Here is a 114,142-nt window from a genome sequence, read left to right as displayed (position 1 = left end):
CGCTGGCGCACGTTCGCCAGCGTCACCCTGCCGCTCGCCATGCCGGGCGTGCTGGCAGGCCTCGTGCTCGGCCTTGCGCGCTCCATCGGCGAATTCGGCGCGACCATCACGTTCGCCTCAAACATTCCCGGCGAAACCCAGACCCTGCCGCTCGCCATCTACAGCGCCCTGCAGATGCCCGGCTCCGAATGGCAGGTGACGCGGCTGGCGATCCTGTCGATCCTGGTCTCGGTGGCGGCGCTCGTCGCCTCCGAATGGCTGGCCCGGCGCAGCGGACAGGGAGCGGCACGCCATGCCCTTTGACGTCGAGATCGCGCTGCAGCGGGGCAAGCTGAAGCTGGACTATGCGTTTCGGACCGAAAAGGGCGGACTGACGGCGCTGTTCGGTCCCTCCGGCGCGGGCAAGACCTCGCTGCTCGACGCCATCGCCGGTCTCGCGCGGCCCTGCGAGGGACGGATCCTCGTGGAAGACACCGTGCTGTTCGACAAGGCCGGCCGGATCGATCTTCGGCCTGAGCAGCGCCGCTGCGGCTATGTGTTCCAGGACCTGCGCCTGTTCCCGCATCGCTCGGTGCGGGAAAACCTGATTTACGGCTGGCGCCTCGCCCCGGCCGAGCAGCGCTGGATGGACCTCGATACCGCGCTCGGCTTCCTGGGCATCGGCCACTTGCTGGACCGCAGGCCCGCGACGCTCTCGGGCGGGGAAGCGCAGCGCGTGGCGATCGGCCGCGCCCTGCTGTCCGGCCCGCGCTTCCTGCTGATGGACGAGCCGCTCGCCTCGGTCGACGCGGAAAGGCGCGAGGAGATCCTGACGGTGATCGAGCGCATTCGCGACGAACTGGCCCTGCCGATCCTCTACGTCAGCCACGATCGCGCCGAAGTGGACCGGCTGGCGGACCGGGTGATCGCCATCGAGGCGCCCCGGGCAATCAGTCAGGCAAAATAGCGGGTAAACCCGGCGGCAAGATTGCCGCAGCCGCGCGCCGCCCTATATCTGCGCTGCGCAAATCATTTGCATGAGAAGGATTTACACCATGACCATTGCCATCGGCGACAAGCTGCCCGACGTGAAGCTGATCAAGGCCGGCGAAAGCGGCCCGGAACCGGTGCAGAGCGCGGAATTCTTCGCCGGCCGCAAGGTCGCGCTGTTCTCGGTTCCCGGCGCCTTCACGCCGACCTGCTCGGCCAAGCACCTCCCCGGCTTCGTCGACAAGGCCGCCGACCTCAAGGCCAAGGGCATCGACGAGATCGCCTGCACCGCCGTCAACGACGCTTTCGTGATGGGTGCCTGGGGCAAGGCCAACGGCTCCGCCGACGTGACCATGTTGTCGGACGGCAACGGCGATTTCGTGAAGGCGCTGGACCTCGTGATGGACGGCACCGGCTTCGGCATGGGCCACCGCGGCCAGCGCTTCTCGATGGTCGTGAACGACGGCGTGGTCGAAGCGCTCAATGTCGAGGCGCCGGGCGCCTTCGAAGTCAGCTCGGCCGACCATATGCTCGGCCAGCTCTGATCTTCCTGGCATAAATTGGAAAAGGGGCGGTCTTCCTGCGTGAAGGCCGCCCATTTTTGCGTGCCTCGCATCGACGGGGCGTTGGCTTGCCGCTTGCCTCGCCCTGCGCCTTGCCCCGCCGTGATCACCCGGTTAGCGTGCGATCGAAGCGAGGAGCAGGCATGGCACGTTCGGTTATCGTCACGGGTGGTTTCGGCATTCTGGGCACGGCGGCGGCATCCGCTTTCGCCGCGGCCGGAGACAGGGTCACCCGTATCGACTTCGCCGCGCAGGCAGAGGCCCCGCTGGTCGGCGCGCTGGACATCGGCGGGATCGACCTGACCGACGCCGCCGCGACCGGGGCCGCGCTCGAACGGGTCGTCGCGGCCCATGACGGCATCGACGTGCTGGTCAATGTCGCGGGCGGCTTCACATGGGAGACGCTGGAAGGCGGATCGCTGGCAAGCTGGGCGCGCATGCAGGCCATGAACCTGACCACGGCGGCCACCATCACCCAGCTCGCCCTGCCTTTCCTCAAGCGCTCGGCGGCCGGCCGCGTGATCAATATCGGCGCGGGCGCCGCGATCAAGGCAGGCATGGGCATGGGCGCCTATGCGGCCTCCAAGTCCGGCGTCCATCGCCTGACCGAAGCCCTTGCCGAGGAACTCGCCGGAACCGGCGTCACCGTCAACGCGGTACTCCCCAGCATCATCGACACGCCCACCAACCGCGCCGACATGCCCGACGCCGATTTCGCCACCTGGGTGCAGCCGGAAGCGATCGCCGATGTGATCGGCTTCCTGGCCTCCGACGCCGCCCGCGCAATCACCGGAGCCCTGATCCCGGTAACGCGCGGCGGCTGAGGCCCGGCACTTTTTCCGGGAACGCACAGAGCAGATCGCCACCCGCCCGTAGCTCCTCGTCCCGTGCGACTTCCACCCCCCGCTCAGGCTGAGCTTGTCGAAGGATGGGGAGATCTCGCGCCACGCCTTAGGGGGCTTCTACAAGCTCAGCCTGAGCGGGGAGGCAGGTCCGCCTGAGCAACTTGGAACGTCGGCGTCCGGTAACACGCAGGGGTAGATTGCCACCCGCCCTCAGTTCCTCGTCCCTTGCGACTTCCGCCCCCGCTCATCCTGAGCTTGTCGAAGGATGGGAGGCCTCGCGCCACGCCTCAGGGGGTTTCGACAAGCTCAGCCTGAGCGGGGAGGCTAGGTCAGCGCGAGCAGCGCAAAACAGCCACCAGCGCCCCGGCGGCGCCGTCTCAGTCCCTCTCGCCGAACAGGCGGCTGGCCACGGCGTCAAGACGGGCGACCACGGTCGGGTCTCGCGCTTCGGGGGCGGTGATCAGGGCGTGATCGAGCGCGCGGTCGATCGGGCTGGGCGCGCGCTCTTCGGGAAGGCTCGCGGCGAGGGCCTGCAAGGTCTGCCGTGCCACGCGCGCATTGGCGTGCATGACTTCGAGGACATGGCTGACTTCCACGCCCGCCTCTTCCTCGCGCCAGGAATCGTAGTCGGTCACCATGCCCAGCATCGCGTAAGGCAGTTCCGCCTCACGGGCGAGCCGCGCCTCGGGCATGCCGGTCATGCCGATCACGTCGGCGCCCCACCCCCGGTACATGCGGCTTTCGGCGCGCGTCGAGAACTGCGGCCCTTCCATAGCGAGGTAGCATCCGGCCGGATGGACGACCGCCCCGGCCTGCCGGGCCGCCTCGCCCGCCATGGCCGCAAGGCGCGGGCAGACCGGATCGGCCAGGCTGACATGGGCAACGAGGCCGGTGCCGAAGAAGCTGCCTGCGCGGCCCGAGGTGCGATCGATGAACTGATCGACCATGACCATATGACCCGGCGCCATCTCCTCGCGCAGCGAGCCGATGGCCGATAGCGCGAGGACGTCCGTCACGCCGCAGCGCTTGAGCACGTCGATATTGGCGCGGTAGTTCACCGCGGAAGGCGGAATCGCGTGGCCCGCGCCGTGGCGGGCGATGAACGTTAGTCGCACGCCGCCTAGCCAGCCGGTCGTGACCGGGCCGGAAGGCTGCCCGAATGGACTGGAAACGGCGATTTCCTGCGCATTTTCCAGTTCGATACCGGCGGCCAGACCCGAACCGCCGATGATGCCCAAATGCCAGAAGCTGCTTTTCTCAGCGCGCAAGGATACCTGCCATGATGATGTCGATCGTGTGTTCGCGGTAGCGGTCGCGCAGTTCCTCGGTCAACGTGTCCTGGTCGAAGCAATGCTTCAGCACCAGCCTTGCCGAGAAGAAGCGGTCCACCGCACCGGTAACGGTAAAGTAGAAGAGTTGCGGATCGATTTCACGGAAGACCCCTGCCCGCACCCCGTCTCCGATCAACTGCTCGTAGGCGCGGTAGATCGGGGACAGATAGCTGTCGGCGATGCGGCGCGCCTCGGTATCGTCGCTCTCGCGCACCATGCGCATGGTCAGGCGGTTGAGGTAGGGCACCTCGTAGAAGGTATCGACCACTTTCCAGAGATGACGGCGCAGCTTCGCCTCGGGGGACCAGCCGTCCTTGGCCACGAGCGCGTCCACGCTGGTGACGATCGCCTGCCAGTCGCGGTCGAGCAGCGCCTTGAGCAGCCCGGCCTTGTTGCCGAAGTAGTACTTCACCAGCGCCGAATTGAGCCCGGAGCGCAGCGACAGCTCCGACAGCGAAATGTCGATCACGTCGCCGTCGCGCATGATCGCGCTGGCCGTGTCCAACAGCTGCGCCCGTGCGCCCGGAGGCAGCGCGCCCTGCTGGGTCGAGGACGTTTCCTGCACCATGCCCCTGCTCCGCGCGCTTACTTCGGCCCCATGCGGATCGCCCCGTCGAGCCGGACGGATTCGCCGTTCATGTAGTCATGTTCAAGCATGAAGAGCGCCAGTTTCGCATATTCCTCGGGCTTGCCGAGGCGCTTGGGGAAAGGAACCATCGCGGCCAGCGCATCCTGCACCTGCTGCGGCATCGCGGTCATCATCGGGGTTTCGAAAATGCCGGGCAGGATCGTGTTGATGCGGATCCCCTCGCTCATCAGATCGCGCGCGACCGGCAGGGTCATGGCCAGAACGCCGCCCTTCGAAGCGGCATAGGCGGCCTGGCCGATCTGCCCGTCCTGCCCCGCTACCGAGGCGGTATTGACGATGGCGCCGCGCGAACCGGCCTCATCGACAGGATCCAGCGTGATCATCCCCGCCGCCGACTTGCTGATGCAGCGGAACGTGCCGACGAGGTTGATGGCGATGACTTTCTCGAACAGCGCCATGTCGTGCGCGCGCGGTTCACCGGTCTCGCGGTTGCGGCCCACGGTCTTGGAAGCAGGCGCGATACCGGCGCAATTGACGAGAATGCGCTCTTGCCCATGGGCTGCGCGTGCCTTGGCGAAACCGGCATCGACACTGGCGTCGCTGGTTACGTCGACCGCGCAGAACACCCCGCCGATCTCGGCTGCCACGGCTTCGCCCGCCTCGGCATTAAGGTCGAAAACCGCCACTTTCACGCCCTGGGCCGCCAGGGCCCTTGCCGTGGCGGCACCAAGACCCGATGCCGCGCCGGTAACGACGGCGGACAGGCTGCTGTCGAGTTTCATGCTGCTTCCCCTTCCTGTTCGCGCAGAGGCGAGACCGAACGACTATCCGGCCCCGGAGCCCTGCACGCGCGATGATTTAATCGACCGGTTAAGCAGCTCCAACCGGCAGGTCAATCGCGCCGTGCGATCGGGCAGCAAAATCGCGCCCGCGACGTGTCTCGCGAAAGGGAAAATCAGATCCGCAGCGATCAGCCGACCGGATCCATGCCCCGCTGGATCTGCGAACGCTCGATGTTCGAACGGTCGCCGCGGCGCTGTTCCTGCCACTGGCTCTTGGTCATGCAGACCTTCTTGGCGCGCAAGCGCGAGCCGATTTCCGTGACGCGCTCGCACACGACGGGGTCGGCCTTCTCGATGTCGTTCTTGGCGACCGAAGGGGTGCCGGAAGAGGCGGGCGCTGCCGCCGGAGCAGCCTGGCCCCCTGCCTGAACGGCTGCCTGAGCGGCGGGTTCGGCCGCCATCGCGGGAACGGCCGCCAGGGCGCAAGCGGCGGCGGCGAGCTTCATGATCATCTGCATCGTGCAACTCCAAGACGCCGCCGTTTTGTTTTCAATCACTTGGGGCGCGCGCCGAAAGACTGGATGAAACGAAAGTAAATCGGGACGTATCGTACTTCAAGTGCGGGCGATGTCGAAGGCGATCGTCATGCGCTCGCCTGCCGCAAAAGGCCGGGTTCCATGCCACATCCAGGACGGGAACAGCACCAGACGGGCAGGCTTCGGCTCCACTGAAAGGCGCGGTTCCACATGGCCGAGCCCCTTCGGCGCACCGCCCAGATCCAGTTGCCCGTCACCGGGCGCAAGCCCTTCCGGTACGGTGAGGTAGAGTGCCGAACTGATCCAGCCCTGGGGGTGATGATGCGCGGTATGGAACCCCGCCCCGGCCAGCCGCACGGACCAGCTTCCGGCAAAGCGCGGACGCGCGGACCGCTGCTGCGAGAGCATCGGATGGGCCGGGTCGACGGGCGGAAGCTGCGCCTCGAACTGCGCGACTTCGCGGCGCAGTACTTCGCGGATGCGGGCGATCTCCGGCTCGCAGCGCGCCAGCAAAGCGCCGTCGGTCTGCGTCCCCCCGCGCACGGACTGGTCGAGAAAGCGCCCCGAACGCGCATGAAGCCCGCGCAGCACGGGAACCAGCTCCGCCAGCCCGATCTCGCCCGGATCGAGGTCGATCACCCGGACCAGCCCTTCCTGCCCGTCGAGCCAGTCCGCCCGGTCATCGCCCGTGAGACGCCAGATCAGTGCGGCATAAGGCCAGATCGCATCGGCGCCGCTGGCGGCAAGCCATGGCTCCAGTTCGGCGGCAGCGCGCGCCCCATCCCCGGCGCGCAGCAGATGGCGCAGGCGCCAGATGGCGTGGCCCTGATCGCGCGCCGCGCCCAACCCCTCGAAAGCCTCGGCGGCCTCGGCGCCGCGCCCCAGTTCGTCCAGTGCCGCAGCCCGCGCGAGGGGGAAGCTGCCCACCGGGCCATGGGCCGCGATCGCGCGCTCGGCCGCCGCCAGCGCTTCGGCATGGCGCTCTGCCGAGAGCAGAAGCTCGATCGCAAGGGCACGCAGCGCCTCGCCTTGCGGGAAACGCTGCAAGGCGGCCTCGATAGTGGCCATCGCGCGCGCGCCCTGCCCGGTCATCGCGGCAAGCTGCGCAAACTGGCGATGCCCTTCCATCCAGCCCGGATTGGCGGCGAGCATCGCTTCCAGTTCGCCAAGGCCCCGCGCGCCTTCGCCTTCGGCAAGCCGCGCCGATGCCAGGCCCAGGCGGATCTCGCCTTTCGCGGGCGCCAGCCGGGTCGCCTGCTCGAACAGCCGCGCGGCGGGCCTTCCCGCCTCCAGCGAGACATGCGCAAGCGCATGGACGACACCGGCATTGCCCGGAGCGAGCCGCATGGCCGCTTCCAGCGCGGCAATCGCCCCTTCGCGCCGGTCGAGCGCGCGGCGCAGCATCGCCGTCCAGTGCAGCAAGGTCACGTTCGCCGGATCCGGCGCGGGATTGCGCGTCAGCCATTCGGTGAGACGCGCTTCCGCCTGTTCCTCCTCGCCCTGTGCAAGCGCCTGCTCGGCGAGAGCGGCCAGCCTTTCCCGCTCGTCCGATGCGGTGAGCGTGCTCACAGCCCGCCCTCGCGGCCCGTCGCCGCAATGGTTGCCGCGACCGCCGCCCGCTCTCCCGACGCAAGATCGGGATGCCAGACGTCGAAGATCAGCACCACGCGCAGCACGTCCGTAGGGTTCATCGCTTCATGCTCTATCGTATCGTCGAAAGCGAAAGCCTCGCCCTCCCGCCATTCGCGCGTTTCCGCGCCTACCCGGAACCAGCAGCCGGGCGGGACCACCAGCGGAAGGTGGCAGACCAGCCGGGTATTGTCGACGCCGACATGGGGCGGAATGGCGGTATGCGGCGCCAGCAGCGAGAACATCGCATTGGGGGAAGCGCCCGGCACCACCGGTTGCGGAAGTCGGGACAGGATCTCCATCGTGCGCGGCGCCTGCGCGGCGTTCCGCGAAACTTCCGCGCCGTGTCTCAGCAGGTGAATGGCGCTCCAGTCCCGGCTGCGGTTGAGCGGCCGCCACTGGGCCAGGTTCTCGCGGTCCTCGTACTGGATATAGGGTTCCAGCTCGGCGCGTTCGGACTGGATCAGCGCAAGCATTTCCGCGCGGATCGCCTCGAAACCGGCTTCCACTTCGGCCAGCCAGGGCGTGGCATGGCGCGGATGGAACTCCCGCTCGACAAGGCCGGGATAATGGAAATGCGTGGGCTCGCTGTGGTAGACCCGCGTCTTGCGCAGGATATTGTCGCGAAAACGAGCCAGACGCCGCGCATTGTCGGCGGCGACTTCGGCCGAGGGAGCGGGCGCGCCCTCTGCTTCGGCCGCCTCGGCGACCTGCTCCAGCCGCGCCCCGCGTTTTTCCTGCCAATCCGCGTGAAAGGCCCGGCCTGCGGCCACAGCCGCTTCGAGCGGTGCGGGCATAGGCCCATCCGGGACCTGCGCCAGAGCCTCTCCCCAGGCGGTTCCGGCCTGGGCGTCACCGATCCGTTCCAGCAGCCCGGCCCGCATGACCAGCGCCATGAAATCGAGCGGCGCCAGTATCAGCGCGCCATGAACCGCCTCCAGCGCCCGGTGCGGTTGCCGCAAGGCCCGCCGCAACCCTGCCAGCTTGAGCCACTGCGCCACGGCAGCGGGTCCATCCACACCGCCGCCCTCCACCGGCATGCCCGATGTCAGCAACTGCTCCAGCGCCTGCGCGGCGGCAGGCAGGTTTCCGGCCGCTGCCAGCCGGTCCACTTCAACGAATGCCGAAATCCCTGCGTTCATTGCCCCCCCGAGCGCATTCAGGCTGGATCGATTGCGATGCCGGGCGGTCCACCCCAGGCCGGCATCCTGTCGTCATCGAGCGAATAGCCGAAGCGTTCGGCCCAGGGTCGCAGGATTTCCAGCACCGGTTCGAGATGCTTCTCGTATCGGCGCCAGCGCCCTGCGGCACGGGTATAGACCGCCTCGGTCACTTGCGCGTAGCTGGCTGTGCGCACGACGCCGCGCGTGCGGGCCGCCGCACGGTGATCGAACGCGGCACCGTTCCACGGCAAGTCCAGCCATTCGAACAGGGGCGCCAGCTCCCGCGCCTGATCCGCGACCAGCCTTTCGTAGACCACCGTTCGCACCGGCAGGTCGAACAGCGCCCGCGCCTGCTCCCAGTAGGAGAACGTCAGGTCGTAGAACTGTGCCGCCGTTTCCAGATCGAGGAAATTGCTCATCGCATTGTTCGGGCGGAAATTGGTGATGAAGCAGCTCAGGATCACATCGCAGGGATGGCGCAGTGCCAGCACGAACTTCGCATCGGGGAACAGGCGGCGGATCACCGGCACCTTGTTGAGATGCAGAGGATGCTTGTCGATCACCACGGTATCCGCGTCGAGCGTGCCATGGGCCGCGACGCGTTCGAAATAGCTTGCGCGCGCCGCGACAAGAGCCGCTTCGTCCAGCCCGGCCAGGGCATCGATGCCGCCCAGCTCCGCCTCGATCGCGCCGAAGAACGGTTCTTCCTCCAGCACCAGCGTATTGGGCGCGGTCATCAGCATGGTATCGAGCAGGGTCGTGCCCGAGCGGGGAAAGCCCAGCAGGATCACGGGCGCGGGCCGCTCGGCGACAGGCGCTTCCGTCCAGCCGTCTAGCCATTGCGGCGTCACCAGCGCCTTGTCGCGGGCGAGTTCAGCGCGGAAGCGCTCCGCCCGCTCGCCGGGACGCGACGGCTCTTCCAGGTGGCACGCGTTCATCGCCGCGAATTCGGCGAAGGCGTGGTCATAGCGGCCCATGCGGTCGAGCATGATGCCGCGCAGCTGGTGGCGGCGGTTGGCCATGACGACCTCGCCCGCCTGCTCCAGCGCCGCGAAGGCCTGTTCGAAATCTTCCCCGCGCTTGAAACGCAGGGCATCGATATAGGCGAGCGAAGCGGCATCCGTGCCGCTCGCGATCGCCCGCGCGCGCAGAGGCTCCAGTTCGGCCTCGCGGTTGCTGCGCTCATAGACGGCGGCGAGACCGACGAAGGAAGGGCCGAGCGCGGGCTCGATGGCCAGCGCGGCCTCGAACCGGCTTTCGGCAACCGCATAATCGTTCCGGCGGGCCGCCTCCTGGCCGTAGTCGGACTGCAGACCGGCATTTCCGGGTGCGCGTCGCGCAGCCTCGGCAATCGCCTCGTACTGGCGGTCGTCCATGCCGTTGTCACGGTAGAAGGCGGCCAGGGTCAGCATCGGCACATGGTCCTGCGGGAAGTCCCGCGCGGCGTCCTGCAGGACCCGCTCGCCCTCTTCCGCGTTCCCGTCCCTCAGGAATGCCGAGCCCAGGTTGATGCGGATCGGCGGGGAATCGGGCGCGAGCTTCATCGCCCGCTTCAGCAGTGCGATGGCTTCCCCGTGCTTGCCCTGTTCGGACAGGATATTGCCGAGATTGTTGAGCACCGACCAGTCGTCCGGCTGGCGCGCCAGGACGTGACGATAGAGCGTGACCGCCAGCGCGAGATCCTGCGCTTCCTGCGCGAGATGAGCGCCGAGCCGGGCAAGCCGCAGGCTCGGCTCCGCCAGTGCCGAAGCCTCGTCGCAAAGCACCCTCGCCTCTTCGCCGCGGCCGGTGCGGAAATAGGATTCTGCCAGGTTGGTCCGCACGACCAGATCCTGCGGGCGCAAGGATCGGGCGCGTTCCAGATAAGTCGCCGCGCGCTCGAACTGGCCGCGATGAAACTCCACCGCGCCGCCGAGAGCCGCCAGGGCCGGATCGCCTGGATTCGCCGCCGAAGCCGTCGCCACGGCCACTGCCGCTTCGTCGAGCCTGCCCATGCGCGCCAGTCCGGCGATGCGGCGAAGTTCTTCCGAAGGGCCGAATTCGACCGGGGGGGTGGCGGTTGTGGTCATGCTGCGAAAGTCCGAGATTCGTGGCGACATGAAGGCGCCGGATGAGGACGCCGGATACAAAGGCGGCGGCCCTCCCAGGGAAGACCGCCGCCAGAGACTAAACGTTCGTGGGAACGATTAGAAGTTCATGGTGATGCCCGTGAACACGTAGCGACCCAGAACGTCGTACGTACCCGGATAGGCGTTGCCGTTGCAGACCACGCTGGCGCAGGCGTTCGAGGTGACCAGCGGCGGATCCTTGTCCAGCAGGTTGGTCGCGCCCAGGCGCCACGTCAGGTTCTTGCCGAGGTCGGCAGTCAGCGTCAGGTCGAAGTAGTCCATCGCCTTCAGCTTGTCGTCCAGCGAGTTCTGGTTGCGCAGGGCACCCGAAGCGTTGGTGATCAGCGTCGAGGACGGGTTCGAGAACTCAACCGTTGCCGAGGACAGGTGACGCCACTGCAGCGAAAGGCCGACGCCGTTCGACATGGTGTAGGTCACGCGGGCCTTGTGGCGCCACTTGGGCAGCGGGGTGCCGCAAGTCGGGCCGTAGTAACCGGCGCAGTTGTAGGCTTCGGTCAGGCCGTTATCGACGATGTAGTTGTTCAGCCAGGTACCGACGAGGCTGAGCGACACGCGGCCGGCATTGCCGATCTCGGTCGAGTAGTTGCCGTTGAACTCGAAGCCGCGCGTCTTAACACCGCCCACGTTGTGGTAGATGTCTTCGACGTAGCCGCCCGAGGTCAGCCACAGCGAGCCCGAGGGATCGCGGTTCACGAGGTCGCAGGCATCGGTGTTGCCCGAGCCGCAAGCCGCGAGGATCGCGTCCGCGCCGTACTGCTGGATGGCCTGCTTCACCTTGATGTCGAACCAGTCGACGCTGGCGGTCAGGCCAGGGATGAAGCGCGGCTGAAGCACGACGCCAAGGGTCTTGGTGGTCGACTTTTCCGGGTTCAGGTCGGGGTTGCCGCCGATCAGGCCGTTGTACTGGCCGGCCGGGTTGAGCGAGGTACCACCGGTCAGGCCCTGTGCGGCGCAAGCCGGCGAGATGGTGGTCTGGCCCGCGCAGGGGTCGGTCGTGCCGTCAAGCGCGACGATCTGCGGTGCGAACAGCTCCTGGATGTTCGGCACGCGAACCGCGCGGTTGTAGCCGGCGCGCAGACGGATGTCCGAAACCGGGGCAAGATCGACACCCAGCTTGTAGGTGCTGGTGTTGAAGGTACGGCCGTTCGAGATGCTGTAGTGCGAGTAACGATAGCCGCCATTGAAGGACAGGCTCTGGATGAAGCTGTCCTGGATGACCGGGATATCGATTTCGCCGAAGAACTCGGTGACCTTGTAGCTGCCCGAGGTATCGACCGTGGGCGCGCCCTGACCGGTGAGATCGCCGGTGTTGAAGGCGTTGTCGGCCTTCAGTTCCAGCGAGTCGCGGCGGTATTCGACGCCGAGAGCGACGTTGACACCGTCCGAAGCCCAGGGCGACTTGATGCCGTATTCGCCGAGCATGCCGGTGAAGCTGGCGCTGGCGACCTGCTGCGAGGTCTGGCCCTTCATGAAGCCGGTGGCGGTCAGGTAGTCGAGCGAAGCCTGTGAGATGTTGCCGCTGAACACGTCGTAGGGCGAGCAGTTCGGATCCTGACCGGTAACGGTGACGCGGCAAGCCGGGCCGTTGGCGGTCTGGACGACGTCAAGCGCGTTGGCGAGACGGGCAGCCGAGAACTCGTTCGAGTAGACCTGCGTGTAGTTGGTACGGCCATACTGGTAGTAGGCATCGTAGGACCAGGCGTTGCCCAGCTCGCCGCGCGAACCGATGACGGTGCGGAACGCGGTGTGCTGGAGATCGCTCTGGCGAGCACCGCCTTCGACGTTACGACGCAGGAGCTGCATGAACGCCCGGTTGTAGGTCTGGCCGGTGGTTGGGTCGGTGAAGGTCAGCGGCGCCGCACCGGGGTTGGTGTTGTAGTTGGCGCCGGCTGCCAGCGGGAAGTTCCCGAGGTAACCGTTGATCAGGTTGCTCGCCTGGCAGAGTTCGGCGCGCTGGGCAGCCGACATCAGCGGGTTGTCGCAGTTGATCGTCAGCGTGTTGCCGAAGGCACCCGAGGGCGCGATCTGCGCGACGGTGCGGTCATCCATGAACATGAATTCCATGTACGGATGGATGGCCTTGTTGATTTCATAGTCGGCGAAGACGCCGGCCGTGTAACGCTCGTCCGGGCGCTGATAGTAGTTCAGCGGGGCGAAGTTGTAGATGTTCTGGCCGCCCTGCGTGATCGTGCCGGCACCCAGAGCGCCGATCGTCGACGAGCTGGTGTTTTCGGGATCGTAGTACAGGACGTTGCCCGGCGCAGCCGTGGCCGAACCGCCGCAGCTGAAGGTGCCACGTGCGTTCACGCCGATCGAGCACGACGAATAGTCGCGCTTGCGCTGAAGAACCGGGCTGGCACGGCGATAGCCGACATAGGCAGTGGCGTGGCCACGGCCGTCGTCGAAGCTGGTGCCGAAAGCGGCCGTGAGGTCGTACTGGCCGCCATCGGCGCCGCTGCCGCGCGGATAGCGGTAAGCCGGATCGCCTGCACGGGTATCGAGCAGGTCGTCGATGAAGCTGTTGTCGTTCTTATGGGTGTAGAGTCCGTAGTTGGCGTCGATCTTGAAGCCTTCGAACTCGTTGTCCATGACGAAGTTGACGACGCCGGCCACGGCGTCCGCGCCGTAGGTTGCCGAAGCACCACCAGTCAGAACGTCGACGCGCTTCACGAGCGCGGCCGGGATGAAGTTAAGGTCAGCCGCGGACGAGGTGCTGTTCGGGTCGCCCGTCATCAGGCGGCGGCCGTTGATCAGCACGAGGGTGCGCGACGGCCCGAGGCCGCGAAGGTCGACCGTGGCGGTGCCGGTGGCGCCGTTGGCGAGGCCCGAGCTCTGGCCGGCGACGACCTGCGGCAGCGAGTTCAGCAGGTCTTCCGTGCGGGTGGTGCCCTGCAGCTGGATGTCCTGCGACGTTACGGTGGTGATCGGTGCGATCGAAGCCTGGTTCGGCGCGACGATGCGGCTACCGGTAACCACGATGGCTTCGCCGGTCGAGCTGTCGTCAGCGCCCGCGTCCTGTGCGTACGCGCCGCTGCTGAGCATGGCGAAGCCGAGCACCAGAGGTGCCGCACCTGCCTTCAACGCGGTGAGAGTTTGCTTGTTCACTGGTGTGTCCCTTTTTCTAAGACGCCAGTGTGTCCTCTGGCGCCTTGGATACTCCGGCCCGCAACCTTCCCCTGTAAGGATATTTCGCGAGACGGAAGATGCGCTTTCATTACGCAAAGAAGGACTTGCTCAAAGGGCTTTGAAGGTTGCCCCGCAACATTCGCTAACGCTTGTGACAAATCCGCAACAAAGCTGCATTATCCGGGCCGGTCGAGGCGCAAATCCAAGTTGGCCTGTGGAGTAAATTTCTGTTGCATGACGTGATATTGCCGCAACATCATTTCAGGCAAGCCCAGCCTCGGTGACGCAATGCTGCAAGAGCACAGTCCGTGTCCTGTTGCACCAGGACCTCGGCAAGAGCCCTTGCAGCAACCCGGAGCGGCTTGCTACGAAACCGAAACATTCTCGGCCGGGCATGTCGGCCGGCAAAACAGGGGAAAAGGCATTGAGCAAGGCACACCTGTCGGCAGCGACGCTATTACTGCTTTTCTCCCAGACTGCCCTTCCTCCCCTGGCCTTCGCCGCCGACAAGGATGATGCGAAGCAGGAGCCGCCTGCTGCCTTTCGCCAGGTCGTAGCCTGTCGGAACGTGCAGGATTCCGCCGCGCGCCTCGCGTGCTACGACCAGCAGGTCGCCGCTCTGGAACAGGCGGCCACCAAGCGGGAGATCGTGATCGCCGACAAGAAGGCGGTCGAGACAGCCCAGCGCGGACTGTTCGGATTCGCCACACCCGTGGCAAAGCTGATGGGCTTCGGCGGCAATGACGAGGCGGCAACAGAACTCAAGGAAATCACCACCAAGGTCAGCGGCGTGAGCAGGAGCGGTTCCGGCTGGCTGCTCGATTTCGCGGACGGCAGCACCTGGGAACAGAACGACACCCGCGACTTCGTGCTGTCCCCCAAGGTCGGCAACGACGCCACGATCTCGCGTGGGATCCTGGGCACCTTCACCGTTTCCGTCAGAGGTCAACGGCCGATCAAGATGCGCCGGGTGAAATGACCTGAACCCTGCCTGAAACCCCGAAGGCAGGACATTTTTGGCGATGCACCGAAAATGCCATTATTAGCGCCGCATACGACATATTCCAAAAACCATACGCCTATACATTATTGCTTTGTGACAATCTGATCACAACTATCCACATGGACATGTCGGAATACCGTTGAAAATGCGTAGTTCCGCTGTTGCATCTTCGCCACAATGCGCTCCGCAATTCATCCCTTAGGGGTGTTTGCGATTGAAAGCCGGCGCCCTCGGCGCAAGAAATCCCTCCATGGCTTTCGCGTGCCTTCGCGCACAAAGATTGCCGCATCCGGGTGTACGGCAGGTCTGGTCACGCTTCCAGCCGTGCGCACGAAAGCAACAAGGGACACATAAACGTGCAAAACTCTCTGAAGAAGGCTGCGCTGCGTAGCGCTGCCAGCCTGCCCGTATTCGCTCTGGCATTCGCCACGAGCGCTTACGCGCAGGAGCAGGCGCCTGCCGCGACCGAAGAGGCCGACAGCGCCCCCGCGATCGTCGTCACCGGCTCGCGTATCTCCACGCCGAACCTCGAATCGGCCAACCCCGTCGCCATCCTGACCGGCGAACAGGTGTTCAGCAGCGGTAACCTTTCGGTCGGCGACCAGCTGAACGAACTCCCGCAGCTTCGCAGCAGCTTCAGCCAGGCGAACTCCACCGCCTACCTCGGCACCCGCGGCCTCAACCTGCTCGACCTTCGCGGCCTGGGCACCTCGCGCACGCTGGTTCTGGTCAACGGCCGCCGCCACGTCGGCAGCGACGTTCTGGTCAATGCCGTCTCGGTTGACGTCAACACCATTCCGGCCGACCTGATCGAGCGCGTGGACGTGATGACCGGCGGCGCTTCGGCAGTCTACGGTTCCGACGCCATCGCCGGTGTCGTGAACTTCATCCTCAAGGAAGACTACGACGGCATCAGCTTCCGCGCCCAGAACGGCATCTCGAACTACAAGGATGCCGGCAAGCAGTTCGCGTCGGTCGTCGTCGGCAAGAACTTCTCCGAAGGCCGCGGCAACATCACCCTGGCCGCCGAATATTCCCACTCGGATGACTTCTACGCCTCGGGTCGTCCCGGCCTTCGCAACAACCGCGGCTGGGTCCAGACGGATACCGATGCCACCGGCGACGTCGTGAACGGCTCGAACGGCATTCCCGATCGTACCTTCTACAACGACATCCGCTCGGCCACGATCTCGCTCGGCGGCATGGTCGCCGCTTACGGCGCCGGCAACTGCGGCACCGGCGGCAACGGCCGCGCCTTCACCTGCAACTATCTGTTCCAGCCCGACGGCTCGCTCGTCTCGCAGACCGGCGAGCGCATCGGCATCGGCCCGAACGGCAGCTTCCTCGGCGGCAATGGCAACAACAACCGCGAAGGTCGCCTCATGGCCCTTTCGCCGGACCTGAAGCGCTACACCGTCAACCTGACCGGCCACTACGAGATCACGCCAGCTCTCGTGCCGTTCTTCGAAGCGAAGTACAGCCGCACCGACGCGCGCGGCTCGCAGAGCGGTCCGTTCTTCTCTCAGGGTGGTACCACGGGTGACCCGCGCGAGCGCGTTCGCCTCGACAACCCCTACCTGAGCAACGACGCTCGCCAGACGCTGACCAACGCCTTCAACGCTTCGACGGTGAACATCAACAGCGGTGGCGCACTGGACGCCGATGGCCTCGCAGCACAGCGTGCCGCGATCGCCGACGGTTCGTTCCAGTTCAATCTTCGCCGCAACTGGGTCGATTTCGGCGTGCGCGACGAAGAGATCAAGCGCGAGACCTTCCGCATCGTCGGCGGCCTCAAGGGCGATTTCAACGATGACTGGAAGTACGAACTTTCGGTCAACTATGGCCAGCACAAGGAACGCAACCTGATCCGTGGCAACGTCAACGTCCAGCGCTACCTGCTGGCTCTTGACTCCACCACGGATGCGAACGGGAACATCGTCTGCCGCTCGCAGATCGATCCTTCCGCAGCGATTTCCTACGTCAGCGACAACGATCCGCTCCTCGCAGGCGACGTCGCGGCTTGCGTTCCGCTCAATCCGTTCGGCCAGGGTTCGGCTTCGCAGGCTGCGAAGGACTATATCCTCACCAACAGCCTCGCGACCGGCAAGATGACCCAGTGGGACATCCTGGGTTACGTTTCGGGTGACTCGAGCCAGTGGTTCGAACTGCCCGGCGGCCCTGTGGCCTTCTCGGTCGGCGGCGAATATCGCCGTGAAACGGTTCGTTACGACCTCGACGACCTGACCCAGGCAGGCTACGCCTTCTACAATGCGATCCCGTCGTTCACGGCGCCCGCGTTCGAAGTGAAGGAAGTCTACGGCGAAGTCCTGTTCCCGATCCTCAAGGACAAGCCCTTCTTCGAGAACCTGAGCCTGCGTGGCAACGGCCGCATCTCGGACTACAAGGGTTCCGCCGGCACGGTCTATGCATACGGCGGCGAACTGGTGTGGAGCCCCGTTCAGGACGTCACCTTCCGCGGCACGTACTCGCGTTCGGTTCGCGCACCGAACCTGACCGAGCTTTACTCGGCAGCCGGCCAGAACTTCGCTCCGCAGTTCACCGACCCGTGCTCGGCCCGCAACATCAACGACGGAACCACCTATCGCGCGGCCAACTGCGCGGCAGCCGGTATCCCGACCAGCTACGACTACAACTACTCGTCGTCGCTGGAGATCGTCAGCGGTGGCAACCCCGACCTGCGTGAAGAGACTTCGGACTCCTTCACCGTCGGCACCCTGATCCAGCCGCGCTGGGTCCCGGGCCTGTCGATCTCGGTCGACTACTGGAACATCAAGGTCAACAACGTCATCGCCTCGGTCGATGCGCAGACCATTGCCGACCAGTGCTACGACTCGCCCAGCCTCGACAACGTGTTCTGCGGATCGTTCCAGCGTGCTGGTGCGAGCGGTGGACCGCGCGGTGAGCAGCCGTACCAGATCCTTGAAGGTTCGCTGCTGGCGAGCTCGCTCAACTACGCGAAGCTCAAGGTTCGCGGTCTCGACACCCAGATCAACTACGATCATGCGTTCGACTTCGGCCGCCTGTCGCTGACCGCCTACTGGACGCACTACTTCCAGAACGACCAGTTCATGGATCCGACCAACCCGTCCTACAAGGATACTCTGCTCGACGAGCTGAACTATCCTTCGGACGCAATCACCATGAACGCCTCGTTCCAGACCGGCGCCTTCAAGCTGGGCTACCAGATGCGCTGGCTTGGCGGCATGTACCTCAACGAGTATGAGGACTACAATTCGGTCAACGGCGTACCGCCGCAGAACGAAGACTATGCGCCGATCAAGAAGTACCCGGATGTATTCTACCACGACATCCGTGCGTCGTACGACATCGACGACAAGTACACGTTCTATCTTGGCGTCGACAACGTCTTCAACAAGATGCCTCCGTACGGTCTGACCGGTATCGGCGATGGCTCGGGCGTCTACCCGAACATGGGCCGTTACTTCTACACCGGCATCACTGCCAAGTTCTGATCCTTGCGATCATGACTTCTCTGGGGGCGGCGGATTATTCCGCCGCCCCTTTTCTTTGCACTTCGGAGCGGCCAAGAGACACGCCATGACCCAAGCCAGTGAACGCGCCCAGGCTGCGCTCGACAGCGGGCGGCAGCAGGATGCCGTCGCCATTGCCCAGGACGCTGCCGCGGGCGGCGATGGGGAATGCCTTGCCATGCTGGCCCGTTGGCGGCTGATCGGCAGCCCGCTCCCGCGCGACTTGCCGGAAGCACGCCGCCTGCTGCGCGCCGCGACGGTCGCGGGAAGCCAGGACGCCGCGCTGATGGAGGCCGCGCTCACGGCCAATGGCACCGGCGCGCCGCAGGACTGGAGCGGCGCCATGACGATCTTGCGCGAGGCGGCCGAACACCATGGCGGCGCGGCGGCGGACGATCTCGCGCTATTGTCGCGCATGGATATCGATGCCGAGGGCTATCCCGTTTCCCTGCCGGAACCCGAGCGTCTCGGCAGCGGCTATCAGGTCAGGCGCTGGCGCCAGTTCCTGACGCCCGAAGAGTGCGCCCATCTCGCGATGTCGGTGCGCGATCTGCTGGCGCCCTCGATCGTCGCCGATCCGCGCACCGGGCGCGCGATCCCGCACCCGATCCGCACCTCTTCGGCGGCGGTGGTCGGACCGACCCGCGAAACCCTGCCGCTTCAGGCCCTGATGCGCCGCCTTGCCGCCGCGACCGGTACGCGGGTGGAACAGGGCGAGCCGCTCAATGTGCTGCACTACGCCCCGGGGCAGGAGTACCGCGAGCACATGGACACGCTGCCCCATGTATCGAACCAGCGCACCGTGACCGCGCTGATCTACCTCAACACCGGCTATCTCGGCGGCGAGACGCGCTTCCCGCAGCAGAACCTCTCCGTGGCGGGCGGCGGCGGCGACATGGCCGCCTTCGACAATACCCTGCCCGACGGCTCTCCCGACCCCCGCAGCCGCCATGCCGGTGCTCCCGTCCGGCAGGGCGCCAAGTGGGCGGCGACGCGCTGGATCAGGGCGCAGCCCTTCGACGTCTGGAATCCCGCCTGACCACCGCCCGGATATGAAAAGGGCCCCGGCATGACCGAGGCCCTTTCCTGTCTATCGAGGCAGCGAAGTCACGACACCGTGAAAGCCAGCGCGCCGTCGCCGTCGTCGATGTGGACGTGCGAGCCATCCGGCACTTCGCCGGCCAGCAGCTTTTCGGCCAGCGGGTCCTGCAGATAGCGCTGCACCGCGCGCTTCAGAGGCCGCGCGCCGTAGACCGGGTCGTAGCCCACCCGGCCCAGCCAGCGCTTGGCGGCGTCGGTAAGGTCCAGCACGATCTTGCGGTCCTTGAGCAGCTTCTGCACCCGCGCCACCTGGATATCGACGATCGGGCCCATGTGCTCCTGGCCGAGCCGATGGAACAACACGATCTCGTCGAGACGGTTGAGGAACTCGGGCCGGAAATGCCCGCGCACCACTTCCATCACTTGCGGCTCGACCGTGTCGACGTCCTGCCCTTCGTCCAGCTGCGTCAGGTACTGGCTGCCGAGGTTGCTGGTCAGGATGATGAGAGTGTTGGTGAAGTCCACCACCCTGCCCTGCCCGTCGGTAAGGCGCCCGTCGTCGAGCACTTGCAGCAGCACGTTGAACACGTCCGGGTGCGCCTTCTCGACTTCGTCGAAAAGGACGACCTGATAGGGCCTGCGCCGCACGGCTTCGGTCAGCACGCCGCCCTCGTCGTAGCCGACATAGCCCGGAGGCGCGCCGATCAGGCGGGAGACCGCGTGCTTCTCCATGAACTCCGACATGTCGATGCGCACCATCGCGCTGTCGTCGTCGAACAGGAAGCCGGCCAGCGCCTTGGTCAGTTCGGTCTTGCCGACGCCCGTGGGGCCGAGGAACAGGAACGAACCCAAGGGCCGGTTCGGATCCTGAAGGCCCGCACGGGCACGCCGCACCGCCTTGGACACGGCGGAAACCGCGTCCTTCTGTCCGATCACGCGCGCGCCGATCACTTCCTCCATCTTGAGGAGCTTCTCGCGCTCGCCTTCCAGCATCTTGTCCACCGGCACGCCGGTCCAACGGCTGACGACACCGGCGATGTCGTCCTCCGTCACTTCCTCGCGCAGCAAGGCGTTGCCCGCCTGGGCCTGCGCCTCGGCCAGCTTGCGCTCCAGCGAGGGGATCGTGCCGTAGGACAGTTCACCCGCCTTGGCGAGATCGCCGCCGCGCTGTGCCTGCTCCAGCTCCACGCGGGCCGCTTCGAGTTGCTCCTTGATCTTGCCTTCGGCGGCGATCTTGTCGCGCTCGTTCTGCCAGCGGGTGGTCAGCTCGCTTGACTGCTGTTCGAGATTGGCCAGTTCCTCGCGCAGAGCGACCAGCCGATCCCGGGAAGCCTCGTCGGTTTCTTTGGCGAGGGCCATTTCCTCGATCTTAAGCTGGATGATCCGGCGATCGAGCTTCTCGATTTCCTCGGGCTTGCTTTCCACTTCCATGCGGATGCGGCTGGCGGCCTCGTCCATGAGGTCGATCGCCTTGTCCGGCAGGAAGCGGTTGGTGATGTAGCGGTTGGAGAGCGTCGCCGCCGCCACGATGGCGCCGTCGGTGATCCGCACGCCGTGGTGTAGCTCGTATTTCTCCTTGAGCCCGCGCAGGATCGAGATCGTGTCCTCCACGGTCGGCTCGCCCACGAAGACGGGCTGGAAACGGCGCTGGAGCGCGGCGTCCTTCTCGACATACTTCTGGTACTCGTCCAGCGTGGTCGCGCCGATGCAGTGCAGTTCGCCGCGCGCGAGGGCGGGCTTGAGCAGGTTGCCCGCATCCATCGAGCCTTCGGAAGCGCCCGCGCCGATCAGCGTGTGCATCTCGTCGATGAACAGGATGATCTGCCCATCCGCGCCCTTCACTTCGTCGAGCACGGCTTTCAGGCGTTCCTCAAATTCGCCGCGATACTTGGCGCCCGCGATCAGCGCGCCCATGTCGAGCGCCATGAGCTGGCGGTCCTTGAGGCTGTCGGGCACGTCGCCGTTGGCGATGCGCAGCGCCAGGCCTTCGGCGATGGCGGTCTTGCCGACGCCGGGGTCGCCGATGAGCACGGGGTTGTTCTTGGTGCGGCGCGCCAGAATCTGCACGGTGCGGCGAATTTCCTCGTCGCGGCCGATGACCGGATCGAGCTTGCCGTCCTTCGCCGCCTGCGTCAGGTCGCGCGCGTATTTCTTCATCGCGTCATAAGCGTTCTCGGCCGAGGCACTGTCGGCATTACGGCCGCCGCGCAGTTCGCTGATCGCCGCTTCCAGCCCTTGCGGCGTGAGATTGGCAGCCTTGAGCGCCTGTCCGGCCGAGGTGGTAGTCGCCAGCGCCAGTGCCAGCAGCATGCGCTCCACGGTGACGAAGCTGTCGCCCGACTTGGTCGCCAGCTGCTCGGCCTGGTCGAGCACGCGCACGGCATCATTGTCGAGCCCGGGAGCGCCCTGTGCGCCGCTGCCCGAAACGGTGGGCACCTTGGCGAGCGCCTTGTCGACTTCCTGGACCGCGAAGCCCGGATTGCCACCCGCGCGCTGGATGAGTCCCGAGGCCATGCCCTCGCTGTCTTCAAGCAGGGCCTTGAGGATATGGTCGGGGCTGATGCGCTGGTGGTTCATGCGGATCGCAACGGTCTGCGCCGCCTGAAGGAAACCCTTGGCCCGGTCGGTGAACTTTTCGAGATTCATGGTATGAATTGCCTCCTGATCTCGACCATATAGTGTTGCATTTATGCAACACAAGACATGCCGTCGTATTTCTGCGCGATGCGATGAAAAAACGTTGAATCACAAGAGCCGGCAGGCGGCCCGCGACAAAGATGGGTGCGCCGCCGCCAATTGCCACCCCCCTGATTACCCCGAGGCTCGCGGCGTTTTTCATGCAAACGTCGCCGGGGCGTTTATCGCGGCATCCATGGCCCAAGGCGCTTGGCCTCTCGCGGACGAGTTCCTAGCCTTCGTTCCAGAAACCAGGACAACGGGAAGAGGCAGGAAAAGTGGCGAAATTCACTCCCCAGCAGGCCGCGGACGTGCTTGCGATCAAGCAGGTCGTCTACGAATGGGGCGACGAGCTGGACATTCACAACGGCCTGGAGATGCGCAAGGCAGACGTGCTGGCCGAGGACGTCGCCTACAATGTCGGCGGCGCCTGGCGCGAAGGACTGGCTGCCGTGGAAGAGTTCTACGACGGGCGCGCCGAAGCGATGCGGGCGGGCGCCGGTTTGATGACGATGCGCCACATCATTACCTCGCTGCGGGTTTCCTTCGGAGATGCCGATCACGCGAAAGTGGGCTATCTGCTGGTATTCTTCGCCGCGCTGGGCGACGGACCTTTCGACACATACTGCGATCCGCTCGCCGTGGCCGATGTGACGATGGAATGCCGCCGCGATACCGATGGCGAATGGCGCATCTCGCGCTTCGATTCGGGGCAGATCTTCAAGCGGGGCTAGAGAACCCGTCGTCCCGGACGTGATCCGGGACCGCTGGCCTTGCCGAACCCAACTCCCGGCAAGGCGCCGCCTCATGCGCCCTGCCTCATCCGTGGTGCCTAAAGAATTGCCAGCGGTCCCGGATCAAGTCCGGGACGACGTTGCGCCAAAGCCTCCCCGTTTGCCGCTGGTCCTTGCCAAACAACGTGCTAGACCTTGCGTCATGCGACTTGCTTCCCGTTCCAGCGCCATCGCGCTCGCCGCCGCCCTGCTCGTTTCCGCCTGCGCCGCCGCCCCGACGGCGCCGGTCGCCTCGGCGCCCGCCGCGCCTGCCGGAAAGGACGCTCCGGCCCCTGCCTCACCCGCCGAACTCGTCGCCAAGGTGGACATTCCCTACGAAAAGTTCGTGCTGGCCAACGGCCTCACCACGATCGTCCATACCGACCGCAAGGCGCCGATCGTCGGCGTCACCGCCTACTACAAGGTCGGCTCCAAGAACGAGCCGCGCGGCAAGACCGGCTTTGCGCATCTATACGAGCACTTGTTCTTCGGCGGCTCGGCCAATGTGCCGGACTTCGACATTCCGCTGGAAGCCGCGGGCTCCACCCCCACCAACGGCTCCACATGGTACGACCGCACCAACTATGTCGAGACCGTGCCCACCGGTGCGCTCGACGTGGCGCTGTTCATGGAGAGCGACCGCATGGGCCACCTGCTGCCCGCGGTGACGCAGGACAAGCTCGACAAGCAGCGGGGCGTCGTCCAGAACGAAAAGCGCCAGGGCGACAACCAGCCCTACGGCCTTTTCGAATATGCGCAGAGCGACGGCCTGCTGCCGGTGGGCCATCCCTATCGCCACTCCACGATCGGCTCGATGGCCGATCTCGACGCCGCCACCCTCACCGACGTGCGCAAGTGGTTCACCGACCACTACGGCCCGAACAATGTCGTGCTGGTGCTTTCGGGCGACATCGATGCCGCCACGGCGCGTCCCAAGGTGGAAAAGTGGTTCGGTGACATTCCGCGCGGGCCGGACATCAAGCCCGTGGCCGCCGATCCGGTAACGCTTTCCGCGCCCGTGAAGCGCGAGATCGCCGATCAGGTGCCGGTCCTGCGCCTGACCCGCAACTGGACCGGCCCCGGCCTCAACGATGCGGACACCCCCGCGCTCCAGATCGGCATGCACATCCTGGGCGGCCTCGCAAGTTCGCGGCTCGACAACGAGCTGGTGCGCGGCCAGCAGCTGGCCGTCGCAGTGACCGCCTCGGCGCAAGTGTTCCAGCAGCTCGGCCTGCTCAACATGGCGATGGACGTGAAGCCCGGCGTGGACCGCGCCAAGGCCGACGCTGCCTTCGACAAGGTACTGACCGACTATCTGCGCGACGGCCCCACCGAGGACGAAGTGCGCCGCGCCGTGGTCAGCACGCTTTCCGGCGAAATCGGGGGGCTTGAGCGCGTCGGCGGCTTCAGCGGCAAGGGCGCGACCCTTGCCGAGGGCCAGGTCTATTCGGACGATCCGGCCAAGTACAAGCAGGACCTCGCCCGCATGGCCGCGCTGACGCCTGCCGAGATCAAGGCGGCCATGAACAAGTGGCTCTCCCGCCCGGTCTACGCGCTCGACGTCGTGCCGGGAGAGCGCAAGGAAAGCGGCGATGCCATGGGCGGCTGGGGTGACGAGGCCCAGAAACCGGCGCCGCGCCCCGATCCCAAGACCAAAGTTGCCGCCGTCCCCGCCGGTCCCGCGCGCGAGATGCCGCCGCTCGGCCAGATCGGCGCGCTGACTTTCCCGGCCATCGAGCGCGCGACCCTGTCCAACGGCATCGAGGTCGCCCTCGCCCGCCGCAGCGCCGTGCCCAAGGTGGTCCTCTCGCTCGATTTCGATGCGGGCTACGCCGCCGATGCGCTCGATACCCCCGGCACGCAGGGCCTGATGCTGGCCATGCTCGACCAAGGCACTTCGAAGCTGGACGCCACGGGGATCGCAGAGGCACAGGAGCGTCTCGGCGCCAGGATCTCGGTGGACGGCTCGCTCGATACCAGCAGCGTCACGCTTTCGGCGCTTTCGGCTAATCTCGCGCCCTCGCTCGATCTCATGGCGCAGATCGTGCGTGACCCTGCCTTTGCGCCTGCGGAAGTGGCCCGCGTCAAGACTCAGGCGGAAGCTGAACTGGCGCAGGCGCTCTCCACTCCCAGTGCGCTGGCTGCCCGCTCGCTCGGCGCGGAGCTCTTCGGCGCGCATCCTTATGCCCAGCCCAGCGACGGCCTCGGCAATGCCGCCTCGCTTGCCGCGCTGACGCCGGAGCAGCTCAAGGCCGCCCATGCCAAGTGGCTGCGCCCTGACCTCGCGCGGATCACCGTGGTGGGCGACGTCACCATGGCCGAACTGAAGCCGATGCTGGAGCGCGCCTTCGGCCAGTGGCAGGCGCCCGCCTTGCCCAGGCCGGTGAAATCGATTGATTCCGCCCTCCCCGCTGCGGGCGCCAGCCGCATCGTCCTGATCGACCGCCCCAACTCGCCCCAGTCGGTGATCATGGCCGGCCGCGTCCTGCCCATGACCGGCAAGACCCCCGACACCGAAGCCCTGCAACTCGCCAACGACGTGATGGGCGGCGGGTTCCTCTCGCGCCTCAACAAGGACCTGCGCGAGGAAAAGGGCTGGAGCTACGGCGTGCGCAGCGGCGTCGCCCAGCCGGTCGGCCCGCGCTCGCTGCAAGTGGCGGCCCCTGTCCAGTCGGACAAGACGGGTGAGGCGATCAAGGCGATCATCGCCGACATGGGTGCCTTCCCCGCCAGCAAGCCGGTGACCGCCGAGGAACTCCAGCGCGTGACCGAAGGCGCGATTCGCCAGCTTCCCAACCAGTTCGAAACGGGCGCCGCCGTGCAGGCCGCGATCCGCAAGAACGATCGCCTCGGCCGCCCTGAGGACTACTACGTAGGCCTTGCCGCCAAGTATCGCACCATCGACGCCGCCGCGATCGGCAGCGCCGCCGCGCAGTACCTCCAGCCGAAGGGCCTCACGTTCGTGGTCGTGGGCGACCGCAAGGTGGTGGAACCGCAACTCAAGGGCCTGGGCATCCCCGTCGAAGTGCGTCAGGCACCGGCGGCGCCCCAGGGTCAGGAATAAGAAGGAGAGAAGAATGTCGCTGCTCGGCGGAACCTACGAATGTTCGACCAAGACCCCGATGGGCCACCAGAAGGGCACGCTGACCATCGTGCCCGAAGGTGACACGTTCACCGGCCAGATCACCGGCGATCTCGGCACGATGGAACTGCGCGAGGGGCGGATCGACGGCAACCGGCTCAGCTGGAAGATGAAGATGACCTCGCCGATGGCCATCGACCTCGACTGCAAGGCCGAGGTGGACGGCACCGCCCTCACCGGCACGATCAAGGCGGGCTTCTTCGGCTCGATGACGCTGACCGGCACGAAGACGTCGTAAGCGCATAGCGCACGAAAAAGCCCCGGAAAGCAGTGCGCTTTCCGGGGCTTTTTTGTTGTCAGAGGCCGACGAGATCAGCCCAGCTTGGCCTTCAGGATCTCGTTGACCACCTGCGGGTTGCCCTTGCCGGCCATGGCCTTCATTGTCTGGCCGACGAAGAAGCCGAACAGCGCAACCTTGCCTTCTCGGTACTGGGCGACCTTGTCGGCGTTGGCGGCGAGGATCTCGTCCACCTTGGCCTCGATGGCGCCGGTGTCCGATTCCTGCTTCAGGCCTTCGCGCTCGACGATGACGCCGGCATTGTCGCCGGTCTCGAACATCGTTTCCAGCACCTGCTTGGCGATCGAGCCGGAGATCGTGCCCTTGCCCACCAGCGCCAGCAATTCCGCCGCCTGCTCATGGCTGATCGGCGAATCTTCAAGGCTCTTGCCCAGCTTGTTGAGCGCGCCGAAGAATTCGGAAATCAGCCAGTTGGCCGCCTGCTTGGCTACTTCGGCAGGCTGCTTGCCCTGCGCCGAAGCGGTTTCGGCCAGCAGCGCCTCGAACCAGGCGAAGGTATCGACATCGGCGGTCAGAACGGCGGCATTGTAGGCCGAAAGGCCCAGCTCGCCTTCGTAGCGGGCGCGCTTGGCGTCCGGCAGCTCGGGCAGGCTCGCGCGGCATTCCTCAAGGAAGGCATCGTCGAGTTCGAGCGGCAGCAGGTCCGGGTCCGGGAAGTAGCGATAGTCGTGCGCGTCTTCCTTCGAGCGCATCGAGCGCGTGGAGCCGGTGCCCGGATCGAACAGGCGGGTTTCCTGCACGATCTTGCCGCCCGCTTCCAGAACGTCGACCTGACGGCTCGCCTCGTGCTCGATCGCCTGCATGACGAAACGCACGGAATTGACGTTCTTGGTCTCGGTACGGGTGCCGAGTTCCTCGCCGGGGCGGCGGACCGAGACGTTGACGTCGGCACGCATCGAACCCTGGTCCATGTTGCCGTCGCACGAGCCGACATAGCGCAGGATCGTACGCAGCTTCGACAGGTAGGCACCAGCCTCGGCGGGCGAGGTCATGTCCGGGCGGCTGACGATTTCCATTAGCGCCACGCCGGAGCGGTTGAGATCGACATAGGACATCGTCGGATGCTGGTCGTGCATCAGCTTGCCCGCGTCCTGCTCGACGTGGATGCGCTCGATGCCGATCACCTTGTCGGCCGGGATGCCCGCTTTCTCGTCCGCCTCGATGGTCAGCGAGCCTTCGCCGACCAGCGGGTGGTAGAGCTGGCTGATCTGGTAACCCTGCGGAAGATCGGCGTAGAAGTAGTTCTTGCGGTCGAAGCGCGACCACTTGTTGATCTGCGCCTCGATCGCCATGCCGGTACGCACGGCCTGACGGATGCATTCGCGGTTCGGAACCGGCAGCATGCCCGGCATCGCCGCGTCGATCAGCGAGACCTGGCTGTTCGGCTCCGCGCCGAACGCCGTGGCCGAGCCCGAGAACAGCTTGGAGTTCGAGGTGACCTGCGCGTGGACTTCGAGGCCGATCACGACCTCCCAGTCACCGGTGGCGCCCTGGATGCGATACGTGCTCATATTACCACCACTTTTCCGGCTTGGCCGCAAACTGCGCGCGCTGTTCCAGCGCGAGACCGGCGTTCAGCACGCCCTGTTCGTCGAAAGCCTTGCCGATGACCTGAAGACCCAGCGGCAGACCCTCACGGTTTAGCCCGGCCGGGACCGACATCGCCGGAAGACCCGCGAGCGAGGCGGGCACCGCGAAGACGTCGTTCAGGTACATCTTCAGCGGATCGTCGACGTTCTCGCCCAGGCCGAAGGCGGCCGAGGGCGCGGTCGGCGCAAGGATCACGTCGCACTGCTCGAAGGCCTTGGCGAAGTCCTGCGCGATCAGCGCGCGGACCTTCTGGGCCTGCGTGTAGTAGGCGTCGTAAAAACCGGCCGAGAGCACGTAAGTGCCGATCAGGATGCGGCGCTTCACCTCGGGGCCGAAACCGGCGGCGCGGGTGGCGGCGTACATGTCCTGAAGGTTGGCACCGTCCGGCAGGTCGCGCAGGCCGTAGCGCACGCCGTCATAGCGCGCGAGGTTCGACGAGGCTTCGGCAGGCGCGATGATGTAGTAGGTCGGCAGCGCGTACTTGGTGTGCGGTAGCGAGATCTCGACGATCTCCGCGCCCGCATCCTTCAGCCAGGCAATGCCGTCGTCCCACGACTTCGACACGTCTTCGTCCAGGCCATCGACGCGGTATTCCTTCGGAATGCCGACCTTCTTGCCCTTCATGTCGCCCGAAAGCGCGGCTTCCCAGTTCGGCACAGGGAGGTCGAGGCTGGTCGAATCCTTGGCGTCGAAACCGGCCATGGCTTCGAGCATGATCGCACAGTCCTGCACCGAGCGGGCCATCGGGCCGGCCTGATCGAGCGAGCTGGCGAAGGCCACCACACCCCAGCGCGAGCAGCGGCCGTAAGTCGGCTTGATGCCGGTGGTGCCGGTGAAAGCGGCGGGCTGGCGGATCGAGCCGCCAGTGTCGGTGCCCGTCGCCGCCGGGCAGAGGCGCGCGGCGAGAGCCGACGACGAACCGCCCGAGGAACCGCCGGGAGCGAGGGCAGCGTTGCCGCCATCGTTACGCTTCCATGGCGAGATCACGTTGCCGAAGTAGCTGGTCTCGTTCGACGAGCCCATGGCGAACTGGTCGAGGTTCAGCTTGCCCAGCATGCCCGCACCGGCATCCCACAGCTTCTGCGAGACGGTCGATTCGTACTGCGGCTTGAAGCCTTCCAGCATGTGGCTGGCAGCGGTGGTCTGCACGTCGAAAGTGGCGAACAGGTCCTTCATGCCGATCGGCACGCCGCCCATCTTGCCGAGGGCTTCGCCACGCGCGCGCTTGGCATCGGTGGCCTGCGCCGCTTCGATCGCCTTTTCGGGCGTGGCGATGATGAAGGCGTTCAGCGCTTCCTGCGCGGCGGCGACATTGGCGTTGAACGCGGTCGCCACTTCGACGGCGGAGAAATCGCCATTCGCAACGCCGTCACGGATCTGCGCGACGCCGAATTCGGTAAGGTCAGTCATTATTCGATCACCTTGGGCACGCCGAAGAAGCCGTGTTCGGCGGCGGGAGCATTGGCCAGAACGGCATCGCGCTTGTCGCCGCCGGTCAGCGGATCGGCATCGATCACGTCGTCGCGCAGGCGCAGCGTATTGGGGATGACGGCGGTCATCGGCTCGACTTGCGAGGTATCGACCTCGCCAAGCTGCTCTACCCAGGCGAGAATGCCGTTGAGTTCGGGGACCATCGCCTCGATTTCAGCCTCGCTCACCTTGATGCGGGCAAGGCTGGCGATCTTCGCAACGGTTGCGGTATCGACCGACATGGCTTTCCTTCAGATTTGACCGGCGGGCTGCGCGCCGCGCCGGAATGTCAGGATCGGGCAGCTAGCACCCGTCCGAATTTGCTTCAAGCGGGGACGCCTCCGTCAGGGAGCGTCCGCCAGGCGCATTACTGGCCGGTTTGCGCCGGTTGCGCCTGTTCAGCGCCCTGTTGCGCCCCTTGCTGCGCCCCTTGTTGTTGGGCGATCATCGCGTCCAGTTCGGCGCGGGTCTTGAAGTCCAGCAGGGTCACTTCGAAGACGAGATCCGAATTCGGCGGGATCGGCCCGCCGCCTTCGGCGCCGTAAGCCAGCTCCGAGGGGATCTCGATCTTGTAGGTGCCGCCGCGCTGCATCTGCACCAGGCCATCGGCGAAACCGGGTACGACTTCGCCCACGGCCATCGGCATCTGCTCGTTCTGGTCGAACACGGTGCCGTCCTTGAGCATGCCCTTGTAGTTCACGAGGACATAGTCATCGCGGGTAGGCTTCGCGCCCTCCCCCGCCTTGACGGTGGTGACGCTGACCTGACGTGCGGGAGCGGCAGCGGTGGGCGCAGCCGGCTTTTCCTGCGCGGCGGCAGGAACCGCCGGCAGGACAGTCACCGGAAGGGCGAGAGCCAGCGCGAGAAGCGCGCCGGGCGTCTTGCGGATCATCCTGGCCGCGGCGATCAGCGGGCCGGACCTTCGGCGGGAGCAGGCGCGCCGCCCGGAATCCCGCCCGGCATGGCTGCGCCCGGAGCGCCGCCGCCCTGCATCTGCATCTGCTGAAGCTGCTGCATCATGCGCTGCTGCTGTTCGATCTCTGCGCGGCTCTTGAAGTCGAGCAGCTCGATCTCGAAGTTGAGATCCGAATTCGCCGGGATCTGCCCCACGGCCTTGTCGCCGTAGGCGAGCTTGGCGGGAATCTCGACCTCGTACTTGCCGCCGCGCTGCATCTTCACGAGCGCCTTGGTGAAACCGGGGATCACTTCGTTGAGCGCCATCGGCACCTGCTGTGCCTGGTCGAAAACCTTGCCGCCGGGCAGCGTGCCCTTGTAGTTGATCAGCACGACATCGGCCACCGTCGGCGACTCGCCCGACCCTGCGGTCAGCGTCTTGATATGGACCTGCGGCGGCAGCGCCGCATAGGCGACGCCGCCCGCGGCCAGCGCGACCGCGGCAACGCCCAGCCAGATCTTGCCCAGCGAGCCCTTGGCAATCGGCTGCAGCGGAACGCGAGTGATCTCAGTCATGGTCTAGGGCCTCGTTCGGATTCGCCCGGCGTCAGCAGCTGTACGGCGCGTCAGCGGCTGTACGGCAGATGCACAAAGGGCGCGGATGGAATTTCCGCGCCCTCATGGCTCAAGCCGAAGCGGTGTTCAAGCCGCAAGCAGAGCAATTTAAGATGTGCCAATCACAATCGTGCCTGCATGTGTTCCCAGCGGCATTCCTGCAATTGAAACGCGCTGCTTCCCGTGCCTCCGATCGAACGAACCTGCCCGAAAGAAGAGGGAAGCACCGCTGCCCCGCCCGAGGACGGGGCCGACGTCGCCTTACTTGGCGCCGTCACGCTCCATGCGCTTGCGCTCGAGCTTGCGAGCGCGGCGAACGGCGGCAGCCTTTTCGCGAGCGCGCTTTTCCGAGGGCTTCTCGTAGTGGCGACGCAGCTTCATCTCGCGGTAGACGCCTTCACGCTGCAGCTTCTTCTTGAGCGCACGAAGAGCCTGATCGACGTTATTGTCGCGGACGAGAATCTGCATAAACCGACACACCTCACAAATCGAAGGTACGAATTCCGCATTCCGACGCGGAAGGCACCCTGAAAGAAAACACGAAATTGCGCCGAATCCCATGTCGGGGTCGGCTCGAAGTTGGGGGCCGCTAGCACTGCCAGCGCGGGAAGGCAAGCAATCTTGGCCGATTTCTTGGCCGGGAATGCGCTCTCCACCGGGTACGAAGCCCCGATGGAGAGCAGTTATACACCGATCCGCGCCGTCAGGCCAGTTGATCGACGATCAGGCCGGAAGCCGAAATCGCAGCCGATGTCGCAGCGGACGATGTGTAGGTCACGCCCTCGGCCTGCTGCGCCTTGAGGTTCTCGAGAAAGGCCTGGACCGCCGCGAGGGTGGCGTCGGCCTCATCGGTCTCTTCCGTCTCCTCCGCGTCATCGGTCTCGTCGGTCGAATCGGTTTCGTCGGTTTCCTCCGTCTCGTCGGCCTCCTCGACCGACGAAGCGCCCGGCGGCGGCCCGCCCGCACCGCGCGGCCCACCCGGGCCGCCTGCGCCGCCCGGACCACCGGGACCACCGGCCGCTTCACCTGCCTCGCCCGCTTCTCCCGATGCTCCCTGTTGAGCTGGGCCCTGGGCGAACAGCGACTGGAGCGCGCTGGCCTGATCCTCGGTCAGGGTGCCGTTCTCGACCTGATCGGAAATCAGCGAATCGAGGCGGTCCTTCATCTGCGAGGGATCGAGTCGGCTGCCGGAACCGTCCGTGGCCAGCGCGTCGTCGATCGAATCGAGAGCCGATTCGAGCGCCGAAGCATCGCTGTCGCTGATCGCACCCTTGCCGACAGCGGTGGAGATCTTGTCGTCCATGTCCTGGCGCGGATCGAAAAGAGCGCTCAGCGCGCTCGTCGACGATGATATCTGCATCATTATGTCTCCTTGCGGAGTGGGGTCGCACCCAGAGAGCTTTATAGAACGGCAATGCGCCGCCCGGTCGGACGGAACGATTGGAAATCCGCGCGTTCGCGGCTAAGGCGGCGCGATGCCCCAACCAACTTTCCTTGCCGCGTCGGCCTTCGTCGCGCTGGGCGGCGGTTTCGGTGCCTGGCTGCGGTTCCTCACGGGCCTCGCCTGGACCGCGCTGCTCGGCCCTGTCCGCACCGGCGCCTTTCCCTACGGCACGCTGACCGTGAACGTGCTCGGCAGTCTGGCCATGGGCCTGCTCGCGGGCTGGTTGCTGTCGCGCGGTGCAGAGGGCGAGAATGCGCGCCTGCTGCTCGGCGTCGGCGTGCTTGGCGGCTACACTACCTTTTCCTCGTTCAGCCTCGATACCATGGCCCTCGTCTCGCGCGGGCAGGTCGGTCTTGCGGCTTTCTATGTCGCGATCTCGCTGATCGCGGGCTTCGCCGCGCTGTTCGCCGGCCTTTCCATCACGAAGGGAGTCGCCGCATGAGCCGCGACAATTCAGATTCCGTCCGCCAGTTCACCGTCGGCCGCGACGATGACGACATCCGCCTCGACCGCTGGTTCAAGCGCCATCTGCCCGACGTGGGCTTCGCGATGGTCTCGCGCTGGGCGCGTACCGGCCAGATCCGCGTCGACGGCAAGCGCGCCGATGTCGACACCCGCCTTGCCGCAGGCCAGGTCCTGCGCGTGCCGCCGGGCGGAGAGGCCAAGCCTGGCCTCGGCGCACCGCGCCCGCGCCGTGAGCTGACCGAGGAAGAGATCGAGCGCGCCGACGCCATGGTGCTGACGCAGGACCGCGCCGCGATCGTGCTCAACAAGCCTCCCGGTCTCGCCACGCAAGGCGGCTCGGGCATGAAGGAGCATGTCGATGGCCTGCTCGACGCCTATGCCGAGAAGGGCCCGCGTCCGCGTCTGGTCCACCGCCTCGACAAGGACACCTCGGGCGTCCTGCTCGTCGCCCGCACGCCGGGCAGCGCCGCGTTCTTCTCCAAGCGCTTCTCCGGGCGCACGGCCAAAAAGATCTACTGGGCGCTGGTGGTCGGCGTGCCGAGCATCAACGACGGCATGATCGAACTGCCGCTCGCCAAGCAGCCGGGCAGCGGCGGCGAGAAGATGCATGTCGACGAGGAAGGCGGCCAGACCGCCAAGACCCGCTACCGCGTGCTCGATCGGGCCGGCAACCGCGCCGCCTGGGTCGAACTGCATCCGCTGACCGGCCGCACCCACCAGCTGCGCGTCCACATGGCGGCGATCGGCCACCCGATCGTCGGCGACGGCAAGTACGGCGGGCAGGAGGCATTCCTCTCCGGCACGATCAGCCGCAAGATGCACCTTCACGCGCGCCGCCTGATCATCGAGCACCCGGACGGCACCCCGCTGGACGTGACCGCCCCCCTGCCCGAACACTTCGCCAATTCGATGGAATCGCTCGGCTTCGACGAAGCTGACGGCGCCGAATTGCCCGAAAGCGCGCCCGAGTTCACCAAGGACGACGAGAAGCGCGCCGCCAAGGCCCACGCCAAGCAGTACCGCAAGGAACGGCGCGGCGAACGCCGCTCGCGCCGCGACGGCGCCTCGGAGCGCCCCGGCTCGCGCGGAAAGCCTTCCGGCAAGCCTGGCAGCAAGGCCAAGGCCGGCCCCGGCAAGCCCGGCGCTCGGTCGGCCCGCCCCGGTGCCAAGCCCGGCACCAAACCCGGCGGCGCGCGCCCTGCCACGGGCCGCCCCTCCGGTAGCCGTCCCTCGGGTCCGCGAGGCAAGCGGTGAAGCTTGCCGTCTTCGACTGCGACGGCACGCTTGTCGACGGCCAGGCACCGATCTGCGAGGCCATGGAGGCGAGCTTCGCCGCCTTCGACCTCGCAGCGCCCTCGCGCGGGCTGATCCGGCGCGCCGTGGGTCTCTCCCTGCCCCAGGCGATCCGCCAGCTCCTGCCGGAAAGCGACGAAGCGCAGCAGGAGGCCATGGCCGAGGCCTACAAGGTCGCGTTCCGCCAAGCGCGCGAGGAAGGCCGTGTCTCGCAGCCGCTGTTTCCCGGCATAGAGGACTGCCTGCGCACCCTTCACGCGCGCGGCTGGACGCTGGGCGTGGCCACCGGCATGTCCGATCGCGGCCTCGCCCACTGCCTTTCCGCCAACGGCATCGCCGATCTTTTCGTCACGCTCCAGACCGCCGACCGCCATCCTTCGAAGCCCCATCCGGCCATGCTGGAAGAGGCCCTGATCGACGCCGGCGCCATGCCCGAAGAGGCAGTCATGATCGGCGACACCGCCTATGACATGCGCATGGCCAAGGCCGCCGGAACCCGCGCTGTCGGCGTGGACTGGGGCTACCACCACCCGCGCGAACTGGTCGAGGCCGGCGCGGAAAAGGTGGTCGAGGCGCCGAACGAACTCATGGAGTACCTGTTGACGTGAGCGATTCCGACCCCGCCAAGGCCCGTTTCGCCATCATCCAGCTCGTGCGGATCCTCGGCGTGGCCTGCGTCGTCGCGGGCATGGCCATCGGCGCGCGCAAGTGGGACCTGCCGCTCTGGCTGGGCTACCTGTTGATCATCAACGGACTGGTCGACGTCTTCGTCATCCCCAAGGTCCTTGCCCGCAAATGGCGGAGCCCGAAATGAAGCGTTTCTACAAGCACGTCGCGGCAGAAAAGATCGAGGGCGGAGAGACCGAAAGCGGCTGGCGCGTCCTGCTCGACGGCAGGCCGATAAGAACCGCGGGCGGCCGTGCCCAGATCGTCCCGGGCAAGGCGCTGGCCGAAGCCCTGGCGGCGGAATGGGCGGCGCAGGGCGCGGAAATCGACCCGCAATCGTTCCCCTTGCGCGACCTTGCCGACTTCGCGGCCGATGCCGTCGCCCCCGACCGGGCGCTGGCCGTTCGCGACATGCTGCCTTATGCCGAGACCGACACGCTCTGCTATCGCGGCGATCCCGAGGATGCGCTCTACCAGCGCCAGCTCGCCGTCTGGGAGCCGCTCCTTGCCGAGGCCGAAGCCGTCCACGGCGTGAAGTTCGCCCGCATCTCGGGTGTGGTCCACAAGCCGCAGCCCGCGGAGACCATGGCCCGCCTGGAAGCCGCCCTTACCGCCGAGAGCGATTTCGCCCTCGCCGCCCTGAAGATGCTCTCCAGCCTCGCCGCCTCGCTGGTGATCGCCCTCGCCGCGATCCGCCCCGGCGCCGACGCGCAGGCCCTGTGGAACGCCGCCAATCTCGAAGAGGACTGGCAGATCGAACTCTGGGGCGAAGACTGGGAAGCCGCCGAACGCCGCGCCGCCCGGTTCGAGGCGTTCAAGCTCGCGATCCGCTTCGCGGAACTGGCGCGGCAGGGATAGGCATAGCCTACAAGCCGCTCGTACAAGCTTCTCGCGCCCCGTGGCGGCATATGCTATGGCATATGCCAAGGAGAGAACATGGGTATCGAGCGCCAGGTAAAACTGTTCAAGAATGGCCGAAGCCAGGCGGTGCGTATTCCTCGTGAGTTCGAACTGCCCGGGGAAGACGCGATCATGCGCAAGGAGGGCTCCCGCATCATCATCGAACCGGCGCCTGCGCGTTCCCTGCTGGCACGGTTGAATACCCTTCAACCGATCGAGGATGATTTCGGACCGATCGACGATCTGCCCGCCGATCCTGTCGCGCTCTGACATATGTTTCTGCTCGATACGAACATCCTGTCGGACCTCATCCGAAACCCGCAAGGTGTGATCGCCGAACGGATAGCCGAAGTCGGTGAGAGCGAAATCGCGACGAGTATCATCGTGGCAAGCGAATTGCGCTACGGCGCCGAGCGGCGCGGGTCACCTCGCCTGACGGCGCAGTTGGAAGCCGTGCTGGAGCTGCTTCCCACCCTTCCCTTGGAGGATGGTGCGGACATTCACTATGGGCGATTGCGCAAGGACCTTGAGCAGCAAGGCAAACCTATCGGCGCAAACGATATGCTCATCGCCGCCCATGCACTGAGCCTGGGCGCGACTCTGGTGACGGACAATGTGCGCGAGTTCGAACGTGTCGCGGGCCTCGCCATGACGAATTGGCTCAGAGAGGTCTGAATACGGGATCGGGTCGCTTCAGTAGCCGAAGCATCCGTCCCGCTTTCCTTGGATGTACGGCTCCCACTTCCCTGCCCTGAGCCCTGTGTTCGGCGCACCGAACATGCGCTCAGAATGACTCGCGCGGTGTCCGCTGCACTATCCTCCCCGCTCAGCCTGAGCCTGTCGAAGGCCCCGAGGTGTAGCGCGAGGGTTCCATGCTTCGACAAGCTCAGCATGAGCGGGTGAACGCGGGAGATGAGGCAGGATGGCACGGGCAGGCTCAGCCCGCCTCCCAATCCCGTCACGCCAATCCCGCCACGCCAATCCGCGCAGCTCCCTCAGCCGCCGGTTTTCACCCAGGCGGCGATCTGGCCTGCCACGTCGTTGGCGGCCTTGTTGAGCGCCGGGGCGACCGAGGCGGCCTCTGCCTTGACGCCGGGCACCACGGCCTCGAAGCGGTGGGTCACCAGCGGGCCGCCGCGTTCGGTGCGGATGGCGTCGAAGCGCACCACCACCGACGAACTCGGCACGTCATAGCCCATCTGGAGCAGGCGGCCGCCGATCAGCGTCTTGCCGGTGACTTCGAAATCGCCGCCCTCGACCACGAGCTGGCCGGTCTGGGCGCGCAGGGTCTCGGCCAGCAGCGAGCGGAACTGGCGGGTGGGCTTCTCGATCCACCAGCCGTCCTTGAGGTAGGAGATGGTCGAGCCGTCCACTTTCACCGGCACACGCAGCACGTCGAGGCTGCGGTCGGACTCGGGATCGAGCACGACGATCGCATCGGCGATCTTGCCGGTCGCCTGCGCGCCTGCGGGCGCGGTCTGGTCCGGCGTCAGGCGCAGCAGCAGGTCGGGCGTCTTGGGGGCCAGGCTGATGCAGCCCGAAAGCGTGCCCGTAAGCACCAGAGCCGCCATGGCCGCGCGCGCGCCGCCGGAGATCGGGGTCTTGTGCCGAAGCTTCATCGCGGTTCCCATCGTGGTTCTCGTCTTCATCTGGCCGCTCATGGCCGACCCCTTCAAGGCTTGTAGGTGGGCAGTTTCTGCCCCTTGATCAGCGCGCCCGCGCCCTGCTCGTCGATCTTTTCGGTGACGCTGCGCAGCGCCTTGCTAGTGGCGCGAAGGTCGCGGATCGCGGCCTCGGCGGCAGGCAGGGTCTGGTTCGAAACCTGGTCGAAGGCGGGCTGTGCATGCTGGAGCGTCTGGTCGAGCGTCTCCATGGACTTCTGCGCCGCGCCCAGCGTCTTGCGAAGCTGCTCGGCCAGCGAATTACCCTGATCGCCCAGCAGGTTATCGGCCTTTCCTGCCACGCCCTCGAAGGCCACCAGCGTCTTCGTCGCCTGGTTCAGGGTTACCTGAAGCTCGGCCAGCGTGTCCCGCACTTGCGGCGTCGCGGCCGAAAGGTCCTTCGTCATCTTGTCGGTATTCCTGAGAATACCAGTGATGGAGCGGCGGTTCTCGTCGGAGAGCAGCAGGTTGAGGTTCTCGGTCAGCGTCGCCAGGCGTTCCAGCAGCAGCGGTGCGTTGGACAGGATTTCACCCAGGCCGCCGCGCTTGGTGGGAATCACCGGAACGCCTTCCGGGCCGGGCTCGGTCAGCAGGGGTGCATCCTTCACCGCGCCTTCCAGCTGGATATCGGCAACGCCGGTGAAGCTGCCCTGGATCGTGGCGGTGGTGCCCACCGTCACGGGGACTTTCTTGTCCACCTTTACGCGCACGCGGATGAAGCTGGGATCCTGCGGCCAGAGCTCGATCTCCTTGATCTGCCCGACCGGCACGCCGTTGTAGTCCACGCCGGAACCCTTGGCGAGCCCGTCCACCGACTGCTTGAAGAAGATGTCGTACTCGTTGCGCGCGGTATCGTTGATCCGCGCGATCCAGATGATGAACGCCGCCAGCGTCGCCAGAAGCACCAGCGTGACGGCTCCGACCCATACGTGATTGGCCCGTGTTTCCATGCTGTATGCCCTATGCCCCGCTTTCTTGGGTGTTGGTGAACGGTTCCCGGGGTGCGGAACCGTCCTGCGCGACCGGCGCATCGTTCTTCATCGAAAACTCGTCCTTGGCGCAGAGCGCCGCACGGCCGCGCGGGCCGTTGAAATATTCCTGTATCCACGGATGGTCGAGCGCCAGCAGTTCCGGGATCGTGCCCACCGCGATCACCTGCTTGTCCGCCAGCACCGCCACGCGGTCGCAGATGGCATGGAGCGTGTCGAGATCGTGGGTGATCAGGAACACCGTCAGCCCCAGATTGTCCGCCAGGCTGCGCGTCAGCCGGTCGAAGGCAGCGGCGCCGATCGGGTCGAGACCGGCGGTCGGCTCGTCGAGGAACAGCAGTTCCGGGTCCAGCGCCAGCGCGCGGGCGAGACCGGCGCGCTTCTTCATGCCGCCCGAAAGCTCGCTGGGATACTTGTAGGCGGCCTCTTCCGCCAGCCCGGCCAGGCGCACCTTGAAGCGGGCGATCTCCTCGCGCAGGGTGTCTTCGATCTCGGGGTAGAACTGCTTGAGCGGCACTTCCACGTTCTCGCCCACCGTCAGGGTGGAAAACAGCGCGCCGCCCTGGAACAGCACGCCCCAGCGCGAGCGCATGTCCCTGCCCTCGTCGTCGGTGGAGGCGCCGATATGGTGGCCCAGCACCGTGATCTCCCCGGAATCGGGCTGCTGGAGGCCGATGATCGAGCGCATCAGCACCGACTTGCCGGTGCCCGAGCCGCCGACGACGCCCAGGATCTCGCCCTTGCGGACCTTGAGCGAGAGATTGTCGTGGATCACATGATCGCCGAACGCATTGCGCAGGCCTTCCACGACGATCGGATATTCGTCCGATTCCGGGGCGGCCTGGGGCGCATCAAGGGTTTCGACTTCGGTCATTGCCAGCCGATCTTGGTGAAGAAGATCGCGAAGAAGGCGTCGAGCACGATCACGGTGAAGATGGCGGTGACCACGGCTTGCGTGGTGCGCGCGCCCACTTCCTCGGCGTTCGAGGTCACCTGCATGCCCTGATAGCACCCCGCCAATGCCACGATCAGCGCGAAGACCGGGGCCTTGAGCAGGCCCACCCAGACGTCGGTGATCGGCACCACTTCCTGGGTGCGCTGGAGGAAGGTCCAGAACGGAATGTCGAGCGCGAAATTGGCGATGAAGGCGCCGCCGATGATCGCCAGCACCGTGGAGTAGAAGCCCAGCAGCGGCATCATCAGCATCGCCGCCAGCACCCGCGGCACCACCAGCGCCTGCATCGGCGAGACGCCGATGGTGCGCATGGCGTCCACTTCCTCGGTCAGCTTCATCGTGCCGATCTGCGCCGCGAAAGCCGAGCCCGAACGGCCCGCCACCATGATCGCGGTCATCAGGATGCCCAGTTCGCGCATGGCAAGGCGGCCGGTGAGGTTGATCGTGTAGATTTCCGCCCCGAACTGCGCCAGCTGCACCGCGCCCTGCTGGGCGATGACGATGCCGATGAGGAAGCTCATCAGCCCGATGATCCACAGCGAATTGATGCCCACATGCTGCATGTGGTGGACCAAGGCCGTGCCGCGCAGCCGCGAGGGATGCCGCAGGGCGGTGCCGAGCGACGTGATCAGTTCGCCCAGGAACCCGACCATGCGCACCAGCCCGTACCCCCAGCCGACCACCAGGTCGCCCAGTTCGCCTACGGTGCGCACCAGCAGCGGCTTGACCGGTTCGATCTGCGCCTCTTCCTCGGGCACGCCGCCGATGGCGGCGAAGAGGCGCTTGGCCTGCTCGCTCTGGCCTACGACTTCGAGATCGTGCTCGCTGGCATAGCGGCAGACGAGCCAGGCCCCGGTCGTGTCGATATCGGTGACGCCCGCCATGTCGATCCGCGCGAAAGGACCGTTCAGTGCGGCCAGCTTGTCGCCCAGATTACCCAGCGAATGGACGCGCAACGGCCCCTTCAGCGCCACGGTCTGGACGCCGTCCTGGTCGCTTTCCGACAGAGTGAATTCAGCCCATTCCCGCATGTGCGCTCGTATTGGGGGAAAATGCCTGTACCGGCAAGGGGTTCCCCGGGTGCGACAGATTGTTGATTTTGCAAGGAGGGGTCTGGAAACATACCGTGGCAATTTGATGGCAGCATTCCGCGCAAGCCCTACGCGCACTTGCGCGCGAAGCGCCGCGCTGGCAAAGCCCCGCGCCATGACCGACACTCCAGAAACCGCCCCCGAAGCCGCTCTCGACAAGACCTTCGACCCCGCCCAGATCGAGGCGAAGTGGTACCAGCATTGGGAAAGCGAAGGGCTGTTCCGCCCCGAACGTGCCGACGCGCAGCCGTTCACCATCGTGAACCCGCCGCCGAACGTCACCGGCTCGCTCCACATCGGCCACGCGCTGGACAATACGCTGCAGGACATCGTGATCCGTCACGAGCGCCTGAAGGGCAAGGACGCGCTCTGGGTGGTCGGCACCGACCATGCGGGCATCGCCACCCAGATGGTGGTCGAACGCCAGATGGAAGCCAAGCAGGACAAACGCGCCAACTACACGCGCGAGGCTTTCATTGAGAAGGTCTGGGAGTGGAAGGCCGAATCCGGCGGCACCATCACCGGCCAGCTGCGCCGCCTCGGCTGCTCGATGGACTGGAGCCGCGAGCAGTTCACGATGGATCCGCACTTCACCAAGGCCGTGGTCAAGGTCTTCGTGGACCTGCACAAGCAGGGCCTGATCTACCGTGACAAGCGCCTGGTGAACTGGGACCCCAAGTTCCGCACCGCCATTTCCGACCTCGAAGTCGAGACGCGCGAGACCAACGGCCACTTCTGGCACATCAAGTATCCGCTTTCGGACGGTTCGGGCCATATCCACGTCGCCACCACCCGCCCCGAGACGATGCTGGCCGACATGGCCGTCGCGGTTAATCCCGAGGACGCGCGCTACAAGGAACTGCTGGCGCGCGGCGCCACCGTCACCCTGCCGCTCACCGGCCGCGAGATTCCCATCGTCGCCGACGAGCATGCCGATCCCGAACTGGGCTCCGGCGCGGTGAAGATCACGCCCGGTCATGACTTCAACGACTTCGAGGTGGGCAAGCGCGCGGGCTTCAAGGCCGGCGACATGCTCAACATGCTCGATGCCGACGCCAAGGTCTGCCAGACGCAGGATGGCCTCGTCCCCGCGCAGCTCATCGGCATGGACCGGTTCGAGGCGCGCAAGGCTATCGTCGCGTTCCTGGAAGACGACGGGTTGCTCGAAAAGGTCGAGGACCGCGTGATCCAGACCCCGTTCGGCGACCGCAGCGGCGTGGTGATCGAACCCTGGCTGACCGATCAGTGGTACGTCGATGCGCAGACGCTGGCCGGCCCGCCGATGGAAGCCGTCCGCTCCGGCGCGATCGAGATCGTTCCCAAGACCTGGGAAAAGACCTTCTTCAACTGGATGGAAAACATTCAGCCCTGGTGCGTCTCCCGCCAGCTCTGGTGGGGCCACCGCATCCCGGCGTGGTATGGTCCTCGAAAAACAGAGCTAGGACTCGAAGTCGTTCATCGCGAAGAATTTGGCGTCGAAAAGCCCAATTTTGTTGCAGAAACTGAGGAAGAAGCGATTGCCATCGCCGCCGAATATTACGGCGTTGAAGCATCCAGAATTTGCATCGTTGCCGGCGCAAATGAAGCCGCTGGCTTCCCTCCTCATTCGGAAACTCCCGCATATCTTATCAGCGAGGGAATCTCCAACAACGGCCCGATTCCAATTTATCGCGACGAGGACGTGCTGGACACCTGGTTCTCCTCCGCGCTCTGGCCTTTCGCCACGCTCGGCTGGCCCGATGAAGATGCCCCGCTGCTGAACAAGCACTATCCGAACGACCTGTTGGTTTCCGGCTTCGACATCCTGTTCTTCTGGGATGCGCGCATGGCGATGCAGGGCATTCACTTCATGAAGGAAGTGCCGTGGAAGCGGCTCTACCTCCATGGTCTGGTGCGTGCCGCCGACGGCCAGAAGATGTCGAAGTCCAAGGGCAACGTGGTCGATCCGCTGGGCCTGATCGACAAGTACGGCGCCGACGCACTGCGCTTCTTCATGGCCGCCATGGAAAGCCAGGGCCGCGACGTGAAGATGGATGAAAAGCGCGTCGAAGGTTACCGCAACTTCGCCACGAAGCTGTGGAACGCCGCGCGTTTCTGCCAGTCCAACGGCATCGTCGCCAGCACCTCGATCAAGGCGCCCGCCGCTACCTCCGCCGTCAACAAGTGGATCATCGGCGAAGTCGTCGAAACCGTCGCCGCGCTGGACAAGGCCATGGCCGACCTGCGCTTCGACGCGGCTGCCAACGCGATCTACCACTTCGTGTGGAACCAGTTCTGCGACTGGTACATCGAACTGATCAAGGGCAACTTCGACGAAGAGACCAAGGCCGTCGCCGGCTGGGTGCTCGACCAGATCCTCGTCATGCTCCACCCGTTCATGCCCTTCGTCACCGAAGAGCTGTGGAGCAAGATGGGCGCGCGCGATCAGGACCTGATCGTCGCCGCATGGCCCGCGCCGGACGCTGCGGTGGACGCCGAAGCCAAGGCCGAAGTCGAATGGCTGATCGCGCTGATCGGCAACCTTCGCGGCGCCAAGTCGGAACTCGGCATCGCGCCGGGCGCGCGCCTGACCGCCTATGTCGCCGATCCCTCGGACGCGACGCGCGCAGTGATCGGCCGCAACGGCACCGTGATCGACCGTCTGGCGCGTCTGGATGCGATTCTGTTCGAGGCTGCTCCGGCCGGCGCCGCCATGCAGGTGGGCGCGGGCGACGCGACGCTGGCGATCCCGCTGAAAGGCGTGATCGACATCGCCGCCGAGAAGGCCCGTCTGGAAAAGGCCATGGCCGCTTCTGTCAAGGAACGGGACTCGCTCGACAAGCGTCTGGGCAACCCGGCCTTCGTCGAAAAGGCCAAACCCGAGGCCATCGACAAGGCGCGTGCGGATCATGCGCACCACTCGGCCGAAGCGGAGCGGCTGGCTGCGGCGCTGGCGCGGCTGGGTTAAGAAGGGGGAAAAGCAGGGGGTAAACACCCCCTGCACCCCCAATACCGTCTAGGGCACGCGCGCAGCCTCGTAGTGCGCTCCTTGCTGCCGCAGGCTATTTTGTCTCCCGGCTCTCGGTGGGCGCAAAACGGCTAGGCGGGGCGCAACGCAGACGTTCCGAGGGTCTGGGGGATCTCCTGAGCTTGTCGAAGGGCCCCAGGACTTTTTTATTTTCCTACACCTCACGCATCTGACACTTTCCCGCGCGTGACCGCCCTGCTCTTTCCTCACGGCACCAGCCACAAGGTGACACCCTCGACACAAGGTGACACTTTTCCCTCTGGACCGTGTAAACTGTGTCAACTTCGCCCCTCAAAACCGTAACCTTGTACCGAGACGATCCGTGACGCTTGCGCTTGCCACCACCACTCCCGGCGAACCTGAAGTGTTCGCTTCACTTCAGGGCGAAGGCGCCAGCATGGGGCGGCCGAGCACGTTCGTGCGGCTGTCGCGCTGCAATCTCGCCTGCCAGTGGTGCGACACGGCGTACACATGGCGCTTTACCGGCGACAACCGCTTCCACCGCGACGATCTGGCCTTCGAGCGCAAGGCCAATCAGGTCATGGCCGAGGAAGCCGAGGTGGCGCGCATGGTGGCGGACCTGCCGCCCGACCGCCTTGTCATCACCGGCGGCGAGCCGCTGCTTCAGGGGCCGCAACTGGCGCGGATGCTGGCCGCGCTCGACGAGGCACGTCCGGGGATGCATGTGGAGATCGAGACCAACGGATCGGTCGCGCCGCATGCCAGCCTCGATGCGCGGGTGCAGCAGTACAATGTCAGCCCCAAACTCTCCCACAGCGGCAACCCGGCGGAACTGGCGCTGGTGCCGGAGCGGCTCGACGCCTGGGCCGCCGATCCGCGCGCGTACTTCAAGTTCGTGGTGGCGGAGCCTGCCGACGTGGACGAAGTCCGCGCGCTGAAAGAGCGTCACGATATTCCCGCCGAGCGGATATTCCTGATGCCGGAGGGCCGCTCCAGCGATGTCATCCGGCAGAGGTCGCCTTGGCTCTCGGATATCTGCACGCAGGAAGGCTATCGCTTCACCGACCGCCTGCACATACATATCTGGGGCGATACGCGCGGCACCTGAGGGGCATGTAAGGGGACACATGAACGAAGCATCGCCGATACCGGCCGGAGAGACCGAACCCGAGGAAGCCCCTCCGCCGCAGCAGATGGCGCGGATGAAGGGTGACCTCACGCAGGGCCCGATCCTCAGGACCCTGCTGATCTTCTCGATCCCGATGCTGATCTCGAACGTCCTCCAGACGCTCAACGGCTCGGTCAACGCGATCTGGGTCGGGCGGCTGCTGGGCGAGAGCGCGCTGGCGGCGACCGCCAATGCCAATATCATCATGTTCCTGCTGATCGCGCTGGTGTTCGGCTTCGGCATGGCGACCACGGTGCGCGTCGGCCAGCACTTCGGCGCGCGCGACATCGACGCGGCGCGGCGCACGTTCGGTTCCGGCGTGGGCTTCTGTCTCCTGCTCTCGGTGATCTGCGGGCTGGCCGGATGGCTCGGCGCGGACGCGCTGCTTCATGCGCTGGGCACGCCGGGCCAGAGCCGGATCGAGGCGCTGGACTATCTGCGCGTGATCTTCGTGACCCTGCCGCTCGGCTCGCTCTCGCTGATGGTCTCGATGGGCATGCGCGGCGCGGGCGATTCGAAGACGCCGCTCCATGCGATGATCCTGACGGTGGCGCTGGACGTGATCCTGAACCCGCTGCTGATCATCGGACCCGGCCCGCTGCCCACGCTGGGGATCGCCGGATCGGCGGCGGCAACGGCCTTCGCGAACTTCGCCGGCCTCGTGTTCCAGCTCTGGACGATCTACCGCAAGGATCTGCCGATGCGCCTGCGCGGCGCGGAACTGGGCTACATGATCCCGCGCGGCAACGAGCTGCGCTACGTGATCCTCAAGGGCCTGCCGATGGGCGCACAGATGCTGCTCGTCTCTTCGGCGGGCCTCATCATGGTCGGCCTGGTCAACCGCGAGGGACTGGATTCGGCGGCAGCCTACGGCGCTTCGCTGCAACTGTGGAACTATCTCCAGATGCCCGCGATGGCGATCGGCTCGGCCGTCAGCGCCATGGTCGCGCAGTCGCTCGGCGCGCACGACCATGCCCGCGTCGGCAAAGTGACCGAGATCGGCCTCGTCACCAACCTCGCGCTCTCAACGCTGCTGGCGGCAGTGATCGTGGTGTTTGACCACCCTCTGCTGGCGCTGTTCCTGGGCGGGGACAGCCCCGCCATGCCGATCGCCCGGCATATCCAGCTGGTCTGCACCGCCTCGTTCGTGATCGTGTCGATCACCATGATCCTCACCGGCACCTTGCGCGCCTATGGGGCCGTGGTGGTGCCGCTGATCATCATGTTCCTCGGCCTCTATCCGGGACGCCTCGGCTTCTACTATCTGGCCTATCCGCTGATCGGCAGCGAGGCTCTCTGGTGGGCCTACCCGGTCGGCTCAGCGCTGACCGTGGCCCTGACTCTGGCCTACTACCGCTGGGGCAAGTGGCGCGCGGCGTTTGATCTTTGAAAATCCGCTGAAGGCGGATTTTTGGTGGGGGCGTGGGCCGGCGCCGCTACGAAAATGGCCAAAAGGCCATTTTCCAGAAAACTCTACCTTCCCTGCGCGCGCCAACGCTGGACCGTGCGCAGGACCATCTCCTCCTCCCCGCCCGAACTGCTCCACAGCTCGGTGAAAGAGGGATCGCCGGAAGCAGGACGCCGGGATTCCTCCAGATCGTCGAACGAGGCGCGGATCGGAATCGCCACGCCTTCGCCGCAGATCACGCATTCGCGGTTGCGCAGCGCCGGGATGGAATCGAGGAAACCGCGCGCCCCTTCCGGCATAGCCGCCCGCACGAAAGCCTGGTCGCGCTCGTTGTTGAGGCGCATCGCGATGATCGTCCCGCACTGCGAGAGCACGCCTTCTGCAAGGTCCGAGGGGCGCTGGGTGACGAGGCCGAGCGAGATGCCGTACTTGCGCCCTTCCTTGGCGATGCGCGAAAGGATGCGCCCGACCGAGGACCCGTCGGCGTTCTTCTCGCTAGGCACATAGCGATGCGCCTCCTCGCAGACGAGCAGGATCGGCCGCGTCTTCTCCTCGCGCGCCCAGACCGCGAAGTCGAAGACCATGCGGCTGAGCACGGCGACCACCGTGCTGGTGATGTCGGACGGCACGCCCGAAACGTCGATGATCGAGATCGGCCGCCCGCGTGACGGCAGGCGGAACAGCTTCGAGATGAACTCCGCCATCGTATCGCCCACCAGCATACCGGAGAACATGAACTGATAGCGCGGATCGCCCTTCAACTCGTCGAGCTTGTTCTTCAGCCGCATGTAAGGGGCGCTGGAGTGCCCCTTGTCGAGCTTGCCCATGTGGTTGTTCAGGATCGCGGACAAGTCGGACAGCAGATAGGGAATCGGCGAATCCACCGTGATCTTGCCGATCTGCTCCGCCAGCCGGTTCTTGCCGCGTGCTTCCAGCAGGCACTTGCCGAGGATCTCGCAATCGAGTTGCCGCTCGTCCCCGCGCGTGGTGACGAGGACCTCGCAGTGCTCCTCGAAGTTCATCAGCCAGTAGGGCATCTGCAAGTTCGAAACGTCGAGGATCACGCCGCTGTCGCGGAAGGCCGTGCCATATTCGCCGTGCGGATCGACCATGATGACGTGGCCTTCCGGCGCCTGCTCGCAGATCCGGTGCAGGATCAGCGCGGCGCTGGTGGACTTGCCGGTGCCGGTCGAGCCGAGCAGCGCGAAATGCTTGCCCAGCAGGGCATCGATATAGAGAGACGCGCGAATGTCCCGGGTAGGATAGACGGTGCCGATCTGCACCGCCTTGCGTCCATCGCTGGCATAGACTTGCCGCAAGTCCTCGGTGCCGACGGGATAGACCAGCGCGCCGGGTATGGGATAACGGGTCACGCCGCGCCGGAAACCGTGGATGCGGCCGGTCAGGCGCTCTTCCAGCCCCTCACCCAGGAAATCGGCTTCGGCAACGATGCCGCCGGGCACGGTGGCATCGCTTTTCTGGCTGCGTATGCTGGCCAGCAGCCAGCCACGGCCGACACGGATCCTGACCTGGCTGCCGACCTGGCCCGACATCGCGACCGAAGGGTCCGGGTCCTGCGCCGAGGCCTCCAACCGGCGAAGATCGAAAGCGATCCGTGCGCCTGCACCGGAGATCTCCAGAATCGCGCCGACCGGCTCGTGATCCGTCCGATCCTGCGGCGCCCGCGCGGCATCGAAGCCTTCCATTCGCAACTCGTTCATTGTGCCCCCGGAGCAAGTCCTCGTGCGAAGAGCTAGGCGAGCGCGGTTAATTTCCGGCTAAAAGCTCCGCCTGGCAAGATCAGCGCAGGGCAAAAAGGCGACCGGCTAACCAGCCCATGCCGATCGAGACGGCCACGGCCAGCAGGCCATAGGCGAAGCCGTAGTTCTCCGCGAAATTGGCCGTGGCGCGCTCAAACCCCAGCTTACGCACTTCGACCTGGCTGCTGGCCGAAGCGACCACCCGTCCGCGCGTCACCGCATAAGTCTCGGCGGTATAAGTCCCGGTCGGCACTTGCGAGGGCAGCCAGATCCGCGCCTGGTAGAGGACTTGCTCGCTGACCTTCACCCCGCCCGCATCCTCGCGGTAGAGCCCGTTGCGGCGATTGAGATCGACAAGACCGTCCGAAAAGCGCGTCTGCTCGGCAGGGTCGATGGCGCCGATCGGGGAAAGCTGCAGCCACTTGAGGCCGAGTTCGTAGATCGCGGCAGTCTTGTCGTCGACGATGTCGCTGATCGGCCGGGTCGAGGCAAGCGCGTAGTAGGACGGCGCAGAGCGCAGCTCCGTGCTGTCGGCATTGATCCAGATGCCTGCCACTTTCTGCTTTTCGCGCAGGACGATGGACTGGGTCGGCCCCTTGAGGACGACGACGATGTCGTAATCCTGCGCGGCGCGGGAGCCTTCCGGGGTCAGGATCGCACCGAAGAGCAGCAGTTCGGTGCCGGTGAAGCCCTGCCGCAGGTCCACTTCGTGCTGCGAGACTTCGGGAACGAGGATCGGATCGCGCGCGCCGCCGAGCAGGATCGCGGCGGCAAGCGCGCAAGCCGAAAGCCGCAGGCGCTTCACAGGGGGGAGACCGTGTAGATCTCGTCCGGGCGATAGCCGAGGCCGATCGCCATGCGCCCGGCCACCAGCAGGACGATGATCGCCAGTACCAGGCGCAGCTTCACGGGGCTCGCCTTCTGGGCGAATTGCGCGCCGAGTTGTGCGCCCGTGACCGAGCCCAGCAGCAGCAGCGAAGCGAGCACGATGTCCACCGCGTGGGTGGTCATCGAGTGCATCATCGTCGTCGCCATGGTGACGAACAGGATCTGGAACAGCGACGTGCCGACCACGACATTGGCGCTCATGCCCAGGATGTAGAGCATCGCGGGAACGAGAATGAACCCGCCGCCGACGCCCATCAGCATGGTCAGGATGCCGGTGCCGATCCCCAGCAGCAGCGGGGCGAGCGGGGAAATGTAGAGGCCCGAACGGTAGAACCGCCAGCGCAGGGGCAGGCTGGCTACCATGGGATGGTGGCGCCGCTTGCGGGCCGCGATCGGAATGCCGGATCGTTCGGCGCGGATCGACTGGATGCTCTCGCGGGCCATCAGTCCGCCGATGCCGCCCAGCATCAGCACGTAGAGGATGTTGATGACCGTATCGATCTGGCCGAGCCGCTGGAGCAGACTGAACAGCCCTGCCCCGATGCCGGTCCCGATGATGCCGCCAACCACCATCACGCCGCCCATGTGGTAGTCCACGCCGCCGCGCCGTGTATGGGCGAACACGCCGGATACGCTGGCCCCCGTCACCTGGCTGGCAGCCGAAGCCGCCGCCACCGTGGGCGGAATGCCGTAGAAGATCATCAGCGGGGTCGTCAGGAAGCCGCCGCCCACGCCGAACATGCCCGAGAGCAGGCCGGTGATCGCGCCCAGGCCGACGATGATGAGACCGTTGACCGAGAGGTTGGCTATGGGGAGATAGACATCCATTCCACCCTTCTCGCTACCGCAGCATCTCCCAGTAGGAAAGCGGCGAATCAGAAACCTGCGGATAGTGTGACCGCCGGACCGGAGCCGGGCTCGGCATCGCCGCCGACCCGAAACCGCCAGTCCGCGGCAAGTCGCCCGAAACCGCCGCGCCAGAGCGGGAACGTGACGGTCGCGGATGGTCCCGCATCGAGACGCTCCGCGCCCTTCTGCGCGCCGCCCCAGAGTCCTCCGCCGAGCCGCACTTGCGTTCTGCCCCGCGTGAGAAGCGATCGGTCCATGCGCAACTGGCCGTCGGCAAAAGGCGTCGCGAAGCGCCCGCCGACATAACCGGCCTGGGCATAGGCCTCGCCGCGCAGGCCGCCCGGCAGCCGGAAATAGGGAAGCTGGGTCACGCCCATGACCGCCGGTTGCACCCATGTCATGCCGCCCTGCTGCGTGAGCCGGGCCTCCATGGCGGCGATCACCGGCACGGCCGGGAACGGGCGCGCCGAAAGCCCGGCCGCTGCGGAAGTTTCTCCTCTGGACGCGCCGAGAGTGGCGGTCGTGCGCAAATAGGCGGTGACCTGCCGCGCGTCACCGGGATAGAGCCGGTAGCGCAATATCGCACCGCTCTGGCTGGCCCCGTAGCTTGCCGGAAGCGCCCCGTTGGTAAGCGGCCCCGCGCTGCCTTGCCTGACAAGCGCCCAGGCGTCCATCGACCATCGCTTCGGCTGTGTCACCGGCGCAGGCGGCGGCGTAATGCTGGACGGCGGATAAGGCTGCGCCGCGAATTGCCCCAGCGGCGGCAGGCCCGGAGGCAAGCCCCCGTTTTCACCTTCACGCGGCATGAAGCCGAGAGACGAAGCATCCTGTGCCGCCAGAGGCCAGCCAGCCGTCGAAGCATAGCGGGGCGCCCGACCGGGCGATGGCGGAAAGTCTCTCCCGCCTAGTTCGCTATTACGCGGATAGGCCGGGGCGCCTGCGGCCCAGACCGGCACTTTCACGAAGACGGGATAGGCCTCCCGCACGACGGGTCCTAAACCATAGGGGGCGCCATAGGGCGGACCGTAAGCGGCATAGAACCCCGATCCCGCCGGAGACAGCGGACCGGGATAGGCCTGCACGCCGTCAGTCCCGGCAGCGCCTTGCCTTCCGGCCGGAGCAAGCGCCATGGCCTGCACCGCTGCGGGTCGCACCGGCAGAGGCGTTTCCCAGGTGGAAATCCGGCCGCCCATCCATCCGGCAAGGACCGCGAGCAGGGCAACCAGTGGTTGTCCGCGAAGACGCTGCACCGCGCTCATGCCGATGCTCCTCCGGTGGCCGAGGCAGGGTGCGCATCGTGGCGGGTCTTGTCCCAGGTCACCTGCCCGCCTCTCAGCGTCCTGATGTAAGACGCCAGCGCATCACGCCCGGCCATGATCGCGATATAGTTGGCTACGGGAATCCGCAGGATCGCCCAGACGCCCTCCGCCAGACCATATTCGCGCGCGGTGAGCGTCGCCCTCAGCAGGCTGCGCCAGACGAGGCTGAACAGGCCAGCGGCGATCAGCCAGCGCAGCAGGGGCGGTCCGGGCATCGTGCCGATGTCCCAACCCAGGATGCGCGGAATGCCGAGGACGCCTTCCACGACGACCAGCGCATAGCTGCTCGCCAGCACGATCGCGGTCAGCGGCCCGCGTCGGTCGCGCAGGGCCATCCAGGTGTCCGCCGGTTTGCCCTCCCAACCAAGGCGCTCCCAGCCCTGAAAGGCGATCCCGTGGATCCAGCGCGTCTTCTGCCGGATCGCCTCCCTGAAGCGCGCCGGGAAATAGGCGCGCGTGGCGACGAGTTCGCCCTTCTCGTCGCGGACGCGAAGGAAGCGGGCGCGGCCGCCTTCGCGCGAAACCAGGACGCCCAGTTCGTAGTCCTCGGTCAGGCATTCGGCGGCGAAAGGCCCCGGATTGCCCTCGCGCTGGCGGCCGACGGCAATGCGTTCGAGCATGTCCCTCGCAAACCCGCAGCCCACGCCCGCGGCCGGGATCGCCGCGCCGAGCGCATCGCGCACCACCAGCGACTTGGTATGCGCTTCGGTGAATTCGTCGAGATAGTGCCCGCCCACCCAGCGCGAGGCGGGCTGCGGTTCGGGCCGGACGGGAAGCTGCACGAAATCGGCAGACGTCAGCCCTCTGTCGATCACGGCGAGTTCGGCCGGGTGAACCATGTCTTCCGAATCGTGAAGGATCACGCAGCGATAGCGCTGGTCCGTCTGGTCTTCGTCGGCGCAAAGCGCGCGATAGAGCCGGTTGAGACAATCGGCCTTGGTTGTGGGCCCGGCCCGCTCGTGAATGACCACCCGCACGCGCGGGTCCATCCCCGCCCCCTCCATCGCCGCACAGACGGTAGCGGCATCGTTGCCGTAGCAGCCGACGTAGAGGGTGAAATCGTCCTGCCTCCAGGCGGACAGAGCATGGCGGATCGTATGGCCGATCACCTGCTCTTCCTGCCAGGCCGCGATGAACACGGCTGCCTTCCCGCGCAGCGGCGCATGGGCGGCGGCCTGGGAAATGCGCCCGGTTCCGGCACTTCCGCGAAGGCGAAACCACAGCCAGCAGCCGTCAATCACCAGCTCGTCGAGAGTGCCGATCAGAACCCAGAAACCGGCAAATATCAAAAGCTCCTGCTCGACAAACAGCAGGCCGCTCAATCCCAATTCGGTTAGCTCACCCATTCCCATTTCAGCCCCCGCCGGAAATCGGATCGAATCCACGCCGTGAAAGTCGAAAACCCCTTCAGGGCTGCCGACTTTCACGACGACTCATTGCGGGTGGCGGAATATTGCGCTGAAGCGAGACGCACCAATGAACATGCGTCTATTTCATAAAGTTAACTAACGCACTTGCGGAGAAACCGCCGGTCCCGAGACCGGGGACCGGCGGCGCTTCATTTACCAGCTGCCGACATTCGGCATCGAGGCCCAGGGTTCCGCCGGATCGAGGCGGCCGTCCTGCAGGAGTTCGACGGAAATGCCGTCCGGGGTGCGGATGAAGGCCATGTGGCCGTCGCGCGGGGGGCGATTGATCGTCACGCCTGCATCGGCAAGGGTCTGGCAGGTCGCGTAGATGTCATCCACCTGGAACGCGAGATGCCCGAAATTGCGGCCGCCGGTATATTCCTCGAACGATCCGTCCTCGGCGGGCCAGTTGTGCGTGAGTTCGACTTCGGCCTCTTCACCCGGCACGGCCAGATAGATCAGCGTGAAGCGCCCCTCTTCGCTGGAGAAACGGCGCGTTTCCCGCAGGCCGATCAGTTCGAAGAAACGGATCGTCGCATCGGGATCGGTCACGCGGATCATGGTGTGGAGGTACTTCGTCACGGGGCATTCCTTCAATTCATCGCGCAAGAAAAACGGTTCATCCCTGAGAAAGTCGCCGGAGAGCATTGTCCCGAAGACTTCAGGGAGAAGCTGCGATGTCCAACGATAGCCCAGGAAAGCGCCATCACTCCACCTCCTTCTTGCCAGGTCCGGCAAACCGGCGCTGGCTCTTGCCCTCGGCGATCATCGCCATCGGCCTCGTGGCAGGCGGCTACCTTCTGGGCGACGGCCTGAAGCGCGCCCACCGCGCGGATCGTTCCGTCACCGTGCGGGGCCTGGCCGAACGGGACGTGACGGCCGATCTCGCGACCTGGACCATCGCCTACTCCTCCAGCGCGGGCGATCTGGCCACCGCGCAGTCCGGCGTGGAGAACGACACGCGCGCGATTCAGGCCTTCTTCGGGGAGCTTGGGTTTCCGGCCGATGCCTTGCAGCCCACCGGCGCAAACGTCCAGCAGAGCAAGGACAACGGCGTCGTCACCTTCACCGTTCGCCAGCGGATGACCTTGCGCAGCCAGGACATCAAACGGGCGCAGGACGCGGTGCGCCGCCAGTTCGAACTCGTGCGGCGGGGCGTGATCCTGGAGGAAGGCTCGGGCATGGCTTTCACGTTCACCCGGCTCAACGATATCAAGCCGCCCATGGTCGCCGCCGCCACCAAGGACGCCCGCGCCGCCGCCGAACAGTTCGCCAAGGATAGCGGAGCCGAAGTGGGTGCGATCAAGAGCGCGACCCAGGGCTATTTCACGATCGAGGCGCGTGACGGCGATTCCGGCGGCGGCTGGGGCGTGTCCGACACGCCCTACAAGAAAGTGCGCGTGGTCACGACAGTCGATTTCTACCTCAAATAGCCGCGCAGGCTCGATCCGGCGCGGCCATGGGAGGACCGGGCGAAACTGCATCGCGTCCGGCTTGTCGGCATGCTTGCGGGTTTCTATAGTCCGCCTGACGCAATGCTCGCGAAGATCAGAAACCTCCTCGGCCGCGCTCCCAGCGCCCGCCCGCCCGAATTGCCCGCAGGACAGCGCGTCTATGCGATCGGCGACATCCACGGGCGGCTCGACTTGTTCGAACGCCTGATCGAGGCGATCGAACGGGACGATAGCCAGCGCGCGGTCGCCCAACCGGGCAATTCACGCGGCCTCGTGATTCTCCTCGGCGACCTGATCGACCGGGGGCCGGACAGCGCCGGCGTTCTCGCCCGCGCCAGCGAACTCGCCCGCCAGCGCGAGGTCGAATTCATCCAGGGCAATCATGAGGAAATGCTGCTGGTCTCCCGCGAAAAGCTGGACGCTTTCCGCAGCTTCCTCAAGTTCGGCGGGCGCGAGACGATCCTGTCCTACGGCATGGATCCCGACTTCGTGCGAGAGGCCGAACTCGAAGACCTGCACGGCGCGGCCATGGAAGCCATCCCGCAGCAGGATTTCGATTTCATCGACGGCTTCCAGAAGATGATCCGCTTGGGCGATTATATTTTCGTCCATGCCGGGGTTCGTCCGGGCACGCCGCTGGAAAACCAGCTCGGCCACGACTGCCGCTGGATTCGCGAGCCGTTTCTTAGCCACAGCGGCGAATTCGGCGGCTTCGTGGTTCACGGGCACACGATCACCGAGGAACCGGATGTCCGGGGCAACCGCGTCGGCATCGACACCGGGGCCTACATGCACGGGCGTCTCACCGCGATCGCGCTGGAAGGCAGCGAGCGCTGGTTCATCCAGGCGTGCGAAAGCGATGACGGCATAACCGTGCAGGTTGCCGACGAGGGGTGAACTTTACCCGGCGTTTGACGGTTAAACGTCGTCCCGGACTTGATCCGGGACGACGTTTAACCGTCAAGCTTGTTCCAAAAATGCACCGGGGAGCCTGTAAGCCGGGTTCTGTTCCTGGCGTGGTCTCCCCAAGGAGGGACCTTACGCCGCGGCGGCAGCCATTCCTCTAGGCGACGCATTGCTGCGCCGCTCAAGCGACCAACCCGGACTGCCTGGGTCTGAAACAGACCCGCCATTCAAGATGGCGCGCAGTCCCTATTCGGTCTTGCTCCGGGTGGGGTTTGCCATGCCGCTTTCCGTTACCGGAAGCGCGGTGCGCTCTTACCGCACCCTTTCACCCTTACCTGCCGCGAGGGACGAACCCTGTTGGCGAGGCGGTCTGCTCTCTGTGGCACTTTCCCTAGGCTTCGCCGGGCCTGAAAACCCGACTCGCCCGGCGGATGTTATCCGCCACCCTTGTTTCGTGGAGCCCGGACTTTCCTCGCGCATCGTAAGATGCCCGCGGCTGCCCGGCCCCCCGATGCGGGCGGTCACCTAGCACGACCGTTGTCGCGCTCCAACAGCAGTTCCAACAGAATCGCGCCGATTTCTCCATCGATCTCGCCGTCGATCAGTTCGGGTCGCCATCGCCGCTGGAATGCGGTGACGGCGGCGCGCCCATCGGCTATGTCGTAGCCGAACCGTTCGAGCGCCAGGTAGAAGGCGCCGGGATTGTCGTAGAACAGGTTCATCTTCGCGACGGGAATCTTCAGCGCCAGGCCCAGTTCGCCGAGGCGCGCCCAGTCGAAATATTCGCCGGGGTCCTGCTTGCGCGCGGGCGCGATGTCGGAATGACCCACGACATTGCCGCGCGGAATGTCGTTGCGCTTGACGATGTCCGCAAGCAGCGGCAGCAGCGCTTCCATCTGCGCCTCCGGGAACGGACGGTAGCCCCATTCGTGGCCCGGATTGACCAGTTCGATGCCGATCGAGGCCGAATTCACGTCCGTCACCCCGCGCCAGTACGAACGTCCGGCGTGCCAGGCCCGCTTGCCTTCGGGCACGAGCGAGGTCACCACGCCGTCCTCGTCGATCATGTAGTGCGCCGAGACTTCCGCCGCCGGATCGCACATCCGCTCCAGCGCCTCGGCGGCCGATTTCATGCCGGTATAGTGCAGCACGACCATCGAGATCGGCAGCTTGCGCTCGTTGCAATTGGGCGAGGCGACGGTCCGGTTGACGAGCCAGCGGTTCATGCCGCGGCGCCTCCGCGCGGGGGCTTCAACAGGCTCGGAGCTGGAAACATCGCATCACCTCCGACCGAACTGGTCTGAAACATCAAACGAACTCACCCTGAGCCTGCCGAAGTGTCAGGCTCCCGGCAGGACCGCGCCCAGCACCAGCGCGTCGTCGGCCAGGGCATATTGCAACTTGCCCCCCTGCCCGTGCGCAAGCTGCTGGATCATCGCGGCGGGCGCGGTGCGGCTGGAAAGGTCGCCCTCCGGCAGCGCGCCTTCGAGAGCGCGGCCGATGTCCCGATCGAAAGCGATACGCGGGCCTGCCGCGCGCACCACGATCTCGCTCATGCCGTCGCGGAATTCCGCCGCAAGGTCCAGAGTGCCGCCGCGCGGGAGGGCCTCGATGCCGATAAGGCCGAAATTGAGCAGCGTCTTGACCGCGGGCTTAGGCAGCATGTCGCTGCCGAGCGCCCAGTTGAGCACGATGCGGGCATTGTTCGCCACCAGCGCATCGATCAGCGCGCGCGCCTCGCTGACAGGCACCATGTCGCCGAAGCCGCCCGCCGCGCCGAAGGCAAGGCGGAAGAACTTCAGCTTGTCGGCCGAGATCCGCGCGCTCTGGTCCAGCAGCTCGAAGCAGCGCTGGCGCATTTCGGGGTCTTTCTCGTCCGTGAGCAGTTCCAGCCCGTTGGTCAGTGCGCCAACGGGGCTGAGCATGTCATGGCACAGGCGCGAACATAGCAGACTGGCAAGTTCGAGCGAACTGGTCGTCATGGACTGGAGACTTCCCTTTTCAGTAATCATTCGGGCGAGGCATTCGGATGAACTTTCGGATGCCCATTCGGATTCAGGTCGTTACGGGCGACCGATCCAACGATATGGCATGTCAGAGGCGAAAATCCATTCCCGGTATCGCGCCAGAAAGCAACCTGCCCGTCCGCGATGATCGCCCAAACGCGCAAATCCCCGGTGGAATGTTCGCAATCGGTGGCCGACGGCACCGGACGGCCCACCGGGTGCGAGTGATAATAGCCCATGACCTTGCCCGCACCTTCCCGTCCCGCGCCCTGCCGCGCGGCGCGATGCGCGGCCAGGAGCGTCGCCGGATCTATCTCGAAATGCCGGGTAGGCTCTAAAGCGACGTTGGCAGCGGGAATCACCTCTTCGATGCGGTCTTCGTTCCCGATCAGTATGCCGCAGCATTCCTCTGGATGGGCCCTTAAAGATTCTTCATGCAATCTTGCGATCACATCACTTGTCACTGCGACATTCATCCCCAAATCCTACAGGCAATGGGGGCTTACGAAAACATCATCCAGGGTTTCATCGGCAGCGACGGCGGCCGTCTCGACAAGGCGCTGGCAGAGGCCAGCGGTCTTTCGCGCGAACGCATCAAGGCCTTGATGGGCGAAGGCCGGATTTCCCTGGCCGGCAAGCCCGTATCCCAGGCCTCGCTCAAGGTCTCGGGCGGCACTGCCTTCGCGATCGACGTGCCCGAAGCCGCGCCTGCCGAAGCGGTCGCGCAGGACATTCCGCTCAGCGTCGTGTTCGAGGACGAGTACCTGATCATCGTCGACAAGCCTGCGGGCCTCGTCGTCCATCCGGCGGCGGGCAATCTCGACGGCACTCTGGTGAATGCGCTGCTACACCACTGCCGCGGCCAGCTTTCCGGCATCGGCGGCGTGGCGCGGCCGGGCATCGTCCACCGGATCGACAAGGACACCTCTGGCCTGCTCGTGGTCGCCAAGACCGACAAGGCCCACGAAGGGCTGGCCGTGCAGTTCGCGGACCATTCGATCGCACGCGCCTACCGGGCCGTCGTTTCGGGAAGGCCCATCCCGCTGGCGGGGACCGTGCGCGGGGCGATCGCGCGCTCCAACGCCAACCGCAAGAAGATGGCGCTGGTCGAAGATGGTCGCGGCAAGCACGCGGTTACCCACTATCGCACGCTGGAATCGCTGAAAAACGCGAGTCTCGTGGAGTGCCGCCTGGAAACGGGACGCACGCATCAGGTACGCGTTCACATGTCGTCAATCGGTCATTCGCTATTGGGGGACCCTGTATATGGTCGTACACCTTCAGCGATTCGCCCGATTCTCCAGCGACTCGGTTTTTCCCGGCAGGCGCTTCATGCCGCGGAACTTGGCTTCGTCCATCCCGTTACTGGAGAGAACGTCCATTTCATCAGTCCGCTGCCCGACGACATGCGGACCCTGATCGATGAACTGCGACACTGAAATCGGATAATTGTGCTATCTTGAAAGGGTGGCCCCAAGCTAAGACGCCTCGCAAGGGTCTTCGACCGCGGGCCGACCGGAAAGGACGGATATTGTGAGCAAGGAACGTAATCTCCCGGCGGTGCCGGCACTGGGCGGTGAGCAGAGCCTCAACCGCTACCTGTCCGAGATCCGCAAGTTCCCGCTTCTCGCGCCCGAGCAGGAATACATGCTCGCCAAGCGCTACAAGGAGCATGAGGATCCCGCAGCCGCGGGCCAGCTGGTGACCAGCCACCTTCGCCTCGTCGCGAAGATCGCGATGGGTTACCGCGGCTACGGCCTGCCGGTCTCGGAACTCATCTCCGAAGGCAACATCGGCCTCATGCAGGGTGTGAAGAAGTTCGAACCCGATCGGGGCTTCCGCCTCGCCACTTATGCGATGTGGTGGATCAAGGCTTCGATTCAAGAGTACATCCTGCGTTCGTGGTCGCTCGTGAAGATGGGCACCACCGCCGCACAGAAAAAGCTGTTCTTCAACCTTCGCCGGATGAAGAAGAATCTCGACGCTTACGAGGATTCCGACCTTCATCCCGACGATGTCGCCAAGATCGCAACCACGCTCGGCGTTTCCGAGCAGGAAGTGGTCAACATGAACCGGCGCATGATGATGGGCGGCGATGCCTCGCTGAACGTCTCCCTGCGTGAGGAAGGCGAAGGCCAGTGGCAGGACGTACTGGCGGACGACCGTCCGCTTCAGGATGAAACCGTCGCGGATGCGGAAGAAGCCACCGTTCGTCACGCCATGCTGGTGGAAGCCATGGACGGCCTCAACGAACGCGAGCGCGACATCCTGATGGAGCGCCGCCTGACGGACGACCCGAAGACGCTCGAAGAGCTGAGCCAGGTCTACCACGTCAGCCGCGAACGCGTCCGCCAGATCGAGGTGCGGGCGTTCGAGAAGCTGCAAAAGGCGATGAACCGCATCGCCAGCGACCGCAAGCTCCTGCCTGCGGCCTGAGCTTCGGCTTCCGAGAAAAAAGAAACGGGCCGTCCGAAAGGGCGGCCCGTTTTCGTTTGGGCGAAGGGTTGGGTGCTTCCGGCGAAGGACCCGATAACGCACCTCCAATCCCCAAAACCTGCGTCATCCTGAACTTGTTTCAGGATCCATCTCGCCGAACAAACTGCCGCTGATGGCCAGGAATGGATCCTGAGCCAAAGGCCAGCGAAGCTAAACAAGTTCAGGATGACGTGTGCGTGATGCGCGGCTCGTCCTTTCCCCCAACCTCGTCACCCACTAGCGTAGCGAAGCAATCCAGAGTTGCGCAGAGCCGCCCTGGATTGCTTCCCTACGCTGGCAATGACGCAACTGGGCGCGCGCGAACTAAGTCCGGCTCGCATCCCAGGCCGCGCGTTCCTCGGCGGTCAGGTCCAGTTCCACCGATCGCCCTTCCTCAGCGGAGCGCTCCGCCGCCTCGATCACGGCCATCACTGCCAGCGACTGGATCGGCGGCACGGGATTGGGCGCCCTGCCCCGCACCGCTTCCCCGACAAGGCGGTAGAATTCGCGCTGGTCGCCCGGCTCGGCGGGCAAGCGGCTGGCATTGCCCTGCGCGTCGTAGAGCACCAGCGGGTCGCCGTCCTCGCCCCAACCCGGCGCGCCCGGCATCATTCCGGCAAGCAGCTGGCTCTCCTGCACGTCCATGCCGTGCTTCACCGCACTGCCGCCCGTACCGTGGACGATGAAGCGCCCCGAGCCGCCCGCCACCAGCATCGAGGCATGAAGGATCGCCCGCTTGCCATCGGCATATTCGATAACGACATGAGCCCAGTCCGTGCTCCGCCCACCCTCGCGCTGGAGCGCCAGCGAAGCCGTGACCCGGTCCGGCAGGCCCATCAGCAGGAGGGCGTGATCGACCAGATGCGGCCCAAGGTCGAACCAGATCCCGGCGCCCGGCCCATCGCCCTCGCGCCAGCGATCGCGGACTTGCGGGCGGAACCGGTCGAAATGGATCTCGAGGTGGGCGGGATCGCCGACGAGGCCCGCCGCGATCGCCTTGCGCACGCTGAGGAAATCGCTGTCCCACCGGCGATTGTGGAATACCGTGAGCAGGCACCCATTGGCTTGCGCCAGCGCGATCAGCGTCCGCGCCTGGGCAAGATCGAGCGTGAAAGGCTTATCGACCACGACATGCTTGCCCGCTTCCAGCGCCGCTTGCGCCAGCGGGAAATGCGTATCGTTGGGCGTTGCCACCACGACGAGATCGACTTGCGGATCGTCGATCAGGTCTGCGGGTTTCTCATGGACCATGGCATCGGGAAACCGGACGAGGATCCTGTCCCCGCTCCGGCTTCCAAACCGGGAAAGTTCCAGCCCCTCTACCGCGTCCATCAGCGGCGCATGGAACGTGGCCCCGGCATAGCCGTAGCCGAGCAGGCCTGCCCCGACAGTGCTATCGGCTCCGGTCTCGTCCATACCCTGTTCCTTCCGTTCAGGCGTAGCGCGCCTGCCACATGCTTGCGGCAATGCTCTCGCGCGTCAACGCCTCGGGTTCGGCGGTGGCGAGCCCCTCGGCCTGCGCCTGCGCCGCCACGGCAACGGCGATTTCCAGCGCCACATCCCGCAATTCGGTCACCGCAGGCAGAAGTCCGCCCCTGCCATCTTGCGTGCCGCCGCCCAGCTCGCCCAGACGGCGCGCGGCGGCCATGAACATCGCGTCGCTCACCGCCGTGGCCCCGCTGGCCAGTGCGCCAAGGCCGACGCCCGGGAAGATGTAGACATTGTTGACCTGCGTGACGCCCGGCGTGCCGAAGGGGCTGCCGGTGCCGACGATCGCCTTGCCGCCCGTCCATTCGAGAATGTCCGCCGGATGGGCTTCGGCGCGCGAGATCGGGTTGGAGAGCGGGAAGACCACCGGCCGCTCGACCGTCTCCGCCATCGTGCGGATGGTGCGCTCGTCGAACGCCGCCTTCTGTCCCGAGGTGCCGATCAGCACGGTGGGATGGACGTTGGCCACCACTTCCTGAAGCGAGATCATGTTCTGGCCGCTGACGTTCCAGCCCTCGATCTCCGCCGGATCGCGCGCCAGCTTCGCCTGCTGCTGCGGCAGGCGCGGAATGTCGGAAAGGATCAGCCCGTCGCGGTCCACCGCCCAGATGTTCGCGCGTGCCGCCTTCTCGTCGAGCCCGTCCGCCATCATCGCCTGAACCAGCATCTCGGCCACGCCGCTGCCTGCCGCGCCCGCGCCGAACAGCACGACACGCTGTTCGGTGAGCGGCACGCCGGTACGGCCGATCGCCGCCAGCAGTGTGCCGACGGCCGTGGCGGCAGTGCCCTGGATATCGTCGTTGAAGCTCAGCAGGCGATCGCGATAGCGCACCAGCAGGTCATAGGCGTTCTTGCCCGCGAAATCCTCCCACTGAAGCAGGACACCGGGGAAGCGGTCGTTGACGGCCGAAACGAACGTCTCGACGAAATCGTCGTAGTCCTGCCCCCGCACGCGTGGGGCGCGCCAGCCCACGTAGAGCGGATCCTCGCGGCGGGCGTGGTTGTCGGTGCCGAGGTCCAGCAGGATCGGCAGGACTTCCGAAGGGTGGATGCCCGCGCAGGCGGTGTAGAGCGCCAGCTTGCCGATCGGAATGCCCATGCCGCCCGCGCCCTGGTCGCCCAGGCCGAGAATGCGCTCGCCGTCGCTGACGACGATCACTTTCACCCGGTCGTAGGCGGGGTCCGCGAGAATGTCGGAAATGCGGTCGCGGTTGGGGTAGCTCAGGAACAGGCCGCGCGGACGGCGCCAGATCTCGCTGAAGCGCTCGCAGCCCTCGCCCACCGTGGGCGTGTAGACCAGCGGCAGCATGCGCGGCAGGTCGCTCTGCACCAGGGCATGGAACAGCACCTCGTTCGAATCCTGAAGCTCGCGCAGGAAGGCATAGCGCTGGAAGTCGCTTTCCTTTTCTTCCAGTGCCTTGCGGCGGCGTTCGATCTGGCTGTCGAGCGTTCCGACATGCGGGGGCAGCAGGCCGTGCAGGCCGAACGCGTCACGCTCCTCGGCGGTGAAGGCGGTCCCCTTGTTGGTCAGGGGATCGGAAAGCAGTGCGCGGGCGGCGGCGTGACGCGTGGAAGACATCAGTGACCTTTCATCAAAAGCGTAGACTCAGCCAGCCCGCGAGAAAATCGGAGCTGCGGTAACCCGCATCGGTCAGCGCGGGGCCGGCTTCGAGATGCTCGTAGCGCCCGGTGAACGAGACGCGGGGCGAGATCTGCCAGACCGCCTGAAGGCGGGCGAGTTCGGCGATCTTGCGCGCCCGGCCGTTCTGGGTGCCGGCAAAGGGTTGGCCGTTGGCCCGATAGACCGCATCGGTGACACTGTCACGCCAGGCGAAGCGGTATTCGGCATTCACTTTCACGTTCTTGAGCGGCGAGAAGCTGAAAGTCGGTGCCAGGGCACGAAGGTTCGAGGGCGTCAGGTAGAGCTGGTAGCTGTAGTAGATGTTGTTGCCGAAGGGCGAATAGGCATCGCGCAGCTTGCCGTCTCCATAGCCGCCGCCGCCGCTGGCATAGTCGGCGCTAAGGCCGATGCGCGGTGCCGCCTTGTCCTTCCCGAGGCGCCAGGACTGCGCCAGCAGCACCTGCCAGGCGTCGATCTTCTGGTCCATGAAGGTGCCCCACTGGTGGTTCACCGTCCAGTCGAGCTGGAGCGGCCCGGCATCGCCGTAGACGTGGACCCCGCCATACCAGCGCGTCGCCGGGCCGATCCGCCCGCCCCAGGTGCCAACGCCGTTGCGCCGCCGCCAGAGGAAGGGATCGACGAAGAGTTTCGAATCGCCAAGGACCGTCTTCGGCACGGCATAGCCCAGCGTCACGCCGGAAAAGCGGCGTTCGGGATCGCTCTTGTCGTCACCGATGCCGTCCTCGCCATAGGCGGTGGGGCGCAAGTCGAAGACGTCGGCGCGCACCGCCTTGCCGCGCACCCAGGCGCGCACGCCGTTCAGCGTGTAATGCAGGGTATTGTTGTCGCGCTGCGAGGTGAGCAGGTTGGGTCCATCCACGAACTCCTGGCGGCCATAGCGGATGCCCACGTCGAGACCCGCTATCTGCCCGTTTGCCTCGGCGAAATACTGCTGGGCGGCAAGGCCGTTGCGGAAGTTGCTCGAAGGTGCGCCGAGGTTGCGTCCGCCGAGGCCGCCATGCGCCAGCTCGCCGTAGAAGCGAAGGTGCGGGCCGATGTGCAGGTCGGCGCCCGCCACCATGCGGGAAATGTCCTGCCGCTGCGCCTCCGCCTCTCGCAGGTTGGGATTGGTGGTCTGGTTGACGCGGAGGCGCAGCTCGCCCGAGAGCGTGACGTAGATGTCACCGTCTCCATCGAGCGGAAGGAACTTGAGCCGGTCGAGCGGATCGTCCCGCTTCTTCTCGTCGGCCATGACCCGCCAGTCCTCGGCCCAGCGGGAAATGCTGTAGCCGTTGGTGACGGCACCGTCGCCGTTCGAGGAAACCGGGTAGACCGGGGTCTTCGCCTCTTCGGCATGGGCCGGAAAAGAGGCGCAGCAAAGGGTGGCGGCCAGCAGCCGCGGCAGGGAAATCTTCATGTCCGTGGTTCCTCTGCGGGGCTTTCGCCCCGCGCAGGTCAGGTCGGGCGGTCAGGTCAGACGAGCACGGGGCTCGCGGTGACGGCGGGCTCGCGGTTGGCGAGCACGGCCTTGAAGCGCTCGGTGTCGAGCTTACCTTCCCACCGCGTGACCACCACGGTCGCCACGGCATTGCCGATGAAGTTCGTAAGGCTGCGGCATTCCGACATGAAGCGGTCGACGCCCAGGATCAGCGCCATGCCCGCGACCGGCACCGAAGGCACGATCGACAGGGTCGCCGCCAGCGTGATGAAGCCCGCGCCGGTCACGCCCGCCGCGCCCTTGGAAGAGAGCATGGCCACGCCCAGCAGCAGGACCTGCTGCCCCAGGGTCAGTTCCACGTTGCAGGCCTGGGCGATGAACAGCGCCGCCAGGGTCATGTAGATATTGGTGCCGTCGAGATTGAAGCTGTAGCCGGTGGGCACGACGAGGCCGACGATGCTCTTGGGGCAGCCCGCGCGCTCCATCTTCTCCATCAGCGAAGGCAGCGCGCTTTCCGAGGACGAGGTGCCCAGCACCAGCAGCAGTTCGGCCTTGAGGTAGGAGATCAGCGAGAAGATCGAGAAGCCCGCAAGCCGCGCGACCACGCCCAGCACCACCACCACGAACAGCGCCGAGGTAATGTAGAACGTCGCCACCAGTCCGGCGAGGTTGGCAAGGCTGCCTACGCCGTACTTGCCGATGGTGAAGGCCATGGCGCCGAAGGCACCGATCGGCGCGGCCTTCATGACGATCGAGACGAGCTTAAAGAACACCAGCGAGACGTCTTCGAGCAGGGAAAGCGGACGGGCGCCCCGGTCACCCAGCATGGCGAGCGCGATGCCGAAGAGAATGGCGATCACCAGGACCTGAAGGATATTACCCTCGGTCATGGAGGAGAGGAATGTGTCCGGGATCATTTCCATCAGGAACCCGGTGATCGACGTTTCGTGTGCCTTCTCTGAGTAGGTTGCGACCTTCGAGGCATCGAGCGTGGCAGGATCGATATTCAGGCCATGGCCGGGGCGAACCACATTCGCCACGATCAGCCCGACGATCAGCGCCAGGGTCGAGAAGAAGAAGAAGTAGCCGAAAGCCTTGCCCGCGACGCGGCCGACCGAGCGCAGGTCGCGCATCGAGGCGATGCCGGTAACGATGGTCAGGAAGATGACCGGCGCGATCACCATCTTTACCAGCTTGATGAAGGCATCGCCGAGCGGCTTGAGCGCTTCGCCCGTACCCGGTGCGAAGTGGCCCACTGTCACGCCCGCCGCGATGGCGATCAGCACTTGCACATAGAGGTGCCCATACCAGCGCTTCGGCTTGGACGGTTCGTGCGTTTCGGACAACGTGGCATGCATGGGTAAGGCCTTTCTTCCTCTCTCTGGCACACGCAAGACTTATGCTTATCGTGTGCTGGCCACAGACTCTTCCATTCCACGCTGCGGCCAAAGACATTTTTGCATTCGTTTAAAACCGCCGATTTCTGCCATTCCTGAAAAACCCCTCCTATTCCCGAGCGCAGGAATCGGCACATTGCACTGCAGCGATGTGCCGAAAGTTGCACATCATGGCGCACCCGCCTAACCTCCCGCCGTGACTCGCCGTCAAACCCTATACTGGCTGCTCGCCGCGCTTGCCGCCGCCGTGCTTTTCGGCAGCGTCGGCGGCGAGATCGTGCGCAGGCGCGCAACCGCCGCTTTCGCCGCTTCCGTTTCCGCCGACGCCCGGCTGCGACAGGCGCTGCTCAACAGCGAGATCGCCCGCTTCCGCCTGCTGCCCCAGACCCTGGCCGACGACCGCGACGTGATCGCCGCCGCGGACGGCGAGGAAGGCGCCGAGCGCCGCCTCAATGCCAAGCTAGAAGCCTTCGCAGGTCAGATCGGCGCCTCGGCCATCTATCTCGTGGGCGAGAACGGTTTCGCCATTGCCGCCAGCAACTGGCGCCGCGCCGACAGCTTCGTCGGGCGCGACTACCGGTTTCGCCGCTATTACCGCGATGCCCTTCGCCACGGCGACGGCGCCCAGTTCGCGCTCGGCACCGTCAGCCACCGCCCCGGCCTCTACCTCGCACGCAAGGCAGCCGGGGACTGCGTGATCGTCATCAAGCTAGAATTCGCCCGCATCGAGGCGCAGTGGCGCACGGCGGGCGGCGAGACTTTCGTGACCAATCGCGACGGGGTGGTGCTCGTCTCCAGTCGGCCCGCCTGGCGCTTCGCCATGACCCGCCCGATCGATCCCGCACGGCAAAAGGAGATCGCGGGCGACATCGGCATTCCCGGCCTGAAACCGGCGCCCTACGGGGCGGACAGCGACGGTTTCCTGCGCATGCCGGGGCGGACCGAGCGGCTTCAGCTTGCCACCAGCCCGCCCAATCGCGACGCATGGCGCGTCAACCTCGCCCTGCCGATCCGCCTTGCCGTGACCACCCCCGTGCGCAGCGCCCAGGCCGTGGCGGCAACGCTGGCACTGGTCGCTGTCGGCGCGCTCTGGTGGCTGGCCCAGCGCAATCGCCGCCGCCGCGAACGCACGGCCCTGCTCGAAGCCGCCGTCACCGAACGCACCGCCGAACTGCGCCGCGAGATGGAAGAACGCACCGCGCTGGAACAACGCGCCGCGCTCCTGCGCGAGGAACTGCGCCTCGCCAATCGCCTCGCCACATTGGGGCAGGTCACCGCCAGCGTCGCCCACGAAACCGCCCAGCCGGTCGCCGCGATCCGCAACTATGCCCGCAGCGCAGGCCAGTTGCTGGACCTTGGCGAGGCGGGAGAAGTGCGCGAAAATCTTTCCGCCATAGACCGTCTTGCCGAGCGCATCGGCGTGATCACCGCCCAGCTTCGCGGCTTCGCCCGCAAGGCGAGCGGCGCCGAAAGCGCCGTTTCTCTGGCCGAAGTGGTGGATGGCGCGCAGCTCCTGCTGAAAGAGCGCCTTGCCGCCCTGACTTTCGAAAGGCCCGCGATTGCGGCGGATCTCAAGGTCCGGGGCGACAAGGTGCGGCTGGAACAGATCCTCGTGAACCTGCTCCAGAATGCCACGGAAGCGCTGGCCGGGCGCCCCGATCCGCGCATCCGCCTTTCCGTGGAAGCGAGCCACGATGTCCTGTGTCTGCGGGTGGCCGACAACGGCCCCGGCATCGCACCGGAAATCGCCGATCGCCTGTTCACCCCCTTTGCCACCAGCCGCGCCGAAGGCCTCGGCCTCGGCCTCGTGATCGCGCAGGATATCGCCCAGGAATTCGGTGGTTCCCTGCGCCTCGTGCCGGACAGGACCGGCGCGGTTTTCGAACTGGAATTGAGACTGGCCCGATGACTACTCAGAATACTGGCCAGACCGTCGCCCGGGTCGCGCTCGTAGAGGATGACGAGGATCTTGCCCGTTCGACCGCGCAACTGCTCAGGCTTGCCGGATTCGACGTGCAGCATTTCCCCGAGGCCGCCCCGGCGCTCGCCGCCATAGCGCAGGACTGGCCCGGCGTCGTCGTTACCGACGTGCGCATGCCCCATGTCTCGGGCATCGACCTGTTCCGCCAGCTTTACGAACGCGATGCCGAACTGCCGGTCATTCTCGTCACCGGGCACGGCGATATCGAAATGGCCGTGCAGATGCTCAAGGCCGGGGCCTGGGACTTCCTGACCAAGCCTTTCGCACCCGATGCCCTGATCGCCGCCGTCAACCGTGCCGCCACCGCCCGCGCACTGACACTGGAGAACCGGCGCCTCCGCAGTCTGGCCCAGGCCGAGGATGCCCCGGTCTTCCTTGGCGAAAGCCCGGCGATCCGCCACCTGCGCGAGATGATCCCGGTCCTTGCCAATGCCGATATCGACCTCTTCATCGAAGGCGAGACCGGCACCGGCAAGGATCTCCTCGCCCGGCTGATCCACCGCTCCGGCAAGCGCGCGCGCCACAGGTTCCTGCCGATCGCTTGCGCCGGAATGCCCGAGACGCTGGCGGAGCCCCTGTTCACCGCCAGCGGCCATGCCGAACCCGGCCTCGCCGCCGCGCATCGCGGCACGCTCTACCTCGACGATATCGACCGGGCGCCCGCGCACTTGCAGGAGCGCCTGCTGCCCTTCATCGAACAGCGCGCGCTGCGCCGCCGCGACGAGGCCATGCCGGTGGACATGCGGGTGATCTCCACCAGCCAGAACGCTGCCGAAGGCCCGCCCCCGTCCCTGCTGCCGCCGCTGTTCTACCGGCTGGCCGCCATGCGCCTCTCCGTGCCGCCGCTACGCGAGCGCCGCGAGGATATCGCCCCCCTCTTCGCACGCTTCGCCGGAGATGCCGCCGGACGCACTGGCCGGGACTTGCCGCCGGTGACCGCAGCCGTGCGCACGATGCTCGAACGCCACGACTGGCCGGGCAACGTCCGCGAACTCGCCAACTTCGCGGAACAGTTCGTGCTGGGCCTGGGCGGATCCTCGCCCACGCCATCCCCTTCCGCAGCCAGGAGCCTGACCGAACGCGTGGACGCCTTCGAACGCGAGGAAATCATCGCCGCCGTGCTCGCCGCCAACGGAGAGATCGGCGCCGCCATCCGCTCGCTCGATCTGCCGCGCAAGACGTTCTACTACAAGGTGAACAAGCACGGGATCGATCTGGGGGCGTTGCGCCAGAAGGGGTGAAGGCGCGAGGGGAAGAAGAAGGAAAAGCAGGGGAGCAAAGCCCCCCTTCACCCCCGTTACCGTCTAGGTCACGCCCTGCCTGTTCGTTGTGCGCCCATGGCTGCGGCAGATAATTAAGGCCTGCGGCGCCTCCCCCCTTTCGTCATTGCGAGGAGGCGAAGCCGACGCGGCAATCCAGAGCTGCGCAGAGCCGCCCTGGATTGCTTCGCTACGCTCGCAATGACGAAGGGACGGGTAAGATAACGACGAGAGTAGGGTAACACTACGCCGCGATGGCCGAGAGTTTCAAACCAGTTCCGTCTCGATCCCGAGCCCCGACTTCAACGTCAAGGTCACCGGCGTCCGCTCGGCAATATCCGCAAGCCGGGCCTTCTGCTCGTCATCCAGCCCGACGATCGAGAGCTTCCGCTCGATCCGCATCTCTTCCTTCGAACCCTTGAGCCGAAGATCGACATCCACCGAGACCAGCGGCCAGCCCTTGCGCGCGGCGTACATCTTCAGCGTGATCGCGGTGCAGGCGCCGAGGCTGGCCAGCAGCAGGTCGTAGGGGGCAGGTCCGGCGCCCTGCCCACCCAGAGCTTCCGGTTCGTCGGCAGTGATCGCGTGGCCGCCGACGAGGATGTCGGTGCGCCAGGGGGTTTCGCCGATATGGGCGGTTCCGTGTGCCATGGTCCGGTGCTCCTCAGGCCGGGAGGGGGATGAATTCGTGCTCTTCTGGCACGCGGGCGAAGCGCTGTTCTCTCCAGTCTTCCTTGGCCTGCTCGATACGGTCGAGCGAGGAGGAGACGAAGTTCCAGAAGATGTGGCGCTTTTCCGGCAGCGGTTCGCCGCCCAGCAGCATCAGTCGGGTGCCGCCCTTGGCCCTCAGGATCACTTCGGCGCCCGGCTTGAAGACCACGAGTTCGGTCTCCTTGAAGCTGCCGGTCTGCCCTTCCACTTCCACTTCACCGCCGACGACATAGATCGCGCGTTCGACATGCTCGGCCTTCACCTGATAGCGCGCGCCGTCGAGCATGACGATATCGGCATAGACCATGTCGGAGTAGGTCTTGAGCGGCGAGGTCAGGCCGTCGGACGTCCCCGCGATCAAGGTCAGGCGCGTTCCGGCGTCTTCGGTTACCGGAATCTCGTCGGCCTTGTGGTGGGCGAAGGCGGGGGCGATCTCTTCCGCTTCCTTAGGCAGCGCGATCCAGGTCTGAAGACCGAACAGCTTGCCGCCGCTGGCGCGAACTTCGGGAGAGGTGCGCTCGGAATGGACGATGCCGCTGCCCGCCGTCATCCAGTTGACCTCGCCGGGACGGATGGCCTGGGCCGAGCCGAGCGAATCGCGGTGGAAGATCTCGCCTTCGACAAGGTAGGTCAGCGTGGAGAGGCCGATGTGGGGATGCGGGCGCACGTCGAGGCCTTCGCCGCTGCGGAACACCGCCTCGCCCATCTGGTCGAAGAAGATGAAGGGACCGACCATGCGGCGCTGCGCGGTAGGCAGCGCGCGGCGGACCTGGAAGCCGTCACCGAGATCGCGGACGGGGGGAAGAACGACGAGGTCTACGCCTTCGATATCGGATGAATGGACGGTCATGGGGCAATCCTTCCTTGCGCTTCTTTTGTGCGATTGAGCGCCGGAGAGGAAAGTCGGCGCCGAAAAGGGAAAATGCAATCGGGGAAGAGTTGGGAGCGGACGGATTTCCGCCCGCTCCCGGTTTTTACGTCAAGCCCGTTCTTCTCAGGCAGCGTCGACCAGAACGATCTCGCTGTCCTCGAGCGCGGTGACCCGCAGCACCTCGAGGTCGCTGATCGCCACGCCGTCACGGGCATTGGCGCGAACGTCCTCGATCTGCACCGCACCGATGGCGGGAACGAGGTAAGCCTTGCGATCCTTGCCCAGCGGGTATTCGGCGGTTTCGCCGGCCTTGAGCGTGGCGCCCACGACGCGGGCATTGGTGCGGATCGGCAGGGCGTCGTTGTCGTTCTCATAGCCCGAGGCGAGCGTCACGAACTGGCCCGAACGGTCGCCCTTGGGGAAGGGCTTGGCGCCCCAGCTCGGCTGTTCACCGTCGCGGGTGGGGATGATCCAGATCTGGAAGATCTTCGTCGTCACGTCCTCAAGGTTGTATTCCGAGTGGGTGATGCCGGTGCCCGCGCTCATAACCTGGACGTCGCCTGCTTCGGTACGGCCCTTGTTGCCCAGGTTGTCCTGGTGGGTGATCGCGCCTTCACGGACGTAAGTGATGATTTCCATGTCGCGGTGCGGGTGCGGCGGGAAGCCGGTCTGCGGGGCGATCGCATCGTCGTTCCAGACGCGCAGGTTGCCCCAGTGGACGCGGGCCGGATCGTGGTAGCCGGCGAACGAGAAGTGGTGCTTGGCGTCGAGCCAGCCGTGGTTGGCACCGCCGAGGCTGTCAAAGGGGCGAAGTTCGATCATGTCCTGTCTCCGGGGAGCGGCGGGGTGAGGTGCCGTCCTGTTGAAACCCATATAGACTTCGCCTCATTTCAAGTTCAGAGGGATAAAATCGACCTGACTGTTCGAGGAGATTGAAAAGTGAGCAACCCCGGTACGCCGACGCTGGACCAGCTGCGTATCTTCCTGGCCATCGTCGATACCGGCAGTTTCGCCGCCGCCGGACGCAAGCTCAACCGCGCGGTCTCGGTCATCAGCTACGGCATCGCCAATCTCGAGGCGCAGCTCGGCGTGACCCTGTTCGAGCGCGAAGGCACGCGCAAGCCGGTTCTGACTACGGCGGGCCGCGCCGTCCTTTCGGAAGCGCGCGGCGTGGCCGAGGGAATCGACGGGCTCCGCGCCAAAGTGAAGGGCCTGCTCGACGGGCTCGAGGCCGAAGTGGACCTGGCGGTCGACGTCATGTTCCCGGCCGAACGGCTGGGCGTGATCCTTCGCGCCTTTGCCGCCGAATTTCCCACCGTCCAGCTTCGCCTCCATGTCGAGGCCCTGGGTGCCATCACCGCCATGGTCCTCGACGGGACAGCGGTGATCGGCCTGTCCGGCCCGCTCTTTGCTGGCGTGGAGGGGCTTGAAAGCGTGTCGCTCGGTTCGGTGGCCATGGTGCCGGTGGCCGCGCCGGACCATCCGCTTGGCCGCATGGACCCGATCCCGCCCGGCGCCGGGCGCGAATATACCCAGCTCGTGCTCAGCGACCGCTCGCGCTTCACCGAAGGCAAGGACTTCTCGGTGATGAGCCCCAAGACCTGGCGCCTTGCCGATCTCGGCGCCAAGCACGCGCTGCTGCGGCAGGGCATCGGCTGGGGCAACATGCCGCTGCCGATGATCGAGGCCGATCTCGTATCCGGCACGCTCATCCGCCTTTCGATGCCCGACCATCCGGGCGGCATCTATCGCTTCGGTGGTATCTGGCGCCGCGACACCCCGCCTGGACCGGCGGCGGCATGGCTGCTCGATCGTTTCGCCGCCCAGTGTGAGCTGGATACCAACCTGAATTCGCTTCCCGACATCTGAAAATAGGGAAACGCCCCCGGGCTTATAGTAAAAACCCTCCATTCCCGGACAGAAGCAAGACTGCAATCTTCATACCTCATGTATGGGATCTCGAATCGCGCGAAAAATCGGTTTGTCGCAGCCAATTACTATGCGACACTCCGTGACATCGCGATTTTCCCATTGTCGCGATTGGTTCGATCACCCGGGTCGAATCGATCGTCGGTCTGGAGAGTTGATCATGCTTCATGACGCCCTGAGCACCACGGCGAGCACGACAACGATAAATACGGGACAGGATTCAGAACATACTTATACCCCGCCCCTGCCGATCTCATCATCGGCAAGAGGCCACGCTGCAATGTGCAGGCAGGTTGCCGCGAACGACCTCCTCGTGCCGGGGTCGCCCCTGCCCGCCGAGGAGAACGACACTTCGGCAAAAGGCGGGCTTGCGGGATGGCAATTGCGCAAGGTCATCCGCCACGTCGAGGACAACCTCGGCCATTCGCTGCCCTGCTACGATCTGGCCGCCGTCGCGCGGCTGAGTACCGGCCACTTCTGCCGTGCGTTCAAGACCAGCATGGGCGAACCCCCGCATGCCTATGTCATCCGCCAGCGCATCCGCCGCGCACAGACGCTGATGCTGCATACCGAGGATACCCTCTCCGAAATCGCCTGCATGTGCGGGTTGACCGATCAGGCCCATCTCACCCGCCTGTTCCGGCGCATCGTGGGCAGCACGCCGAAAGTCTGGCGAACCCGGTGGCGCGCCCAGCTCGGCTGACATCACCGGCCTTTAGCGGGCAATCACCACCTCTTCACATCGAGATCCCGGCCATGATCGTGCCGGGACCGCGTTCGAAGCGCCTGCTCCTGCTGGACTGGCGCTATCGAACCGCCTTGGGGACTGGCGGCCTTCCCTCCCCCGCCACGTCGCCAGTCCCCTTTCTTCCGACACGGCTTTTCAATTATCTGGAACAAAACCCGCGATCTTATCCGTATTCCTGAAAGGCCGTTCCTGCGGCATTTCCTGGCCATCGAGGTTCCACGGCCCTGCGGAACCCTCTCCAGCAAGGACAATGCCATGAACACCGCAACTGCACAGCTTACCCCTGCCGCTTCCAGCGAAGGGATCATCCGTTTCCTGCCTCTGGTGGGACGCATCCTGATTGCCGCCATCTTCATTCTCAGCGGCCTCTCCAAGCTTTCCGACCCGGCCGGCACGATGGCCTATATCGCCTCCGTCGGCCTCCCCCTCCCCGCCGTCGCCCTGGCCGGAGCCGTTGCCGTCGAAGTCATAGGCGGCGCCCTGCTGATCTCCGGCTATCGCCTGCGCACCGTGGCAGCCGCCCTCGCCCTGTTCAGCCTGGTCACGGCCGTCTTCTTCCACGCCCAGCTCGGCGACCAGAACCAGTTCATCCACTTCTTCAAGAATGTGGCGATGGCTGGCGGCCTCCTGCAGATCGTCGCTTTCGGCAAGGGCCGCGACTGAACTTTCGGGATTGCACCGAACCCTCAGGAAGGGCCGCCGCGAGGCGGCCCTTTTTGCGTTTCAGATCCGCACAGACCCTACATACATACGTTTTACGGAGTTGCCGAAACCCGTTTCGTAAGGGTCGAACGCCCGAGTTTATTGAGCCTTAAACTCTCATTATCTGCCTACCCTTGACCGTCAGCCTGTCACAAAGAATACATATATCCGTTATACCTGCCGCCCTCAACAAGACAGGAAGGACTCCGTAAATGCGCAAGATCGCCCCCATTGCCCTCGCCCCCATTGCCCTCCTGGCCGCGCTGGCGGCAGCATCACCGGCCGCAGCCCGCGAACTGGCCACGCTGACCCGGCTGGACGATGGGACCGTCGAACTGAGCCGCACGGACACCGCCTCCGCCACCGTCTGGATCAGCGCCGACACCGCGCTCGACCGGCAGGACCAGCGCTTCGCCGCCTCCAGCAGCGCGGCCAGGCTCAAGTTGCCGATCCCGGCCGGAACTCGCAGCTACGTCATTCTCGAAGGCAAGGACGGCAAGACCACGGTGGTCGCCGAGCGCGTGCTGCCGCTTCAGCAGGGCAGCAACTTCCGCGACATCGGCGGCTACGTCACCAAGGACGGCCGCACCGTAAAGTGGGACAAGGCCTTCCGCTCCGGCGCGATGCCGCTCCTGACCGAGGCCGACTACGCACTGCTGGGCCAGCTCCATCTTGGCGCGGTGGTGGACCTGCGTTCGATCGAGGAGCGCGAAGTCGCGCCCGACACGCTCGACGACCGCACGGGCGCGCTGTTCCTGGCCAACGATTATTCGATCAAGCCGCTGTTCAAGGATATGGCCAAAAGCGGCGGCGAGAACATGTACCAGGGCATGGAGATCATGCTGGTCCCCCAGTTCCGCGCTTTGTTCAACCGCCTTCTCGCGAACGAGGGCGCGGTGGTCTACCACTGCTCGGCAGGTCAGGATCGCACCGGAATCGCCACGGCGCTGATCTATGATGTGCTGGGCGTCGATCGCGAGACGATCATCAAGGACTATCACCGCTCCACCGAGCTGCGCCGCCCGCAATGGGAAATGCCCAAGGTCGACCCGGCCGACTATCCGAACAACCCGATCCTGAAGTACTACGCCGCGCGGCCCGACGGTCAGCCCGCCAAGGCCGAGCCGCTCTACACGAAAAGCGGCGCCTCGCACCTTGCCCAGTTTTTCACTTATCTGGACCAGCAATACGGCGGAACCGAAGGTTATCTGAAGGCCAAAATCGGCCTTACCGACGCCGATATCGCAAAGCTGCGCGAAACTATGCTCGACTGAATCGAATGCCCGCCCGGCGGATCGTTACCGATCCGGCCGGACGGGCCGAGCGAAGCCGCCCTCGGGTCGCAATCGAAGGCAGCCGCGATGAAGGCCGGAGCAATGCCCCCCAGCTTGCTCCGGCCTTTTCGCGCTCAGGGTTTGCGCAAGGTCACCGCATCCAGCGGCTGCCCCGTCGCCGTGAAGGCGCGATAAGTCAGTGCGCCCTGGCTCACGTCTATCACCTGGTACGCCTGCGTGCGCGAGGCCGACTTGCGCGCCCAGGGCAGGCTGCCGACATCGTACATCTTCGGTCCTGCCACCGAGACGGCATACGTCGTCCCGGCATCGTCGGCGGAAGGTCCGTCCTTGCCGATCGCCCCGCGGGCATAGCCGTGATCGTGGCCCTGCAGCACCAGGTCGACCCGGTACTTGTCGATCAGCGGCTTGAGCGCCGCACGCAGCTTGGGATTGTCACGGCCGGGTTCGCTGGAAAACAGCGGGAAGTGCAGGAACATCACGGTCCAGTGGTTGGGATTGCTGGCCAGTAACCCATCCAGCCACTTCACGATGGCCTTGCGCGCCGCTTCGTCGCGGTCGACCTGCATGGAGTCGATCGAGATCAGGCGAAGGCCCTGATAGTCGGTGTACCAGCTCGTCTCGCGACTGGCGGGAACGCCGGCCGGACCATTCTCGGGCAGCGTGAACTGGCGGCGCCACTGCCCGTTGATCGAGGAACCGGCCCGCGCCGCCTCGTCCCGCACGTATTCGTGGTTGCCCGGCGTCGGCATCTGCGGCGTCTGGGCATAAAGGAAACCACCGGCGGCGAACCACTCGCCCCATTCGGCATCGCTGTCGTGGCGGTTGATGAGGTCGCCGGCATGGATCGTGAAAGCCGCGTCCCCGGCCTGCCGGAAAGCCATGCGCAAGGTGCGGGAAGCCTCCGACAGGATCTGGTTCTGCATGTCGCCCATGTAGATGAAGCGGAACGGCTTCGCCTCGCGCGCGGCGGTGCGGAACTGGAACCATTCGGACCAGTTGGCGCCGTCACCGACGCGGTAGGCATAGACGGTATCCGGTTCGAGCCCCTTGAGGACCGCCGAATGGTAGGCCGCGCGAAAGGCCGGGTCCTCGCGCACGGCCAGAGTGGCATCGTCGGTCCTGGCCGCCACCGTCATGGGCGCCTTCACGAAATCGGGACCATCGGTCGCCCGGGCGTACTGGACCTGCCCGGAGCGACCCGGCGCCGAGCGCCAGGTCACGGCCATTTCCGTCGCAGGATCGGCAGTGAGGTTCAGGATCACGCGCTCGGGCCTGACGGTGGCGGGCGCCAGCAGCTCCTGCTGCACGGCAGGCGCATCGGCGGCGATTGCAGGAACCGCAAAGCCGAGCGGCATAGACAGGGATTGGGACAGGGACAGCGCCCCTAGCAGGATGCGGGTTTTCATCGTCATGTCACTGCCCCTCAGAAGATCAGGTTGACGCCCAGCGTGATGCTGCGCCCGTTCTTGATGTAGGCGCGGCTCGCACCCGTCCCCGACGAGACCGTTTCCCAGTAAGTATGGGAATCGAAGAGGTTCTGGACCTGAAGCTGTACGGAAGACTTCTTCAGGAAGGTCTTGCGGAAGGTCAGGTCGACGAAGCTATAGGCCTGTTCGTAGGGGTTGTTGCCGAAGTCCTGGATCCCGCCCATGAACCGCGACTGATAGTTCCAGGCCCCGTAGATTTCCCAGCCCTTGCGCTCCCAGAACAGCTGGAGGTTGGCGATCGTCTCCGGCGTTTCCATCAGCGGCAGCTTGTAGCCGTCGGGATGCCAGGAAAGACCGGTCACCGCTTTCGAGCGCTGCAAGGTCAGGTTGCCGCCCACGCCCAGCGAGCCCAGGATCCCCGGCAGCCAGTGCAGAAGCTGCTGGCCGCTGATTTCCATGCCGTAGACTTCGGCGGACTTGCCGTTGTTCGGCATCGAGATCGCCACTCCGGTCGGGTCCACGTTCTCGCCCAGCGTTCCGTCGCGGATATTGCTGGAGGAGGAGCGGAACAGGAAATTGGTGATGTGCTTGTAATAGAGCGCGATCGAATAGGCCCCGGTGCGCCCGGCATAGTGCTCCAGCGACATGTCGAGGTTGAGCGAGCGCATCGGCTTGAGATTGGGGTTGCCCTGCTGGATCGCGGTCAGCACCCATTGCGAGACGGGGTTCTCCTCGCCGTCGCCATCGGGGTCGGTATCGTAGCCATATTCGCGCGCCGAGCTCATGCGCGCGATGTCGGGCCGCGCAAAGCTGGTCCAGACGGCGCCGCGCAGCTTGGTGCGATCGTCCAGTTCGTAATTGACGTGAACGGACGGCAGGACGTTGACGAAGCTCGAGGTGTCCGAAACGAAGCGCTCGCCCTGAACCAGGTCCATGTTCCAGGCATCGATCTTGTTGCGGGTGGCCTCCATGCGCAGGCCCGCGATCACTTGCGCCCGGCCGAAGCGGGCCGTGCCCATGGCATAGGCGGAAATGACCCGTTCGTTGAAACGGAAGCTGTCCTCGTTCGAAAGCTCCGCATCGTTGGGATCGACCGCGAAACCGTCGAAGATCTCGCTCTCGCCGTCCTCGGCACGCTGGAATTCGGCCAGCATCTTGCGGTTGTCGATGGTCGTGCCCAGGCGGTAGAGCCCGCTATAGGCCCCGCCGAACAGGCTGTTGACGTCCTTGCCGTAGAACTCCGAGAAATCGGCCATCGTGCCGTCCGCTTCCAGGTTCAGGAACGAGCCCTGATAGGTGCGGCGGCGTGAGTTGTAGAACTTGGCGCCGGTCTTGAACGATTCCAGCCAGGAATCGACCGGCTTCCATTCGAGGTTGAACTGCGCCTGCCACAGCTTTTCGCTGCTGCCGCCCACTTCGCCTTCGAGACTGCTGAAGTCGTATTGCGACGGGTCCTGCACCGCTGCGAGGCCTGCCGAATTGAGCAGCCACTTGGGAAAGCGCGAATCCTCGCTACTGCTGAACAGCACGCCCTGGTTGCCCAGCCAGCCATACTTGTCGCTGCGGAATTCCAACGTGTAGCCGTCGTCGAGATTGTCCTCGGACTGCGAGTAGGAGACGTCGTAGTCCACCGTCACTTCGCCAAGGCGCGATACGCCGCCGAGGTTGGCCGAAGCCAGGCTGCCGGTCTCGCGCGAGCCTTCCCAGAACCGACGCAGGCGGAAGCCCTGCGGGTCCCAGGTGCCCGAACCGCCGTTGAGGCTGTAGAACGACCGGGTCGAACGGTCGGCATCGGTGATGAGTCCGTCCCCGTCACGGTCGACGATCTGCCCCACCGTGTAGCCATAGATGCGGCCCAGCTTCGCGTCGTAGCCGGTGACGTTGTCGTCCGGCTGCAGCAGCGTGGTATCGTCCGTATCCACTTGCGAGAGGCGGGCCGAATTCTTCGAGGTATCGTTACGGAAGTTCAGGCGGTTGAGGAATTCGTCCTTGCGGTACTTGTTGTATTGCCCGCGAAAGTGAAAATCGTGATCGTCCGAACGGTAGTCGATGCTGGTGTTGGCGCCCCAGCGCTTCACGTCGGTCTCACCGAAGCCCAGGTCCATGCCACGCATGACGAAGCGGTTGGGATCCCAACCAAGCGTCTCGCTGTTGTCGTACCAGGTATCGGGCTGGTTATCGCCGTCGACCCCGTTCTGTTCGAACTGCGACTTGCGGCGACTCCAGCTGCCCGAGACATAGATGCCGAAATGATCGCTGAACTGCCGCGAAAGCGCGCCGGAAACCTGCCCGGACTTGCGATCGTCGTACTTGTCCAGCATGCCGCCCTCCACCGAGAGGCGCGCATATTTGGGCGTCTGGTCGAAGGCGGTGGGCGTGGAGATGTCCACCGATCCGCCCAGCGCATCGCCGTCGCGGTCCGGGGTCAGGGTCTTGTAAACGGTGATCTGTTTGATGCCGTCGGGCGGCAACACGGAAAGGCGCACGCCGCGATAGAAGTTGTTGTCGCGCGAACCGGCACCGCCAAGGCGCACGCCGTTGATCGAGTAGTTGTTCAGTTCGGTGGAAAGGCCGCGCACGGTGATGCGGTCGCCCTCGCCCGTCGTCGGGCTGCGCACGGCATTGACGCCGGGCAGGCGTGCGAGCGCTTCGGAGACGTTATTGGCGGGCAGCTTGCCCATGTCGTCGGCGCTTACCGTGTCCGAGACGGTGTCGTTCTTGCGCTTGATATCGAGCGAACGCTGGACGGCCTCGATATACCCGGTGACGACGATCTCGCTATCGCCTGCCCCGCCCCCGGCAGGTTCTTCGGCGACTACAGCCGCTACCGGCGCGGCACGGCGCGTCGCGGACACGGCGGCAGGGCGCGGCCTGGCGGTTCGCGCCTTCAGGATCACGGTGCCCCCGCGCATCTGCACATCGACATTGGCACCCCGCACCAGCTGCGACAGGGCCTGCTGTGCGCTCATCTTGCCCGAAAGCGCCATGCTGCGGCGCCCCCGCACCGCGTCGGGCGCCGCCGCCACCTGCATTCCGGTAACGCGCGAGAACTCCTGAAGCGCGCGGCCCAGGTCCTGCGCCGGAATGGTGAAGTTGTACTGACCCGTAGCCGCCTGCGCGGCCGGTACGGCAAGGCCGCCCCCGACCGTTGCCAGTGCTATCGCCAGCGCCGAGGCACAGGCCACGGCTTTATGGGCCAGGGCTTTATTCGAACGAAACATCATATCCCCCGTTGGATTAGGCATTCGGGGGGAAGACGCGCGCACCCGGCCGATCCCGACAAATATTTTTTCTTACATTTTCATGTCGTTATCAAGTAATCTTGATGACAGGTATTCCTGGCGACAGCGCGTCAAAGTCCGGCCTGAACTTCGTAGGGATATTCTAGCGCGGCGCCGCGCCTTTTCGGCGTTCGCCTTGACGGAAATTTCTCTGAAGAATCCTCAACGCGAAAGGACGTAGCGCGCCTTTTCGCGGCGCCAGTGCAGGTCGTGGATCGCCGCCAGCGCTTCCAGCACCATTTCCGGTTGGGATATCTGGAAGCGACCGGTCACCGGCAGCGTGCCCAATGCCGGATCGTCCAGCACCACCGGCAGATCCGATCCCCGGTTCATGCGCTGAACCAGCCGCTGGACCGAAGTGTCATCGGCATCGAACCAGCCGTCGATCCAGCCGGGATGATCCCCCCGCACGTCGCCCAGGCTGCGCACCCGGCCTCCGCCGACCTCGATGCCGTTGCCCGCCGGCAGGCGCCATTGGCGCCCCGCACCGGCATCCACGCTGACCAGGCCGCGATAGACGCGGACCACGCGGGTTTCGCGGTCGACCATGTCAATGTCGAAGGCGGTCCCCAGCACCGTCACGCTGGACGTCCCGGTATGCACCGAGAAGGTGCGCAGTTTCTCATGCGCGACATCGAAGAAGACCTCGCCCGACTGCAACGCCACTTCACGCGACCATGGCGTCAGGCGCACGCTCATCCGCGCGCCCCCGCTCATGCGCACCTTGGACCCGTCGGGCAGCAGCACATCCCGCGTCGCGCCCCGCGTCGCGGCATAGTCCGCCTCCGTCACCAGCGCGCGCGCGCCGAACGAGACGAGCACCACGAAGCACAGGGCAACCGCAGCGAAACCGGCGAACTGCCGCCAGGCCTGCGCCGCCCAGTTCGGAACTTCCGTGTCTTCGGCATCCCCGGAATCGAGTTCCCCGGCCGCCGCCGCGTCCAGCGCGTTCTGCAAGCCGCCCGACTGCCAGAGCGCCTGGAACCGGGCATAGCTTTCGACATGGCGGGGATCCTGCATGATCCAGCGGTCGAATTCCGCGGCCACTTCGGCATCGTGCAAAGGCCGGTTCATGCGATCGACCCACTGCGCGGCCTCGCGATCGATCGCGTCGAATTCCTGAGGCCGGGCGTTCATCGGCCTTCCCCGGAGACGTCCACACCGGCACGCTCCAGCGCCTGGCGCAAGTCGAGCAAGCCGCGCGTGATGTGCTTCTCCACCGCCTTCGCGCTCATCGCGAGGTCGTCGCCGATCGCGCGGCAGCTTTCATGGTTCAGGCGCCTGCGAATGAGAACTTCCCGGCGTAGCGGCGGCATCCGCCGCAGGCAGAGGGACAGCACATCCAACGCGCGGCGTGAATCGAGAACCCTGTCCAGCGAGGGATCATCGCTTTCCCATTCTTCGTCCACGTCCCCGAATAAGCGCGTCTCGCGGCGCTTCGCATCGACGATCAGGTTGTCCGCGATCCTGAAAGCCAGCGCGAAAAGGCTGCCGATCTGTTGCGTCTGGCTGAGAGCGATAAGGCGCGCAAGCGTTTCCTGCGCCACGTCGTCGGCCAGATCCGGCGCGGCCCCCTTCGCACGAAGATAGCGCAGCAGCGTGACCCGCACCGCATCCCAGTCCTGCGTCACCGCCGCAGGACGATCCATGGCATTAGAAAGCACGATTTTTTCGCCCTGCGCCCGCCGTCTCCTGTCCGGCGCAGGGCGCCCTAGGGCCAGTCCGTGACGGTTTGAGGAATACGACAGCATTGCTAAAAAAATTATGCCGGTTTGACTGCGCGCCGCAGACGGATTTGACCGCACCAGCCCGTACCGAACCTTCTGAATCATTGACTCAGGCCCGCCCCGAATCTACCGGCGATTTTTGCGATTGATTTGCAATATCCTGCTCTCGGGGGTTTATGAGCATGGCCAAGAGTGCCGCCAATGTCGGAGGAAACAGACGCGGGATCGGCCGCTGGAACGTCGCTGCGCGCATAATCGCGGCGATCCCGGCGAACTATCTCGTCACCTCGCTGGCTGCAGCCTGTCTTGCGCGGCTGCTGGCGCACGGCCTGTCGGTCAATCCCGCCGAGGCCAGCGTCACCGCGACCTTGCTGTCCTTCGCCATCTTCGCCACGATCGCCCTCTTCGCTTTCGGTCTTCGTTCCGTCACCCGGCTCTGGCTGTGGCTGACCGTGACCGCTGCGATCTGCGGCGGCATTCTCTGGTTGTCGCTGAGCATGGGAGAGCGGCTGTGAAGGAAGGTCTGCGCCAATCGATGGCGCTGCTCCATACCTGGACCGGGCTGCTGCTCGGCTGGTTGCTCTTCGCCATGTTCGCCACCGGCACCTCGGCCTATTTCCAGGACGAGATCACCCGCTGGATGCAGCCGGAGATCACCGGAAGCGCCGATCCGGTCGCCTCCGCCGAAGGCGCAGTCCGCTTCCTCCAGCGCACGGCACCGGATGCGGTAAGCTGGTACATTTCGCCCCCCAACAGCCGCAGCGCCACCACCCAGGTCTACTGGCAACCGGGCGACGGCAAGAAACCCGCCAGGCGCGGAGAGACCAGCGCCGTGCTGGACCAGTCCGGCAAGGAAGTTTCCACCCGCGAGACCCGCGGCGGCTTCTTCCTCTATCGCTTCCATTTCGACCTGCATTACATGCCGGTGATCTGGGCCCGCTATCTGGTGGGCGTGGCGGCGATGTTCATGCTGGTGGCGATCCTTTCTGGCATCATCACCCACAAGAAGATCTTCACCGACTTCTTCATGCTGCGCTTCGGCAAGGGCCAGCGCTCCTGGCTGGACGCGCATAACGTGACGGCCGTGATCGCCCTGCCCTTCCACCTGATGATCACCTTTACCGGGCTGGTCACGCTGGCGGTCCTCTACATGCCCTGGGGCATCGCCGCGAACTATGCCCAGACCTCCACCTACCAGGAGGCCGTCTTCGGCAAGACCGAGGAAGTCGCCCGCAGCGGCCAGCCCGCGCCTCTCGCGGCGCTCGGCCCGGTCATGCAGTCGGCTTCGGCGCATTGGGGCGGCAAGCGCGTCGGCTATCTGCGCGTCACCAATCCGGGCGACACGACGGCGATGATCAGCGTGACCCGCGCCCCGGAAGGCGCGATCGGTTCGCGCGGCGAGGAAGTGACCTTCAACGGCGTCACCGGCAAGCCCGTAGGCCAGAGCATGGCCAAGGGCGCCGCCCTGGCCACCGAAAGCGTGATGATCGGCCTCCACGCCGGCCGCTTCGCCGAATATGGCCTGCGCTGGCTCTATTTCCTGTCGGGCCTCGGCGGCACGATCATGGTCGGCAGCGGGCTCGTGCTCTGGACGGTCAAGCGCCGGACCAAGCTGCCCGATCCCAGCCGCCCGCACTTCGGCTTCCGCCTCGTCGAAAAGCTCAACATCGCGACGATCGCAGGCTTCCCCGCCGGTATCGCCGCCTATTTCCTGGCCAACCGGCTGCTGCCGCTGGACCTTGCCGAGCGCGCCGATCATGAGATCAACAGCCTGTTCCTGACCTGGCTGGCCGTGTTCGTCTGGGCGCTTGTCCGCCCCTCGGCCCGTGCCTGGCCGGAGATGCTGGGCCTGGTCGCAGTCCTCTTCGCCGCCGTCCCGCTGGTGAACGCCTTCACGACCGCGCGCGGTCTTCCCGCCAGCCTGCTCGCGGGGGACTGGCTGTTCGTCTCGTTCGATCTGGTCATGCTGGCGCTGGCCGCCGGTTTCGCCAAAGGCGCGCACAAGGCTGCCCGCAAGCGCGTGGAAGCCCCCCGAACCACCCGGCGCAAGCCGCAGGAGGCCATGACCGCATGACACATCTGTTCTGCACCCTGCTGGCGATCGCCGCCTTCGCCGCGCTCGCCGTCTCGATGAAACGCCACCAGCGCGATCTCGCCGGACGCGCACTGACAGCGCGTGAGACCAGCCTGGCGCGGGCCGGTGGATGGTCGCTCATCGCGGTGATCCTGGCAGTCGATGTCGCGGTCTTCGGCTTCGGCTATGCCCTGGTCGCCTGGGCCGGACAATTGACCATGGGCGCGTGGTTCAACGTTGCCTGGCTGTGCTGGAAAACCGCGCCTTCGCGGAAGGGCCGCTAAGGAACAATCGCCCGCGCAAACCTATGCACTCTTCTCAAGCAAGGGAGCCTGCTCATGGGAATGCTCGTCGACGGTCAGTGGCATGACGTCTGGTACGATACGAAGGCGACCGGCGGACGCTTCATCCGCAAGGATTCGGCCTTTCGCGACTGGATCGGCCCGGACGGCCAGTTTCCCGCCGAGGCGGGGCGCTACCATCTCTACGTCAGCCTCGCCTGTCCCTGGGCCCACCGCACCCTGATCGTGCGTGCGCTGAAAGGGCTGGAGGCATTGGTTTCCGTATCGGTCGTCAACTGGCTCATGCTCGAAAAGGGCTGGACCTTCGATCCCGCGCCGGGCGTTATCGCAGACCCGATCAACCATGCCCGCTACTTGCACGAGGTCTATACCGCCGCCGATCCCACCTATAGCGGCCGCGTTACCGTGCCGGTGCTCTGGGACAGGAAGACCGGCCGGATCGTCAACAACGAATCCTCCGAGATCATCCGCATGTTCAACCAGGCCTTCGACGATCTCGGCGCCCGGCCCGGTGACTTCTACCCCGAGCCCTTGCGGGAAGAGATCGACGCGGTGAACGCGCGCGTCTACGACACCGTGAACAACGGGGTCTACAAGGCCGGGTTCGCCACCAGCCAGGAGGCCTACGAGGAAGCCGTGGGGCCGCTGTTCGATTCGCTCGACTGGCTGGAAGAACGCCTGTCGCGCAGCCGCTATCTGGTCGGCGACACCCTGACCGAAGCCGACATCCGCCTTTTCACCACGCTCGTGCGCTTCGACGCTGTCTATGTCGGCCATTTCAAGTGCAACCTGCGGCGGATATTCGATTATCCCAATCTCCAGGGCTTCCTGCGGGACATCTACCAGACGCCCGGCGTTGCCGAGACCGTGAACTTCCAGCACATCAAGGGTCATTATTACCAGAGCCACCGGACGATCAATCCCACCGGGATTGTACCGTCCGGCCCGATACTTGATCTGGACACCCCGCATGGCCGGGATCGCGGGCGAGGCTGAAACCGGACTCGGCGCGTCGCATCAGGGTAACTCGGGTGTTTCCTGTTACGGGAAAACAGGTAAGCTGACCCTCGATCAGTACCCTTCCCTTACGGTTTTCGAAGGAGCCGCCCCCCATGCGCAAGGATGCCTCTCTCTACTCGATCGACGGTTCATCGCTCTCCAGCCCCGCCACGGAGGAGTCGCTGACCGACCGTCTCAATCGGGTTCTGGAGATGCTCCATGCGGAGTTTCCGCATGCGGTGGACATCGGCCTGGAATTCGACGGCAAGCTTCACGCCCATATCGACGTGCGCGGCGGCGAGGAAGTTTGCGGCGTTGAATCGAAGCTGCCGAACCTGGGGGACGGCATGTTCACCCAGGTCGCGCACGGCGCCACGCCGCATCATCCCTTCTTCCACCGGATCAGCGCTATCGTCGTCGGTTGAATTTTACTGCAGGCGCAGCCCCGCCGCCTCGGTGCGGCAGGACTGCGCATCCGGTGCATTTCTGACTTTGGCCAGTTCCGCGCGCGCGGAGGCCAGATCGCTGCGGAACTCGGCCGCGCCGTGCAGGCGGGCCACCGTCGCGGAGGCCATGAGGCGTCCGGCGTCCACGTCGCTGGCCCAGTGTACATTGCAGACCAGCCTGCTGTCGCCGAAGTCCCTGCCGCGCTGCAGGATCGCGTCGGCCCGCTCGGGGATCAGTTCGGACAGGATCAGCGCCCAGCCCCAGCCCAGCGCGCTATGGCCGGAAGGATAGGACCCGTCGGTACGCAGCACGGCTTCGTCCTGCGGAGAGCAAGTCGCATCGCCGTGCATCACGAAGGGCCGCACCCGGCGATATTGGTCCTTGGCCTTGTAGGTCGAGAGGCCGACGTCGATCATCGCCTTGCCCATCAACCGGTAGAGCACCGGCGTAAGCTTGAGATCGGGCGTCACCCCGGCCGCGCAGGCGAAGGCCTGGAAGGCATGCGCGGGCTTGAGGTCGGCATCGCTTGCGGCCTGCACGAAGCGAGGACTGCCGAGGGGCCGGGCCATGGCCTTGCTCGCTTCCTCGTCCCGCGCAAAGGCCGACGATCCTGCTGCGGGAGGCGCGGGCAGCAGGGCGAGGCTGTCCGGCAGTTGCGACAGTTCGAGGTAGCCCTTGGGCATGCCCGGCGGCAGTTTGGCGGTGATGCTTGGCGGTCCCGATACGGCAGGCTGTTTCGGGGGATCTGTTTCCGGCACCTGGGCCGCTGCGGATACGAAGATCGCAGCGGCGCCAAGGGCAGCAAGGTAGACCGGATAACGGCTTTCCGGCATCAACTCGATCCCGAGACGGTATCACTCATCTTGGAGATGGCATCGTCGATCGTGAAGCTGTTGGGGCGCTGTACCGGCGGAAACTCTCTGAACGTCTCCGCAAACATCGCAGCGCCAGCCTGGGCCGCATAGATGAAGTAGTCGTTGTGCAGGAACCAGTCGTAGTAGGTATTCGAAGTTATATCCGCGAACTCATAGGGATCGGTTCGCAAGTTGAATAGCTTCGGCACGCGCAGGCGGGTAAACGGCTCAGCCCAGACCTGGAGAGTTCCCTGACATCTCTGTTCGAGAAATACGATCTTCCAGTTATCGTAGCGCAGCGCAAGAATGTCGCCGTCATCACTGATATAGAAGAAGAAGTTTCGCGGGCTCTTCTCTTCCTTGCCAGTAATGTGGCCAACGAGGCTCATGCCGTCGATGTGGTTCTTGTAGGTGCGTCCGATCGCCTCGTAACCGGTCTTGAGCTTTTCGACGACGTCCGGGGCGCCTGCCATTTCCAGGAAAGTGGGCAGCCAATCATGGTGCTGGACTATGCCGTTCGAAACCGATCCGGCTTCCACCTTGCCGGGCCAGCGCACGATGAGCGGAATGCGGAAAGCGCCTTCCCAATTCGTGTTCTTCTCGCTGCGGAACGGCGTCATCCCGGCGTCCGGCCAGGAATTGCGGTGCGGGCCGTTGTCGGTCGAGTACATCACGAAGGTATCCTCGGCCAACCCCAGTTCATCCAGCATGTCGAGCATCTGGCCGACGTTCTTGTCGTGATCGATCATCGTGTCGTGATAGTTCGACTGCCAGCGTCCGGCCTGCCCCTTGCTCGACGCCTTGGTATGCGTGAACATGTGCATATGCGTGGTGTTGAGCCACACTAACCACGGCTTGTCGTCGGCTTCCTGGCGCTTGATGAAGTCGATGGCGGCTTCCACGAACTCGTCGTCGCAGGTCTCCATGCGCTTCTTGGTGAGCGGGCCGGTGTCCTCGATCTTCTGCTTGCCGACCCGGCCCCAGCGTTCGTGCTCGGTGGGATCGTCGGTATCGGTAGCCCAGCTGTGGATCACCCCGCGCGGACCGAAGCGGGCCTTGAACTTGGGCTCCTCCGGGTAGTTCTCCATCTCCGGCTCTTCCTCGGCATTGAGGTGATAGAGATTGCCGAAGAATTCATCGAAACCATGGTTGGTCGGCAGCATGTGGTTGAGGTCGCCCAGGTGGTTCTTGCCGAACTGCCCGGTGGCATAGCCCTGCTCCTTGAGCAGCGCCGCCGCCGTGACGATCTTCTCGTTCATGCCGATCGGCGCGGCGGGAATGCCGACTTTCGAAAGCCCGGTGCGCAGCACGCTCTGCCCAGTGATGAAGGAAGACCGCCCGGCCGTGCAGCTCTGCTCACCGTAGGAATCGGTGAACTTCATGCCTTCCTTCGCCAGCCGGTCAATATTGGGCGTTCGGTAGCCCATGAGACCATCGGTATAGCAACTGAGGTTGCTGATCCCGATGTCGTCACCCCAGATTACGAGAATGTTCGGCTGCTTGCTCGACATGTTCGTCATCCTTTTTGAATAATTCAGGACATTCATCGATAATGGCGGACGATTCGACCATCGGGGTTTGACCTGATCGGGATGGACTATCGCCCTGAGAATTTCTTCACCGGCCTATTTCTTCGCCATCCCGTCAGCATTGATCGGAGAGAGCGCCTTCAATTCGGTCAGTCCATTGGCGCTCAGCTTGGCCCAGCGCCCGAAAAGGTCCTCGAAGTCGGCCGTATTGGTCACGCTGTTGCGCAAATAGACGCGGCTTTCGTCCATGTTGCGGGCATCGACCGCCCGGCCGAGCAAGGCCCCGGTGCGGGAATCGCGCGCCTCGATCACCATGGTTCCCCCGCCCGCATCGCGCGAGAACGTCCAGGACCTGCCCGCCGTCATCGCATCGGGCGCCACGACATCGAGATTGGCGATGCCGGTGGAAAGCCTCAGGACATCGGGGCCGGGCTGATCGACGACCTGGTAGCCCGCCTTCTGGTAGGCCTCGACGAAAAGCTTGTGAAAACCGGCCTTCGCCTTCTCCAGGATGTCGCGTGCATCCTCGTTGGAAATCGGACGGCCCGGATCTTCCGCAAAGCCGTGCTCGCGCTGCCAGTTCTTGCGGAAGGCGATATCCGGCGGATCGATGATGACCTTGGTGTAGACGCGGAAATCCGCGTCCGGCAGCAGGTAGACCGCCTGAATCTTGTGCGACTTGACGTGCATGAGGCCGTCCCAGGTATCCGGCGCCTTGGCCGCCAAAGCAGGCTGGGCCAGACAGAGCAGCATCGGCGCGCAGAGTATCGGTAAGGCAGCCAGCTTGACGCGCATCTGCGGTCTCCTCGGTTCCCGGTGTTGCATCCCGGTTGGAGCGCGAAGCTAGCCTTTCCCGTCACCCCGCCACATCAGGGCGATTCCCGGCTTTCACGGGAATGATCCCGAACCCGCCTCCGACGGCTGGGATATTCGTGGGGCAATCCGGGGGTAATCCCCGATTCAGCCGGCCCGTCACCTGTCGCACCCTCATGCCGCCGGACAGGGCCATGAACTCGCCGCGAGAGCAGGCCTGCCCCACCACCCGAGGATGATGCCGATGGACCTGATCAAGCACCTGATCCCGCTGCTGCTGACGCTGAGCCTGGCGCTGCTGGTCGTCTCCGCAGGCCTTGCTTCGTCACGCGGCGACTTCGCCTATGTGCTCACCCGCCCAAGGCTCCTGGCCCGTGCCTTCGCGGCAATCGTGGTGATACCGGTGGTGGCTGCAATGGTAATCATCGCCCTGTTCCCCGTCTCACCCGCCGTGAAGGCAGGCATATTCCTCATGGCGATCTCACCGGTGCCGCCGCTGATGCCCGGCAAGGCGCTGAAGGCGGGCGGGCATGCTTCCTACGTCTATGGCCTGATGGCGACCGGCGCGGTCTTCGCGGTGATCTTCGTGCCGATCCTCGGCGCCCTTGCTGCCCGCTTCTACGAGGTTCATGCCCAGTTCCCGGTCGGCGTGGTGGCACGCAATATCGCCGTGGGCGTGGCCGTGCCGCTGGTGGTCGGGCTGGTGCTGGGCCGCGCCCTGTTCAAGGCGCCGAAGCCGGGCCTGATCAAGGCCGTCACGATCATCGCCTATATCCTGCTGGTCCTCGCCGCCGTGCCGATCCTCATCAAGGTATGGCCCGCGATGATGACCCTGGTGGGCGACGGTACGGTCGTGGCCATGCTGCTGGTGGCCGTCGCGGCGATTGCGGGCGGACACTTCCTGGGCGGAGACACGATCGCCGATCGCAGTTCGCTGGCCATTGCCGCATCGATGCGCCATCCGGGCATTGCCCTGGCGCTCGCAGGCGCCAACCACGCCAACAATGTGATCTCGGCCGCCGTGCTGCTGTTCCTGATCGTCGGCTTCCTTGCCCTCATCCCCTACCAGATGATCGTGCGCAAACATAAGGAACCCGAGGATCGGACGTGATCCTCGGGTTCCTCGGTAACCCTGAAACAGGTTTGCGGTTCAGCCCCGGAACACCGCGCGAAAACCGACATGGGACGTCGAGGTATCGACCGGCTGCGCATGACGCGCCGCAGGGCGGTAGCGCTGGCAATAGTTCGGCGCGCACAAGTGCGACCCGCCCTTGAGCACGCGGCGGGGAATGCCCGAAGGATCGTTCGGATCGATGCTGTCCTGAAGGGCCTTTGCCCGTGCCGTGGAGCAGCAGCTTCTGACCGGCGCCGCGCCCGGTCTGTCGGACCACCAGTCGGCCGTCCATTCCCAGACGTTGCCGATCATGTCATGGAGGCCATAGCCGTTGGCGGGGTAATGGCCGACCGGCGAGGTGCGCACCCAGCCGTCCTCGCGCAAGTTCGCATAAGGGAATGCGCCCTGCCAGGTATTCGCCTGATGGACGCCGCCGGGAACCAGCTCGCTTCCCCAGGCGAATTCGGTGCCTTGCGCGCCGCCCTGCCCCGCGAACTCCCATTCCGCTTCGCTCGGCAAGGTCAGCCCGGCCCAGTCGAGATAGGCCTCCACGTCGGCAAGCGCGACATGGACGACGGGGTGATCGCCAAGCTCGTCGATCGAGCTGCCCGGCCCGGTGGGATGGCGCCAGTCCGCTCCCGCCAGGAACGACCACCACTGGCTCACCGGCCCGCGCAAGTTGATCGGCTGCGTGGGCTGCTGGAACACCAGCGAGGATGCTACCAGCATGTCCGGCAGGGCACCGGGATAGTCGGCAGGGTCGGGCGCCTGCTCCGCAACTGTGCGGTATCCGGTCGCCTCCACGAAGCGGGCGAATTCCCGGTTGGTCACCGGCGCACGATCGATCCAGAATCCATCGACGGAGGCCGGCCTTTCGGGCCGTTCCTCCGGGTAGTGGCGGTTCGATCCCATGACGAACTTGCCGCCCTCGATCCAGACCATGTCGCGGTCCCGATGCGGGACGGCTTTCGATGCCTGCGTTGCCACGTTTCAGTTCATCCCGGAGAGATTGAAGACGATGCCGACGATCGCCGCGATCCCCAGGATCGCCAGCAGCACCGCGACGATCAGCGTCAGCGAGATCGGGAACACCGTCTCGCCGTGGATCAGGCCGTCGTCGGTCATGGATCGGCGGTTGCCGCGCAGTTCCTGTGCGAACTGGAGGTGGCGCCCGATCCCGCCGAACAGCAGCACGATGCCCAGAAAGATCAGGGCCACCCCGAAGTTTCGCGGCGCGGTGCTATGGGCGATCACGCCCGCATCGTGCAGCTTCGCGAAAGCCTGATGGATCGTGAACCCGAAGCCGATCAAAGAAAGCGCGGTGCGGATCTCGGACATCAGCGTACGGTCTGCGCTCATGCGGGTCCGGTGGAACGACATGCCGGTACGCCGCATCGACATCTCGGTGCGGTTCTCGGAAAGCCCCGTGCGATGCTGCGAAAGATCGGTACGGAACTCGGACAGATCGGTGCGATGCTCCGACAGGTTCGTGCGAAACCGCGAGAGATTGCTGCGAAAGCGCGAAAACGTCGTGGAGGCCACGTCGGAATCGAGCCCCACCACGTCCGGGAGGTCGGGCACGGCAGGAAGCTCGATCCGATCCGGGCGCGGCGTCGCGATGCCGTGCTCCTTTTCAAAAGTCGGCGTGGTCACTTGGCCGCTCCTGCCGGCGGCGGGAAGTTGGCAAGGACGGCCGTGACGACCGCGCTGACCTTTTCCTGGCTTGCGGTGCTGCCGCTCACTTCCTGGGTGGCCGTTCCGTGCCAGACGGGGGCCTTGCTGCCGCTGTCGTAGACGTCGACCGTCAGGGTGCCGTCGGTGATGTTGCGCACATCGACCTGATTGAAGCCGCCCCAACCGCCCCAAGGACGGAAGTAGGGACCATAGGAACCGAGCGAGGAGACTTCCACGCGGTCACGCGAGCCCAGGGTAAACCCTATGGCGAAATCGCCCGTGGCGGCCTGCGTATAGCCTCGCGACGCCAGGGTGCTTTCCACGGCGGTCTTCACGCGCTGGGTCAGCAGCGGGTTCACCCCTTGAGGGGCGGACGTATAGGCCCAGCTATAGGTCTTGTAGCCCGCGAAATTGGCCGAAGGATCGGCATCGAAAGTCACTTTCGGCGTCGTAGCGCAGGCGGCTGTCAGCAAAGCACCACAGACCAGGGTCACGGCTTGCGATTTCATGGTCTTCTCCTTGTTTGGGGCCTTCGAACTATCCGGTCACGGACGGCTTCAAGCTATCGGGATTCTCCCTGATGCAGTGCGTGGCGCGTCCCTGAGCGCGGCGCCTTCGGGGCGCTGGGCAAACGCAAGTCCGCCAGGCAATAACCAAGACGAATTGGGACCAAGGCGAATTCCGGCCCGATCAGAGGGATTCCCCGGATGGGAGGAGGCCCGCGAAACTGGAATTGTCCTCGCGTAGACCCGCTAGAGGAGTGATCCGATGCCCGTTCCGCGCTTCCGGCCCGCCGCCAGAGCCATGGCCTCCCTGGCCATCGCCCTTTGCCTGACAGGTCCCTCCGTACCGGCATGGGCCCAGAGCGCGCCTACCGCTCCCGAACCGGCGGCACCGAAGACCGCCGCCAATACGCTCGATCCGGTCGCCGTCCAGGCTCTCACCGGCATGGGCAACTACCTGAAGTCTCTGAAGACTTTCGAATTCCATTCCAAGGCCACGGCAGAAGCGGCCTTTGCCGATACCGACCTGCTGGTCCACCTCGATTACGAGGCCACTTACAAGGTCATGCGGCCCACCGCCTTCTACGTGGAGATCAAGTCGGACCGGGCGGTTCGCGAATATTTCTATGACGGCAAGTCGCTGACGGTGAACGTGCCGCGTCAGAACTACTACGCGAAAGTGGCCGCACCGCCGACCATTCGCCAGACCGTCGACAAGATCTACCTCGACTACGGCATCGACCTGCCGCTGGCCGACATATTCTACTGGTCCGAAAATCCCGTAACCGAGGGTATCACTTCGGCCGTGCGCGTCGGCTTCGCCCGTGTGAACGGCAAGGAAGCGGACCAGTTCGCCTATCGCGGCGACACGCTCGACTGGCAGATCTGGATCGCGCGCGGCAAGGCGCCGCTCCCGCTGAGGATCGTCATCACCGACCGGTCGGATCCCGTCAGGCCTTCCTACAGCGCCGATCTTGACTGGAACACCGCCCCATCGCTCACAGCCAAGGACTTCGCCTTCGTCCCGCCGAAAACGGCCAGCGCGATCCAGCTCGCGGCCCTTTCGGGAGGCAACTGAGATGAACGGCAACCAGATCGCCCGGCTCACCACTGCGCTCGCAGTGATCGCCGCCGCGGCCACGCCGGCCGAGGCCCAGCGCCGCTTCGGCGGCGGCGGCATGCACATGAGCGGCGGCCTGCGCGGCGGCGGCTTCCAGGGCCGCACCAATTTCCATGCGCCGGGCAGCGGCGGAGGCGGCATCCACAACCCCTCCATACCGCGCGAAGGCCCTCCTGCCCCGCATCCCGGTGGAGGCGGTGGAGGCGGTGGTGGTGACCGGCCAGGACCGCACCCGGGCCCTGGGCCTGGGCCTGGCCCCGGACCCGGTCCTGGCCCCGGACCTGGACCTCATCCCGGGCCTGGACCTCATCCCGGCCCCGGGCCCGGCCCGCACCCCATGCCGCCACCGCCGCCTCCTCCACCGCCCGGTTGGGGATGGGGTTGGGGATGGTATGACGACCCCTTCTGGGATGCCGCGGCAGTGGGCATCGTGGCGGGAACGACCGCGGCTGTCGTCGCCAGTTCGTCGCAGCCCGATACGGTCGTGATCCAGAGCACCAGTGTCGGCTCGGTGGTCTACACCCTGCCCTCGAACTGCCCCAAGGTCGTTCGCGGCGATGTGACCTACTTCAGTTGCAACAATGTCTGGTATCGCCCGCAGTACCAGTCCTCCGGGGTTACCTACATCATCGTCAATCCACCGGGGTAAGGCTCATGTACCCCCTCGGTCCTGCACCGGTGGAACAGGGTCGCCGGAGTGGTCCTTCCCGAAGGACTGCTCCGGCGACTGCCGGTCGGAAAGACAAGGCGCTCTTAAACCCCCGTCATCGGAGAAATATTACGAAGTTTTTCCAGCGATTTCGTACCACCGCTATCCACAGCGACTGGCATTTGCCCAATGGACATATCGGGTGATTTTGCGCAGCAAATTCGATTTCGTGCCGTCCTAAGGATTTATGCCCGCCCGCACCGTGATTTGTGGAGCAGATATGCCGGAATGCTAGGGAAACTCCCGATTGAACGGGGCTCCATCGCAGCGAAGATGAAGTTCCGCAGCCGAAGACACGACCTGCAACGCCGCAATAAAAAGGGGGTAGAATGCGCCCGACGACAAGCAGAATCCTCATCGCCGACGATCACCAGGCGATGCGCCAGGGCGTAAAGACCCTGCTGGAATCGCATGCCGACTTTCAGGTGGTGGGGGAAGCGTCAGACGGGCGCGAGGCGCTTAACCTTGCGGTGGAGACCAAGCCGGACATCGCCTTTCTCGACTATTCGCTACCGCTCATGAACGGCCTAGAACTGACCCGCGCGATCAAGCACGAACTGCCGCGCACCGAGATCCTGATCTACACGATGCACGACCGCGAAAGCATCCTGATCGACGTCCTGCGCGCCGGGGCGCGGGGCTATGTCCTCAAGTCGGACAGCGCCATTCATCTCGTCTCGGCGGCCAAGGCCCTGGCCAAGCGCAAGCCCTACTTCTCGGGCGCGATCTCGGAGACCCTGCTGGAGCATTTCATCGAGACCAATCTGGCCGCCGACAAGGGCATCATGCTGACCGCCCGGGAGCGCGAGATCGTGCAACTGATCGCGGAAGGCAAACTCAACAAGCAGATCGCCCACATGCTGAACATCAGCGTCAAGACCGTGGAAACGCACCGCGCCGCCGCGATGCACAAGCTGAAGCTCAGGACGACCGCGGAACTCGTACTTTATGCGGTTCGGAACAATATCGTTGAGCCTTGACCGCTTCGGCGGCCGCGTCGTTCTGGCGGCGCTGCGGAAAAAAGGCGCCTATATGCGTGCCGTTCGGACGGCGTTCGACGCAGAAGATGCCGCCCAGGGCTTCCACCCGCTCCCGCATTCCCGAAAGCCCGACGCCAACCGCTTCCCGCCGTCGCCCTTCCGCGATATCGCTGGGAATGCCGACGCCGTCGTCCTCGATCTCCAGCACGATATGCTTTGCCACCGTCGTCAACCGAACGTCGACCGTGCGCGCGAAGGCATGCTTGCCCACATTGGCCAAGGCTTCCTGCGCCACACGGTAGAGCGCGATCTCCAGATCCGGTGAGGGCCGCAGCCTTCCCGCCAGATCGTGGAAACGCACGTCCAGCCCCGTTCTTCTGGCAAAGCCCTTCAGAAAAGCATCGAGCGCCTCGGCTATGCCGCCCGAGGACAGCTCAGGAGGGTGGAGGACATAACTGAGCGTGCGCATCTGATGCTGCGCCGTGCTGAGCGCCGCCTCGATATCGAGGCAGGCCGCCTCGATCGCATCGAATGTGCGCGCCTTGCGCACCGTTTCCAGCATGACTTGCGCCAGTGCGAGATGCTGCGAAGTACCGTCATGAAGATCGCGCGCAATGCGCCGGCGCTCCTCTTCCTGCGCCAGAAGAATCTGGGCCTGCTGCGCCCGGCGGGATACAAGGTCGCCCGCCTTCTGCCGCCCCTGCAGAACCACCAGCGTCATACCGACGGGATCGGCAACCCTGGTGATTTCCACGGAGAGTTCTTCCGCGCCCGAAGCCCGCATCGGATAGCTGCGGGTGACCGAAATCACCGCTCCGTCAAGAACCCGGGCAAGATGGCCGCCCATATCCGACCGCGTTTCGACTTCGACCGGCAACCTGTCCAGCACGGCGTGGAACGAAGATCCGGCCGCGGTTCTCGAAAAGTCGGATCCCAGAATTGCAAGCATGGAATCGGAAATATTGGCCGCCACGACATTACCGTCCGGCCCCACGACAAACATGTCTAACGGAACCGCCTCGAAAAGACCGCGAATTATATCCGTCCGACCTGTATTGTGGCGCTGATTTGCTATCATCGGCATCGCTATCACGACACCGCTGCAATCGTTTATCGGGTTCGTCATCCGCACAGCCCCCGCTGGATCACACCAATTTTTACATCGCTTCAATAACGTAACTAAGTATGATTCTCTAGATGTATTATACCGATGACACGACTAGCCCCTATGAGCCGGTTTTTATGCATCAGTAATTTTCCCTATAGACCATTACTCATTTTGCTATTGTTCAAATGAAAGATGATTAGCTAACGTTCGCCGACATGGCATTCGGTCGTGCAACATGAAGGGCCTCGCATCGCAAGGCATGGATTTCCCTTTGATTTAGCTGAATTTTTTCAAGATCATCGTCTTTGCGGGTCGCAGCACGCATTCCGCCATGCTGCGTCGCACTAAAGCACTCTGCAACGCAGCAGAGCCAACCTGGCCATTTCATCCCGCTGATATGCCTCACTGGCTGCGGCAGACATGGGCCCAATCCTTCTTCGATTTGATTTCTTCACTCGAGCCCCTCGCAATCGATGACGCGGTCCAGCATCGGGGCCGCCAGCGCCGTATCGATCGCCATGCCGTTGGAGCGGGAGCGGAATAGCTTGAGCACCGCCACACTCAAGGAAAGCAACCGTCATATTGCTATTGCGTGTCATTATTATCTCAAGTAGCAGCAGCCCCGCGAGCTTGAGGGGAAGAACATTGAGGAAAATCTGCCGCCATCTGACGGTTAGCGTCGCCGCGTTTGCATGCATCGCGCCTGCCATTGCCCAGGCAGCAGAAGACCAACCCGCCGAGGAGGAAGCGCGTGACGGACGTACCATCGTCGTTACGGGTCAGCTCGCGGCGGCGCCGGTTGCGGCCAAGGCAGACATTCCGATGCTCGAGAATATCCAGCCCATCTCCGTCCTGCCCGAAGAGCTTCTGCGCGATCAGGGTGTGCGCCGCATTTCCGAAGCACTCTACAACGTTGCGGGTGTTTCCCGGTCGAACAACTATGGCTTTTTCGACGGTTTCAACATCCGCGGCTTCAACGCCAGCGCTGGTGCTACCTATCTCGACGGATTGCTGGACGACACCGGCTACGGCACCTCGGAAATGACCGCGCTCGGCCGGGTCGAGGTGGTGAAGGGTCCGGCGTCGGGTCTGTTCGGACAGGGGCCGATCTCGGGTATCGTCAACCTGGTCAGCAAGCGCCCGGAAAAGGAGGCTTTTGTCGACGTCGGCATCGCGGGCGGCTCCTACGCGTTCAAGGAACTGACCCTGGATGCCAACCTGCCCCTCAACGCCAGCGGCACGCTGCTCGCACGACTGACCGGCGTGTATCGCGATCAGGATTTCTTCGTCCACGCCTCGGGGCAGCGCCGCGTGTTCCTTGCCCCGGCGATCACATGGGCGCCCGATACGAACACTACGCTGACGCTGCTCGGCCGTTACGTCGACGATCATATCAACCCTTGGTCGCCGACCACCGCTTACGGCACCGCGCTAACCAATCCGAACGGGCCGATAGACATCAAGCTGTCCATCAACGATACCGAGTATCCAGCGGTGCAGGACAACGACTACTGGAACGCAGGCTACGTCTTCGATCACAAGTTCAGCGATGCGATCGCAATCCATCAGTCGCTGCGCTATCAGGACTTCCGAAATACCTGGGACAACTGGCTGTTCGTCACCGGCATATCCTCCGACTACCGCCGCGTGCGCCGCGCCTTTTATGGGCCTTATGCCGAGAACGGCGACTACTTCCGCGTAGACACCAATGCCAGTGCGCGCTTCGATACGGGGCCGCTCAACCACTACGTGCTTGCCGGACTGGACTATGGACGGCGTTCGGCCAGTAACGTCAATCTCTACGATTCCAGCATGCCTTACGAACTGGACCTCTACGATCCGGTCTACGGCACACTGAGCACGCACAATCCCGCGGTGCCCGCCACCACATATGCAAGCCGCACCCGTCAGCGCGGCTTCTACGTGCAGGACCATATCAAGCTGGGGAACCTGCTGACCGTCACGCTGGGCGGGCGCTGGGACAAGGCGACCAGCCGGGTGACCAACAACGGCATCCCTAACGCCACGGTCAGCGACAATGCCTTCAGTCCGCGGGCCGGTGCGACGGTGGCGCTAAGCGACTGGATTTCGCTCTATGCGAACTACGCCAAGTCCTTCAATCCGCAGGGCACTTATCGCGCCGCCGATGGATCGAGCCTGCCGCCCGAACGCGGCGTGAATTACGAAGGCGGCATCAAGCTGGCGCGCAAGGACGGCTCGCTGACCGGCATGTTCACCGTCTTCGAACTGACTCGTACCAACGTGGCAACGGCAGACGCGGTCATTCCCAACGTCTATGTCCTGACCGGCGAGCAGCGCACCCGAGGCGTCGAGGCCGAGGCAGGATGGCGCCCGCTTCCGGGCGTTGAACTGACCGGTGCGTTCACCTACCTCGACGCCAAGGTCACCGCAGACAACCGCCTGCAGGTCGGCTCGCGCCTGGGATCCATCCCGCGCTACATCGCGAACCTGTGGGCGCGCTATACCATCCAGGACGGCGCCCTGGCCAATCTGGGCGCCGGGTTCGGCCTGCACCACGAAGGCGATCGCATGGCCAGCACCGCTTCGGCCGTAGCCGGGGCGACCGCGCCGTTCCGGCTCAAGGCCTATACCCTGATCGACGGATCCCTGTTCTATGAGCTGGACGAATGGTCGATCCAGGCCAACATGCGCAACATCCTGAACAAGCGCTATTTCCCGACCGCCTCGCTGACCCGCACAACGCCAGGCGAGCCGCGCACCTTCATGATAAGTCTGAACCGGCGGTTCTGATGCGGCTCAGGTAGCGGTTGAGTCTGTCGCTAGTGCGTGATGGACATTGTGCTCATCTTTGCATGAAGAACTCGACCGGGACGACCAGTTCGATGGTGTCGCCCTTCACGTCCTCGGGCGGCCGTGGCAGCGGGGCGGCGCGCTTTGGAAGGCTGACCGCCTCGTCGTCCAGCGATCGGATGCCGGAGGAGCGTTCCAGCCGCACCGACACAACCTTGCCCTCACGGCTCATCACGAAGCGGATGTAGGGCACGCCCTGCTGGTGGCGGAACGCAGCCTCGCGCGGATAGCGCTTCGCCTTGTTGAGCGCGGCCAGTACCTGCCCTTCCCATGTCGGCCGGGCATCGCTGGCCTTCTGGGCAGGTGGTGCGGGTTTGGTTTCGGGTGCGCTGGTCTTTTCGATCGGCGGCCCCGGATCGATGACCGGGTCGGACGCCTCCTGCGCGACCGGGATTTCGTCGGGAGCCCGGATCTGGGCGATTTCGATCTGCGGCCGATCGGGATGGGCCCTCGCCGTCTCCTTCCGAACCTGCTTCGGCCCGGGCGGGATCTCGTTGGCGGGTTCGGGCGGGGCTGCGGGCATGGCGACATCGAAAACGGCAAGGTGCGCCTGCGGCTGAAGGGCCGAATAGACCTGCCACGACAGCAGCGAACATGCCGCGATCACCAAGGCGATGAAGGCGGTGCCGAACAGACCGAAGAGCCGCGCGTTCGGGTCCGTCGGCAAGTCCCCATAGCGCAGCGCCGAACGCCCCGGAACGCCATCGGTCGCGCGGCTCGTATTGATGGTCATGTGGCCTGCGCCCCGCCGTTCATTCTGATCACATATTTGTCCGTGCCCGGACGACATGCGCCCGGGCACGGGTCCATCACAGCTTGCCGCGCAAGGTCAGGCGGAAATTCCGCGGCTCTCCGTAGATATTGTAGAAGATCGCGTAGCCGGGAATGCGCAGGTAGGTCTTGTCGAACAGATTGCTCACCACCAGCGAGGCATCCCAGTTCTCGGAGATTGCATAGCCGAGCTTGGCATTCACGACCGCATAGGCGCCCTGCCGGATGAGGTCGGTATACATGTTGCTCTGCCACTGGACGCCGCCGCCCACCTGTATTCCTGATGCCCAGCCCTGCACGCCCGCCTTGGCGAGGTCGAACTGGGTCCATGCCTTAAGCATGTGCTCCGGGCTCTGGGCGGGGAGGAAACGCTTGCCGACGTTAGCCGGATCGGAATCGCTCAGATACTTCTGCTGGTTGTAGGTATAGCCGGCCGTCACCTCCCAGCCCGGCAGCAGGCTGCCGTTGACCTCCAGTTCCACGCCCTGACTGCGCACCTTGCCCGAAGCGCGGGAGCAGGTGCCGTCGACTGTGCCGCCGCAGCCGATGTTTTCCTCATCAATGATCGCGCGGTTTGAATCGTGGATGCGGAACACCGCGATCGAGGCGTTGAGAGCGTCATCGAAGAAGCTGCCCTTGATACCCGATTCCAGCTGCCACCCGACCCGCGGCGCAAGAGTTCTGTTGTTCACGTCCTGCGCAGTCTGCGGCACGAACGTGTCGGTGTAGCTGGCATAGACGGTCAACTGGTCGGTCACATCCAGCACGGCCCCGGCATAAGGCGTGAAGCGCCGCTTCGTCGTGGCGCTGCTGTCGATCCAGGGAGTGACTTCGGGGAAGACGTCGCGATCCTTGATCGTGAAGTTGGTCAGGCGCCCACCGACGATCACCGTCAGCGGATCGGCCAGACGGATGCGCGCCGAGCCGTAGAAGCCGGTCTGCGCCGTCACTGTCTCATAGCGATAGGTGATGTTCTCATCGATCACGGCGGACAGGTCGTGATCGTTCAGGGGATCCCACGAGCCGGGATTCACGAATTTGGTGCCGCCGATGAAATCGTAGCGCGAACGGTTGACGCCGAACGTCAGGTCATGCGTCATGCCGAGCAGATGCACCGGCCCCGTCACATGCGCGTCGAAGCTGTGCCACTTCGTTTCCTGCTCGACCCGGCCCGCCGACATGCCGCTGACCAGGCCGGTCTCGCGGTCGATGGCTTCATAAGGGAACACCGAATAGCCGCCGTAGTTCAGGCGGCGCAGGCTATAGGCGCTCTTGAACGTCCAGCCGCCTCCGAAATCGTGGCTCAGATCGACCACCATCTCGCGCGAGCGGGTGCGCGACGGCGCATCGGAACCGGTGAAAGACCCGCGCGCCGGAACCGTACCGTCGTCATAGAGCGGCAGGCCGAAGGAATTGATGTAGGTGCGCTGCGAATAGATACCGCTCACGCCCAGCGTGGTCCGGGGCGTAACGTCGTATTCCACCACGCCATAGACCGAACGGTCGTGGTTGTAGCCGACGTCGTAGAACTTGTCTTCGTCCTGAAAGACGCCGACCACGCGGGCGCGCAAGTTGCCCGAGGCGGTGAGCGGGCCGCTTACGTCGACTTCGCCGCGATAGCGATCCCATGACCCCACCGAAGCAAGGCCGGATACCGCGAGCACGTCGGTCGGCCGCTTGCGCACGTAGTTCACCGTGCCGCCCGGCTCGCCGCTGCCGGTCAGCAGGCCCGAGGGGCCGCGCAGCACCTCGATACGGTCGAAGAACGCGAGGTCGTCGGTATTGGAGCTGGCCTTGTCCGAGCCTTCCTGCTGCGGCACGCCGTTGTACTGCGCATTCGCCGCATAGCCGCGGATGATGTACTGCTCCTGCCGCTCGTAGCCGAAGCTGCGCACGCCGGTTACCTGATCCAGCGCCTCGCTGACAGTCGTGAGGTTCTGGTCGTCCATCCGCTGGCGCGTGATGACGCTGACCGACTGGGGAATCTCACGAAGCGACTGCGCGCTCTTTCCCACCGTGACCGTATGTGCCGCGTAGGAACCGGTGCCTTCGGTCACGCCGGGATCGGACGAGGCGAATGCGGCACCTTCGCTCGCGCCCTCGACTTTGACCGGTCCGAGTTGCACGGCAGCGCCCGAGGCCTGCGGTGCGGGCTCCAGAACGGCGGTGGTCCGGCTCGTGAAACGGAAGGTCAGGCCGGTACCGCGCAGCAGGATGCTCAGTGCCTCGGCGGCGGGGTGCGTGCCGGATACACCGGCGCTGCTACGCCCTTCAACGAGCGTAGTGTCGACCGTTATCTGCAACCCGGATTGCCGCCCGAACTGCATGATCGCCTCGGTCAGCGGCTGGGCGGCGATATCGAAATTGCGCTGACCCGCCGCCTGTGCCTGGGCAGGCACCGCGCTCAGCACCAGCGGCGTGGATGTGGCCAGCGTAATCGCCAGCGTCCTCAGCCCGATCGCCCGCACGCCGATCGTACCGCGAAATGTCTTGCCCCCAGTCATGCATGCTCCTTCGAAAGCGATAATCCGGCGCGGACCATTTCGATAATGCGTCGCAACAGCCGTTATTAGCTCCACGCCGAGCGGGGCGGTTTTTCCAAACAGATGGCGAATTATTTTTCGTCGCAGGCGGAAATGGCGGAAAGACGAGGCTAATTTCCAGTCACGATCATCAGCCACGGGGTGATCTGCACGATCCCACCGCCGTGTGGCTGGACCAAGGCGCGCAGCGCATCCTCGGGGTCCGAAAGGCGGAAGATGCCGGTGACTCGCTTGCGCCCGATTGCCTCGTCGGCAAGCACGATGCGGCCCTTGTACCAAGGGCGCAATTCCTCGATCGCCTCGGCGACGGTGCGCCCTCGAATAACCACGGAACCGGTCCGCCAGATACCGGCGAGATCGCTCGCCTGATGACCGGTGACCGCCGCCCTGCCGGACGCTGCGCTCACCCAGTCACCCGCCCCCAGCACGGACGACGCAGCGCCTTCCACGCGGACGCGCCCATGGCCCACCGCAACGCTGCGGTCGGGGCCGATCATGCGCACGTCGAAGGCGGTGCCCAGCGCGGTGGCGGCGATGCCTTCGGCCTCCACGCGGAACGGCCTTGCGGGATCGGGGTGAACCTCGAACCATGCCTGTCCGCGCAACAGGCGGATGTTGCGGTGGCCCGGCGTGTAAGCGACGGCGATCGCACTGTCCGGGCCGAGCCTGACCCGGCTGCCGTCATCCAGCGCAACGTTCGCCATACCGCCCGCCGGGGTCAGATGGTCCGCCCGCAGGCGCAGGATGATCTCGGGACCGCCAAGGACAGCGATACAGGCAATGACCGCCGCCATCGCCGCCACGCGCCACTTCGGCAGCGCCCTGCGAACTTGTGACGGCGCGGAACGGCCATCGGCAGCAGGCGCGAGGTAGTCAGGGTGGTTCGCCTCCACACTGCCGATCATGTCGAACAGCGCCTGCATCTCTTCCCAGGCCCGCACATGCGCGGCGTCGGCATCGCACCATGCTGCGAACGCGCTGGCCGCCTCGCGATCGCCGGGACGTTCGCGCAGGCGCACGAGCCAGTCCGCAGCCTCCATGCTGATCCGTTCTGCGTCACCCGACATGGATATTCTCCCCGGCCGGATTGCAGCCGACATAACGGATAGACGTTCGTGCCGACTGATTTTTCAACGGCAGAGCCATCATCGCCCGTCTCCCGCCAGATCATTGGGGCGGCAGAGGCGATGGCATTCGGCCAGCCCTTTCACGATCAGAAGATGCGCCAGCGACACCGAGATGTTCAATCGTTCCGCAATCTCGCGCAGCTTGAAGTCTCCGAGGCGATACATTTCAATGGCGATGCGCTGGCGTTCGGGCAGCGACGCCAACGCCCGCTCCACGCATCGTAATTCGACCTGCGCACTGACGACCACGTCCGGCGAAGGCGCATCGTCCGCGATTTCGGTAAGGTCTGCCGCCGCTTCGTCCGCCACATGCCGCGCCTGCCTGCCGGCCCTGCGGCGGCCATCGATGGCTAGATTGCGCACGATCCGGTAAAGATAAGGGACCGGGTCGCGGAGCCTGTCACGATCAAGAGCCTGTCGCAGATGCAGCCACGCATCCTGAACGACGTCCTCCGCCTCGGCGCGATTACCGGCGATACGCTCCGCATAAGCGATCAGCGCCCTGCGGTGTGCGCCATAAATCTCGCCCCACAGGCTATCGGAACGCAAAATCGATCCTTCTATCAACCGGCTGCGGCATCACCCGATCTGCCATGCAGAGCCGTGACATCTCAGCAAATGATAATCATTCGCAGCCCGTATCGATAAGCAGCCCGCGATGCAATGCGGCGCAGTATTGCCTATCGGCAGTCACGTGCCCTGACCAAATCTTGGTTTTCGAAGGGTCTTTCCCCCTCAGCATTGCGCAGGAAAGCCAGCCCCGCGCAACATTATGCTACCGCGCATTTACTCAGACTAATTTATGGTTGCGGAGTCGTCGGTGTGACGATAAATCGAAGCGATACCAATAAATAATCACTGTAGATTCGTGGCTTATGAAAACGCCCCGATCTGCCGAGTGAAACACTGGGGGAGATATCTGTGCTTAAAGTCAGACTGTACTTGTCGTGCGCATGTGCCGCGCTTGCGACGCCTGCATGGGCTCAGGACACTGTCGGAAATGCGGGCGATGGCACCGAAACGACGGCTGCCGACACGACTGCCGACAAAGCCTCGGCAGAAGACATTATCGTCACCGGTTTCCGGGCCAGCCTTTTCAACGCCGCCCAGATCAAGCGCGATTCAGACGCTATCGTCGATGCCGTTGTGGCCGAGGACATCGGCAAGTTGCCCGACAACAACGCGGCGGAATCGCTTGCGCGCGTATCGGGCATCCAGGTCAGCCGGTCCGGGGACGAAGCCAACCAAGTGCTGGTTCGCGGCCTGCCCGACCTGACCACGACGTTCAACGGCCGCGATATCTTCACGGCGGAATCCCGCGGCGTCGCGCTCTGGGACTTTCCTCCCGGCGCCCTGCGGGCGCTGGAAGTCTACAAATCGGGCACGGCGGATCTGGTCGAGCCGGGTCTTGCGGGCCTCATCAACGTGCGCACCTGGCGGCCCTTCGACTTCAAGGGCTTCGAGATCGCCGGCGCCGTTCGCGGCACTTACAACGATCAATCGAAGAAGAACGACCTGGCCAACGCCAACCTCCAGATCACCGACCGTTGGCAGACCGGCATCGGCGAAATCGGCGCGCTCATCAACTTCGCCTATACGCAGCAGCAGTTTCGCAATGCCGCGCGGTGGAACAGTGCCGACGTGCTGGCGCCCGATGTCGCCAATACGGTAGAGCCGGAATCGGTGGGGCGTGATTTCGTCTTTCCCGAGGCCGTCGGCGTCTTCTACAACAGCGGCATCCGCAAGCGTCCGTCGATCAACGCCTCGCTGCAATGGAAACCGGCGCCCAATCTCGAGATCTATGCAGACGGCCTGTGGCAGGCCTATCGCGGCCGTGATGCGAACGACTTCTTCGCGACCTCGCTGCGCTTCGCTGGCGCGCAGCTCAGCAATGTCGTGCTCGATCCAGACGAACCGAACAAGGTCGCCAGCCTGACCAAGACCGGCGGCTGGCGCCCGGATATCTACCGCTCCACGGTCAATGGCGATACCAACACCTACCAGGGCGCGATCGGCGCGATCTGGACCACCGGCAAGGCGACGATCTCGACCGATTTCGCCTATACCAACAGCACGTTCAAGCAGACCGAGTGGAGCCTCGACTCCGCCCTGACGTCCGCGCCCACGGTGGACGCGGCGTTCGACGTGAAAGGTTCCGCCGCCTTCTCGCTGCCCGGTTTCGATGCGACCGATCCCAGCCACTACCAGTTCCGCGGCTTCTTCGACCGTATCTATATCGGCAAGGGCAACGGCATTCAGTGGCGTAGCGACATCTCGCTCGAGACCGACATTCCCTTCCTGCCGCTGTTGCAGGTCGGCAGCCGGGTGACGACCCGCAACTCCTCGGTTCGCTCGGGCTCGCGCTATGCCTATCTCATGGACCTGGGCATCGGCATGAACGATCTTGGCCTGGGCGAGATGTCGCTGGTGGACAACACCTTCCGGGGCGGCGTGCAGGGCTTCACGCAGTGGCTCGCGCCCAGCCGCGCGGCGGTTCGCGGCAATATCGACGGCTTGCGCGCGATCTCTCTTGCCGGGTTGCAGCAACTTGCGGCGCTCAATCCCAACGATGTCGGGCTGGCGGACAATGTCGCGCGCTGGTCCAGCGCCGAAGTGCCGCTCGATCCGCTAGCGTCATGGGATGCGCGCGAGAAGACATATGCCGCCTATGCCCAGGGCAAGTATGCGTTCGATATCGGCGGCGTGGAGATCGGTGGCCTCGTGGGTGTGCGCATCGTCAATACGGACGGCGTCTATTCCGGCACTTCGCTGGTGGACGGCGTCCAGGCCCCGGAAGAGACGCGGCAGAACTATGTCGATATCCTGCCTAACTTCAGCACGCGCATCCGCTTTACCGACAAGCTTCAGGTCCGCCTGGCCTATACCAAGACCCGCACCCGGCCGACATTCGGGCAGCTCAATCCCGCGGTGAACATCACCCGCGCGCAGAACACCGGCGGTTCGCCAGGGCGCTATGACGCCTTCGGCCGCGCCGGCAACCGCGACCTCGCGCCGCTGACCTCGCGCAACTACGACGCCACGATCGAATACTATTTCTCCCCGCGGGCCGCGGCAGGCATTTCGATGTTCTACCGCAACCTCAACGGCTTCATCAGCGACTATACGCGGGACGTGCAGGATCCGATCTATGGCCTCATGCAAGTCGTCCGCCCGGAAAACGCAGGATCGGGCCGGATCAAGGGCGTGGAAGCGGGCTTCCATAGCTTCTTCGACTTCCTGCCGGGCCTGCTGTCCGGGTTCGGCGTGCAGGGGAACGTGACCTATCTGGACGGGAAGAACCAGCTTCCCAATGCTCTGGGCCAGGATACCAGGATGGTGGCGATCCCCGGCGTGTCCAAGTGGAGCTACAACGCCGTCCTGTTCTACGAGCGCGGCAAGATATCCACCCGGCTTTCGTACAATTACCGTTCGAAGTTCACCAACTTCTACTCGCCCAATGCCGCCGGTGAACTCTATGTCGGCGAGGGCACCAAGCCGATCGGCCGACTGGACTATTCGCTGTCCTATACCGTAATCCCGGCGATCACGATCACCGCGGACGTCAGCAACATCCTCGGCAAGCCGTTCAACAACTACCGCTATTTCAACGAAACGCAGACCTACCCTCGCGATATCCGGTACGAAGGCCGCTATTTCGGACTGGGCACGCGCTTCCGCTTCTGACGACCTTGCAGACGCAGATCAACCTTCCGCGTCTGCAATCACTGACCCGTCCGGCTATTGTTCCGGGCGGGTACTTTGTATTTTGTCTGCCCTTTCCAGAAAGCGGGATCATAGACCTGCCTTCCTGCGATACAGATTGACCTGTGAAACGACTACATTTCCGGTTCCGATCCAAGACAGGTCAGGGAGGAGATTATCGCACCTGTCCCGCTTGCGACTCTAGGACTTGATCCACCTCGATTGGAAGTGCGTAGGAGAAAAGGCCATCATCGTCGAAAAGACCGGCAAGCGCGGCGGTAGCACCGTCATTCCGATCTATGACGATTTACCGAGTGGCGCGATGGACGCGATGACGAGCGCACGGGTACTGTCTTGAAGAACAGCCGCAAGACCGCCCAGACAGAGAGCAGCCTTGAAGCCGTGTCGCAACGCCGCAAGTCGGAAGGCTTTGACCGCGTGGTCCACAACCTGCGCGGCACGTTCGTGACCCAGCTAGCGATCTACGCTCAGGACTCATTGATTGAGCCAGAAGATGACGGTTGCGGCGATGCAGATGGCTGACATGAAGGTGTGGGCGCATCGGTCGTAGCGGGTGTGGATGCGTCGCCAATCTTTGAGCCTGCCGAACATGTTCTCGATGCGATGTCGCTGGCGATAGAGCACGGCATCGTGTGGGATCGGAATGTTTCGGTTTCTCTTTGACGGGATGCAGGCCGCGATATTGCGTTCGGTGAGCGCCTTGCGGAACCAGTCGGCGTCATAGCCTCGGTCGCCGAGCAGGGCTTTGGCGCGGGGCAAGGCGTCGAGCATCAGGGCGGCTCCCTTGTAGTCGCTCATCTGGCCCTCGCTCAGCAGCATGACCAGCGGCCTGCCCTTGCCGTCGCACACCGCATGGAGCTTCGAGTTCAGGCCGCCTTTGGTGCGTCCGATACGTCTGGGAACAGCCCCTTTTTGAGCAGACTGGCGGCTGTCCGGTGTGCCTTCAGGTGCGTCGCATCGATCATCAACTGGTCGGGCTTGCCGCCTTGTGCGGAAAGGGCGGAGAAGATCTTGTTGAACACCCCGAGCCGGCTCCACCGGATGAAACGATTATAGATCGTCTTGGGCGGACCATAGTCGGCGGGCGCATCGCGCCATCGCAAGCCATTCCTGATGACGAAGATGATACCGCTGATGATCCGACGATCGTCCACCCGCGGCACGCCGTGAGACAGCGGGAAATATGGCTCGATCCGGCGCATCTGCGCCTCCGACAACCAGATCAGATCACTCATGCCGCCACCTCCTCGCGCCGCCATTGAATCAACCAATCACCCGCTCGGCAAGAGATTTAATAGGTCCTGAGCCTAGGGACTGACAAACGAGGAGATTACAAAGATCGTTGGTTGGAGCGCAAACGGCCGAAATGCGGGCGCGCTACGTCAACGAAGAAAGGGTTATCATCAGCCTTGCTGAGCGCCTCTCCGCCTGAAAAGTTTACAGCACTTTGTAAACCGGCTCTTTCAGACGGCAAAAAGGCTCCGGAGGGCCTAGCGTAAACTACTAGTTATATGGTGTTTTTTGGTAGCGGAGGAGGGACTCGAACCCCCGACACGCGGATTATGATTCCGCTGCTCTAACCAGCTGAGCTACTCCGCCAAACCAGGGCCTCCGCATGGGAGACCAGATCCGGTGCCCCGCATCGCTGCCGGGCAGGTGGCGTCCTCTAGGGGGAAGGTTCGCATCGGTCAACACCCAAAAATGCGTTCAGCCTCGAAAAGATAGCGAACGGATCGGGCGCCACAAGCCATCCTCCCAGGCATGGACGCCGAAGCCCCGAAAACGGAAGGTCGCGGCTGGCAAGATCGGTCCGAGTTGCGCCTGCAGGGCCCGCGCGGCGGCGGGTTCCACCTTGTTCTGGATGGTGATGTGGAGGCGCAGCGGGCGATTGTCCTGATCGGTGAGCAAGCCGTGCATGCGCTCGGCAATCTCCGCGCGCAGTTCGGCCATGCCGGGCGATTCGAGCGCGATCGCGGTACCGTTGCCTAGCTTCATCAGTCCGGCGATTCGCGCAGGCGGCGGTTCGCTGCGGGCGAGTTCCCCCAGGACCTGGAGCAGTTCGCCCTCCACGCTCGGCGGCAGCGCATGGAACAGGGTAACATGGGCTTTAAGGTGATTGCGCTCTGGCGGATAATGGGCGCGGCGCAGGCCGTCGGCCCATTCGAGCAGGTCTTTCGGCAATTCCGCAGTGACGAGCAGCGGGGCGCCTCGCTTGCGCCGCGGGGCAAGGACCTCACCCTCGCGGTTCATGCAGATGCTCCTTCATTTCCGCCCTCTCCTCCGCTCGCCCGATTGCCAGGCGCCTGAGCGCAGGGCAAAAACCGAAATCTGCCAGTGCAAAGGGAAGTGGCCATGCGAAAGTTCCGTGTCATCGCCGTTCTCATACTCCTGTGGAATATCCTGGGCGATGCCGCCTACCTGATGCAGGCCACCGCCGATCTGGATGAGATCGCCCGCCGCGATCCGGTGCAGGCGCAGGCCTTCCGGGAAATGCCCGGCTGGGCTTGGGCGGCCTATGCCGTGGCCGTGACCAGCGGAACCATCGGGGCCATCGTGCTGCTGATGCGCCGGGGTTGGGCCTGGGCGCTCTTCGCCCTGTCGTTCCTGGCTGTGATCGCCCAGTTCGGATGGACTTTCCTGGGCTTCGACCTGCTGGGCGCCAAGGGCCCCTCTGCCGCGATATTCCCGCTGCTCATCGTGGCTATCGCGCTCGCCTCGACGATCTATGCCCGGCGCAAAAAGGCGGACGGCACGCTGAAATAGCGCGCGCCCTTCCCCGCTTCAGATCTCGCCCCGCTCCCGACGGATGGCGAACCACTTCTTCACGTTCTCGTTATGCTCGTCCAGCGTAGCCGCGAAGACGTGACCGCCGGTGCCGTCCGCCACCATGTAGAGCGCATCGGTCTTCGCCGGATTGAGCACGGCGGCAATCGATGCGCGTCCCGGATTGGTGATCGGATGCTTGGGCAGCCCCGCCATGGTGTAGGTATTGTAATCGTTGACGGCACGGATTTCGGACTGGCGAATGCGGCGGCCGAGCGGTTTGCCCTTGGTGATCGGATAGATGATCGTCGGGTCGGCCTGGAGCGGCATGCCGATGCGCAAGCGGTTGGAGTAGAGGCCCGCCACCATGCGGCGCTCGGAAGGCTTGCCGGTTTCCTTCTCCACGATCGACGCGAGAATGAGCGCCTGCTCGGGAGTCTTGACCACCAGACCCGGCGAACGCTTGTCCCAGAGTTCCTTCAGCGCCTGCGACATCGCCAACTGCATGCGCCGCAGAACGGCGGCGCGCGGCTCACCGTTTTCATAGGCGTAACTGTCCGGCAGGACCGAGCCTTCGTTCGGCGTGGAGATGTCGCCGCTGAGGTGCTCCTGTGCCTTCAGGCGCTCGAACACCATGATCGAGGGCATGCCTTCCGGCACCATCACGAAGCGGCGCACCATCTCGTCGCTGGAAAGGATCGCCAGCACGCGCGAGGGGCTGGCATGGGCGGGAATGGCGAATTCGCCTGCCTTGATGGCACTGCCCCCGCCGAATACGCGGGCGCGCAAGGTAAAGCCGCGGGCGCTGCGCACCATGCCCTGCTTTTCCAGCCGCTCGGCCACGGCCGATAGCGAGGCGCCCGCCGGAACCAGGAAATGGCGGTCCTCCTTGAGGGGGCCGGAACCGTACCAGCCCCCCACGAAGGACCACAAGGCGATCACAGCCGCCAGGCCGATGGCCGCGACGAGTATCCAGTTGCGCCGCGACATCATCGCCCCAAATCCCCGCTGATCAGTCGATCTTGCGCATCACCAGGCTGGCGTTGGTGCCGCCAAAGCCGAACGAATTGTTCAGCACGGCGCGCACTTCGCGCTTCTTGGCGACATGCGGGACGAGGTCGACACCCTCGCAACCCTCGTCCGGGTTGTCGAGGTTGAGCGTGGGCGGAACGATCTGGTCGCGCATCGCCAGGATGCAGAAGATCGATTCGACCGCACCGGCGCCGCCCAGCAGGTGGCCGATGGCCGACTTGGTGGAGCTCATCGAGACCGTGCCGATGGCATCGCCGAACAGGCGGCGCACGGCGCCCAGTTCGATGGTGTCGGCCATGGTCGAAGTGCCGTGGGCGTTGATGTAGTCGATGTCGGCGGGGGTCAGCCCTGCCTTCTTCAGCGCCATCTGCATCGAGCGATAGGCACCGTCGCCGGTGGGTTCCGGGGCGGTGACGTGGAAGGCATCTCCCGAAAGGCCGTAGCCGATCACTTCGCAGTAGATCTTGGCGCCGCGTGCCTTGGCGTGTTCGTACTCTTCGAGCACGAGAACGCCTGCGCCCTCGCCCATGACGAAGCCGTCACGATCCTTGTCGTAAGGACGGCTAGCCTGTTCCGGGCGGTCGTTATAGCTGCTATTCAGAGCGCGGGCCTGTGCGAAGCCGGCAATGCCGATCGGGCAGACGGTCGATTCGGCGCCGCCGGCCAGCATGATGTCGGCATCGCCGTCCTTGATCATGCGCGCGGCATCGCCGATCGAGTGCGCGCCGGTCGAACAGGCGGTGACGACCGCGTGGTTCGGGCCCTTGAGGCCGTACTTGATCGAGACCTGACCCGAGATCAGGTTGATCAGGCGGCCATGGACGAAGTGCGGCGAGACGCGGCCAGGGCCCTTCTCGGCCAGCACCAGGGATTCGCTTTCGATGCCCGGCAACCCGCCGATGCCCGAACCGATCGAGCAACCGGCCATGAGCTTGTCTTCCTCGCTCATGTCGGTGAGACCGGCATCCTCGAGGGCTTGCCCGGCGGCATCGATGCCGAAGACGATGAAGGGATCGACCTGGCGCTGGATCTTGTGATCGACGCGCTTGCCCGCATCGAAGCCGTACTCGTGATCGGCGGGCTTCACTTCGCAGGCAATCTGGCACTTCTGGTCCGAGGCATCGAACTTGGTGATCGGGCCCGCCCCGCTCTTGCTGGCAAGGATGTTGGCCCAGGTAGTCTCCACGTCTGCCCCAAGCGGAGTGACAAGACCAAGTCCGGTGACGACAACACGACGCATTCATGCTCTCCGAAAAAGCAATTTCGCCGAAAACGCGGCTGGCGCAAACCAGCCTGCAGAAACGGCAACAGGCCCGCCCCCTTAGAGGTCGAGCCTGTCGAGTTCAATCCGGTTATGAACCGGGATCACAGCCGCCCGCGACCCGGCCCATGGCCGGAGGTCGCGAGAGTAGCCGAAAAGCCGGGCTCAGCCCTTGTTCTCTTCGATGTACTTGATGGCATCCGAAACGGTGCTGATCTTCTCGGCAGCATCGTCAGGGATTTCGACGCCGAATTCTTCTTCGAACGCCATGACCAGCTCGACGATGTCGAGCGAGTCAGCGCCCAGATCGTCGATGAAGCTTGCTTCTTCCGTCACCTTGTCGGCTTCGACGCCCAGGTGTTCGACGACGATCTTCTTAACCCGATCGGCGGTATCGCTCATTGAATAAACCCCTTCAAAAATTCGCGAGGTGTGGAATCTCGCCTGTCGCCCTAATGACTGGGCGGCGCGCTGGCAAGCCTCGCACACAAGATAGGATCACGACGCACAAGCGCCATGTCCCGTTTTATCCACGCCCCGGCCATGTTTCCCGGATATTTCCGAGCAGACACCGAAGATAGCGTGGGAAGGCCGCCCCGGCAAACCCATGGCCTGCCGGGACAGCAATGACGATTCAGGCCTGAAATCAGGCCCCGACTTAGGCCTTCTGCGGTTCCACCACGCGCATGTGCAGTTCGCGCAGCTGCTTGGATTCGGCCAGGCTCGGCGCGCCCATCAGCAGGTCTTCGGCGCGCTGGTTCATCGGGAACAGCGTGATTTCACGCAGGTTCTGCGCACCGCAAAGCAGCATGACGATGCGATCCACACCGGCTGCCATGCCGCCGTGCGGCGGGGCGCCGTACTGGAAGGCGCGGTAAAGGCCGCCGAAGCGATCTTCCACGTCCTGCTTGGTCAGGCCCACCATCTCGAAGGCCTTGACCATCAGTTCCGGCGACTGGTTGCGGATCGAACCCGAAGCAATCTCGTAGCCGTTGCAGACCAGGTCGTACTGGAACGCCTTGATCGTCAGCGGATCCTGTCCTTCCAGCGCTTCCATGCCGCCCTGCGGCATCGAGAACGGGTTGTGCGCGAAATCGACCTTCTTGTTGTCCTCGTCCCACTCGAAGAACGGGAAATCGACGATCCAGCACAGCTCGAAGCGGTCCTTGTCGATCAGGTCGAGCTGTTCGCCGGTACGGATACGGGCGAGACCGGCCAGCTTGGCCGCCTGCTCTTCCTTGCCCGCAGCGAAGAACACGCCGTCGTTCGGGCCGAGACCCAGCGCCTCGATCAGCGCGGCGGTCTTTTCCTCGCCGTGGTTCTTGGCGATCGGGCCGCCCGGGACGCCGTCCTTGATGTTGATGTAGCCAAGGCCGGAGTAGCCTTCGCCGCGCGCCCAGTTGTTCATGTCGTCGAAGAACTTGCGGCTCCCCGCGCCCGCGCCGGGCGCCGGGATCGCGCGGATCGTGCCGCCGTTCGCGACGATGCCCGCGAAGATGCCGAAGCCCGATTCGACGAAGTGCGCGGTCACGTCCTTGATGATCAGCGGGTTGCGCAGATCCGGCTTGTCCGAACCGTAGTCCAGCATCGCCTGGGCGTGCGGAATGCGGCGGAACTCACCGGCGGGCGTCACCGGCTTGCCCTCGGCGAAGTCTGCGAAGACGCTCTGGAGCACCGGCTCCATGGTTTCCCAGACTTCTTCCTGCGTCACGAAGCTCATTTCGAGATCGAGCTGGTAGAACTCGCCCGGCAGACGGTCGGCGCGCGGGTCTTCGTCGCGGAAGCAGGGCGCGATCTGGAAATAGCGGTCGAAACCGGCGACCATCAGCAGCTGCTTGTACTGCTGCGGCGCCTGCGGCAGCGCATAGAACTTGCCGGGATGGATGCGGCTCGGCACCAGGAAGTCGCGCGCGCCTTCGGGGCTGGAAGCGGTGAGGATCGGCGTCGAGTATTCGGTGAAGCCGATGCCTTCCATCTTGCGGCGCATGTCCGAGATGATCTTCGTGCGCTTGACGATATTGGCGTGCAGCGTGTCGCGGCGCAGGTCGAGGAAGCGATAGCGCAGGCGGATATCCTCGGGATATTCCTGCTCGCCGGCCACCGGCATCGGCAGTTCCTCGGCGCGGCTGATCACCGTGGCACTGCGGGCGTAGACCTCGATCTCGCCGGTGGCGAGATTGGCGTTCACGGTCGATTCGCTGCGGGCCTTCACGGTGCCCTCGATCGTCACGACCGATTCGAGGCGCAGCGAATCGAGCAGTTCCAGTGCCGCGCTGTCGGTATCGGCGACCACTTGGGTCATGCCGTAGTGGTCGCGCAGGTCGACGAAGAGCACGCCGCCGTGATCGCGCTTGCGATGCACCCAGCCCGAGAGGCGGACGGTCTGGCCGACCTCGGCAGCGGTCAGGGCACCGCAGGTGTGGGAGCGATAGGGATGAGTCATGGCGGGCTCGCGCTTCTTCTGGACTGAATTGGGTTGCAAGCCGTGCCCCCTAGTCGAGTGGCGCGGCGATTTCCAGAAGAGATAGGCGGGAAGCGCGAGAGAGGTTGAAACGGGCGCCGCGATAACGCGAAATAAACCATTCTGGCCCTAACGTGCTCCGCAAAACGGGTTTCGCCGATGGAGCACATGGAAAACGCGCAGATTTCGGGAACCGTCACGATCGACGGCGCACCTGAGAATCAGTTCCGCCGGGCCATCGAGGCCATGCTGCGTGAAGGGCGCGCGGACGAAGCCGCGCGCCGCCTCAAGGACGAACTCGTCTTCCTTTGCGGCGAGGGCCTCCCCCTGCCCGCACGCTTTCGCTTCATCTCGGCGCAGGATGTCTCCGTCACGGGGTGGCCACGCATGCTGGAGCGAATCGCCGAGCTCGACCGGCCCGGCGATCCGATCACGGCACTGAGCCTCGACATCTGCCTGGCTCCGCTTGCCGCAGCCGATGCGGAAAACCGCAGGCCCTTCTACGAAACCTCCTACTACACCGACAGGGCATGGCCCTTTTCACGGGCAGCTCGCGCCGATCTAGCCCTCGCCTGTGGCAGTCCGGCCTGGCAGGGCAGCGCCGAAGACAATGACGACCGGCTCCAACTTTCGGGCCTTGAGGATCTCCACATCGTCATTGCCGCGATAGAAGCGCTCTGCCTGCGCGGCATGGCGACGATCGAGGAGCAGCGGGCCTTCATCGTCGGCGCCTGCTATCTGGCGGTGCTCAGCCATCAGGCCGTCCGCGATGCCGCCA

General features: G+C 64.9%; 102 protein-coding genes, 1 tRNA gene and 1 other RNA gene (2 of these 104 only partly in view). 45 read left to right on the top strand and 59 right to left on the bottom strand.

Annotated elements, in window-relative coordinates; translation table 11 throughout:
* The 4 genes from modB to NTCA1_RS01115 all read left to right on the top strand — a co-directional run.
* Positions 1–303, top strand: the 3' end of a protein-coding gene (gene modB, locus NTCA1_RS01130; RefSeq protein WP_201282390.1) for a molybdate ABC transporter permease subunit. 393 nt of this gene lie to the left of the window's left edge; 303 of the gene's 696 nt are visible here — the last part of the coding sequence; its start codon lies off the left edge, out of view; the stop codon is at positions 301–303.
* Positions 293–946: a molybdenum ABC transporter ATP-binding protein gene (locus NTCA1_RS01125; protein ID WP_086492050.1), complete on the top strand. Its 654-nt coding sequence runs from the start codon at positions 293–295 to the stop codon at positions 944–946. The genes modB and NTCA1_RS01125 overlap by 11 nt, the downstream gene beginning before the upstream one ends.
* A gap of 88 nt (positions 947–1,034) precedes the next feature.
* A complete protein-coding gene (locus tag NTCA1_RS01120) occupies positions 1,035–1,514 on the top strand; it encodes a peroxiredoxin (protein WP_086492051.1) in 480 nt (159 codons plus the stop codon).
* Positions 1,515–1,675: 161 nt separating this feature from the next.
* Positions 1,676–2,356, top strand: a complete 681-nt coding sequence (locus tag NTCA1_RS01115; protein WP_159827435.1) for an SDR family NAD(P)-dependent oxidoreductase — start codon at positions 1,676–1,678, stop codon at positions 2,354–2,356.
* Between the two features lie 398 nt (positions 2,357–2,754).
* Here NTCA1_RS01115 and mtnP read toward each other — a convergent pair whose 3' ends face one another.
* From mtnP to NTCA1_RS01075, 8 genes are all read right to left on the bottom strand, one after another.
* Positions 2,755–3,645 (bottom strand): S-methyl-5'-thioadenosine phosphorylase, encoded by an 891-nt coding sequence (mtnP, locus tag NTCA1_RS01110; protein WP_159827432.1) that lies wholly within the window; start codon positions 3,643–3,645, stop codon positions 2,755–2,757.
* A complete protein-coding gene (locus tag NTCA1_RS01105) occupies positions 3,635–4,276 on the bottom strand; it encodes a TetR family transcriptional regulator (protein WP_086492053.1) in 642 nt (213 codons plus the stop codon). The genes mtnP and NTCA1_RS01105 overlap by 11 nt, the downstream gene beginning before the upstream one ends.
* 17 nt (positions 4,277–4,293) lie before the next feature.
* A complete protein-coding gene (locus NTCA1_RS01100) occupies positions 4,294–5,079 on the bottom strand; it encodes an SDR family oxidoreductase (protein WP_159827429.1) in 786 nt (261 codons plus the stop codon).
* A gap of 188 nt (positions 5,080–5,267) precedes the next feature.
* Complete coding sequence (locus tag NTCA1_RS01095; RefSeq protein WP_086492055.1) at positions 5,268–5,597, bottom strand: hypothetical protein; 330 nt, start codon at positions 5,595–5,597, stop codon at positions 5,268–5,270.
* Between the two features lie 96 nt (positions 5,598–5,693).
* Complete coding sequence (locus tag NTCA1_RS01090) at positions 5,694–7,184, bottom strand: putative 2OG-Fe(II) oxygenase (RefSeq protein ID WP_159827426.1); 1,491 nt, start codon at positions 7,182–7,184, stop codon at positions 5,694–5,696.
* Complete coding sequence (locus NTCA1_RS01085) at positions 7,181–8,386, bottom strand: aspartyl/asparaginyl beta-hydroxylase domain-containing protein (protein WP_159827423.1); 1,206 nt, start codon at positions 8,384–8,386, stop codon at positions 7,181–7,183. Before NTCA1_RS01085 ends, NTCA1_RS01090 begins: the two co-directional genes overlap by 4 nt.
* Before the next feature lie 17 nt (positions 8,387–8,403).
* Positions 8,404–10,476, bottom strand: a complete 2,073-nt coding sequence (locus tag NTCA1_RS01080; RefSeq protein WP_159827420.1) for a tetratricopeptide repeat-containing sulfotransferase family protein — start codon at positions 10,474–10,476, stop codon at positions 8,404–8,406.
* A gap of 117 nt (positions 10,477–10,593) precedes the next feature.
* Complete coding sequence (locus NTCA1_RS01075; protein ID WP_236549027.1) at positions 10,594–13,641, bottom strand: TonB-dependent receptor domain-containing protein; 3,048 nt, start codon at positions 13,639–13,641, stop codon at positions 10,594–10,596.
* 415 nt (positions 13,642–14,056) lie between these two features.
* On the opposite strand from NTCA1_RS01075, the gene NTCA1_RS01070 reads away from it, so the two are divergent.
* The 3 genes from NTCA1_RS01070 (at position 14,057) to NTCA1_RS01060 (ending at position 19,216) form a co-directional block, all read left to right on the top strand.
* A complete protein-coding gene (locus NTCA1_RS01070) occupies positions 14,057–14,641 on the top strand; it encodes a hypothetical protein (protein ID WP_159827417.1) in 585 nt (194 codons plus the stop codon).
* Between the two features lie 380 nt (positions 14,642–15,021).
* Positions 15,022–18,159: a TonB-dependent receptor domain-containing protein gene (locus NTCA1_RS01065; protein ID WP_236549026.1), complete on the top strand. Its 3,138-nt coding sequence runs from the start codon at positions 15,022–15,024 to the stop codon at positions 18,157–18,159.
* An 85-nt stretch (positions 18,160–18,244) separates the two neighbouring features.
* A complete protein-coding gene (locus NTCA1_RS01060) occupies positions 18,245–19,216 on the top strand; it encodes a 2OG-Fe(II) oxygenase (RefSeq protein ID WP_086492060.1) in 972 nt (323 codons plus the stop codon).
* A 68-nt stretch (positions 19,217–19,284) separates the two neighbouring features.
* Here NTCA1_RS01060 and clpB read toward each other — a convergent pair whose 3' ends face one another.
* A complete protein-coding gene (clpB, locus tag NTCA1_RS01055; protein ID WP_159827414.1) occupies positions 19,285–21,864 on the bottom strand; it encodes an ATP-dependent chaperone ClpB in 2,580 nt (859 codons plus the stop codon).
* Positions 21,865–22,172: 308 nt separating this feature from the next.
* Here clpB and NTCA1_RS01050 point away from each other — a divergent pair, with 308 nt between their 5' ends.
* The 3 genes from NTCA1_RS01050 to NTCA1_RS01040 all read left to right on the top strand — a co-directional run bounded on the left by NTCA1_RS01050 (position 22,173) and on the right by NTCA1_RS01040 (position 26,047).
* Entirely contained in the window at positions 22,173–22,628 is a 456-nt protein-coding gene (locus NTCA1_RS01050) for a nuclear transport factor 2 family protein (RefSeq protein WP_159827411.1), read from the top strand.
* Between the two features lie 202 nt (positions 22,629–22,830).
* A complete protein-coding gene (locus NTCA1_RS01045; protein ID WP_159827408.1) occupies positions 22,831–25,731 on the top strand; it encodes a pitrilysin family protein in 2,901 nt (966 codons plus the stop codon).
* A 13-nt stretch (positions 25,732–25,744) separates the two neighbouring features.
* On the top strand, positions 25,745–26,047 hold the full coding sequence (locus NTCA1_RS01040) for a hypothetical protein (protein WP_086492064.1): 303 nt from the start codon (positions 25,745–25,747) through the stop codon (positions 26,045–26,047).
* A 74-nt stretch (positions 26,048–26,121) separates the two neighbouring features.
* Here the strand turns inward: NTCA1_RS01040 and gatB are convergent, their stop codons facing one another.
* From gatB to NTCA1_RS01005, 7 genes are all read right to left on the bottom strand, one after another.
* Entirely contained in the window at positions 26,122–27,618 is a 1,497-nt protein-coding gene (gatB, locus tag NTCA1_RS01035) for an Asp-tRNA(Asn)/Glu-tRNA(Gln) amidotransferase subunit GatB (protein ID WP_159827405.1), read from the bottom strand.
* Position 27,619: 1 nt separating this feature from the next.
* Entirely contained in the window at positions 27,620–29,107 is a 1,488-nt protein-coding gene (gene gatA / locus NTCA1_RS01030; RefSeq protein ID WP_159827402.1) for an Asp-tRNA(Asn)/Glu-tRNA(Gln) amidotransferase subunit GatA, read from the bottom strand.
* On the bottom strand, positions 29,107–29,409 hold the full coding sequence (gene gatC, locus NTCA1_RS01025; protein WP_021234714.1) for an Asp-tRNA(Asn)/Glu-tRNA(Gln) amidotransferase subunit GatC: 303 nt from the start codon (positions 29,407–29,409) through the stop codon (positions 29,107–29,109). The genes gatA and gatC overlap by 1 nt, the downstream gene beginning before the upstream one ends.
* 125 nt (positions 29,410–29,534) lie before the next feature.
* Positions 29,535–30,059 (bottom strand): FKBP-type peptidyl-prolyl cis-trans isomerase, encoded by a 525-nt coding sequence (locus NTCA1_RS01020; protein WP_159827399.1) that lies wholly within the window; start codon positions 30,057–30,059, stop codon positions 29,535–29,537.
* Positions 30,060–30,073: 14 nt separating this feature from the next.
* The gene (locus NTCA1_RS01015; protein ID WP_159827396.1) at positions 30,074–30,637 is read right to left on the bottom strand and encodes an FKBP-type peptidyl-prolyl cis-trans isomerase; all 564 of its coding nucleotides are present in this window, start codon (positions 30,635–30,637) and stop codon (positions 30,074–30,076) included.
* A gap of 300 nt (positions 30,638–30,937) precedes the next feature.
* Positions 30,938–31,144, bottom strand: a complete 207-nt coding sequence (gene rpsU, locus NTCA1_RS01010; RefSeq protein ID WP_007688176.1) for a 30S ribosomal protein S21 — start codon at positions 31,142–31,144, stop codon at positions 30,938–30,940.
* A gap of 235 nt (positions 31,145–31,379) precedes the next feature.
* A complete protein-coding gene (locus NTCA1_RS01005; RefSeq protein ID WP_159827393.1) occupies positions 31,380–32,039 on the bottom strand; it encodes a hypothetical protein in 660 nt (219 codons plus the stop codon).
* A gap of 112 nt (positions 32,040–32,151) precedes the next feature.
* On the opposite strand from NTCA1_RS01005, the gene crcB reads away from it, so the two are divergent.
* The 7 genes from crcB to NTCA1_RS00970 all read left to right on the top strand — a co-directional run bounded on the left by crcB (position 32,152) and on the right by NTCA1_RS00970 (position 36,119).
* On the top strand, positions 32,152–32,562 hold the full coding sequence (crcB, locus tag NTCA1_RS01000; RefSeq protein WP_159827390.1) for a fluoride efflux transporter CrcB: 411 nt from the start codon (positions 32,152–32,154) through the stop codon (positions 32,560–32,562).
* Positions 32,559–33,839, top strand: a complete 1,281-nt coding sequence (locus tag NTCA1_RS00995; RefSeq protein WP_159827387.1) for an RluA family pseudouridine synthase — start codon at positions 32,559–32,561, stop codon at positions 33,837–33,839. The genes crcB and NTCA1_RS00995 overlap by 4 nt, the downstream gene beginning before the upstream one ends.
* A complete protein-coding gene (locus NTCA1_RS00990; RefSeq protein ID WP_086492072.1) occupies positions 33,836–34,486 on the top strand; it encodes an HAD-IA family hydrolase in 651 nt (216 codons plus the stop codon). The genes NTCA1_RS00995 and NTCA1_RS00990 overlap by 4 nt, the downstream gene beginning before the upstream one ends.
* A complete protein-coding gene (locus NTCA1_RS00985) occupies positions 34,483–34,692 on the top strand; it encodes a hypothetical protein (RefSeq protein ID WP_086492073.1) in 210 nt (69 codons plus the stop codon). The genes NTCA1_RS00990 and NTCA1_RS00985 overlap by 4 nt, the downstream gene beginning before the upstream one ends.
* Positions 34,689–35,402: an ATP12 family chaperone protein gene (locus NTCA1_RS00980; RefSeq protein ID WP_159827384.1), complete on the top strand. Its 714-nt coding sequence runs from the start codon at positions 34,689–34,691 to the stop codon at positions 35,400–35,402. Before NTCA1_RS00985 ends, NTCA1_RS00980 begins: the two co-directional genes overlap by 4 nt.
* Before the next feature lie 78 nt (positions 35,403–35,480).
* Positions 35,481–35,714, top strand: coding sequence for an antitoxin (locus NTCA1_RS00975; RefSeq protein WP_159827381.1), 234 nt, complete (start codon positions 35,481–35,483; stop codon positions 35,712–35,714).
* Positions 35,715–35,717: 3 nt separating this feature from the next.
* Positions 35,718–36,119, top strand: a complete 402-nt coding sequence (locus tag NTCA1_RS00970; RefSeq protein WP_159827378.1) for a type II toxin-antitoxin system VapC family toxin — start codon at positions 35,718–35,720, stop codon at positions 36,117–36,119.
* Positions 36,120–36,439: 320 nt separating this feature from the next.
* On the opposite strand, the gene NTCA1_RS00965 is transcribed toward NTCA1_RS00970, so the two are convergent.
* Genes NTCA1_RS00965 through NTCA1_RS00950 form a run of 4 tightly spaced genes read right to left on the bottom strand, consistent with a single transcriptional unit; the run spans position 36,440 to position 40,080 of the window.
* Positions 36,440–37,093, bottom strand: coding sequence for an ABC-type transport auxiliary lipoprotein family protein (locus NTCA1_RS00965; protein WP_306439265.1), 654 nt, complete (start codon positions 37,091–37,093; stop codon positions 36,440–36,442).
* A gap of 23 nt (positions 37,094–37,116) precedes the next feature.
* A complete protein-coding gene (locus NTCA1_RS00960; RefSeq protein WP_086492077.1) occupies positions 37,117–38,055 on the bottom strand; it encodes an MlaD family protein in 939 nt (312 codons plus the stop codon).
* Between the two features lie 10 nt (positions 38,056–38,065).
* Positions 38,066–38,968 (bottom strand): ABC transporter ATP-binding protein, encoded by a 903-nt coding sequence (locus NTCA1_RS00955; RefSeq protein WP_159827375.1) that lies wholly within the window; start codon positions 38,966–38,968, stop codon positions 38,066–38,068.
* Complete coding sequence (locus tag NTCA1_RS00950; protein ID WP_159827372.1) at positions 38,965–40,080, bottom strand: MlaE family lipid ABC transporter permease subunit; 1,116 nt, start codon at positions 40,078–40,080, stop codon at positions 38,965–38,967. The genes NTCA1_RS00955 and NTCA1_RS00950 overlap by 4 nt, the downstream gene beginning before the upstream one ends.
* Positions 40,081–40,255: 175 nt before the next feature.
* Between NTCA1_RS00950 and NTCA1_RS00945 the strand changes: the two genes are divergently transcribed.
* From NTCA1_RS00945 to NTCA1_RS00935, 3 genes are all read left to right on the top strand, one after another.
* Positions 40,256–43,087, top strand: a complete 2,832-nt coding sequence (locus tag NTCA1_RS00945) for a valine--tRNA ligase (RefSeq protein ID WP_159827367.1) — start codon at positions 40,256–40,258, stop codon at positions 43,085–43,087.
* A 382-nt stretch (positions 43,088–43,469) separates the two neighbouring features.
* Positions 43,470–44,216, top strand: a complete 747-nt coding sequence (locus tag NTCA1_RS00940) for a 7-carboxy-7-deazaguanine synthase QueE (RefSeq protein WP_159827364.1) — start codon at positions 43,470–43,472, stop codon at positions 44,214–44,216.
* Between the two features lie 19 nt (positions 44,217–44,235).
* A complete protein-coding gene (locus tag NTCA1_RS00935; RefSeq protein WP_159827361.1) occupies positions 44,236–45,666 on the top strand; it encodes an MATE family efflux transporter in 1,431 nt (476 codons plus the stop codon).
* An 83-nt stretch (positions 45,667–45,749) separates the two neighbouring features.
* Here the strand turns inward: NTCA1_RS00935 and NTCA1_RS00930 are convergent, their stop codons facing one another.
* The 6 genes from NTCA1_RS00930 to NTCA1_RS00905 form a co-directional block, all read right to left on the bottom strand.
* Complete coding sequence (locus NTCA1_RS00930; RefSeq protein WP_374705155.1) at positions 45,750–47,390, bottom strand: ATP-binding protein; 1,641 nt, start codon at positions 47,388–47,390, stop codon at positions 45,750–45,752.
* 94 nt (positions 47,391–47,484) lie between these two features.
* Positions 47,485–48,249: a TIGR02186 family protein gene (locus NTCA1_RS00925; RefSeq protein ID WP_086492084.1), complete on the bottom strand. Its 765-nt coding sequence runs from the start codon at positions 48,247–48,249 to the stop codon at positions 47,485–47,487.
* Positions 48,246–49,160 (bottom strand): sulfite exporter TauE/SafE family protein, encoded by a 915-nt coding sequence (locus NTCA1_RS00920; RefSeq protein ID WP_086492085.1) that lies wholly within the window; start codon positions 49,158–49,160, stop codon positions 48,246–48,248. Before NTCA1_RS00920 ends, NTCA1_RS00925 begins: the two co-directional genes overlap by 4 nt.
* A 47-nt stretch (positions 49,161–49,207) precedes the next feature.
* Entirely contained in the window at positions 49,208–50,440 is a 1,233-nt protein-coding gene (locus NTCA1_RS00915; protein ID WP_159827355.1) for a hypothetical protein, read from the bottom strand.
* Positions 50,437–51,846, bottom strand: a complete 1,410-nt coding sequence (locus NTCA1_RS00910) for a glycosyl transferase family protein (RefSeq protein ID WP_159827352.1) — start codon at positions 51,844–51,846, stop codon at positions 50,437–50,439. The genes NTCA1_RS00915 and NTCA1_RS00910 overlap by 4 nt, the downstream gene beginning before the upstream one ends.
* A 216-nt stretch (positions 51,847–52,062) precedes the next feature.
* Positions 52,063–52,491 (bottom strand): VOC family protein, encoded by a 429-nt coding sequence (locus NTCA1_RS00905; RefSeq protein ID WP_159827349.1) that lies wholly within the window; start codon positions 52,489–52,491, stop codon positions 52,063–52,065.
* A 95-nt stretch (positions 52,492–52,586) separates the two neighbouring features.
* Here NTCA1_RS00905 and NTCA1_RS00900 point away from each other — a divergent pair, with 95 nt between their 5' ends.
* Both NTCA1_RS00900 and NTCA1_RS00895 read left to right on the top strand, forming a co-directional pair.
* Positions 52,587–53,342, top strand: coding sequence for an SIMPL domain-containing protein (locus tag NTCA1_RS00900; protein ID WP_159827346.1), 756 nt, complete (start codon positions 52,587–52,589; stop codon positions 53,340–53,342).
* A gap of 102 nt (positions 53,343–53,444) precedes the next feature.
* The gene (locus NTCA1_RS00895; protein ID WP_159827343.1) at positions 53,445–54,260 is read left to right on the top strand and encodes a metallophosphoesterase; all 816 of its coding nucleotides are present in this window, start codon (positions 53,445–53,447) and stop codon (positions 54,258–54,260) included.
* An 81-nt stretch (positions 54,261–54,341) separates the two neighbouring features.
* On the opposite strand, the gene rnpB is transcribed toward NTCA1_RS00895, so the two are convergent.
* From rnpB to NTCA1_RS00875, 4 genes are all read right to left on the bottom strand, one after another.
* Positions 54,342–54,781: RNase P RNA component class A (gene rnpB / locus NTCA1_RS00890), an RNA gene on the bottom strand.
* Positions 54,782–54,790: 9 nt separating this feature from the next.
* The gene (locus tag NTCA1_RS00885; protein ID WP_086492090.1) at positions 54,791–55,495 is read right to left on the bottom strand and encodes an N-acetylmuramoyl-L-alanine amidase; all 705 of its coding nucleotides are present in this window, start codon (positions 55,493–55,495) and stop codon (positions 54,791–54,793) included.
* 114 nt (positions 55,496–55,609) lie between these two features.
* The gene (locus NTCA1_RS00880) at positions 55,610–56,251 is read right to left on the bottom strand and encodes a histidine phosphotransferase family protein (RefSeq protein WP_133084236.1); all 642 of its coding nucleotides are present in this window, start codon (positions 56,249–56,251) and stop codon (positions 55,610–55,612) included.
* A 26-nt stretch (positions 56,252–56,277) separates the two neighbouring features.
* The gene (locus NTCA1_RS00875) at positions 56,278–56,751 is read right to left on the bottom strand and encodes a M67 family metallopeptidase (protein WP_159827340.1); all 474 of its coding nucleotides are present in this window, start codon (positions 56,749–56,751) and stop codon (positions 56,278–56,280) included.
* Between the two features lie 18 nt (positions 56,752–56,769).
* Here NTCA1_RS00875 and NTCA1_RS00870 point away from each other — a divergent pair, with 18 nt between their 5' ends.
* Positions 56,770–57,714: an RluA family pseudouridine synthase gene (locus tag NTCA1_RS00870; protein WP_159827337.1), complete on the top strand. Its 945-nt coding sequence runs from the start codon at positions 56,770–56,772 to the stop codon at positions 57,712–57,714.
* A 94-nt stretch (positions 57,715–57,808) separates the two neighbouring features.
* Positions 57,809–58,711, top strand: coding sequence for an RNA polymerase sigma factor RpoH (gene rpoH, locus NTCA1_RS00865; RefSeq protein ID WP_159827334.1), 903 nt, complete (start codon positions 57,809–57,811; stop codon positions 58,709–58,711).
* Between the two features lie 363 nt (positions 58,712–59,074).
* Here the strand turns inward: rpoH and NTCA1_RS00860 are convergent, their stop codons facing one another.
* Genes NTCA1_RS00860 through NTCA1_RS00845 form a run of 4 tightly spaced genes read right to left on the bottom strand, consistent with a single transcriptional unit; the run spans position 59,075 to position 64,655 of the window.
* On the bottom strand, positions 59,075–60,166 hold the full coding sequence (locus NTCA1_RS00860; protein WP_159827331.1) for an oxidoreductase: 1,092 nt from the start codon (positions 60,164–60,166) through the stop codon (positions 59,075–59,077).
* Positions 60,167–60,182: 16 nt separating this feature from the next.
* Positions 60,183–61,817 carry an NAD-dependent malic enzyme gene (locus tag NTCA1_RS00855; RefSeq protein ID WP_159827328.1) on the bottom strand — a complete coding sequence of 545 codons (1,635 nt, stop codon included), beginning with the start codon at positions 61,815–61,817 and terminating at the stop codon, positions 60,183–60,185.
* Between the two features lie 13 nt (positions 61,818–61,830).
* The gene (locus NTCA1_RS00850) at positions 61,831–63,276 is read right to left on the bottom strand and encodes an alginate export family protein (protein ID WP_159827325.1); all 1,446 of its coding nucleotides are present in this window, start codon (positions 63,274–63,276) and stop codon (positions 61,831–61,833) included.
* Positions 63,277–63,332: 56 nt separating this feature from the next.
* Positions 63,333–64,655 carry a dicarboxylate/amino acid:cation symporter gene (locus NTCA1_RS00845; protein ID WP_159827322.1) on the bottom strand — a complete coding sequence of 441 codons (1,323 nt, stop codon included), beginning with the start codon at positions 64,653–64,655 and terminating at the stop codon, positions 63,333–63,335.
* Positions 64,656–64,890: 235 nt separating this feature from the next.
* Between NTCA1_RS00845 and NTCA1_RS00840 the strand changes: the two genes are divergently transcribed.
* Positions 64,891–66,603 carry an ATP-binding protein gene (locus NTCA1_RS00840; RefSeq protein WP_159827319.1) on the top strand — a complete coding sequence of 571 codons (1,713 nt, stop codon included), beginning with the start codon at positions 64,891–64,893 and terminating at the stop codon, positions 66,601–66,603.
* Complete coding sequence (locus tag NTCA1_RS00835; protein ID WP_159827316.1) at positions 66,600–67,916, top strand: sigma-54 dependent transcriptional regulator; 1,317 nt, start codon at positions 66,600–66,602, stop codon at positions 67,914–67,916. The genes NTCA1_RS00840 and NTCA1_RS00835 overlap by 4 nt, the downstream gene beginning before the upstream one ends.
* A 285-nt stretch (positions 67,917–68,201) precedes the next feature.
* On the opposite strand, the gene NTCA1_RS00830 is transcribed toward NTCA1_RS00835, so the two are convergent.
* From NTCA1_RS00830 to NTCA1_RS00820, 3 genes are all read right to left on the bottom strand, one after another.
* The gene (locus tag NTCA1_RS00830; RefSeq protein ID WP_086492100.1) at positions 68,202–68,585 is read right to left on the bottom strand and encodes an OsmC family protein; all 384 of its coding nucleotides are present in this window, start codon (positions 68,583–68,585) and stop codon (positions 68,202–68,204) included.
* 13 nt (positions 68,586–68,598) lie between these two features.
* Complete coding sequence (locus tag NTCA1_RS00825; protein WP_159827313.1) at positions 68,599–69,495, bottom strand: pirin family protein; 897 nt, start codon at positions 69,493–69,495, stop codon at positions 68,599–68,601.
* Between the two features lie 144 nt (positions 69,496–69,639).
* A complete protein-coding gene (locus NTCA1_RS00820; protein WP_159827310.1) occupies positions 69,640–70,338 on the bottom strand; it encodes a pirin family protein in 699 nt (232 codons plus the stop codon).
* A gap of 117 nt (positions 70,339–70,455) precedes the next feature.
* Here NTCA1_RS00820 and NTCA1_RS00815 point away from each other — a divergent pair, with 117 nt between their 5' ends.
* The 4 genes from NTCA1_RS00815 (at position 70,456) to NTCA1_RS00800 (ending at position 74,169) form a co-directional block, all read left to right on the top strand.
* On the top strand, positions 70,456–71,385 hold the full coding sequence (locus NTCA1_RS00815) for a LysR family transcriptional regulator (RefSeq protein WP_086492103.1): 930 nt from the start codon (positions 70,456–70,458) through the stop codon (positions 71,383–71,385).
* A 340-nt stretch (positions 71,386–71,725) separates the two neighbouring features.
* The gene (locus tag NTCA1_RS00810; RefSeq protein ID WP_236549025.1) at positions 71,726–72,148 is read left to right on the top strand and encodes a helix-turn-helix domain-containing protein; all 423 of its coding nucleotides are present in this window, start codon (positions 71,726–71,728) and stop codon (positions 72,146–72,148) included.
* Positions 72,149–72,448: 300 nt separating this feature from the next.
* Positions 72,449–72,856 (top strand): DoxX family protein, encoded by a 408-nt coding sequence (locus NTCA1_RS00805; RefSeq protein WP_159827307.1) that lies wholly within the window; start codon positions 72,449–72,451, stop codon positions 72,854–72,856.
* Positions 72,857–73,107: 251 nt separating this feature from the next.
* A complete protein-coding gene (locus NTCA1_RS00800) occupies positions 73,108–74,169 on the top strand; it encodes a tyrosine-protein phosphatase (RefSeq protein ID WP_159827304.1) in 1,062 nt (353 codons plus the stop codon).
* Positions 74,170–74,303: 134 nt separating this feature from the next.
* Here the strand turns inward: NTCA1_RS00800 and NTCA1_RS00795 are convergent, their stop codons facing one another.
* The 4 genes from NTCA1_RS00795 to NTCA1_RS00780 form a co-directional block, all read right to left on the bottom strand.
* Positions 74,304–75,602: a metallophosphoesterase family protein gene (locus NTCA1_RS00795; protein WP_201282389.1), complete on the bottom strand. Its 1,299-nt coding sequence runs from the start codon at positions 75,600–75,602 to the stop codon at positions 74,304–74,306.
* Positions 75,603–75,613: 11 nt separating this feature from the next.
* Positions 75,614–78,838 (bottom strand): TonB-dependent receptor, encoded by a 3,225-nt coding sequence (locus NTCA1_RS00790; protein ID WP_201282388.1) that lies wholly within the window; start codon positions 78,836–78,838, stop codon positions 75,614–75,616.
* A gap of 222 nt (positions 78,839–79,060) precedes the next feature.
* A complete protein-coding gene (locus tag NTCA1_RS00785) occupies positions 79,061–80,035 on the bottom strand; it encodes a FecR domain-containing protein (protein ID WP_159827298.1) in 975 nt (324 codons plus the stop codon).
* Entirely contained in the window at positions 80,032–80,730 is a 699-nt protein-coding gene (locus NTCA1_RS00780; RefSeq protein WP_159827295.1) for an RNA polymerase sigma factor, read from the bottom strand. Before NTCA1_RS00780 ends, NTCA1_RS00785 begins: the two co-directional genes overlap by 4 nt.
* A 77-nt stretch (positions 80,731–80,807) precedes the next feature.
* On the opposite strand from NTCA1_RS00780, the gene NTCA1_RS00775 reads away from it, so the two are divergent.
* The 5 genes from NTCA1_RS00775 (at position 80,808) to NTCA1_RS00755 (ending at position 84,425) form a co-directional block, all read left to right on the top strand.
* Complete coding sequence (locus NTCA1_RS00775) at positions 80,808–81,140, top strand: hypothetical protein (protein ID WP_159827292.1); 333 nt, start codon at positions 80,808–80,810, stop codon at positions 81,138–81,140.
* Positions 81,137–82,699 carry a PepSY domain-containing protein gene (locus NTCA1_RS00770; RefSeq protein WP_159827289.1) on the top strand — a complete coding sequence of 521 codons (1,563 nt, stop codon included), beginning with the start codon at positions 81,137–81,139 and terminating at the stop codon, positions 82,697–82,699. The genes NTCA1_RS00775 and NTCA1_RS00770 overlap by 4 nt, the downstream gene beginning before the upstream one ends.
* On the top strand, positions 82,696–82,983 hold the full coding sequence (locus NTCA1_RS00765) for a DUF3325 domain-containing protein (RefSeq protein WP_159827286.1): 288 nt from the start codon (positions 82,696–82,698) through the stop codon (positions 82,981–82,983). The genes NTCA1_RS00770 and NTCA1_RS00765 overlap by 4 nt, the downstream gene beginning before the upstream one ends.
* 54 nt (positions 82,984–83,037) lie before the next feature.
* Positions 83,038–83,997, top strand: a complete 960-nt coding sequence (locus tag NTCA1_RS00760; protein WP_159827283.1) for a glutathione S-transferase family protein — start codon at positions 83,038–83,040, stop codon at positions 83,995–83,997.
* Positions 83,998–84,113: 116 nt separating this feature from the next.
* A complete protein-coding gene (locus tag NTCA1_RS00755; protein WP_236549024.1) occupies positions 84,114–84,425 on the top strand; it encodes a hypothetical protein in 312 nt (103 codons plus the stop codon).
* A 3-nt stretch (positions 84,426–84,428) separates the two neighbouring features.
* Here the strand turns inward: NTCA1_RS00755 and NTCA1_RS00750 are convergent, their stop codons facing one another.
* From NTCA1_RS00750 to NTCA1_RS00740, 3 genes are all read right to left on the bottom strand, one after another.
* Complete coding sequence (locus NTCA1_RS00750) at positions 84,429–85,280, bottom strand: phosphatase PAP2 family protein (protein ID WP_159827280.1); 852 nt, start codon at positions 85,278–85,280, stop codon at positions 84,429–84,431.
* Positions 85,280–86,812, bottom strand: a complete 1,533-nt coding sequence (locus NTCA1_RS00745; protein WP_159827277.1) for an arylsulfatase — start codon at positions 86,810–86,812, stop codon at positions 85,280–85,282. The genes NTCA1_RS00750 and NTCA1_RS00745 overlap by 1 nt, the downstream gene beginning before the upstream one ends.
* A gap of 114 nt (positions 86,813–86,926) precedes the next feature.
* Entirely contained in the window at positions 86,927–87,625 is a 699-nt protein-coding gene (locus NTCA1_RS00740) for a DUF3313 family protein (protein WP_159827274.1), read from the bottom strand.
* A 262-nt stretch (positions 87,626–87,887) separates the two neighbouring features.
* Between NTCA1_RS00740 and NTCA1_RS00735 the strand changes: the two genes are divergently transcribed.
* Complete coding sequence (locus NTCA1_RS00735) at positions 87,888–88,754, top strand: Na+-dependent transporter (protein ID WP_159827271.1); 867 nt, start codon at positions 87,888–87,890, stop codon at positions 88,752–88,754.
* A gap of 39 nt (positions 88,755–88,793) precedes the next feature.
* Here NTCA1_RS00735 and NTCA1_RS00730 read toward each other — a convergent pair whose 3' ends face one another.
* Genes NTCA1_RS00730 through NTCA1_RS00720 form a run of 3 tightly spaced genes read right to left on the bottom strand, consistent with a single transcriptional unit; the run spans position 88,794 to position 90,940 of the window.
* The gene (locus NTCA1_RS00730) at positions 88,794–89,699 is read right to left on the bottom strand and encodes a formylglycine-generating enzyme family protein (protein ID WP_159828226.1); all 906 of its coding nucleotides are present in this window, start codon (positions 89,697–89,699) and stop codon (positions 88,794–88,796) included.
* A gap of 48 nt (positions 89,700–89,747) precedes the next feature.
* The gene (locus tag NTCA1_RS00725; protein ID WP_236549023.1) at positions 89,748–90,410 is read right to left on the bottom strand and encodes a YidH family protein; all 663 of its coding nucleotides are present in this window, start codon (positions 90,408–90,410) and stop codon (positions 89,748–89,750) included.
* The gene (locus NTCA1_RS00720) at positions 90,407–90,940 is read right to left on the bottom strand and encodes a DUF4136 domain-containing protein (protein ID WP_159827268.1); all 534 of its coding nucleotides are present in this window, start codon (positions 90,938–90,940) and stop codon (positions 90,407–90,409) included. Before NTCA1_RS00720 ends, NTCA1_RS00725 begins: the two co-directional genes overlap by 4 nt.
* Positions 90,941–91,199: 259 nt before the next feature.
* Between NTCA1_RS00720 and NTCA1_RS00715 the strand changes: the two genes are divergently transcribed.
* The 3 genes from NTCA1_RS00715 to NTCA1_RS00705 all read left to right on the top strand — a co-directional run bounded on the left by NTCA1_RS00715 (position 91,200) and on the right by NTCA1_RS00705 (position 93,743).
* Positions 91,200–92,012, top strand: a complete 813-nt coding sequence (locus tag NTCA1_RS00715) for a DUF2092 domain-containing protein (RefSeq protein WP_159827265.1) — start codon at positions 91,200–91,202, stop codon at positions 92,010–92,012.
* Position 92,013: 1 nt separating this feature from the next.
* Positions 92,014–92,703 (top strand): hypothetical protein, encoded by a 690-nt coding sequence (locus tag NTCA1_RS00710; protein WP_159827262.1) that lies wholly within the window; start codon positions 92,014–92,016, stop codon positions 92,701–92,703.
* Between the two features lie 389 nt (positions 92,704–93,092).
* The gene (locus NTCA1_RS00705; RefSeq protein WP_159827259.1) at positions 93,093–93,743 is read left to right on the top strand and encodes a response regulator transcription factor; all 651 of its coding nucleotides are present in this window, start codon (positions 93,093–93,095) and stop codon (positions 93,741–93,743) included.
* On the opposite strand, the gene NTCA1_RS00700 is transcribed toward NTCA1_RS00705, so the two are convergent.
* A complete protein-coding gene (locus tag NTCA1_RS00700; RefSeq protein WP_159827256.1) occupies positions 93,685–94,746 on the bottom strand; it encodes a sensor histidine kinase in 1,062 nt (353 codons plus the stop codon). The genes NTCA1_RS00705 and NTCA1_RS00700 overlap by 59 nt on opposite strands.
* Before the next feature lie 750 nt (positions 94,747–95,496).
* On the opposite strand from NTCA1_RS00700, the gene NTCA1_RS00695 reads away from it, so the two are divergent.
* Complete coding sequence (locus tag NTCA1_RS00695; protein WP_159827253.1) at positions 95,497–97,623, top strand: TonB-dependent siderophore receptor; 2,127 nt, start codon at positions 95,497–95,499, stop codon at positions 97,621–97,623.
* A gap of 52 nt (positions 97,624–97,675) precedes the next feature.
* Here the strand turns inward: NTCA1_RS00695 and NTCA1_RS00690 are convergent, their stop codons facing one another.
* From NTCA1_RS00690 to NTCA1_RS00675, 4 genes are all read right to left on the bottom strand, one after another.
* Positions 97,676–98,416, bottom strand: a complete 741-nt coding sequence (locus NTCA1_RS00690; RefSeq protein WP_159827250.1) for an energy transducer TonB — start codon at positions 98,414–98,416, stop codon at positions 97,676–97,678.
* 76 nt (positions 98,417–98,492) lie between these two features.
* Positions 98,493–100,958, bottom strand: coding sequence for a TonB-dependent receptor (locus NTCA1_RS00685; RefSeq protein ID WP_236549022.1), 2,466 nt, complete (start codon positions 100,956–100,958; stop codon positions 98,493–98,495).
* Positions 100,959–101,107: 149 nt separating this feature from the next.
* Entirely contained in the window at positions 101,108–102,064 is a 957-nt protein-coding gene (locus NTCA1_RS00680) for a FecR domain-containing protein (RefSeq protein WP_159827247.1), read from the bottom strand.
* 78 nt (positions 102,065–102,142) lie between these two features.
* On the bottom strand, positions 102,143–102,673 hold the full coding sequence (locus NTCA1_RS00675) for a sigma-70 family RNA polymerase sigma factor (protein WP_159827244.1): 531 nt from the start codon (positions 102,671–102,673) through the stop codon (positions 102,143–102,145).
* A 372-nt stretch (positions 102,674–103,045) separates the two neighbouring features.
* Here NTCA1_RS00675 and NTCA1_RS00670 point away from each other — a divergent pair, with 372 nt between their 5' ends.
* The 3 genes from NTCA1_RS00670 (at position 103,046) to NTCA1_RS00660 (ending at position 106,369) form a co-directional block, all read left to right on the top strand.
* Positions 103,046–105,808, top strand: coding sequence for a TonB-dependent receptor (locus tag NTCA1_RS00670; protein ID WP_236549021.1), 2,763 nt, complete (start codon positions 103,046–103,048; stop codon positions 105,806–105,808).
* A 226-nt stretch (positions 105,809–106,034) separates the two neighbouring features.
* Complete coding sequence (locus NTCA1_RS00665; RefSeq protein ID WP_159827242.1) at positions 106,035–106,184, top strand: hypothetical protein; 150 nt, start codon at positions 106,035–106,037, stop codon at positions 106,182–106,184.
* Positions 106,181–106,369 (top strand): hypothetical protein, encoded by a 189-nt coding sequence (locus NTCA1_RS00660; protein WP_159827239.1) that lies wholly within the window; start codon positions 106,181–106,183, stop codon positions 106,367–106,369. Before NTCA1_RS00665 ends, NTCA1_RS00660 begins: the two co-directional genes overlap by 4 nt.
* Here NTCA1_RS00660 and NTCA1_RS00655 read toward each other — a convergent pair.
* The 3 genes from NTCA1_RS00655 to NTCA1_RS00645 form a co-directional block, all read right to left on the bottom strand.
* Positions 106,322–107,082 (bottom strand): IS5 family transposase gene (locus tag NTCA1_RS00655; RefSeq protein WP_159827236.1). Its coding sequence is split into 2 segments (ribosomal slippage): positions 106,322–106,749 and positions 106,749–107,082, totalling 762 coding nucleotides; the frame shifts between segments, so codons are not numbered across the junction. The two genes, NTCA1_RS00660 and NTCA1_RS00655, sit on opposite strands and share 48 nt — an antisense overlap.
* A gap of 287 nt (positions 107,083–107,369) precedes the next feature.
* A tRNA-Met gene (locus NTCA1_RS00650) sits at positions 107,370–107,446 on the bottom strand.
* 108 nt (positions 107,447–107,554) lie between these two features.
* Positions 107,555–108,097, bottom strand: a complete 543-nt coding sequence (locus tag NTCA1_RS00645; protein ID WP_159827233.1) for a 2'-5' RNA ligase family protein — start codon at positions 108,095–108,097, stop codon at positions 107,555–107,557.
* A gap of 102 nt (positions 108,098–108,199) precedes the next feature.
* Between NTCA1_RS00645 and NTCA1_RS00640 the strand changes: the two genes are divergently transcribed.
* Entirely contained in the window at positions 108,200–108,610 is a 411-nt protein-coding gene (locus NTCA1_RS00640) for a sugar transporter (protein WP_159827230.1), read from the top strand.
* 18 nt (positions 108,611–108,628) lie between these two features.
* Here the strand turns inward: NTCA1_RS00640 and mltG are convergent, their stop codons facing one another.
* From mltG to aspS, 4 genes are all read right to left on the bottom strand, one after another.
* A complete protein-coding gene (gene mltG, locus NTCA1_RS00635) occupies positions 108,629–109,603 on the bottom strand; it encodes an endolytic transglycosylase MltG (protein ID WP_159827227.1) in 975 nt (324 codons plus the stop codon).
* A 19-nt stretch (positions 109,604–109,622) separates the two neighbouring features.
* The gene (gene fabF, locus NTCA1_RS00630; RefSeq protein WP_086493371.1) at positions 109,623–110,882 is read right to left on the bottom strand and encodes a beta-ketoacyl-ACP synthase II; all 1,260 of its coding nucleotides are present in this window, start codon (positions 110,880–110,882) and stop codon (positions 109,623–109,625) included.
* 186 nt (positions 110,883–111,068) lie between these two features.
* The gene (locus NTCA1_RS00625) at positions 111,069–111,305 is read right to left on the bottom strand and encodes an acyl carrier protein (RefSeq protein WP_007013838.1); all 237 of its coding nucleotides are present in this window, start codon (positions 111,303–111,305) and stop codon (positions 111,069–111,071) included.
* 256 nt (positions 111,306–111,561) lie between these two features.
* Complete coding sequence (gene aspS, locus NTCA1_RS00620; protein ID WP_159828215.1) at positions 111,562–113,346, bottom strand: aspartate--tRNA ligase; 1,785 nt, start codon at positions 113,344–113,346, stop codon at positions 111,562–111,564.
* Between the two features lie 186 nt (positions 113,347–113,532).
* Here aspS and NTCA1_RS00615 point away from each other — a divergent pair, with 186 nt between their 5' ends.
* Positions 113,533–114,142 carry the 5' portion of a hypothetical protein gene (locus tag NTCA1_RS00615; RefSeq protein ID WP_159827224.1) on the top strand. The gene runs 359 nt beyond the window's last position, so 610 of the gene's 969 nt are visible here — the first part of the coding sequence; the start codon lies at positions 113,533–113,535; its stop codon lies beyond the right edge, outside the window.

This window comes from Novosphingobium sp. TCA1, from assembly GCF_009811895.1.
Taxonomy (GTDB): domain Bacteria; phylum Pseudomonadota; class Alphaproteobacteria; order Sphingomonadales; family Sphingomonadaceae; genus Novosphingobium; species Novosphingobium panipatense_A.
Note: the sequence above shows the minus strand (reverse complement) of the source record. Positions and strands in the feature narration are given on the sequence as shown.

Bases quoted from the DNA above. Each gene is read 5' to 3' on its own strand.
- rpsU (WP_007688176.1), bottom strand. From the start codon at position 31,144: ATGCAGATTCTCGTCCGCGACAATAACGTCGATCAGGCTCTTCGTGCG.
- NTCA1_RS00920 (WP_086492085.1), bottom strand. From the start codon at position 49,160: ATGGATGTCTATCTCCCCATAGCCAACCTCTCGGTCAACGGTCTCATC.
- NTCA1_RS00825 (WP_159827313.1), bottom strand. From the start codon at position 69,495: ATGACCGTCCATTCATCCGATATCGAAGGCGTAGACCTCGTCGTTCTT.
- NTCA1_RS00900 (WP_159827346.1), top strand. From the start codon at position 52,587: ATGTCCAACGATAGCCCAGGAAAGCGCCATCACTCCACCTCCTTCTTG.
- crcB (WP_159827390.1), top strand. From the start codon at position 32,152: ATGCCCCAACCAACTTTCCTTGCCGCGTCGGCCTTCGTCGCGCTGGGC.
- gatA (WP_159827402.1), bottom strand. From the start codon at position 29,107: ATGACTGACCTTACCGAATTCGGCGTCGCGCAGATCCGTGACGGCGTT.
- NTCA1_RS01080 (WP_159827420.1), bottom strand. From the start codon at position 10,476: ATGACCACAACCGCCACCCCCCCGGTCGAATTCGGCCCTTCGGAAGAA.
- clpB (WP_159827414.1), bottom strand. From the start codon at position 21,864: ATGAATCTCGAAAAGTTCACCGACCGGGCCAAGGGTTTCCTTCAGGCG.
- NTCA1_RS00830 (WP_086492100.1), bottom strand. From the start codon at position 68,585: ATGGCACACGGAACCGCCCATATCGGCGAAACCCCCTGGCGCACCGAC.
- NTCA1_RS00765 (WP_159827286.1), top strand. From the start codon at position 82,696: ATGACACATCTGTTCTGCACCCTGCTGGCGATCGCCGCCTTCGCCGCG.
- NTCA1_RS00950 (WP_159827372.1), bottom strand. From the start codon at position 40,080: ATGCGGGAATGGGCTGAATTCACTCTGTCGGAAAGCGACCAGGACGGC.
- NTCA1_RS00995 (WP_159827387.1), top strand. From the start codon at position 32,559: ATGAGCCGCGACAATTCAGATTCCGTCCGCCAGTTCACCGTCGGCCGC.
- NTCA1_RS00930 (WP_374705155.1), bottom strand. From the start codon at position 47,390: ATGGAAGGCTTCGATGCCGCGCGGGCGCCGCAGGATCGGACGGATCAC.
- NTCA1_RS00790 (WP_201282388.1), bottom strand. From the start codon at position 78,838: ATGTTTCGTTCGAATAAAGCCCTGGCCCATAAAGCCGTGGCCTGTGCC.
- NTCA1_RS00855 (WP_159827328.1), bottom strand. From the start codon at position 61,817: ATGTCTTCCACGCGTCACGCCGCCGCCCGCGCACTGCTTTCCGATCCC.
- NTCA1_RS00945 (WP_159827367.1), top strand. From the start codon at position 40,256: ATGACCGACACTCCAGAAACCGCCCCCGAAGCCGCTCTCGACAAGACC.
- aspS (WP_159828215.1), bottom strand. From the start codon at position 113,346: ATGACTCATCCCTATCGCTCCCACACCTGCGGTGCCCTGACCGCTGCC.
- NTCA1_RS00885 (WP_086492090.1), bottom strand. From the start codon at position 55,495: ATGAACCGCTGGCTCGTCAACCGGACCGTCGCCTCGCCCAATTGCAAC.
- NTCA1_RS00960 (WP_086492077.1), bottom strand. From the start codon at position 38,055: ATGGAAACACGGGCCAATCACGTATGGGTCGGAGCCGTCACGCTGGTG.
- gatB (WP_159827405.1), bottom strand. From the start codon at position 27,618: ATGAGCACGTATCGCATCCAGGGCGCCACCGGTGACTGGGAGGTCGTG.
- NTCA1_RS00685 (WP_236549022.1), bottom strand. From the start codon at position 100,958: ATGACTGGGGGCAAGACATTTCGCGGTACGATCGGCGTGCGGGCGATC.
- NTCA1_RS00625 (WP_007013838.1), bottom strand. From the start codon at position 111,305: ATGAGCGATACCGCCGATCGGGTTAAGAAGATCGTCGTCGAACACCTG.
- NTCA1_RS01070 (WP_159827417.1), top strand. From the start codon at position 14,057: ATGTCGGCCGGCAAAACAGGGGAAAAGGCATTGAGCAAGGCACACCTG.
- NTCA1_RS00755 (WP_236549024.1), top strand. From the start codon at position 84,114: ATGCGCAAGGATGCCTCTCTCTACTCGATCGACGGTTCATCGCTCTCC.
- NTCA1_RS00975 (WP_159827381.1), top strand. From the start codon at position 35,481: ATGGGTATCGAGCGCCAGGTAAAACTGTTCAAGAATGGCCGAAGCCAG.
- mltG (WP_159827227.1), bottom strand. From the start codon at position 109,603: ATGATGTCGCGGCGCAACTGGATACTCGTCGCGGCCATCGGCCTGGCG.
- NTCA1_RS00870 (WP_159827337.1), top strand. From the start codon at position 56,770: ATGGGGGCTTACGAAAACATCATCCAGGGTTTCATCGGCAGCGACGGC.
- NTCA1_RS00700 (WP_159827256.1), bottom strand. From the start codon at position 94,746: ATGTTTGTCGTGGGGCCGGACGGTAATGTCGTGGCGGCCAATATTTCC.
- NTCA1_RS01015 (WP_159827396.1), bottom strand. From the start codon at position 30,637: ATGACTGAGATCACTCGCGTTCCGCTGCAGCCGATTGCCAAGGGCTCG.
- NTCA1_RS00780 (WP_159827295.1), bottom strand. From the start codon at position 80,730: ATGATTCAGAAGGTTCGGTACGGGCTGGTGCGGTCAAATCCGTCTGCG.
- NTCA1_RS00645 (WP_159827233.1), bottom strand. From the start codon at position 108,097: ATGAACCGCGAGGGTGAGGTCCTTGCCCCGCGGCGCAAGCGAGGCGCC.
- NTCA1_RS00750 (WP_159827280.1), bottom strand. From the start codon at position 85,280: ATGCCGGAAAGCCGTTATCCGGTCTACCTTGCTGCCCTTGGCGCCGCT.
- NTCA1_RS01005 (WP_159827393.1), bottom strand. From the start codon at position 32,039: ATGATGCAGATATCATCGTCGACGAGCGCGCTGAGCGCTCTTTTCGAT.
- NTCA1_RS00835 (WP_159827316.1), top strand. From the start codon at position 66,600: ATGACTACTCAGAATACTGGCCAGACCGTCGCCCGGGTCGCGCTCGTA.
- NTCA1_RS00915 (WP_159827355.1), bottom strand. From the start codon at position 50,440: ATGAGCGCGGTGCAGCGTCTTCGCGGACAACCACTGGTTGCCCTGCTC.
- NTCA1_RS01105 (WP_086492053.1), bottom strand. From the start codon at position 4,276: ATGGTGCAGGAAACGTCCTCGACCCAGCAGGGCGCGCTGCCTCCGGGC.
- NTCA1_RS01125 (WP_086492050.1), top strand. From the start codon at position 293: ATGCCCTTTGACGTCGAGATCGCGCTGCAGCGGGGCAAGCTGAAGCTG.
- NTCA1_RS01100 (WP_159827429.1), bottom strand. From the start codon at position 5,079: ATGAAACTCGACAGCAGCCTGTCCGCCGTCGTTACCGGCGCGGCATCG.
- NTCA1_RS00860 (WP_159827331.1), bottom strand. From the start codon at position 60,166: ATGGACGAGACCGGAGCCGATAGCACTGTCGGGGCAGGCCTGCTCGGC.
- NTCA1_RS01095 (WP_086492055.1), bottom strand. From the start codon at position 5,597: ATGCAGATGATCATGAAGCTCGCCGCCGCCGCTTGCGCCCTGGCGGCC.
- NTCA1_RS00640 (WP_159827230.1), top strand. From the start codon at position 108,200: ATGCGAAAGTTCCGTGTCATCGCCGTTCTCATACTCCTGTGGAATATC.
- gatC (WP_021234714.1), bottom strand. From the start codon at position 29,409: ATGTCGGTCGATACCGCAACCGTTGCGAAGATCGCCAGCCTTGCCCGC.
- NTCA1_RS00735 (WP_159827271.1), top strand. From the start codon at position 87,888: ATGGACCTGATCAAGCACCTGATCCCGCTGCTGCTGACGCTGAGCCTG.
- NTCA1_RS00810 (WP_236549025.1), top strand. From the start codon at position 71,726: ATGTGCAGGCAGGTTGCCGCGAACGACCTCCTCGTGCCGGGGTCGCCC.
- NTCA1_RS00720 (WP_159827268.1), bottom strand. From the start codon at position 90,940: ATGAAATCGCAAGCCGTGACCCTGGTCTGTGGTGCTTTGCTGACAGCC.
- fabF (WP_086493371.1), bottom strand. From the start codon at position 110,882: ATGCGTCGTGTTGTCGTCACCGGACTTGGTCTTGTCACTCCGCTTGGG.
- NTCA1_RS01115 (WP_159827435.1), top strand. From the start codon at position 1,676: ATGGCACGTTCGGTTATCGTCACGGGTGGTTTCGGCATTCTGGGCACG.
- NTCA1_RS01060 (WP_086492060.1), top strand. From the start codon at position 18,245: ATGACCCAAGCCAGTGAACGCGCCCAGGCTGCGCTCGACAGCGGGCGG.
- NTCA1_RS00910 (WP_159827352.1), bottom strand. From the start codon at position 51,846: ATGGGTGAGCTAACCGAATTGGGATTGAGCGGCCTGCTGTTTGTCGAG.
- NTCA1_RS00710 (WP_159827262.1), top strand. From the start codon at position 92,014: ATGAACGGCAACCAGATCGCCCGGCTCACCACTGCGCTCGCAGTGATC.
- NTCA1_RS00740 (WP_159827274.1), bottom strand. From the start codon at position 87,625: ATGCGCGTCAAGCTGGCTGCCTTACCGATACTCTGCGCGCCGATGCTG.
- NTCA1_RS01040 (WP_086492064.1), top strand. From the start codon at position 25,745: ATGTCGCTGCTCGGCGGAACCTACGAATGTTCGACCAAGACCCCGATG.
- NTCA1_RS00690 (WP_159827250.1), bottom strand. From the start codon at position 98,416: ATGACCATCAATACGAGCCGCGCGACCGATGGCGTTCCGGGGCGTTCG.
- NTCA1_RS00935 (WP_159827361.1), top strand. From the start codon at position 44,236: ATGAACGAAGCATCGCCGATACCGGCCGGAGAGACCGAACCCGAGGAA.
- NTCA1_RS00970 (WP_159827378.1), top strand. From the start codon at position 35,718: ATGTTTCTGCTCGATACGAACATCCTGTCGGACCTCATCCGAAACCCG.
- NTCA1_RS00895 (WP_159827343.1), top strand. From the start codon at position 53,445: ATGCTCGCGAAGATCAGAAACCTCCTCGGCCGCGCTCCCAGCGCCCGC.
- NTCA1_RS00730 (WP_159828226.1), bottom strand. From the start codon at position 89,699: ATGGTCTGGATCGAGGGCGGCAAGTTCGTCATGGGATCGAACCGCCAC.
- NTCA1_RS00955 (WP_159827375.1), bottom strand. From the start codon at position 38,968: ATGACCGAAGTCGAAACCCTTGATGCGCCCCAGGCCGCCCCGGAATCG.
- NTCA1_RS00875 (WP_159827340.1), bottom strand. From the start codon at position 56,751: ATGAATGTCGCAGTGACAAGTGATGTGATCGCAAGATTGCATGAAGAA.
- NTCA1_RS00880 (WP_133084236.1), bottom strand. From the start codon at position 56,251: ATGACGACCAGTTCGCTCGAACTTGCCAGTCTGCTATGTTCGCGCCTG.
- NTCA1_RS00805 (WP_159827307.1), top strand. From the start codon at position 72,449: ATGAACACCGCAACTGCACAGCTTACCCCTGCCGCTTCCAGCGAAGGG.
- NTCA1_RS00745 (WP_159827277.1), bottom strand. From the start codon at position 86,812: ATGTCGAGCAAGCAGCCGAACATTCTCGTAATCTGGGGTGACGACATC.
- NTCA1_RS00850 (WP_159827325.1), bottom strand. From the start codon at position 63,276: ATGAAGATTTCCCTGCCGCGGCTGCTGGCCGCCACCCTTTGCTGCGCC.
- NTCA1_RS00980 (WP_159827384.1), top strand. From the start codon at position 34,689: ATGAAGCGTTTCTACAAGCACGTCGCGGCAGAAAAGATCGAGGGCGGA.
- NTCA1_RS01085 (WP_159827423.1), bottom strand. From the start codon at position 8,386: ATGAACGCAGGGATTTCGGCATTCGTTGAAGTGGACCGGCTGGCAGCG.
- NTCA1_RS01020 (WP_159827399.1), bottom strand. From the start codon at position 30,059: ATGATCCGCAAGACGCCCGGCGCGCTTCTCGCGCTGGCTCTCGCCCTT.
- NTCA1_RS00715 (WP_159827265.1), top strand. From the start codon at position 91,200: ATGCCCGTTCCGCGCTTCCGGCCCGCCGCCAGAGCCATGGCCTCCCTG.
- NTCA1_RS00820 (WP_159827310.1), bottom strand. From the start codon at position 70,338: ATGATCGAACTTCGCCCCTTTGACAGCCTCGGCGGTGCCAACCACGGC.
- NTCA1_RS00785 (WP_159827298.1), bottom strand. From the start codon at position 80,035: ATGAACGCCCGGCCTCAGGAATTCGACGCGATCGATCGCGAGGCCGCG.
- NTCA1_RS00705 (WP_159827259.1), top strand. From the start codon at position 93,093: ATGCGCCCGACGACAAGCAGAATCCTCATCGCCGACGATCACCAGGCG.
- NTCA1_RS00775 (WP_159827292.1), top strand. From the start codon at position 80,808: ATGGCCAAGAGTGCCGCCAATGTCGGAGGAAACAGACGCGGGATCGGC.
- NTCA1_RS01045 (WP_159827408.1), top strand. From the start codon at position 22,831: ATGCGACTTGCTTCCCGTTCCAGCGCCATCGCGCTCGCCGCCGCCCTG.
- NTCA1_RS00680 (WP_159827247.1), bottom strand. From the start codon at position 102,064: ATGTCGGGTGACGCAGAACGGATCAGCATGGAGGCTGCGGACTGGCTC.
- NTCA1_RS00800 (WP_159827304.1), top strand. From the start codon at position 73,108: ATGCGCAAGATCGCCCCCATTGCCCTCGCCCCCATTGCCCTCCTGGCC.
- NTCA1_RS01120 (WP_086492051.1), top strand. From the start codon at position 1,035: ATGACCATTGCCATCGGCGACAAGCTGCCCGACGTGAAGCTGATCAAG.
- NTCA1_RS00795 (WP_201282389.1), bottom strand. From the start codon at position 75,602: ATGACGATGAAAACCCGCATCCTGCTAGGGGCGCTGTCCCTGTCCCAA.
- NTCA1_RS00760 (WP_159827283.1), top strand. From the start codon at position 83,038: ATGGGAATGCTCGTCGACGGTCAGTGGCATGACGTCTGGTACGATACG.
- NTCA1_RS00965 (WP_306439265.1), bottom strand. From the start codon at position 37,093: ATGAAGACGAGAACCACGATGGGAACCGCGATGAAGCTTCGGCACAAG.
- NTCA1_RS00845 (WP_159827322.1), bottom strand. From the start codon at position 64,655: ATGCATGCCACGTTGTCCGAAACGCACGAACCGTCCAAGCCGAAGCGC.